At 37.4% G+C, this 96,096-nt stretch carries 93 protein-coding genes and 1 rRNA gene (1 of these 94 cut by a window edge); 16 read left to right on the top strand and 78 right to left on the bottom strand.

Going from position 1 to position 96,096, the window contains the following annotated elements:
* The 11 genes from DW963_RS06065 to DW963_RS06015 all read right to left on the bottom strand — a co-directional run.
* A 16S ribosomal RNA gene (locus tag DW963_RS06065) occupies window positions 1–62 on the bottom strand; the annotation flags it as partial.
* 698 nt (window positions 63–760) lie between these two features.
* Window positions 761–2,140 carry a DNA repair protein RadA gene (radA, locus tag DW963_RS06060; protein WP_117914296.1) on the bottom strand — a complete coding sequence of 460 codons (1,380 nt, stop codon included), beginning with the start codon at window positions 2,138–2,140 and terminating at the stop codon, window positions 761–763.
* Between the two features lie 79 nt (window positions 2,141–2,219).
* Window positions 2,220–2,633 (bottom strand): endosialidase, encoded by a 414-nt coding sequence (locus DW963_RS06055; RefSeq protein WP_117914294.1) that lies wholly within the window; start codon window positions 2,631–2,633, stop codon window positions 2,220–2,222.
* Between the two features lie 97 nt (window positions 2,634–2,730).
* Window positions 2,731–5,193, bottom strand: a complete 2,463-nt coding sequence (locus DW963_RS06050; protein WP_117914292.1) for an ATP-dependent Clp protease ATP-binding subunit — start codon at window positions 5,191–5,193, stop codon at window positions 2,731–2,733.
* A 39-nt stretch (window positions 5,194–5,232) separates the two neighbouring features.
* Window positions 5,233–6,264, bottom strand: coding sequence for a hypothetical protein (locus tag DW963_RS06045; RefSeq protein ID WP_117914290.1), 1,032 nt, complete (start codon window positions 6,262–6,264; stop codon window positions 5,233–5,235).
* Window positions 6,257–6,856 carry a UvrB/UvrC motif-containing protein gene (locus DW963_RS06040; protein ID WP_117914289.1) on the bottom strand — a complete coding sequence of 200 codons (600 nt, stop codon included), beginning with the start codon at window positions 6,854–6,856 and terminating at the stop codon, window positions 6,257–6,259. Before DW963_RS06040 ends, DW963_RS06045 begins: the two co-directional genes overlap by 8 nt.
* An 88-nt stretch (window positions 6,857–6,944) precedes the next feature.
* Window positions 6,945–8,462 carry a putative polysaccharide biosynthesis protein gene (locus DW963_RS06035; RefSeq protein ID WP_243004234.1) on the bottom strand — a complete coding sequence of 506 codons (1,518 nt, stop codon included), beginning with the start codon at window positions 8,460–8,462 and terminating at the stop codon, window positions 6,945–6,947.
* Window positions 8,463–8,593: 131 nt separating this feature from the next.
* Entirely contained in the window at window positions 8,594–8,854 is a 261-nt protein-coding gene (locus tag DW963_RS06030; protein WP_117914287.1) for a hypothetical protein, read from the bottom strand.
* 59 nt (window positions 8,855–8,913) lie between these two features.
* Window positions 8,914–9,678, bottom strand: coding sequence for a hypothetical protein (locus tag DW963_RS06025; protein WP_117914285.1), 765 nt, complete (start codon window positions 9,676–9,678; stop codon window positions 8,914–8,916).
* Between the two features lie 16 nt (window positions 9,679–9,694).
* Complete coding sequence (locus DW963_RS06020; RefSeq protein ID WP_117914282.1) at window positions 9,695–10,855, bottom strand: phosphodiester glycosidase family protein; 1,161 nt, start codon at window positions 10,853–10,855, stop codon at window positions 9,695–9,697.
* A 20-nt stretch (window positions 10,856–10,875) separates the two neighbouring features.
* Complete coding sequence (locus DW963_RS06015) at window positions 10,876–11,949, bottom strand: glycosyltransferase (RefSeq protein WP_243004235.1); 1,074 nt, start codon at window positions 11,947–11,949, stop codon at window positions 10,876–10,878.
* Window positions 11,950–12,120: 171 nt separating this feature from the next.
* Between DW963_RS06015 and DW963_RS06010 the strand changes: the two genes are divergently transcribed.
* From DW963_RS06010 to DW963_RS06000, 3 genes are all read left to right on the top strand, one after another.
* The gene (locus tag DW963_RS06010) at window positions 12,121–12,393 is read left to right on the top strand and encodes a chorion class high-cysteine HCB protein 13 (protein WP_117914279.1); all 273 of its coding nucleotides are present in this window, start codon (window positions 12,121–12,123) and stop codon (window positions 12,391–12,393) included.
* 267 nt (window positions 12,394–12,660) lie between these two features.
* Window positions 12,661–13,104 carry a hypothetical protein gene (locus tag DW963_RS06005; RefSeq protein WP_022097468.1) on the top strand — a complete coding sequence of 148 codons (444 nt, stop codon included), beginning with the start codon at window positions 12,661–12,663 and terminating at the stop codon, window positions 13,102–13,104.
* Window positions 13,105–13,119: 15 nt separating this feature from the next.
* Window positions 13,120–13,359 carry a hypothetical protein gene (locus tag DW963_RS06000; protein WP_012738931.1) on the top strand — a complete coding sequence of 80 codons (240 nt, stop codon included), beginning with the start codon at window positions 13,120–13,122 and terminating at the stop codon, window positions 13,357–13,359.
* 17 nt (window positions 13,360–13,376) lie between these two features.
* On the opposite strand, the gene leuS is transcribed toward DW963_RS06000, so the two are convergent.
* Entirely contained in the window at window positions 13,377–15,794 is a 2,418-nt protein-coding gene (gene leuS, locus DW963_RS05995) for a leucine--tRNA ligase (protein ID WP_117914277.1), read from the bottom strand.
* Between the two features lie 151 nt (window positions 15,795–15,945).
* Between leuS and DW963_RS05990 the strand changes: the two genes are divergently transcribed.
* Window positions 15,946–16,815: a prephenate dehydrogenase gene (locus DW963_RS05990; protein WP_117914275.1), complete on the top strand. Its 870-nt coding sequence runs from the start codon at window positions 15,946–15,948 to the stop codon at window positions 16,813–16,815.
* Window positions 16,816–17,168: 353 nt separating this feature from the next.
* Here the strand turns inward: DW963_RS05990 and DW963_RS05985 are convergent, their stop codons facing one another.
* From DW963_RS05985 to DW963_RS05960, 6 genes are all read right to left on the bottom strand, one after another.
* On the bottom strand, window positions 17,169–18,776 hold the full coding sequence (locus DW963_RS05985) for a nucleoside kinase (protein ID WP_117914273.1): 1,608 nt from the start codon (window positions 18,774–18,776) through the stop codon (window positions 17,169–17,171).
* Window positions 18,777–18,795: 19 nt separating this feature from the next.
* Window positions 18,796–19,503 carry a tRNA (adenine(22)-N(1))-methyltransferase gene (locus DW963_RS05980; RefSeq protein ID WP_117914271.1) on the bottom strand — a complete coding sequence of 236 codons (708 nt, stop codon included), beginning with the start codon at window positions 19,501–19,503 and terminating at the stop codon, window positions 18,796–18,798.
* A 9-nt stretch (window positions 19,504–19,512) separates the two neighbouring features.
* Window positions 19,513–20,787, bottom strand: a complete 1,275-nt coding sequence (gene rpoD, locus DW963_RS05975; protein WP_286169087.1) for an RNA polymerase sigma factor RpoD — start codon at window positions 20,785–20,787, stop codon at window positions 19,513–19,515.
* Window positions 20,788–20,833: 46 nt separating this feature from the next.
* Entirely contained in the window at window positions 20,834–22,597 is a 1,764-nt protein-coding gene (gene dnaG, locus DW963_RS05970) for a DNA primase (RefSeq protein WP_117914269.1), read from the bottom strand.
* A gap of 4 nt (window positions 22,598–22,601) precedes the next feature.
* Window positions 22,602–23,609 carry a deoxyguanosinetriphosphate triphosphohydrolase gene (locus DW963_RS05965; protein ID WP_055216664.1) on the bottom strand — a complete coding sequence of 336 codons (1,008 nt, stop codon included), beginning with the start codon at window positions 23,607–23,609 and terminating at the stop codon, window positions 22,602–22,604.
* Between the two features lie 133 nt (window positions 23,610–23,742).
* Entirely contained in the window at window positions 23,743–24,099 is a 357-nt protein-coding gene (locus DW963_RS05960) for a TIGR04086 family membrane protein (RefSeq protein ID WP_117914267.1), read from the bottom strand.
* A gap of 152 nt (window positions 24,100–24,251) precedes the next feature.
* Between DW963_RS05960 and DW963_RS05955 the strand changes: the two genes are divergently transcribed.
* Window positions 24,252–25,535: an HlyC/CorC family transporter gene (locus tag DW963_RS05955; protein WP_117914266.1), complete on the top strand. Its 1,284-nt coding sequence runs from the start codon at window positions 24,252–24,254 to the stop codon at window positions 25,533–25,535.
* A gap of 79 nt (window positions 25,536–25,614) precedes the next feature.
* On the opposite strand, the gene DW963_RS05950 is transcribed toward DW963_RS05955, so the two are convergent.
* The 3 genes from DW963_RS05950 to DW963_RS05940 form a co-directional block, all read right to left on the bottom strand.
* Window positions 25,615–26,829: an LL-diaminopimelate aminotransferase gene (locus DW963_RS05950; protein ID WP_117914264.1), complete on the bottom strand. Its 1,215-nt coding sequence runs from the start codon at window positions 26,827–26,829 to the stop codon at window positions 25,615–25,617.
* 118 nt (window positions 26,830–26,947) lie between these two features.
* Window positions 26,948–27,289, bottom strand: a complete 342-nt coding sequence (locus DW963_RS05945; RefSeq protein ID WP_117914262.1) for a cupin domain-containing protein — start codon at window positions 27,287–27,289, stop codon at window positions 26,948–26,950.
* 88 nt (window positions 27,290–27,377) lie between these two features.
* A complete protein-coding gene (locus DW963_RS05940; protein WP_117914260.1) occupies window positions 27,378–28,523 on the bottom strand; it encodes a glycoside hydrolase family 88/105 protein in 1,146 nt (381 codons plus the stop codon).
* 233 nt (window positions 28,524–28,756) lie between these two features.
* On the opposite strand from DW963_RS05940, the gene DW963_RS05935 reads away from it, so the two are divergent.
* Window positions 28,757–29,605: a patatin-like phospholipase family protein gene (locus DW963_RS05935; protein WP_117914258.1), complete on the top strand. Its 849-nt coding sequence runs from the start codon at window positions 28,757–28,759 to the stop codon at window positions 29,603–29,605.
* On the opposite strand, the gene DW963_RS05930 is transcribed toward DW963_RS05935, so the two are convergent.
* Window positions 29,602–30,366, bottom strand: coding sequence for a YdcF family protein (locus DW963_RS05930; RefSeq protein WP_117914256.1), 765 nt, complete (start codon window positions 30,364–30,366; stop codon window positions 29,602–29,604). The genes DW963_RS05935 and DW963_RS05930 overlap by 4 nt on opposite strands.
* 135 nt (window positions 30,367–30,501) lie before the next feature.
* Here DW963_RS05930 and DW963_RS05925 point away from each other — a divergent pair, with 135 nt between their 5' ends.
* Window positions 30,502–30,825 carry a cupin domain-containing protein gene (locus tag DW963_RS05925; protein ID WP_012738914.1) on the top strand — a complete coding sequence of 108 codons (324 nt, stop codon included), beginning with the start codon at window positions 30,502–30,504 and terminating at the stop codon, window positions 30,823–30,825.
* A 16-nt stretch (window positions 30,826–30,841) separates the two neighbouring features.
* Entirely contained in the window at window positions 30,842–31,708 is an 867-nt protein-coding gene (locus tag DW963_RS05920; RefSeq protein WP_117914254.1) for an SDR family oxidoreductase, read from the top strand.
* 355 nt (window positions 31,709–32,063) lie between these two features.
* Here the strand turns inward: DW963_RS05920 and metE are convergent, their stop codons facing one another.
* The gene (metE, locus tag DW963_RS05915; protein ID WP_117914252.1) at window positions 32,064–34,334 is read right to left on the bottom strand and encodes a 5-methyltetrahydropteroyltriglutamate--homocysteine S-methyltransferase; all 2,271 of its coding nucleotides are present in this window, start codon (window positions 34,332–34,334) and stop codon (window positions 32,064–32,066) included.
* 129 nt (window positions 34,335–34,463) lie between these two features.
* The gene (locus tag DW963_RS05910) at window positions 34,464–35,363 is read right to left on the bottom strand and encodes a LysR family transcriptional regulator (protein WP_117914250.1); all 900 of its coding nucleotides are present in this window, start codon (window positions 35,361–35,363) and stop codon (window positions 34,464–34,466) included.
* Window positions 35,364–35,683: 320 nt separating this feature from the next.
* Here DW963_RS05910 and mgtE point away from each other — a divergent pair, with 320 nt between their 5' ends.
* Window positions 35,684–37,075 carry a magnesium transporter gene (gene mgtE / locus DW963_RS05905; RefSeq protein WP_353652783.1) on the top strand — a complete coding sequence of 464 codons (1,392 nt, stop codon included), beginning with the start codon at window positions 35,684–35,686 and terminating at the stop codon, window positions 37,073–37,075.
* 324 nt (window positions 37,076–37,399) lie between these two features.
* Here the strand turns inward: mgtE and DW963_RS05900 are convergent, their stop codons facing one another.
* From DW963_RS05900 to DW963_RS05880, 5 genes are all read right to left on the bottom strand, one after another.
* Entirely contained in the window at window positions 37,400–39,016 is a 1,617-nt protein-coding gene (locus DW963_RS05900) for an Ig-like domain-containing protein (RefSeq protein WP_158568630.1), read from the bottom strand.
* 112 nt (window positions 39,017–39,128) lie between these two features.
* Complete coding sequence (locus tag DW963_RS05895; RefSeq protein WP_117914244.1) at window positions 39,129–41,612, bottom strand: hypothetical protein; 2,484 nt, start codon at window positions 41,610–41,612, stop codon at window positions 39,129–39,131.
* A gap of 18 nt (window positions 41,613–41,630) precedes the next feature.
* On the bottom strand, window positions 41,631–43,472 hold the full coding sequence (locus DW963_RS05890) for an O-antigen ligase family protein (protein WP_117914242.1): 1,842 nt from the start codon (window positions 43,470–43,472) through the stop codon (window positions 41,631–41,633).
* Window positions 43,465–44,346: a hypothetical protein gene (locus tag DW963_RS05885; protein ID WP_147347583.1), complete on the bottom strand. Its 882-nt coding sequence runs from the start codon at window positions 44,344–44,346 to the stop codon at window positions 43,465–43,467. Before DW963_RS05885 ends, DW963_RS05890 begins: the two co-directional genes overlap by 8 nt.
* A 55-nt stretch (window positions 44,347–44,401) precedes the next feature.
* The gene (locus DW963_RS05880; RefSeq protein WP_117914239.1) at window positions 44,402–46,774 is read right to left on the bottom strand and encodes a bacterial Ig-like domain-containing protein; all 2,373 of its coding nucleotides are present in this window, start codon (window positions 46,772–46,774) and stop codon (window positions 44,402–44,404) included.
* Between the two features lie 259 nt (window positions 46,775–47,033).
* Between DW963_RS05880 and DW963_RS05875 the strand changes: the two genes are divergently transcribed.
* Window positions 47,034–47,273 carry a helix-turn-helix domain-containing protein gene (locus DW963_RS05875; protein ID WP_117914237.1) on the top strand — a complete coding sequence of 80 codons (240 nt, stop codon included), beginning with the start codon at window positions 47,034–47,036 and terminating at the stop codon, window positions 47,271–47,273.
* A 216-nt stretch (window positions 47,274–47,489) separates the two neighbouring features.
* On the opposite strand, the gene DW963_RS05870 is transcribed toward DW963_RS05875, so the two are convergent.
* The 18 genes from DW963_RS05870 to DW963_RS05785 form a co-directional block, all read right to left on the bottom strand.
* On the bottom strand, window positions 47,490–47,906 hold the full coding sequence (locus DW963_RS05870; protein ID WP_117914235.1) for a M67 family metallopeptidase: 417 nt from the start codon (window positions 47,904–47,906) through the stop codon (window positions 47,490–47,492).
* A gap of 250 nt (window positions 47,907–48,156) precedes the next feature.
* Window positions 48,157–48,963 carry a thiazole biosynthesis adenylyltransferase ThiF gene (thiF, locus tag DW963_RS05865; protein WP_117914233.1) on the bottom strand — a complete coding sequence of 269 codons (807 nt, stop codon included), beginning with the start codon at window positions 48,961–48,963 and terminating at the stop codon, window positions 48,157–48,159.
* Window positions 48,963–49,172 carry a sulfur carrier protein ThiS gene (gene thiS, locus DW963_RS05860; RefSeq protein ID WP_012738891.1) on the bottom strand — a complete coding sequence of 70 codons (210 nt, stop codon included), beginning with the start codon at window positions 49,170–49,172 and terminating at the stop codon, window positions 48,963–48,965. The genes thiF and thiS overlap by 1 nt, the downstream gene beginning before the upstream one ends.
* An 18-nt stretch (window positions 49,173–49,190) precedes the next feature.
* The gene (locus tag DW963_RS05855) at window positions 49,191–49,508 is read right to left on the bottom strand and encodes a thioredoxin family protein (protein WP_117914231.1); all 318 of its coding nucleotides are present in this window, start codon (window positions 49,506–49,508) and stop codon (window positions 49,191–49,193) included.
* A 14-nt stretch (window positions 49,509–49,522) separates the two neighbouring features.
* Window positions 49,523–49,774 carry a sulfurtransferase TusA family protein gene (locus DW963_RS05850; protein WP_117914229.1) on the bottom strand — a complete coding sequence of 84 codons (252 nt, stop codon included), beginning with the start codon at window positions 49,772–49,774 and terminating at the stop codon, window positions 49,523–49,525.
* Window positions 49,767–50,633, bottom strand: a complete 867-nt coding sequence (locus DW963_RS05845; RefSeq protein WP_117914305.1) for a ferredoxin-like domain-containing protein — start codon at window positions 50,631–50,633, stop codon at window positions 49,767–49,769. The genes DW963_RS05850 and DW963_RS05845 overlap by 8 nt, the downstream gene beginning before the upstream one ends.
* Window positions 50,634–50,658: 25 nt before the next feature.
* Entirely contained in the window at window positions 50,659–51,894 is a 1,236-nt protein-coding gene (locus DW963_RS05840; RefSeq protein WP_117914228.1) for an O-acetylhomoserine aminocarboxypropyltransferase/cysteine synthase family protein, read from the bottom strand.
* 158 nt (window positions 51,895–52,052) lie between these two features.
* Window positions 52,053–52,484 (bottom strand): RrF2 family transcriptional regulator, encoded by a 432-nt coding sequence (locus DW963_RS05835; RefSeq protein ID WP_117914227.1) that lies wholly within the window; start codon window positions 52,482–52,484, stop codon window positions 52,053–52,055.
* Window positions 52,485–52,575: 91 nt separating this feature from the next.
* Window positions 52,576–54,264 (bottom strand): S8 family peptidase, encoded by a 1,689-nt coding sequence (locus tag DW963_RS05830; protein ID WP_158568629.1) that lies wholly within the window; start codon window positions 54,262–54,264, stop codon window positions 52,576–52,578.
* 99 nt (window positions 54,265–54,363) lie between these two features.
* Window positions 54,364–54,768 carry a hypothetical protein gene (locus DW963_RS05825; protein ID WP_117914225.1) on the bottom strand — a complete coding sequence of 135 codons (405 nt, stop codon included), beginning with the start codon at window positions 54,766–54,768 and terminating at the stop codon, window positions 54,364–54,366.
* Between the two features lie 107 nt (window positions 54,769–54,875).
* Complete coding sequence (locus DW963_RS05820) at window positions 54,876–57,845, bottom strand: hybrid sensor histidine kinase/response regulator (protein WP_117914224.1); 2,970 nt, start codon at window positions 57,843–57,845, stop codon at window positions 54,876–54,878.
* A 5-nt stretch (window positions 57,846–57,850) separates the two neighbouring features.
* Window positions 57,851–59,701: an extracellular solute-binding protein gene (locus DW963_RS05815; protein ID WP_117914223.1), complete on the bottom strand. Its 1,851-nt coding sequence runs from the start codon at window positions 59,699–59,701 to the stop codon at window positions 57,851–57,853.
* Between the two features lie 131 nt (window positions 59,702–59,832).
* Window positions 59,833–60,369: a phosphodiesterase gene (gene yfcE, locus DW963_RS05810; RefSeq protein WP_117914222.1), complete on the bottom strand. Its 537-nt coding sequence runs from the start codon at window positions 60,367–60,369 to the stop codon at window positions 59,833–59,835.
* A gap of 34 nt (window positions 60,370–60,403) precedes the next feature.
* Entirely contained in the window at window positions 60,404–61,084 is a 681-nt protein-coding gene (locus DW963_RS05805) for a type IV toxin-antitoxin system AbiEi family antitoxin domain-containing protein (RefSeq protein ID WP_117914221.1), read from the bottom strand.
* Window positions 61,085–61,107: 23 nt separating this feature from the next.
* Window positions 61,108–61,809 (bottom strand): hypothetical protein, encoded by a 702-nt coding sequence (locus tag DW963_RS05800; protein ID WP_243269346.1) that lies wholly within the window; start codon window positions 61,807–61,809, stop codon window positions 61,108–61,110.
* Window positions 61,810–61,907: 98 nt separating this feature from the next.
* Window positions 61,908–62,525: an epoxyqueuosine reductase QueH gene (locus DW963_RS05795; RefSeq protein WP_117914219.1), complete on the bottom strand. Its 618-nt coding sequence runs from the start codon at window positions 62,523–62,525 to the stop codon at window positions 61,908–61,910.
* Between the two features lies 1 nt (window position 62,526).
* Complete coding sequence (gene hisC, locus DW963_RS05790) at window positions 62,527–63,591, bottom strand: histidinol-phosphate transaminase (RefSeq protein WP_117914218.1); 1,065 nt, start codon at window positions 63,589–63,591, stop codon at window positions 62,527–62,529.
* Between the two features lie 27 nt (window positions 63,592–63,618).
* A complete protein-coding gene (locus DW963_RS05785) occupies window positions 63,619–64,806 on the bottom strand; it encodes a pyridoxal phosphate-dependent aminotransferase (RefSeq protein WP_117914217.1) in 1,188 nt (395 codons plus the stop codon).
* Window positions 64,807–64,936: 130 nt separating this feature from the next.
* On the opposite strand from DW963_RS05785, the gene DW963_RS05780 reads away from it, so the two are divergent.
* Window positions 64,937–66,658, top strand: a complete 1,722-nt coding sequence (locus tag DW963_RS05780; RefSeq protein ID WP_117914216.1) for a glycosyltransferase family protein — start codon at window positions 64,937–64,939, stop codon at window positions 66,656–66,658.
* A 19-nt stretch (window positions 66,659–66,677) separates the two neighbouring features.
* On the top strand, window positions 66,678–67,649 hold the full coding sequence (locus tag DW963_RS05775; protein WP_117914215.1) for a glycosyltransferase family 2 protein: 972 nt from the start codon (window positions 66,678–66,680) through the stop codon (window positions 67,647–67,649).
* A gap of 203 nt (window positions 67,650–67,852) precedes the next feature.
* Here the strand turns inward: DW963_RS05775 and DW963_RS05770 are convergent, their stop codons facing one another.
* The 24 genes from DW963_RS05770 to DW963_RS05665 all read right to left on the bottom strand — a co-directional run bounded on the left by DW963_RS05770 (window position 67,853) and on the right by DW963_RS05665 (window position 86,519).
* The gene (locus tag DW963_RS05770) at window positions 67,853–68,200 is read right to left on the bottom strand and encodes a hypothetical protein (RefSeq protein ID WP_117914214.1); all 348 of its coding nucleotides are present in this window, start codon (window positions 68,198–68,200) and stop codon (window positions 67,853–67,855) included.
* 24 nt (window positions 68,201–68,224) lie between these two features.
* Window positions 68,225–68,884, bottom strand: coding sequence for an ATP-binding cassette domain-containing protein (locus DW963_RS05765; protein ID WP_117914213.1), 660 nt, complete (start codon window positions 68,882–68,884; stop codon window positions 68,225–68,227).
* A gap of 2 nt (window positions 68,885–68,886) precedes the next feature.
* Window positions 68,887–69,267, bottom strand: a complete 381-nt coding sequence (locus tag DW963_RS05760) for a GntR family transcriptional regulator (RefSeq protein WP_117914212.1) — start codon at window positions 69,265–69,267, stop codon at window positions 68,887–68,889.
* Window positions 69,264–69,917: a hypothetical protein gene (locus DW963_RS05755; RefSeq protein WP_117914211.1), complete on the bottom strand. Its 654-nt coding sequence runs from the start codon at window positions 69,915–69,917 to the stop codon at window positions 69,264–69,266. The genes DW963_RS05760 and DW963_RS05755 overlap by 4 nt, the downstream gene beginning before the upstream one ends.
* Window positions 69,914–70,774, bottom strand: coding sequence for an ABC transporter ATP-binding protein (locus DW963_RS05750; protein ID WP_158568628.1), 861 nt, complete (start codon window positions 70,772–70,774; stop codon window positions 69,914–69,916). The genes DW963_RS05755 and DW963_RS05750 overlap by 4 nt, the downstream gene beginning before the upstream one ends.
* Window positions 70,775–71,237: 463 nt before the next feature.
* Entirely contained in the window at window positions 71,238–72,374 is a 1,137-nt protein-coding gene (locus tag DW963_RS05745; RefSeq protein ID WP_117914209.1) for an ROK family transcriptional regulator, read from the bottom strand.
* A 45-nt stretch (window positions 72,375–72,419) separates the two neighbouring features.
* Entirely contained in the window at window positions 72,420–73,073 is a 654-nt protein-coding gene (fsa, locus tag DW963_RS05740; RefSeq protein ID WP_117914208.1) for a fructose-6-phosphate aldolase, read from the bottom strand.
* A 21-nt stretch (window positions 73,074–73,094) separates the two neighbouring features.
* Entirely contained in the window at window positions 73,095–74,573 is a 1,479-nt protein-coding gene (xylB, locus tag DW963_RS05735; protein ID WP_117914207.1) for a xylulokinase, read from the bottom strand.
* Between the two features lie 43 nt (window positions 74,574–74,616).
* Window positions 74,617–76,101 (bottom strand): L-fucose/L-arabinose isomerase family protein, encoded by a 1,485-nt coding sequence (locus DW963_RS05730; RefSeq protein WP_117914206.1) that lies wholly within the window; start codon window positions 76,099–76,101, stop codon window positions 74,617–74,619.
* Window positions 76,102–76,118: 17 nt separating this feature from the next.
* Entirely contained in the window at window positions 76,119–76,730 is a 612-nt protein-coding gene (locus DW963_RS05725; RefSeq protein ID WP_199669362.1) for a DUF4867 family protein, read from the bottom strand.
* Between the two features lie 167 nt (window positions 76,731–76,897).
* Entirely contained in the window at window positions 76,898–77,755 is an 858-nt protein-coding gene (locus DW963_RS05720; protein WP_117914204.1) for a putative manganese transporter, read from the bottom strand.
* Window positions 77,756–77,803: 48 nt separating this feature from the next.
* Window positions 77,804–78,394 (bottom strand): phosphatase PAP2 family protein, encoded by a 591-nt coding sequence (locus DW963_RS05715; protein ID WP_117914203.1) that lies wholly within the window; start codon window positions 78,392–78,394, stop codon window positions 77,804–77,806.
* 79 nt (window positions 78,395–78,473) lie between these two features.
* Entirely contained in the window at window positions 78,474–78,875 is a 402-nt protein-coding gene (locus tag DW963_RS05710) for a hypothetical protein (protein ID WP_147344570.1), read from the bottom strand.
* A gap of 6 nt (window positions 78,876–78,881) precedes the next feature.
* The gene (locus tag DW963_RS05705) at window positions 78,882–79,256 is read right to left on the bottom strand and encodes a hypothetical protein (RefSeq protein WP_117914201.1); all 375 of its coding nucleotides are present in this window, start codon (window positions 79,254–79,256) and stop codon (window positions 78,882–78,884) included.
* 19 nt (window positions 79,257–79,275) lie between these two features.
* Entirely contained in the window at window positions 79,276–79,413 is a 138-nt protein-coding gene (locus tag DW963_RS13270; RefSeq protein ID WP_158568627.1) for a hypothetical protein, read from the bottom strand.
* Window positions 79,414–79,529: 116 nt separating this feature from the next.
* Window positions 79,530–80,999: a hypothetical protein gene (locus tag DW963_RS05700; RefSeq protein WP_117914200.1), complete on the bottom strand. Its 1,470-nt coding sequence runs from the start codon at window positions 80,997–80,999 to the stop codon at window positions 79,530–79,532.
* Window positions 80,996–82,033, bottom strand: coding sequence for an ATPase, T2SS/T4P/T4SS family (locus DW963_RS05695; protein WP_117914199.1), 1,038 nt, complete (start codon window positions 82,031–82,033; stop codon window positions 80,996–80,998). Before DW963_RS05695 ends, DW963_RS05700 begins: the two co-directional genes overlap by 4 nt.
* A gap of 14 nt (window positions 82,034–82,047) precedes the next feature.
* The gene (locus DW963_RS05690) at window positions 82,048–82,236 is read right to left on the bottom strand and encodes a hypothetical protein (RefSeq protein WP_117914198.1); all 189 of its coding nucleotides are present in this window, start codon (window positions 82,234–82,236) and stop codon (window positions 82,048–82,050) included.
* A 149-nt stretch (window positions 82,237–82,385) separates the two neighbouring features.
* Complete coding sequence (locus DW963_RS05685; protein WP_117914197.1) at window positions 82,386–82,709, bottom strand: DUF5640 domain-containing protein; 324 nt, start codon at window positions 82,707–82,709, stop codon at window positions 82,386–82,388.
* A gap of 10 nt (window positions 82,710–82,719) precedes the next feature.
* A complete protein-coding gene (locus DW963_RS05680; RefSeq protein ID WP_117914196.1) occupies window positions 82,720–84,129 on the bottom strand; it encodes a UDP-N-acetylmuramoyl-tripeptide--D-alanyl-D-alanine ligase in 1,410 nt (469 codons plus the stop codon).
* Window positions 84,126–84,686, bottom strand: coding sequence for a nitroreductase family protein (locus tag DW963_RS05675; RefSeq protein ID WP_117914195.1), 561 nt, complete (start codon window positions 84,684–84,686; stop codon window positions 84,126–84,128). Before DW963_RS05675 ends, DW963_RS05680 begins: the two co-directional genes overlap by 4 nt.
* Window positions 84,687–84,739: 53 nt before the next feature.
* The gene (locus DW963_RS05670) at window positions 84,740–85,597 is read right to left on the bottom strand and encodes a D-alanine--D-alanine ligase family protein (protein WP_353652782.1); all 858 of its coding nucleotides are present in this window, start codon (window positions 85,595–85,597) and stop codon (window positions 84,740–84,742) included.
* On the bottom strand, window positions 85,573–85,770 hold the full coding sequence (locus tag DW963_RS13965; protein WP_353652781.1) for a hypothetical protein: 198 nt from the start codon (window positions 85,768–85,770) through the stop codon (window positions 85,573–85,575). Before DW963_RS13965 ends, DW963_RS05670 begins: the two co-directional genes overlap by 25 nt.
* Window positions 85,771–85,916: 146 nt before the next feature.
* Complete coding sequence (locus DW963_RS05665; RefSeq protein ID WP_022098066.1) at window positions 85,917–86,519, bottom strand: DUF1653 domain-containing protein; 603 nt, start codon at window positions 86,517–86,519, stop codon at window positions 85,917–85,919.
* Between the two features lie 150 nt (window positions 86,520–86,669).
* Here DW963_RS05665 and DW963_RS05660 point away from each other — a divergent pair, with 150 nt between their 5' ends.
* Genes DW963_RS05660 through DW963_RS05650 form a run of 4 tightly spaced genes read left to right on the top strand, consistent with a single transcriptional unit; the run spans window position 86,670 to window position 88,666 of the window.
* Window positions 86,670–87,287, top strand: coding sequence for a PHP domain-containing protein (locus tag DW963_RS05660; RefSeq protein WP_286169075.1), 618 nt, complete (start codon window positions 86,670–86,672; stop codon window positions 87,285–87,287).
* Entirely contained in the window at window positions 87,284–87,559 is a 276-nt protein-coding gene (locus tag DW963_RS13615; protein WP_286169074.1) for a PHP domain-containing protein, read from the top strand. The genes DW963_RS05660 and DW963_RS13615 overlap by 4 nt, the downstream gene beginning before the upstream one ends.
* Window positions 87,552–88,109, top strand: coding sequence for a chromate transporter (locus DW963_RS05655; protein WP_117914194.1), 558 nt, complete (start codon window positions 87,552–87,554; stop codon window positions 88,107–88,109). Before DW963_RS13615 ends, DW963_RS05655 begins: the two co-directional genes overlap by 8 nt.
* Complete coding sequence (locus tag DW963_RS05650) at window positions 88,109–88,666, top strand: chromate transporter (RefSeq protein ID WP_173016939.1); 558 nt, start codon at window positions 88,109–88,111, stop codon at window positions 88,664–88,666. The genes DW963_RS05655 and DW963_RS05650 overlap by 1 nt, the downstream gene beginning before the upstream one ends.
* Before the next feature lie 68 nt (window positions 88,667–88,734).
* On the opposite strand, the gene DW963_RS05645 is transcribed toward DW963_RS05650, so the two are convergent.
* From DW963_RS05645 to argC, 7 genes are all read right to left on the bottom strand, one after another.
* Complete coding sequence (locus DW963_RS05645; RefSeq protein ID WP_117914304.1) at window positions 88,735–89,949, bottom strand: class I SAM-dependent rRNA methyltransferase; 1,215 nt, start codon at window positions 89,947–89,949, stop codon at window positions 88,735–88,737.
* Window positions 89,950–90,003: 54 nt separating this feature from the next.
* Complete coding sequence (locus tag DW963_RS05640) at window positions 90,004–90,453, bottom strand: DMT family transporter (protein ID WP_117914192.1); 450 nt, start codon at window positions 90,451–90,453, stop codon at window positions 90,004–90,006.
* A 67-nt stretch (window positions 90,454–90,520) separates the two neighbouring features.
* Window positions 90,521–91,792: a sugar ABC transporter substrate-binding protein gene (locus DW963_RS05635; RefSeq protein ID WP_117914191.1), complete on the bottom strand. Its 1,272-nt coding sequence runs from the start codon at window positions 91,790–91,792 to the stop codon at window positions 90,521–90,523.
* Between the two features lie 17 nt (window positions 91,793–91,809).
* On the bottom strand, window positions 91,810–92,991 hold the full coding sequence (locus DW963_RS05630) for an aspartate aminotransferase family protein (protein ID WP_117914190.1): 1,182 nt from the start codon (window positions 92,989–92,991) through the stop codon (window positions 91,810–91,812).
* 86 nt (window positions 92,992–93,077) lie between these two features.
* Window positions 93,078–93,983: an acetylglutamate kinase gene (gene argB, locus DW963_RS05625; protein ID WP_117914189.1), complete on the bottom strand. Its 906-nt coding sequence runs from the start codon at window positions 93,981–93,983 to the stop codon at window positions 93,078–93,080.
* Between the two features lie 56 nt (window positions 93,984–94,039).
* Complete coding sequence (gene argJ, locus DW963_RS05620; protein WP_117914188.1) at window positions 94,040–95,266, bottom strand: bifunctional glutamate N-acetyltransferase/amino-acid acetyltransferase ArgJ; 1,227 nt, start codon at window positions 95,264–95,266, stop codon at window positions 94,040–94,042.
* An 82-nt stretch (window positions 95,267–95,348) separates the two neighbouring features.
* Window positions 95,349–96,096: the 3' portion of an N-acetyl-gamma-glutamyl-phosphate reductase gene (gene argC / locus DW963_RS05615; protein ID WP_055288071.1), read on the bottom strand. The gene runs 299 nt beyond the window's last position; 748 of the gene's 1,047 nt are visible here — the last part of the coding sequence; its start codon lies beyond the right edge, outside the window; its stop codon occupies window positions 95,349–95,351.

Below are 96,096 nucleotides of genomic sequence, written 5' to 3'. Positions count from 1 at the left end.
ACTTGCATGTGTTAAGCACGCCGCCAGCGTTCATCCTGAGCCAGGATCAAACTCTCATAAAAAGTTTGCCTCGTCAGTTATAAACTAACTAGCTTAAATAGTTTTACCAAAACTTACTGTTTAGGTTCGTGTATCTTTCGATACTCGCAAGATTCATTAATGAATCATTTTAAAATTCTCAAAGAATTTCAAGGTTGTCTTTCTATTCAGTTATCAAAGATCTATATTACTCAAACCCAGTATTTATCTGGTGTTTTAAGTCTTATTTGTTACCGCTTACCGCGGCGACTTGTATATAATATCATCAGGTACACACATTGTCAACAACTTTTTTCAAAAAGTTTCAAAAAAGTTCAATTTTTTTCAATCATTGACTTTTAAGCGAGACTGACATGCCTGCGAAACCGCTTGTTTGCTGACTTTCTGCACATTTACATTGTAATCAGAAAGTAAAGACCTACCAAAGTACAATACTTAGATACTTTAGTAGGTCTCTGATCCGAAACCATAGCAATATTATAAGAAAAGCACCCACTAATTCTGCTATTTATTATCTTATAGTAGGGCTTCAGCCCCAAAATGCTTATCTCTCCAATATCTCTGCAATGCAAAGTTGATATCTCCACCTAACACAACTTATGAACATGCTGTATCTGATCCGACAACCTCATGTTTGGTGCCCATTTCAAATGATGCCCTGCCATTGTTCTTTTTAAGATTTGCTTTCTTTTCTTCTCATATTATCTCAAACTACCTGCTTCTATATTAGTTTAATTGCCTCGTTAACATTATTCACACCAATAATCTCAATCTCATTGCTGCTCTTTATGTTCTTCATACATACACCAGGTAATATACATGTCTTAAAACCAAGTTTAACAGCCTCATTAACTCTCTGCTGTGCCTGACTTACTGCTCTTACTTCACCAGCAAGGCCCACTTCACCGAATATAACTGTTTTTTCATCAATTACCCTGTTCTTAAAGCTGCTCACAAGTGCCATGACAATTCCCAAATCAAGTGCTGGCTCACTTACTTTAATTCCACCTGCAACATTCACATAAGCATCACTGCCTGACATATGTATGCCCGCTCTCTTTTCAAGAACTGCCATAAGAAGATTAACTCTGTTATAATCAGTTCCCGCTGCTGTTCTTCTTGCCATTCCAAAATTAGAATCACACACAAGAGCCTGAATCTCTACCATTATAGGACGTGTTCCTTCAAGAAGACACACAACAACTGAACCTGATGCATTCTCAGGTCTTCCATTAAGCATATACTCTGACGGATTCTCCACCTCTGCCAGACCACTCTGCTGCATTTCAAATACACCTATTTCATTAGTTGAGCCAAATCTGTTCTTAACTCCTCTTAATATTCTGTATGAAGCATACCTGTCACCTTCAAAATAAAGAACCGTATCAACCATATGCTCAAGCATTCTTGGTCCTGCAACTGTTCCTTCCTTAGTCACATGTCCAACTATGAATATAGTGATATTCAGTCCCTTTGCAAGCTGCATAAGCACAGATGTTGTCTCCCTTACTTGTGAAACGCTTCCCGGTGCTGCTGCTACATCATCTTTATACATTGTCTGTATAGAGTCAATTATTACCACTTCTGGTTTATTTCTTGTAAGAATATCTTCTATGTTATCAAGATTAGTTTCACATAACAGTTTCAGCGTACCATTAAACCTGCCAATTCTGTCTGCTCTCAGCTTTATCTGCTTAAGTGATTCTTCTCCTGAAATATACAGTACATCTCTGCCTGCCTCTGAAAGGTTATAACACATCTGCAGCAGAAGTGTAGACTTGCCTATTCCAGGATCTCCTCCTACAAGCACTAAAGAACCTGCGACAATTCCTCCACCAAGCACTCTGTCAAGCTCTGTTATACCTGTAGATGTTCTGTCATTTTCTTCAAAACTCACACTATTTATCTCTACTGGAACTGGCACTGATGATGCCTCTGCCCTATGACTTATTCCTGCTATTCCTTTTGCCGACTTTGATTTTCCTACTGGTTCTTCTACAAATGTATTCCATTCCTTACATGCTGGACACTGCCCGAACCATTTGGCAGACTCATATCCACATTCTTTACAAAAAAAAGCTGTATTCTTTGCTTTAGCCATATATTCCCCCTAGAAAAAAGCTGCCACAACATATACATGTGTGACAGCCCCGTAAATCCACATTATCTTTAAACTTTGATTAAGCCTTCTTGATGTCTACTTTAACCGGCTTCTCGCCATCAAATTCTACTGAAAGAACAAGCTTTCCACCCATATTAGCAGCCATTGTTCCTGCATCTTTATCATTAATTCTGATATCGTATGAAACACCTTCTTCAAGACCTAACGTAATCTGTGCATCCTCTTTTCCTTCTACGCTGAATGTTACGCTTGTATCTGTAGCATTGAAATTATTAACTGCTGTTCCTGGAACAGATTCATATACAAATGAGCCATTCTTCTCAAGCTTAGTGATCTCATAAAATGTCTTAACCTTATATGTATCCCCACAATGCTCAAAATCTGGCAGCTTTGATTTAACATCTAACTTATAATTACCAAAGCTGATTGTTCCATCCTCCTCTGAACGAATCAATTCATTTACTACTGGCATATTATTATCCTCCTGTTTGTTACGATATGTATATGTTTATTATACAATAAACTGACAAAAAGCGCCAGCAATTTGTCAGTTGTTTATTGTTTATTTATTATTTGTTCACACCTCTTCTAAGAGTAAAATTAAGCTTATTATCTTTTACAGTTATCTTGACTTTATTGCCAGTATGAACCTTTCCCATAAGAATACGTTCTGCAAGAACATCTTCTACCTCATTCTGAATAGTACGACGCAAAGGTCTTGCTCCATATTTGGAATCATATCCCTTATCCACAAGCCACTGTCTCGCAGCTTCATCAAGCTCTATTGATAACTTCATCTGATCCATAATACGCTTGTTTACGTTGGCTATCATTATATCTACAATCTTAGATATCTGTTCTTTCCCAAGAACGTGGAATACAACAATATCATCTATTCTGTTAATGAACTCTGGCTTGAATATTCTCTTAACCTCATCCATAACTTTACTCTTCATCTCTTCATGATTCTGCTGTTCAGTCATTCCTGATGAGAATCCCAGTGATTTAGGAGATACAATATTCTCAGCTCCGGCATTACTTGTCATTATGATTATAGTATTCTTGAAATCTATGACTCTGCCTGTTGAATCTGTTATATGCCCATCATCAAGTACCTGCAGAAGAACATTAAATACATCCGGATGGGCTTTCTCAACTTCATCAAAAAGAATTACAGAGTATGGATTTCTTCTTACCTTCTCACTAAGTTGTCCTCCCTCATCATATCCAACATATCCCGGAGGTGAACCTATAAGCTTTGACACCGTATGCTTCTCCATAAATTCCGACATATCAACTCTTATAAGAGAATTCTCTGTACCAAACATAGCATCTGCCAGTGCCTTTGAAAGTTCTGTCTTACCTACACCCGTAGGTCCTAAAAACAGGAATGAGCCAATTGGTCTGTTAGGATCTTTAAGTCCTACCCTTCCTCTTCGGATTGCTTTAGCAACTGCTGTAACAGCCTCGTCCTGTCCAATAACTCTGTTGTGCAGAGTTTCCTCAAGCTTCATAAGACGTTCTGATTCTGCCTGTGCAATTCTCTGTACAGGAATCTTTGTCCATGTTGATACAACAGAAGCAATCTCATCCTCATCAACAATAAGATTATTCTCATTAATGCTGTCCTGCCATTGCTTTGTCATTTTTTCAAGCTGCTCTTTTTTCTTTATCTGCTTTTTCTTGATTTCTCCAGCTTTCTCATAAGCTTCAGCCTTAATTGCTTCTTCCTTATCAGTTGTAAGCTGCTCTATCTGTGCTTCTAATGCCTTAATCTCCTCAGGCATTATATATGCATCAAGTCTTGTCTTAGAAGATGCTTCATCAATAAGGTCAATTGCCTTATCAGGAAGAAATCTGTCATTAATATATCTCTTAGACAGCTTAACAGCTGCTACTACAGCCTCGTCTGTAATTGTAACACGATGATGTTCTTCGTATCTGCCCTTAAGACCTCTTAATATCTGGATTGCCTCATTTGCTGTAGGTTCTTCAACCTTAACAGGCTGGAATCTTCTTTCAAGTGCAGCATCCTTCTCAATATGCTTTCTGTATTCTTCAAGAGTTGTTGCCCCAATAAGCTGTATTTCGCCTCTTGCAAGAGATGGTTTTAATATATTAGATGCATCAATAGCACCTTCAGCCCCACCAGCTCCTATTATTGTGTGAATCTCATCCAGGAAAAGTAATACATTACCGGCATTCTTAACTTCCGCAATTACTTTCTTAATTCTTTCCTCAAATTCACCTCTGTACTTAGAACCTGCAACCATACCTGACAAATCCAATGTCAGAAGGCGCTTATCCTTTATTGTCTCCGGCACATTGCCTTCAACTATTCTGGCAGCAAGTCCTTCTGCTATAGCAGTCTTACCTACACCCGGTTCACCTATAAGGCAAGGGTTATTCTTAGTTCTTCTGCTAAGTATCTGTATAACTCTCTGAATCTCTTCTTCTCTTCCAATAACAGGGTCTAATCTTCCCTCCCTCGCCATCTGTGTAAGATCCCTGCTGTACTGGTCAAGTGTTGCAGTACTCTTTCTATCATTGCCTCTTGGTCTTCCATTCTGGAAATCCTCTTTGGCTTTTCCAGCATCTTCTCCCATAGCCATAAGAAGATCAACATACATCTTCTTGACAGGAACTCCTATAGTATTAAGAAGCCTTGAAGCTACGCTGTCTGTTTCTTTTATTATTGCTATTAAAATATGTTCTGTACCTATAAGCTCTGACTTAAAACGTGCTGCTTCTCTGGCAGCATTGTCAAGTATGCGTCTTACTCTTGGTGTATATCCTGACGGCTCTTTTACATTAACTACACTATCTGGTGCTATAAGCTGGCACACAAGATTAATTATCTTCTCATCCGTAATATCATTGCTAAGAAGAACTGAAGATGCAAGTCCGCCCTCCGCTTTGATAAGTCCTATAAGAAGATGCTCTGAACCTATATAACCATGACCTAACATAGCCGCTGTATCTGCCGCATAATTAAGTGCCTCCTGCGCTTTGCTGGTAAATCTGCTCTGCATATCTATAACCCTTTCTATGACTGATTTCGTAAATATCTGTTAATGTATTGTTGGAAGATGTTCTCTTATAAAATCAGCTCGTGACACTTCCAGTTCCTCTTCATTCATATCCTTGTTAGAAATCATAAGAAGATTTGCCGGATGAATTCCAATCATAAGCTGATATATATTACTCTCATCAAATCCATCAGCCTTAATAATCCCTGATGCAAGTCCGAATCTTATCTGGGAAAGCAGAAGCTCTCCATCATTAAGTGTAACCTTTCTGGCATATTTTAACACACCATATGACCTGTACACCATATCAAGTGCTGTCATTTTTCTTTTTGTAATATACTGCTTCCTGTAATTTCTTTCCTGTGCAATAATCTGTTCTGCTATATTATCCAGATTGTCAATTATATCTTTTTCACTCTTTCCAAGTGTTACCAGATTAGTAAGCTGGTATATATCACCTAAAGCTCTGTTATTGTCACCCTCCATTGCTTTTAGCACAAGTCCGAATCTTCCAACCTCAGGAATCAGCCCTGATATTTTATCATTTCCTGCAAGTGCTGGCAAATGTAGCATATAACTTGCTCTCATTCCTGTACCTGCATTAGATGGAAGGGTTGTAAGATAGCCAAACTTCTGATCATACGAATAGTCAAGTACATCTCCGATAACATCATCCATCTTATCAGCCAGTGTATACGCTTTCTGCATATTCATTCCGGCAGCAAATGCCTGTATTCTTATATGATCCTCTTCATTAATCATTATTGACACATCTTCATCAGGTGCAACAAATCCTGCTGCATAATCCTGTTTTTCAAGATATGAGCTTATAACATGTCTCTCCCTCATCCCCATCTTCTGATAAGGATCAAGATAATCAAAATTATATGAATTATAGCTGTTTATTGGTGACACTGTCTTTAACTGTTCGGTAACATTTTTAACCAGCATCTTTGCATCTGTATCTGACATCTTATAAGAAAAATTATATCCGTTAATATTACGGGCAAGCCTTACTCTGCTTGATATAACAACATCAGAGTTATTGCCGCCCTCTTCAAACCATCTAAGCATCGTGACCGCCTCCCTGTGTTGAATCATCCGTATTATTCATTTTCTTTAACTGGTGAATCATGTCTCTTAATCTGGCTGCCTCTTCATAATTCTCTATCTCAACAGCCTCTCTTAACTTTATCCCCAGTTCCCTGATACGACTTTCATAATCATCATTTTCATCCTGCATGACTGGCAGAGTATCTGTCTCATTATTTTCATCAGACAGCCCTGAGTATTTCTTATATATCTTTCCCCTATGAACTGAATCTCCATGCAGTCTTTTCATATTATCCTCAATAAGAGGTCCGAATACCCCATAGCACTCAGCACAACCAAATTTACCAACCATAGTAAATTCATCAAATGTCATTCCACAGCCTGGGCATCTGATATGCATCATAGGTCCGTCTTCCACCTGGGCTGAATTACCAGCCAGCAGACCCGTCAGAAGCCTTACAAATGGAAACTCCGCATCTGAACTGTCTGACATTCCTGCAAAATTAAGCCTTCTTGCACAATCCATGCATATATGGTGTTCCTTCTTAACTCCGTTAATTATTTCTGTATAATGAATTGAAGCTTCATTCTGATGACAATTCTCACAAAGCATATTATTCCTTTCCAGTCAGGAATCACATTCCTGCTTTATTCAAATACTCTCATCTTAGTTAAAGCATAGTAAGAACCAAAATATGTTATTAATGCAACCATAAAGCTATTACCAGTGCCAGAACATTAGATGATGTAAGTGTATACATTCCCTTATATGAAAGCCATGTGAACACGCCCATTATAAGTGCCGATATACCTGGTTTTGCAAATACACTTATATACGGCATCGTATAATCAATCTCCTGATATAAGGTTCTTAGATTAAGTATAAATATTAATATTGGAAATGTTGCATTACCTATAACCACTGCATATATTCCTAGTGCCGAGAACTTAAGAAGCACGAATACCAGCACAATATGAACAGCAAGTGATATAGATGAATGAATCATTGGTACATTTACACGGTCAATTCCCTGCAGTGCTGTACTTGTAACTGTAGAGAGTGTATAGAATACTACCGCAATCGCACCTATTTTTAACATCATTCCACCCTGGGCACTGTTATAACGGGAAAATAACAGCTTTATTATAGGCTGACCTATAACAAACAGCCCTACAAATGATGGAACAGCAATAAACATGTTAGTCTTTAATGTCTTAGTAATCTTATCATATATAGAATCATAATCCCTGTCTGTAAATGATGCAACAACGCTAGGCAGCATTGAAGCAGACATTGCAGATGCAACCCCCTGTGGAATTCCTATAAGCAGGCTGTAGCTTGAACTGAAATTACCAAGATCCATAGATATGCTCTTAGTAATATCTCTTCCAACCATTATATTGCTAAACATTACATCGTCTATCAAAGCACTTATCTGATAAAATGTCTGTCCAAGTATAATTGGTATCATTGTATATATGATTATCTTACAAATCTGCCCTGTGCTCTGGTTCTCTGTATGTCTGTCTTTTCTTTTCAGTCTGTTAAATGTCGGTGTATATACCGCATACAAAAATCCCATGAATAAAACAGCCGTAAGTGCTCCCATCGCAGTACCAAGCGTACTTCCTGCCGCTCCATATGCAGCCACATCAGGTGATGAAGCAAATGCTTTCATCATTCCATATCCTGCTGCAATACTAACAATTGCATTAACAATCTGCTCAAGTATCTGCGACACGGCAGTTGGAATCATTGTACTCTGTCCCTGAAAGAAGCCTCTTATAACCCCAAGAATTGCAACAAGGAATATTGTTGGTGCAAGAATTCTTAATGGAATCGCAAGCCCCGGAAGTCCTCCTCCATATATAACATTCTCTATAAATGAAGCACCAAAAAATACAAGAAGTGCTGCGATACCTCCTGTACACACTGCAACCATTAAAGAACATCTTAATACTTTAGCAGCACTTTTATATCTTTTCTTTGTAAATCTTGCTGACACAAGCTTTGATACAGCCATTGGCAGTCCGTACGAAGACAACACAAGCATTATATTATATATGTTGAAAGCAGCTCCATATATACCATTGCCTTCACTTCCTATAATGTTAACTACAGGAATTCTGTAAAGCATGCCTATTATCCTGACAAGAATACCAGCAATTGCAAGAATACTTCCATGAACTATAAAATTACGTTTATTAGACTCCGACATATCCATCTCCAAATCTTATGTAATAATTGTTTTCGAATTAGATTTTACATCTTATATACAATAAAATCCATAAATTTTTTGTTAAAAAAGCCGTTCCAACCACATACGATTAGAACGGCTTATATTTTATATTAATTAATTAAGAAATCAGCCAGCATCCATGTACCATTCTGTTTTACAAATGTATATGTAAGCGATGTTTTATATGTTGTATTACCTGTCTTGTAATCAACATAAAGGTCATAATAAACATCACATGAGAAACATTTGTCTGAATACTTTCTGAAATTAGTAATAGATTCATTGTTGAACTGATAAGTATATGACTTACCCCAGAGGTACGCCCATATAGCAGGAATATCACTGACATACTCAGCTGCAGTACCAACCATATAGCTTGAAAGCTTAGAAAGACTTCCCCTGTTGATAATATAAGCTCCATACTGTTCCGCTATTGTATATATCCTTGATCCATACTTTTATACAATTCATCATCCGATGGATAGTAAATTGTATATCCTGTCTTCTTGTCATAATCAACTGTCAGATCTTTACCATTAAGCTTCGCTGTTATATCAGGCTTTGCTATAAGCTGTCCTACATCATACACATCATTAGTTGGTACCGTAACATAATCTGATACATGCAGACAAGGTGCAAACTTAACTTCTGACTCTGTCTTGTATGTATCAGTAACCTGTACTCCATTAATATAAACATCAGCACCTGTTGGAGCTGTTATTTTAACTTCTGCAAGGTTCTTTGTAAAATCTCCAAAAGAAATAGTTCCAAGAGTCCATTTATTAAATTTGTGTGCATTCTTTCCTGCCGATTCAAGTTCAACCTTTGCTATCGGCGTATCACCTGCATATACTACATACACAGGAGTTTTTTCAGAATATTCACCAGCCTTTTTCTTATATGATACTGTACCGTCATTTAACCTATCTGTAAAATATGCTGCTATCGTATCATTCGTTTCAAACTCATTTACTTTCACGTCATTATCTGATAAAAGCTTTCCAATCCCATCAGGAGTAAACTGATTCACAATCTTATCCATTGTTCCTGATGGCATTCCCTCTTCATAATCTTTTAAAAGACTATGAAGCATAATTAATGTAATCACACCTGCCAGAAGAAGAATTCCGCAGTATATACATAAGAATTTTTTAAAATTTGAAAGCTTCTTTTTTCTTTTATTATTTCGTGGCATACTACTTTTCTCCTCCTTACTTAATTAAAAATGCTGTCGGACAGCTTCTTGGACCTGTTGGTGAATATGGTACATTTATTACTTCACCATCATAATACATCTGTGTTGATGTTCCACCATCCATTGTAGATGCATTTACAGCTCCATACTGTGCCATAATATCCTGTAGGTCTGAAAATGTAGCACCTATACTGTTAGGCTGTCTTCCATCTACTGCAAGAAGAAGAATCTTTCCATCTGCTGTCTGTCCTATGGCAGTTCTTGGATTAGTTCCCCCTGCAATACCAACAATATCCTGAGCCTCTCCATTAACAATAAGAAATGGACCAATATGATTGCTTATGCTTACGCAGTCTCTTATATTAAGTTCCTTTGCCTTTGCAGCATTCATATTACCAAGAACAAGCTTATTATCAAATGTAATTCCGGTAACATGAGATGTTCCGCCATTATCATTAAGAATCTCTCCGTCTTTCATTACAAGACCAATCGGCATTGCTGTATAAGTTGTTTCTCCATCAACAAATTCTCCGCCATTAACTCCTCCGATTGCATCATATCTCTTTGCAATATCTGCAACAACCATTCCATTTCCATTGGTAAATTCAGGAACTGTTCCCACAAATAATCTGCTTGGATCTTTTACAATCATGAGTTTTCCAGAATATGTAGCACCCTTTACGTCCACAATCTCAATATCAGGAGTTTCCGGATCCTGGGCTGCTGTATCAATATTTACAAGTCCCGCATCCGTTATCTCATCTGTATCTTTAATTGCGTTATTGGCCTTAATCTGGTCTATCTCATCCTGAGAGCAGAACCAGTTAGCAAGAAATCCTATTGCACTTGTCTCCTGTACAGAAAGTACAAACTGAATCTTTGCTGTCTTAGACGGCCCATACACAAGCATTGCCATAACAGCATACAGAAATATCACCAGAATAAGAATAGTTGACAAAAGTGTCGCACCGACTCTTCCTGCCCATACAAGAACCGGATTTTTCTTTTTATTTTTTTTATTAGATATATTGCCACCTTGTGGCTTATCGTTACCATACGACTTTTTGTCCTCATAGCTGTCATCTAAAACATCAAAAGGATCAAAATCATCGATATCTTCAAGTTCAAAATCATCATTGATATCTATATCATCAATATTATCTTTTCTTTTTGTCACTGTAACTTCCTCCTAAAATGTTACTTAAAAACCCATCTTTTCTGAATCTGATAACTGACAAAGAACAATGCAAGATCAATTATTATCTTGGCAATTCCTGAAAGCACAATGCTTAATGCCAGCAGCTTTGTAGCAATATACACCAAAGCATAAGAACAAGCAAGCTGGCAGAACCATAAAATGTAATATCTTACCACCGTCTGTTTAAGACCCGACTGTGATTTAAATACTGCATTTCTGTTAAGCGAGAAATTGAAAACTGATGAAAGCACTCTTGCCGCTGCTGTACTTATGAATATTCTTAAGCTGACTGTAAGCCCTATAAGCACAAATTCAAGCACATTAAATATTATATTATCTATAGCCCACGAAGCAATAGAGCTTCCTACATATTTCATGCCTGTGCTTTTAAATAAATATTTAAATATCACTTTGTATATCTTAATTGAATCTTTGACAGGATTAAAATGTGATGATGAATTATCTTCTATATACACAGTCTCTATCGGTTCTTCCTGAAATCCAATGTTATACTTTTTGAAAGCAAGCAGCATATTAGTCTCATACTCAAAGCGTTCACCTTCTACCTTGTCAAATGTCTCAAGATACTTGTAAGGTATTGCTCTTAAGCCTGTCTGTGTGTCCGAAATTTTCAATCTGCAAAGTACCTTAAATACTCCGCTAGTCATATTATTGCCGAATTTACTTCTTGCCGGTACATCATCACCAGTAAAATCCCTTACGCCTAAAACGACATTTCCTGTACCAACCATAGTTTCACTGCATTTTTTAATATCTTTGGCACGGTGCTGATTATCACCATCTACTGTCACAACTCCATCAATATCTTTTCTATTCTCAAGGCAGAATTCAAATGCTGTCTTCAAACCTCTTCCTTTTCCTTTGTTAACTTCATGTGTAAGAATTGTACATTCACTATGTGCTGCTACTTCATTAAAAGGAGCCATATGTTCCTCATCACTTCCATCATTAACAATAATGATGTCCTTAAAGCCTTCTTCAAGTAAAGCATCAACTACAGCTACAAGCTTATTATCAGGATTCAGTGACGGTATAATAACCGATACTTTCATAATATTCATCCCACTCTTTGCTAATATTTATAGTGCTTTTCCATTTAAACGCACTGTATTTAGAATATAATAATTCCCTAAAGATTGCAATAAAAATTTCATATACTGTGTAACAGGGTCATGCTGTAAGCCATAATATTGTATTGTAGATTAATTTTGGAGGACTTTTACATGAGTGATTTAGCAGCAACAAACTGCGGAGGATGCGGCGGATGTGGAGATAACTGCAATTCTATTGTATGGATTATCATTCTCCTTCTCCTCTTTGACGGAAATAACGGATGTGGATGCAACAATGGTTGTGGAAATGGTTGCAATTCCTTCTGGATTATAATTCTCCTCTTCTTATGCTGTGGCTGTGGCAACGGAACTAACTTCCTCAATGGCTTTGGTTGCGGATGCAACAGCGGATGTGGATGCAATAGTGGATGTGGATGCCAGTAATTATTTAATATGGGGCTGCCTTAAACGGCAGCCCTTATATATTAATTATTATTACGTTCCATCATACATTTCCCATCTATTTCATATATGGTATTTTCTTCTTCAACAAGTATATTGCCATTGTCCTGAACATCCATATTAATTACCATATCATAATTCCTTTTTTATATATTATATGGACTTATTTATTAATTGCTAAGACTTACAGGCATAATTAAGACATATAACCTAATATATATAGAATAAAATATTCCGCCGAGAGTTCACATGAAAGAACTTCCCATAACAGAATTTGATATGCAGACACTGCCACAATTCATACAGCTTGCCAAAGCAATTCTTCCTTTTATGGAATTTAATACCCAGCAGACACTTAGTCCTCTGCTCCGCGCATATGAATTTTCATGTACAATGAACTATTACAGCCGCCCTGAAAGCCTTCGTATTGCGGCATGTTCTGCAAAGCCCCACCTTTCATTAAACAGTCCAATACAGGATATACTTTCAGATGAAAATATCATGAATGTTATTCTTACTTACTGTCCAGACAATCTCCGGAATATTCTGAGTAATTTTAAAAACTATAATAAAATGTCCGATTTGTTCAACATTTTAAATCGTGATCAGAATGGCAGTAATAGTTTTCTTAATCCTGCCCAGCAAAAAATGTATGAAGCTTATACAGAACAGTTAAACAATCTTAATCTTTAATATTTGGAGGACTTTATGTCAGAATTAGATTTTAGAAAGCAGCTTCTTCTCAACGAATTCAAGACTTTATCCCAGGGAAAGAAAAATGATGAAATCATCCCACTTCTGTTTGCGATCAATGATAAAGCTAAGAAATCAGGTATAACCTTCACAAAAGAAGATTGTCAGTTAGTCATCAACAGTATGTCTGGGCAATTAAGCGAAAAAGAGCTCAGGCTATTGCCTGAGCTTCTCTCTCTTCTTAATATGAATTAATGTTTTATTATTCTTAATTACTTTGCAACAATATTAACAATTCTTCCCGGTACATATATTTCTTTAATAATGTTACCAAAAAGCCTGTTTCCAAGTGCTTCCTTAGCTGCAGCAATTACACTGTCTTTGTCAGCATCCTTGGCAATATTGATAGTAGCCTTTGTCTTTCCATTAATCTGGACTGCTATCTCAACTGTTGACTCAACAGTCTTAGCTTCATCGTATTCAGGCCATGTCTGCTGATATACTCTTCCACTCTCGCCGATTGCTTCCCACATCTCTTCTGTTATGTGTGGAGCAACCGGATTAAGTAAGATAAGGTATGTCTTGAGTTCTCCCTTAGTAATCTTACCTGCCTTGCTGAAATCATTGAGCATAGTCATGAGCTGTGCAATAGCTGTATTGTATTTCAGATTCTCATAATCAAATGAAACCTTCTTAATTGTCTGATGCATCTTTGTCTCAAATTCCTTAGAGAAACCTTCTTCATCAGTCATTATATCCTGAAGCTTCCATACTCTGTCTAAGAATCTGCGGCAGCCCTTAACGCCATCCTCTGACCATGAAGCTGCTGCGTCAAATGCACCGATAAACATCTCGTATGTTCTTAATGTATCTGCACCATAATCTCTTACGATATCATCAGGATTAACAACATTACCTCTTGACTTACTCATCTTCTCGCCGTTCTCACCAAGAATCATACCATGGGATGTTCTCTTCTGATATGGCTCTGGGCAAGGTACAACCTTCTGGTCGTAAAGGAATCTGTGCCAGAATCTTGAATAGAGTAAGTGTAATGTTGTATGCTCCATTCCTCCGTTATACCAGTCTACTGGAAGCCAGTACTTAAGTGCTTCCTGACTTGCGAGTGTCTCTGTATTATGTGGATCTGTATATCTTAAGAAATACCATGATGATCCAGCCCACTGAGGCATTGTATCAGTCTCTCTCTTAGCAGGTCCGCCACAACATGGGCATGTTGTATTAACCCAGTCTGTCATGGCTGCAAGAGGTGATTCTCCATTATCTGTAGGCATATAGCTTTCTACTTCTGGAAGAAGTAATGGAAGTTCGCTCTCATCAACAGGAACATAGCCACATTTGTCACAATGAACAATCGGAATAGGCTCACCCCAGTATCTCTGACGAGAGAATACCCAGTCACGGAGCTTATAATTAACCTTTGCATTACCAATTCCCTTTTCTGTAAGGAATTCAATCATCTTTTCCTTAGCTTCTTTAACTTCAAGTCCGTTAAGAAAATCAGAATTGATAAGCACGCCCGTTGCTACATCTGTAAATGCTGCCTCATTAACATCAACTTCCTCACCATTCTTTGCTACAACCTGAATGATAGGAAGGTTAAATTTCTTGGCAAACTCCCAGTCCCTTTCATCATGAGCAGGAACAGCCATGATAGCACCTGTACCATAGCTCATAAGTACATAATCTGATACCCAGATTGGAACTTCCTTGCCATTAACCGGATTAACTGCCTTAAGTCCGTCAATCTCTACACCTGTCTTATCCTTTGCAAGCTCTGCTCTCTCGAAATCTGACTTTCTTGAAGCCTGCTCTCTATAGCTTTCTATCTCATCCCAGTTCTTAATCTCGTCCTTATACTTATCAAGATATGGATGCTCTGGTGATACAACCATATAAGTAACACCAAAAAGTGTATCACATCTTGTTGTATATATTCTTAACTTATCTTCCTTACCAGCAATTGCAAAATCAACCTCAGCACCTGTTGAGCGTCCAATCCAGTTCCTCTGCTGTGTCTTAACTCTCTCAATATAATCTACATGGTCAAGTCCTTCTATAAGCTTATCTGCATAATCAGTAATCTTAAGCATCCACTCACTCTTGACCTTACGGACAACAGGTGAGCCACATCTTTCACATACACCATTAACTACTTCTTCATTAGCAAGACCTACCTTACATGAAGTACACCAGTTGATAGGCATCTCCTGCTTATACGCAAGCCCGGCCTTAAAAAGCTTAAGAAAAATCCACTGTGTCCACTTATAATAATCAGGATCTGTAGTATTAATCTCTCTGTCCCAGTCAAATGAATAACCAATTGACTGAAGCTGTTCCTTAAAATGATCTATATTATTCTTAGTAACTATCTTAGGGTGAATCTTATTCTTAATAGCATAGTTCTCAGTTGGAAGACCAAATGCATCCCAACCCATTGGATATAAAACATTATATCCCTGCATTCTTCTCTTTCTTGCCACAATATCAAGCGCTGTATATGGTCTTGGATGACCTACATGAAGTCCCTGTCCTGATGGATATGGAAACTCTACAAGTGCATAATACTTTGGTTTTGAATAATCATTAGTTGCAGCAAAAGCTTTTTCATCCTGCCATACCTGCTGCCACTTCTTTTCAACTGTTTTGTGGTTATATACTGCCGACATAACACATTCCTCCTTAAAAACGCATAAAAACATTCTACACACATCACTTTAATTTGTCAATTAAATAGCCGTCTTTACATTATCGCTTTAAAGTGTTAAAATACCACTATTCGCATGAATATAAATATTTCTTACATGGAGGTTATAACATATGAAGACAAATGTTGGATTCATAGGTTTCGGACTCATTGCAGGATCCTTAGCCCATGCCCTTAAAGAAAGTGGCAGGGATTATCATATAACTGCCACAAGCAGACATTTAGAACCAGTAATCGCTGCGGTTGCTGATGGTATTGTTGATGTCGCTGCTCCTGCGGTAGACGAAACATTTGCACAATGTGACATAATCCTGTTATGCACACCTGTAATTACTATCACAGAATATCTTACAAAATTAAAAGCCATTGCCAGTCCGGACTGCATAATTACCGACGTTGGAAGTGTCAAGACTATCATACATGAAGCAGCAGATTCATTAGGACTTAATGACCGCTTTATTGGTGGACATCCTATGGCTGGCTCTGAAAAAACAGGTTATGAGAATTCAAGTTCATCAATTATAAAAGGTGCAAGGTACATAATCACACCAACCAAAGAAACCAAACCTGAAAAAATCGAATTCATGAAACAGTTTGCATCAGATGTTGGCATGCGTCCTATCGTCATGGATTATCATGTTCACGACAAATCTGTTGCCGCCATAAGCCATGTTCCACATCTTTTATCAACTGCACTAGTTCATGTTGTATCTGACAATGATGACGAAGAAAAGCACATGCAGTTACTTGCCGCAGGCTGCTTTCGTGACATGTCAAGAGTTGCAGCTTCTTCTCCTGAAATGTGGGAACAGATATGTTTAACTAACAGTTCTGCAATCAGCAACATTCTTGAACAGTATATTGAAATGCTTGAAACAATTAAAGATAACATCGATAAAAAGACCCCAGGCTATGTCGCAAGTCTTTTTGAGATGTCAAGAGAATATAGAAACTCCTTAGAAAGCAAGCACCCAGAGCATTGATGCCCTGGGTGTTTGTGTTTATCCAGTATTAAATTGCATCTCTTTTGGACTTCCTCTGTGCCTATCACTACTTTAAAGTCCAATTTATACCAGGCTAAAATATATCATATACACCATTGGAGCTGCCCGTCTGTGGTGCAAAATTGAATTATGGCGAGCTGTGCAGGAGTTAATGTCGCTATATACATAAGTTCAGTGCCCAAAAGCTCGTTCAAACATAGTGCGTTTGCTTTTGGGCACTGTAAAAGACTTTGTAGATAGCGACATTTACTCCTGCTAAGCGCAGTCATACTGAAATTTTGTGCCACATACAGGCAGCTCCAATGGTGTATTTCATATAATAACTGTCCTCATCACACCTTAAAACATCCTCCGCCTACGAATTCTCTTAAAATAGAATCGATTGGTACATTCTCGTAGCCACATGGAAGAAAATAGTTCATGAACTTAAGCAGCCTGTTAGCTTCCTGATATCCAGGGTCAGCTTCTGTTACCTGGAAAAGTATGGGCTCAACAAATGGCTTTAATACGCATGGTTCATATGGCATTGCTGAGTTAAACATAACATCCGCCTGCTCCTGAAATGGGAAGATATTTTTTTCTTCACCTCTTCTTACAGATTCCCACATTGAAAGAGTCATCTTTGCAGATGCTCCTCTTGTCCTGTAATCTCTTACTAGCCTTCTCAAAAGTCTTCCATCTGTAGTCGATACCCTGTTATGTTCGTCAACATTAAGCTGTGTAAGAGCACTGATATATATCTTAAACTTACTGTCTATTGGAAGTGAATATGATAATTCATCATTAAGGCAATGAATGCCTTCTATTACAAGAACATCCTCTTCACCTAACTGTAAGAAATTGCCGTTATATTCCTTTCTTCCGAACTTGAAGTTAAATTCCGGCAGTTCCACTTTTTCTCCGTTAAGAAGCTGGGTCATATGCTTATTGAAAAGTTCAATGTCTACTGCATGAAGGTCTTCATAATTGTAATCACCATTCTCATCAACAGGTGTCTGCTCTCTTTCAACAAAGTAATTATCGACAGCAATTGGGTGTGGCTTATATCCATTAGCCATAAGCTGAATTGATAATCTGTGTGAAAATGTTGTCTTTCCTGAAGAAGATGGTCCGGCTATCATTATGAATTTAGTATGAGGTCTTTTCTTTATCTCACCAACTATCTCAACAATTTTCTGCTCCTGAAGTGCCTCCTGTGTAAGCATAAAAGAAGTCATATCCCCATTAGTTATATGGTCATTAAGTTCTCCAATCGTAGACATGCCAAGCATCTTTGCCCAGCTTGTGCTTTCCTTTAACACATTAAACAGCTTTGTCTGTGGATTAAATTCAGGAACTTCAAGTGGTGCATTCTTAACCGGAAGCTGTAACACTATTCCCTCGTCATACAGAAATATGTCAAATACCCCAAGCATACCTGTAGAAGATGCCATATATCCATAGAAATAATCTTTGTAGCCATTCAGGTCATACACATTAACAAATGAACTTCTTCTGTACTTGAATAGTGATGTCTTATCTGTCATTCCTTTTTCTTTAAAAAGATTCATAGCATCAGATATCTTCATCAGCTCTTTCTTGATTGGAAGATCTTTCTCAACCATACTGTGCATAACTGACTTAACTTCATCTATAAACTCTTTGTCAGGTCTGAAGTCTCCATCAAATGTGCAGTACAGTCCCTTACTTAAAGAATATTCAACAACAACTCTGTCAATATTCCTGTCTATCTTATCTATGGCTGCAAGCATAAGAAGAACCACGCTTCTTCTATATGTCTCATTACCTATTGATGTCGAAGTTGTAACAAATGTAACATCACTGTCAGGGATATATTCTTCTCCAAGTTCTTTAAGCTTACCATTAACATTAGCGAGTATAATCTTATCCTTATATTCGTTCTGCTTCTCTGCTGCAAGCTGTGCCAGTGTCATTCCCATAGCATCCTCCTCTTACGCATCAGTCAAAATATGACAATGCATCCATAATTATATTATTCTTCTGCGAAAGCTGCTGTAATCTTAACTTAACCGTAGGATTACTTTCATCTTTCTTAAGGCTGTTACTTATCCCCTCATTAGTCTCTTTCTCTTTTATAAGATATTCATAAAGAGTCTTATCTTTGCTCTCTAAAAGCTTCCATCCGTACTGATATTGCGTCTCACTGTATTCAGAATAAACATTTTCGTCTGACTTTCTGCATTTGATAATAAAATAATACTTACCGTCTTCCTTAAGCATCTTCTCATCATCAACAACCAATCTCTGTGAAACAAGAAAATGTCTGAAATCTCCTACTTCTGACTGCGGTGATACTATAAGTGTTGTATTCCGGGTAATAACATTCATTCCCTTAGTTACAATGTCAGCTATAAGCCTGCCACCCATACCACATATGGTTATAATATCAGCTTCATTCTCTGAAAGCTTTTCCAATCCGTCTGAAAGTCTTGTCTGTATTCTGTCCTCTAAACAATTATCACATATATGCTTCTTTGCCTTATCGAGTGGACCTTTTCTTAAATCCATCGCAATAGCAGACGGAGCTATTCCCTCCTGCACAAGATATATAGGAAGATAGCCGTGGTCTGTCCCTATGTCAGCCACGACTGCTCCCTTTTCACACATATGTGCAACTGTTCTTAATCTGTCAGATATTCTTACCATAGCTTAATCCTAATCAAGATAATCTCTTAACTTACGGCTGCGGCTTGGGTGTCTTAACTTTCTTAAAGCCTTAGCTTCAATCTGTCTAATACGTTCTCTTGTTACATTGAATTCTTTACCAACTTCCTCAAGAGTTCTTGCTCTTCCATCATCCATACCAAATCTTAATCTTAATACCTTCTGCTCTCTTTCTGTAAGAGTTCCAAGTACTTCAACAAGCTGTTCCTTAAGAAGTGTAGAAGCTGCTGCCTCTGCCGGAACAGGAACATTATCATCCTGAATGAAATCTCCAAGATGGCTGTCTTCCTCTTCACCAATAGGTGTCTCAAGAGATACCGGTTCCTGCGAAATCTTCTGAATCTCTCTTACTCTCTCTACAGGAATATCCATATTCTCTGCAATCTCCTCTGGTGATGGTTCTCTTCCAAGTTCCTGAAGCAGCTGTCTCTGTACTCTTACAAGCTTGTTAATTGTCTCTACCATATGAACAGGAATTCTTATAGTACGGGCCTGGTCAGCTATAGCTCTTGTAATAGCCTGTCTGATCCACCATGTAGCGTATGTACTGAACTTGAATCCTTTTCTGTAATCGTATTTCTCAACAGCCTTTATAAGACCTAAGTTACCTTCCTGAATAAGATCAAGAAACTGCATACCACGTCCAACATAACGTTTTGCAATACTTACAACAAGTCTTAAGTTAGCTTCTGCAAGTCTTTTCTTGGCTTCCTCATCTCCTTCTTCCATTCTCTTGGCATACTCAATCTCTTCATCAGCACTAAGAAGAGGTACTTTACCTATCTCCTTCAGATACATTCTTACCGGATCATCAAGACCGATTCCATCAGGAACAGAAAGATCTATCTTCTCAATATCAATCTCATCTTCATCATCAAGAATAATATCCTCATCTTCATCAGGTACATCATTCATTCTTACATCAACTTTCTTAAGCTCAAGAATTTCAAATACTTTCTCCATCTTATCAGCTTCGAAATCAGTATCCTGAAAAAATGTCATGATTTCCTGATAATCAAGTACATTCTTTTTCTTCTTGGCAATTGCAAGAATACCTTCAATCTTTTCCCAGAATTTAGCTTCCTGTGCTTCTGCATCATCTGCGTCACTGTTTTCTGTCTCTTCTTTTACTTCTTCTTTAATCTCATCTTTCTTAGTTGTCTTCTTTGCTGCTGCTTTTTTTGCAGGAGTCTTCTTTTCTGTTGTCTTTTCCTCCTTAGTCTCCTTAACATTCTCTTCTAATGTTTCTACCATTTTCTTAGCCATTTCTCTTCTCCATTCTTCTTCGCGTAACACGCTCTATATAATAAATCTATAAACTGATATGAATCTGGTTCAGCTTCTGCTGTTCAAGAATTATCTCCTGCATCCGCCGAGGATCAACCGTCTTATTAAGTTCATCATTAAGACTGTTTCCTTTGATTCTTATAACTATATCATTCAATGTCTTCTCTCTTTCAAGATTATTAAGACTATCATCAAGATCTGCTGAAAACATAGCTGCTACTTCAGTATGCTCATCTGATTCTGCATAATCAGCTATAATAACAGCCGGACTTATACTTCCAGTCTGATACTGCTCATATATCTTTTCTGCCACACCAGAAAACAGTGGGTCAATAAAATCTGCTGGTTTTATATACTGTGCAACTTTATCAAAGATATCCCTGTCGCTGATAATCCATGTAAGAAGCATTTTCTCTGCCTGTCTTAAACCATCTTCGCGCTTCTTCCTCGGGTTATGTTCAGCAGCAGGCTGCGAACCGGCGGTATTGCTGTCTCTTGCAATAATCCCCTCGCGGTTTCCAAGTCTTGATACCATCTGCCGCATTCCGTCCTCCGGTATCATAAACTGTCTGCACACTGCTTTCAGGTAATTATCACGTTCCAGCTTTTCTTTAAATGTAACAAGCTTTGTTGCAACTGCTCTCTCAAATGCAGTCTCGCTTTCGGGATCACCTCTGTCGTAATTTCTTAACATGGTTCCTATCTCATACATAAAGCTGTTCTCAGCATTATCAATTCTTTCCTGAAATGCCTCTGCACCCATAGCCTTAATAAACTCATCAGGATCCTTATATGGCCGCATATTAATTACCTTCGTTGATAATCCTGCTTCTTTCAGAAGAGGTATCGCGCGAAGTGCCGCCTTAACTCCTGCCTCATCGCTGTCATAGGTTATAAGCACATTATCTGTATATCTCTTTAACAGCCTTGCATGCCCCGGTGTCAATGCCGTTCCAAGTGATGCAACCGCCTGGTTAAAGCCCGCCTGATGCATTGATATAACATCCATATAGCCTTCACATATTATCATGTTAGGCTTTCTTGACATTCTTGCTATATTAAGTCCATACAGATTGCGGCTCTTGTCAAACAATCTTGTCTCCGGTGAATTAAGATACTTTGGCTTGGCATCACCCATAACTCGTCCACCAAATCCAATAACCTTATTATTAATATCCATTATTGGAAAAATAACTCTGTTCCAGAACTTTTCATGAATACCTCTCTCATAAGTAAAAAGTCCGGATTCTTTCAGAATATCATCATCATAACCTTTGTCCTTCAACAGCTTGTACAGATTACCTGTTGACTGTGTTGCATACCCCAGTCCAAAGCTGTTAATCGTGCTGTCAGACAATTCACGCTTCTTAAGATAATCAAGTCCGGCTTTCCCATTCTCACTTCTAAGCTGCCTGTAATAATATGTGGCAGCAATCTTATTAATCTCTAAAAGCCTGTCTCTTATCCCTCTTTCTTTGCGGTCTTCTTCTGACATAGACGTCTGCGGCAGTGCAACTCCGGCTCTTTCGCCTAGCATCTTAACTGCCTCTAAGAATGTCATATTCTCATATTCCATAACAAATGTTATGACATTACCCCCAGCTCCGCATCCAAAACAATGATATAACTGCCGCTGTCCTGAAACCGAAAATGATGGTGATTTCTCATTATGAAACGGACACAATCCTGTATATGAACTTCCATTCTTCTTCAATTTGACATACCCGGATATAACATCAACTATATCATTCCGGGATATTACTTCATCTATTACTTCTCTTGAATACATTACTTCATCCCTTCCAGGCCTTTGGTACAAAGATTTCCTGAAACTTGCTTATTGAATACTGATCACTCATGCCAGCTATATAATCACACACAACCTGCTCCGGTCTTTCATCAAATTCTGTTATAAATCTCTTATATGTATCCGGCAGTTTATCTGTGTTCGCAACATAGTATCTGTACAATTCTGTTATCAGCTTATCTGCTTTCGCTTCCTCACTTTTGGCTGTCGGATTAAGATACAGACTTTCAAACATGAATTTTCTTAATTCTGTCATTGCTTTACGTACAGGCTCTGACATTACAAGATCATTCTTTCCTATGCTGTTCATTATAATATCGCTAATCATGGTATTAAGTCTTTCCTTGGTTGAATTACCAAGAACATCTGTATATTCTGAAGGAATGTCACTTTCCTTCAATATCCCTGCTCTTATTCCATCATCTATATCATGATTAATATACGCTATCTTATCGGAAAGTCTAACTGCTTTTCCTTCAAGAGTTGATGGATTGCCTGATGTTCTATGGTTCAATATTCCATCACGCACTTCCCATGTAAGGTTAAGTCCCTGACCATCCTTTTCAAGAAATTCAACAACTCTTATACTCTGTTTGTAATGAGCAAATCCCATAGGACATAAAGAATTAAGTGTTCTCTCACCTGCATGTCCAAATGGTGTATGTCCAAGGTCATGCCCCAATGCAATAGCTTCTGTCAGATCTTCATTAAGATTAAGTGCCCTTGCTATACTTCTTGCAATCTGGGCAACCTCTAAGGTATGAGTCAGTCTTGTTCTGTAATGGTCCCCCTCTGGTGCAAGAAATACCTGCGTCTTATGCTTTAAACGCCTGAATGTCTTACAATGAATAATTCTGTCTCTGTCTCTCTGATATATAGTTCTCATAGGGCATGGTTCTTCATCTCTGTCGCGTCCTCTTGACTCATCAGAAAAGCTTGCATATGGGCTGAATATCAGATGTTCCCTCTTTTCCTGTTCCTCTCTAATGTTCATCTGTATGTGCCTCCCGCACTGAAACACTAATTTTAAAGCTCACAATTTAATTATTCAACAAAACATGTATTTTTCCTTTTTTATTTTTTAAAATTTTTCTCAAAATAATTATTTGTTATTATCATTTCCCACATTATGGACTGAAAAATCCACCAAATGCTCCTGCAGCCACACATGCAGCTACTGACATAGCGATATTATCACTGCTGTCTGGTGCCTGTTTCTTCATTATTGCAGCTATTAGCAATAACACTGTAATATACACTGCTCCATATATAATTCCTGTAACCACTCTCCTCTTTTTTATCATCCATGCACTAAGCATTGCACCTGTAAAGCTTCCTGCCATATATATTCCAAATATAATATTATCAACTGCTTTCTCATCAAGTATTAATTTTCTCATAATATATGTAAGAAGTCCGAGCAAAAGCAGAGTTATTACATATCCTGCAATAAGAGATTTTACCATTTTCCTTATATAATCCATTGGTTTCCTTTTTGTCCTCTTTTTATTAATTGTATGTTCAAAAATGTTATCTTATGATTATCTCTTGTTTTCTTTAATAGCACTTGACGGCACAATGCACGTACTGTAAAATGAGAAGAAATATTTTAATTTTATGACTGGAGGGATTTTTCTTGGATACGGATAGTATCATCCAACTTATTGCAATTGTTATTTTATTGATTTTATCAGCATTTTTCTCATCTGCAGAGACTTCATTTATCACTGTGAACAGAATCAAAGTGCTGTCTTTAGTTGAAGAGGGTAATAAGAGGGCTGCTCTTGTAATTAAGATTATTGACCAGCCGGCAAAGATGCTCTCTGCTGTTCTTATTGGCAATAATATAGTCAATATCAGCTGTTCTGCATTAGCTACATCATTTACAATCAGTGTATGGGGGAATAAGGCAACAGGTATTGTTACCGGTGTTCTTACGCTTCTTGTTCTTATATTTGGTGAAATTACACCTAAGAATACAGCCAACATGTATGCCACTAATATGGCAATGGCTTATGCTCCTATAATATGGGTGCTTATGATTGTTCTTACACCTGTTATATTCATAGTAGACCACCTTGCAGGCTTCTTCTTATGGTTATTAAGAATTGACAATAACAAGAAGAAAGATATATTTACTGAAGATGAGATACGAACCATTGTTAATGTAAGCCAGCAGGAAGGTGTAATTGAATCTAACGAAAAGAAAATCATTAATAACCTATTTGATTTTGGTGATTCAACAGCTAAGGATGTTATGATTCCAAGAATTGATATGACTCTTGCTGATGTCAACTCATCGTATGATGATATAATTTCTCTGTTCAGACAGACAATGTATACACGTATTCCAATTTATGAGAATACACCTGATAACGTTATCGGCATTCTTAATATTAAGGATTTAATTGTCAACCCTTCTGATAACGATACATTTAACATAAGAAACATTATCAGAAAGCCATTCTTTACATTTGAACAGAAGAATACTTCTGACCTGTTTAAGGAAATGCAGTTAAGTTCAACAAGCATTGCCATTGTCCTTAGTGAATATGGAACAACATCAGGAATGATTACTACAGAAGACCTGCTTGAAGAAATCGTTGGTGAAATTCGTGATGAATATGATACTGACGAAAAGGAAGCTTTATCTAAGATTAATGATAGTACATACAGAGTTGATGGTTCATTTAAGCTCGACGATTTAAACGATGAGCTTGGTACTAAGCTTGAATCGGAAGATAATGATTCAGTTGGTGGACTTATCGTTGAAAGACTTGACAGACTTCCTAAAGCCGGTGATAAAATCACTATTGGTAATGTCTGGATGTTTGTCGAAAAGGTTGCTTCTAACAGAGCTGAATCTGTTATTGTAAAAATTATACCAGAAAAGAAAGACGAAACTAAAAAGACTAATTAATTATAATAAAAATGCTGTGCATTAACATCATCTTGTTAACGCACAGCATTTTTATTATTAATCTGATTATATTTACTGATTAAAGTGCCTTGATTCTCTCAAGTGCCTTCACTGTATTCTCATATGAACCGAATGCTGTCAGTCTGAAGTATCCTTCACCACTTGGTCCGAATCCTGAGCCTGGTGTACCAACAACATTAGCCTTCTCAAGAAGGTAATCGAAGAATTCCCAGCTTGTCATCTTATCAGGAGTCTTTAACCAGATATATGGTGCATTAACACCACCTGATACTGTGTATCCTGCTGACTTAAGTCCTTCAAGGATTGTCTTTGCATTGTTCATGTAGTAAGCAATCTGCTCTCCTGTCTGCTTCTGTCCAGCTTCTGAATATACTGCCTCACCTGCTCTCTGTACAATGTAAGGAGCTCCGTTAAACTTAGTTCCATGTCTTCTTGCCCAGAGACTGTGAAGTGTTACATCTCCACACTTAAGATCCTTAGGAATAACTGTGAAACCAAGTCTTACACCTGTAAATCCTGCATTCTTAGAGAATGACCTGAGTTCGATTGCACATGTTCTTGCACCTTCACACTCATATATTGTATGAGGAACATCTGGTTCTGAAATGTATGCTTCATATGCTGCATCATAGATAATAACAGCGCCAACCTTATTAGCGTAATCAACCCACTTCTGAAGTTCATCCTTAGTGATTGTTGAACCTGTTGGATTGTTAGGGAAACAGAGATATATGATATCCGGTGTTTCTTTTGGAAGTTCTGGTGCAAAGTTAGTCTCTGCTGTACAAGGCATATAAACAACATTGCTCCATGCCTGCTTCTCTGGAATATAATCTCCTGTTCTTCCTGCCATTGCATTAGTATCAACATATACAGGATATACAGGGTCACATACCGCAATCTTATTATCTACTGAGAAGATATCTCCTATATTACCTGAATCAGACTTTGCTCCATCTGATACGAATATCTCATCTGCTGATATATCACATCCACGCTTCTTGTAATCATGGTCTGCAATTACACTTCTTAAGAATTCATATCCAAGATCTGGTGCATATCCGTGGAAAGTCTCGGCATGTCCCATCTCATCAACTGACTTATGTAATGCATCAATTACTGCTGGTGCTAATGGCTGTGTAACATCTCCAATACCAAGTCTGATGATTTCCTTATCTGGATTAGCCTGCTGATAAGCTGCTACTTTCTTACCGATTGTTGAAAATAAATAGCTTCCTGGAAGCTTTAAATAATTATCGTTAATCTTAAACATATATTCCTCCTTATTTTCTGCCTTGTTTTACAAAACTAACGCTTATTATACATCATTTTTCATCGTGTTCCAAGTTAAAATGTTGATAAAATATCGATATATTTCTTAATATTGTATATTACACCGCACTGTGGAACCAGAAAACCTTGACAGGTCTGCTTTCATCGTTAGTTCTTATTGTGTGTCTGACCTTTGGCAATGCAATAAATGAATCACCTGGCTTTATAGGAAACTCACAATCTCCAAGCTTTGCATATCCTTCTCCTTCAAGAACAAAAAAACCTTCCTGATCATCATGATACCCCGGAGCCGGATTAAACTCTTTCTCTGAGTATATGGTAACTCCTGAACAGCAGCCACTAAGGCAGCCATTCGCCTCTGTAAGAAACTTTACGCCTCTCTTTCCTTCCTGTCTTGCTGCAAGTGCCTCTTCAAGTGTTATGTATGGTTTGTTATTCATATTCTGTCTCCTTATTAGTCTCTTCTATAAACCCATTACATATAAAACGGAGGCTTATGCATTGCGTAAGCCCCCAGATTATTATGTTTTATTTACTTTCGTATCTTAAAAGTTCTGTATATGCAAGAAGAAATGGTCCAACACCCTTTGCATCATCTTCTACTACAGGCTCTGACATGTAATAATCATATGTACCAGGTCTTCTTCCATTACCACCAAGTCCCGCAACGAGACAGATACCGCCAAGTGATAATGAACCATCTTCATTAGTCTTTAAGTATCTTTCACAGATTCCATCAATAGCCTTCTTAGCATACTGTGCATAATCATCTGAAAGGAATCCAAGACGGATACCCTTAAGAATACCATAAGCCATAATTGAGCTTCCGCTTGTCTCAAGATAATTCTTATCCATTCCGCCATAATTAACTATCTGATACCACATGCCACTTTCGTCCTGATACTTAAGCATTGCATCTATAAGTTCCCTGAATGCATCCTCAAGCATCTTACATTCTGCATCATACTTATGATCGCTGTTATCAACCTGATCAAGTGAATCAAGAAGAGCCATTGTGTACCAGCCAATAGCTCTTAACCAGCTGTGCTGTGATAATCCTGTAACTTTATCGCACCAGAATGCTTCCTTGCTTGTATCAATTGCATGGAAGTAAAGTCCATTAAGAGGATTTTTCATGTTCTCAATAACGAACTTGAACTGTCCAAATATATCCGGATAATTCTTTCTGTCATTGTATCTTGTCTCATATTCAAGATAGAAAGGAAGTCCCATGTATAGACCATCAAGCCATACCTGATTAGGATATATATCCTTATGCCAGAAGCTTCTGGCTTCATTCTTACATCTAGGCATAATCTCTATCTGTGAATATACAAGATCTGCTGCTTTCTTGTACTTTTCTTTGCCTGTAAGATCATATAATTCAAACAGAGTCTTACCAGCATTAACATTATCAATATTCTTCTCACCGATGCTGTAACCATCTATTGTACCGTCTTCAAATACTCTGTAATCAATAAAGTCATCAGCAAACTTAAGATACTTCTCATTTTTAGTTAAATCATACATCTGAAGAACAGCCTTAATCATACATCCATCAATGTAATTCCACTTTGACTTTAGTCCCTGCTTAATTTTCTCGATATTCCATACAGGAGCATCCGGTGTACTCTTTTCCAGAAGTCCGTCAATATATTTTACTACAGCATCCATTATTTCTGTCTCCTTAACCTATCCCATCATGGGAAATATACTTTACCAGTTTTACTGATAATTTTATAGAAATTGTACACTAAAAAGTACATTTAAGCAACTTATTTTTAATAAATCTGCCCTTATATTACAGATTTATATTGACTAAGTGCATTTTTAATAAGAAAATATAACTATCAGTTCAAAAGAATTTCTTTTGCATGCATTTTACATTCAATCAGCGAGGTTAAAATATGAAAACTGGAATTGTATTTGAAGGTGGCGCATTCAGAACTATATTTTCTTGTGGTGTCATGGATGCCCTGTTAGAGAACAAGATTATGCCAGATTACATGATTGGCGTATCTGCCGGTGCTGCATATGGAGTTTCCATGGCATCAGGACAGATTGGAAGAAACTTGAAGATTCTTATTAATTACAGGAATGACAAGCGTTATGTCGGGCTCAGCAATATGGTTCACAGGGATAACCGTTCACTTTACGGGCTTAATTTTACATTTGATACAATCCCTAACGAACTCGTGCCTTATGATTATGACGCTTTCCACAGATATAAGGGTACTTTCAAATGTGTTGTAACCAATGTACTCACTGGAAAGCCAGAGTACAAGACATTCACCGGAGATGACCGCACTAACCAGCTTCTTCGTGCGACATGTGCTCTTCCTCTTGCTTTTCCGCTTATATATCTTGATGGAACTCCTTACCTCGACGGAGGCTTGAGTGACTCTATTCCTTTCGAAAAAGCATTTGAAGATGGATGTGACCGAGTCGTTGTAGTTCTTACACGTGAGGCCGGATATCATAAAGAGACAACAAGTTCTGTAAGAACTCTCGCAAGGGCATTTCTTAAATATCCTGAGATACAGCGTGACCTTCTTCTTCGTGCTGAACGTTACAACCGCTGCTTAAAGCGCCTTGAACGCTACGAAAAAGAAGGTCGCTGCCTTGTAATCCGCCCGACTAAGAGCAAAGGATTTGGAAAGGTCGAGAAAGATTTCAACAAGATTCTTTCTATGTACAATGATGGATACAACCAGACTTATTCGTTAATCAATGAAATACAGAGGTTTTACCATTAAAAGTTTCCGAACACAAAGTCTTTTACTATTCCGATTGCTTCTCTTACCATATAGTTTATGAAGAGTACATGGTCGCTTTCTGCCGGTATTCCACAGGTATTATTTAATCCTGCATGTCTGGCTAGAAGGCGGCTTCTTGCTACATGAAAGTTGTTGGTTACTATGCCGGCCAGTGCATCCTTATTGTCCATATATTTCACTGAATACTTCATGTTCTCTGATGTATCTGTTGACTTATCTTCCTGTATTATACGCGAACTATCTATTCCTTTTGACACAAGATAGTTATACATTGCATATGCTTCTGTTGTATTCTCTCCTTTTCCTTTGCCACCTGATACTATTATTGTTGTATCAGGATTGTCAGTGGCATAATCAACTGCAACATTCAGTCTGTTCTTAAGTGACCTTGTAATATGGTCACCTCTTATCTGACAACCAAGCACAATTATGTAATCACAGTTATCCTGCGGCTTTGTCATCATGCCTTTTATTACTATTGCCTCAACAAATACAAAAAGTGATACTCCAAGTGCCATTACAGCTATAAAACATATTTTTAACGCTTTAGCTACATAGATTATTCCTTTAATTTCTAATAATCTCACTGTGAACACTAATCCAAAAAAGACCGCACCCATCAGCCATATGAATATGAACGATGAACCGATTCCTGCATATGATGCACACATTATATAATATCCAAGGCAGATTAATGCCAGTACAAGCCATATTACATTCATAAATATTTTCTTCTCCATAATCTGTTAAATTTCCTGTCTATGCTCAATTTATCTGTAATTAATATAACATAGTCCGATAATTATGCTAGTTTTTTTTGATATAAAAGTTTAATATAGACCTATAATTAATAATATAGAAACGAGGTATTATATATGTTTACATTTAACAAAGATGTTACTGCTACTAACTGCGAACCTGGTGTTACAAGAAAAATATTATGTTACTCCGACGACCTTATGATGTGCGAGATCCATTTTGAAAAAGGTTCTAAAGGCAATTTCCACAGCCACAAGCATTTACAGATCACTTATGTTGCCAAGGGAAGCTTCGAATTTACTATTGGTGATGAAACTAAAATCGTTAATCAGGGGGACAGTGTATACATGCCTTCTGGAGTTACACACGGTGTTACATGCCTTGAGGAAGGAATCCTCTGTGATGTATTCAATCCTATGAGAGAAGATTTCCTTAAATAAAAGGAGGCTATAATCAATGAAAGTACCATTTAATATTAATCTTTCAGGTAAAACTGCTATTGTAACCGGAGGTAGCGGAACTCTATGCTCAGCTATGACATACGGACTTGCCGTATCTGGTGCTAAGGTTGCAATAATTGGACGGAACATAGAAAAGCTTGCATCTGTTTCTGAGAAACTTACTAAAAATGCTCTCGATGAGTATAACAAAGACGTTACTATTAAAGGCTACAGTTGTAATGTAATTAATAAAGATGAACTTACAGCTGCTTATGAAACCATTAAGAATGAACTCGGAAGCTGTGATATTCTTATTAATGGTGCTGGTGGTAACCAGCCTGGTGCAATTACATCTATTGAGATGTTAAAGAAAGATAAAGAAGATTCTGACTATTCTTTCTGGAATCTTGATGAAGACAGAATACGCGATGTTATGGATCTCAATTACATGGGAACTCTTCTTCCTATTCAGGTATTTACTAAGGATATGGTTGAAAAGAGAAGTGGCAGTATTATCAATATTGCTTCTGTAACATCTATTCTTCCTCTTACTAAGGTTATGGCTTATGGCAATGCCAAGAGTGCTATTCTTAATCTTACACAGTGGCTTGCTGTACATTTTGGTGAAAGTGGCATCCGATGCAATGCAATTGCTCCGGGATTCTACGCTGCCGAGCAGAATCATGACCTCTTATTCAACGCAGATGGCACATACACTGACCGTGCCAGAAAGATTATTACCGGAACACCTATGGGACGCTTTGGCAATCCTGAAGAGCTTATTGGTGCTGCACTCTTTCTTGCAAGCGATGAAACAGCCGGCTTTGTCAATGGTATAGTGTTACCTGTTGACGGCGGATATAGTGCTTATAGCGGAGTGTAGGATTCTTTGGTTGGAAACTGTATATAATTCAGGGCGATGTCAGTTTTGACATCGCCATTTTTGTTGCGTTTTTTGTTCATTGGACTTTTTGCGTGTTTGTCTGAGCTTCAACATCCAATCTGACACGTTTTTTCGTTCCTTTTGGACTTCTTCTGTGACTTTCTCCACTTCAACGTCCAATCTGACACGTTTTCTCATTCCGTTTGGACTTTTGCTTGCTTTCCCACTGCTTCAACGTCCAATCCGACATGTTTTCTAGTCCCTTTTGGACTTCCTCTGTGACTTTCTCCACTTCAACGTCCAATCCACCCCGCCGCCTCACAATAAACCATCTCCAGTCTCACAAATGCCTACACTACAACTCAGCCCTGACAATCTCAACCGCCTTTACCATATTCTTAAGGCTTGCCTCTGTCTCTGGCACACCTCTTGTCTTAAGTCCGCAGTCTGGATTCACCCACAGCTTGTCTTTGTCTATCTTTGTTAGCATTATCTTTATTGCACGGGTAATCTCTTCAACCGACGGTATTCTTGGTGAATGAATGTCGTATACTCCCGGTCCTACCTCTGTTTCAAAATTGTTTTCTCTTAATGAATCAAGAATCTGAAGGTCTGAGCGTGACGCTTCAAATGTGATAACATCAGCGTCCATATCGTCTATTGCTGGAATTATATCTGTAAATTCACTGTAACACATATGAGTATGTATCTGTGTTTCAGGTTTTACGCCGCTTGCTGTAAGTCTGAATGCTGGTATTGCAAACTCAAGATATTCTGTATTCCAGTCAGATTTTCTTAATGGAAGCTTTTCTCTTAAGGCTGCCTCATCAATCTGGATGATCTTAATTCCATTTGCTTCAAGGTCAAGCACCTCATCTCTTATTGCAAGTGCAATCTGCGAAATTGATTCCTTGATTGTAATATCTTCTCTTGGGAATGACCAGTTAAGAATTGTTACCGGACCTGTAAGCATTCCTTTCATTATCTTATCTGTAAGTGACTGTGCATACACAGACCACTCAACTGTTATCGGCTTCTTGCGATAAACATCTCCCCATATAACAGGCGGTTTAACACATCTTGTTCCATATGACTGAACCCATGCTTTCTCTGTGAACAAAAAGCCTCCCAATGCTTCACCGAAATATTCAACCATGTCATTTCTTTCGTATTCTCCATGAACAAGTACATCAAGTCCGATTTTTTCCTGCCATCTGACACATTCTTCAATTTTCTTCTTATTAAATTCAACATACTGTTCTTCGCTGATTTCACCCTTACGGAATGCTGAACGGTTGGCCTTAACATCTTTTGTCTGTGGAAATGAACCGATTGTAGTTGTAGGCAGCTTTGGCAATACAAATTCTTTCTTCTGAAGCTGCTGTCTTTCACTTCTTGCAGGAAGTCTTCTGTAATCCGCCTCTGTAACTTCCGCAAGTCTTTTCTTTACAGCTTCATTATCACATTTTCTTGTACCTGCAAAAAGCTGTCTGTTAACTTTGAATCTTTCGTCTCCTTCAAGGTCTGTACACTTGGCAAGCTCACTTAATTCCTTCAATTCAATAAGCTTCTCCTCTGCAAATGCGAAGTAATTCAGATATTCATCCGAAAGTTTATTCTCATGCTTTAATGTATATGGAACATGCTGCAGCGAGCATGATGTTGACAAAACTGTCTGTATTCCCTTATCTTCAAGCTTTTTAAGCACATTTAAAGTCTTTTCATAATGATTCTTCCAAATATTTTTTCCATTGACAAGGCCCGCAAATAATACTTTGTCCTTTGGAAATCCATATTTTTCAATGAGTTCTGCTGTCTTCTTTCCCTCAATAAAATCAAGTCCGATTCCGTCAAACGACAGCTTGACAATATCTTCATACACATCTCTCACGTCTCCGAAATATGTCTGAAGCAATATTTTGCAGGACTTCTTCTTACCTAAAATATCACTATACATTTTGACAAACAGTTCTCTGTCTTCTTCTGTCATGTCCTGTACAAGTGCCGGCTCGTCAAACTGAAGCCACTGAATTCCTACAGCTTCACATTTGCTATAAACATCTTTATATGCTTCAACAAATGCATTGATAAAATCCTCGGCTTTCTTCTTACCTGTAAATCTGCACAGCTTAAATAAAGTATACACACCTGTGATTACCGGTTTTGTCTCAATTCCAAGTTCTTTTGCCTCTGCGTATTCATCCCACAGTTTATTAGCTGAGATTCTGATTTGAGTGCTGTCCTCTGCCTCTGGAACAATATAATGGTAATTAGTATTAAACCATTTCTTCATCGCAAGAGCTTTAACATCACCGTTCTCTCCCTGATAGCCCCTTGCCATTGCAAGATATTTATCAAGCTCTGAAACCTCAAGTTCCCTGTATCTTTCAGGAATTATATTCAGTAAAAATGCTGTATCAAGCACGATATCATAATATGAGAAATCATTGCTTGTAATATAATCAATTCCTGCTTCTTTCTGTGTAAGCCAGTGTATCTTTCGTAACTCCTTTGCTGTCTGTGTCAGTTCATCTGCACTTGTTTCTTTTCTGAAATACTTTTCTAATGCAAACTTTAACTCTCTTAATGTTCCTATCCTTGGATAACCTACTACTGCTGTCTTCATACCTGCTCTCCTCGTCTATAATTTGATGTTGTCATTATAAATTTGAAAAAAGCATTTGTATAATACATAAAAAAGCAGGTTAATCATAGTTTAAAACTATGTCTAACCTGTTTTATATACATTTAACAACTACTTAAGATACTTTTTTATAGCCTCAAGATATGTACTTCCAAGTCTGCTAAGCATCCCTTTTTTGTGAGTTATATAACCAATATGCATATCTGATTCATCAGCAAGTGGCACTGCTATAATGTCTTTTCCGTTGAGCTTCTTGTCAAGAATACCACTGCTTACCGTGTAACCGTTAAGGCCAATCAGCAGATTAAAAAGTGTTGCCCTGTCACGGACTCTTATGTTCTTCTTTCTTGCTGTTTCTGAGAATATTTCCTCTGAGAAATAGAATGAATTATGCTCACCCTGCTCAAATGACAGATACGGATATTCCTCCAGCTGCCCGTTATGTATAACACTGCACTGGGCAAGCGGGTGTTTTCTGCTTATGAATACATGTGGTCTTGCTGTAAAAAGCTCATGGAATTCAAGTTCATATGACTTTAAAATCTTTCTAATAACAGCCTCATTAAAATCATTAATGAACAGTATTCCAATCTCACTTCTTAACCTTGCAACATCCTCGATAATCTCATAAGTCTGCGTTTCTCTTAAGCTGAAATCATACTCATCCTGCCCGAACTGCTTTATAAGGTCAACAAATGCGTTGACTGCAAATGAATAATGCTGTGTCGATACGCAGTACTGCTTCCTGCCGCCATTATCGCCCTTATACTTATCCTCTAAGATTGCCGCCTGGTCAAGAATCTGTCTTGCATACGATAAGAACTCTTCACCTTCTTTAGATACACTTATTCCTTTATTAGTTCTGTTGAATATCGTAATATTCATTTCTTTTTCAAGTTCATGAATTGCATTAGTAAGGCTAGGCTGGGAAATGTATAATTTCCCGGCCGCCTCTGTGATAGTTCCTGTCTGTGCAACTGTAACAATGTATTTTAACTGCTGTAATGTCATACTCTTACCTGCCTGTATAATATTTAAAATATTGTAACACATTTTTGTTGTTTTTTAAAAAATATTATGATACAATCAGCCCGTAAAATATCTGATTATGAACGGAGGTGGATTTTCATGGATAGTTGCGATCGTATAGGACGAAGTAAGAACTGCGGTGTATACTATAAGCGTAGGCTCAGAATGTGGCTGTCTGTGAGAATCTCATAACCACATTCTAATAATTGTGCCTTTTATACATCGCATCAGAGGATCCTTACTATCACAATCATCTGTAGCGATGTATTTTTATGCCCAATTCAGGCAAGAAGGAGGTCACAATGAACAAAGTATTATTCCCTAAGAAAGATTATGTAAAAGAACTTGTCAGGATTTTTAAGTTATCTAAGAATTCACAGAAATTAGTTAAGACACTTTCTAAGTATCATGAAAAAGATATTGCTGAAGCAATCACTCTTCTTACACCTGCTGAAAGACAACATATATATAACGTTCTTGATGAACATATGATTGCTGAGATTTTCTCTTATCTTGATGATACTGAAAAATATCTTGAAGAACTGTCATTAGAGAAAGCTGCACGTGTAGTATCTTACATGGATTCCGATGATGCGGTTGATGTACTTGACGATTTGTCAGAAACTAAGAAGAATGAAATTGTTGAACACTTAGACGCTGATGCAAAGGAAGATGTCCAAAAGCTTCTTTCTTATGAAGATGATGAGATTGGTAGCTGCATGACTAACAATTTTGTGTGCATACCTAACACCCTTACTATAAGAGAAGCCATGAGTGCCCTTGTCAAGCAGGCTGGCGAACATGATAACATATCAACTATATATGTAGTCAATAGCGCTGGCAAATTTGCCGGTGCAATTGACTTAAAGGATTTAATTATAGCAAGACAGAATGATAATCTTGCCGACATAATAAGCAGTTCATACCCTTATGTATATGAGCATGAAAATATCAATGAATGTATTGATAAGATTGCAGATTACGAAGAGGATTCCATTCCTGTACTTACTGATGATGGAAAAATATGCGGTATCCTTACTGCAACAGATATCGTTGAACTCGTTGATGATGCAATGAGTGATGACTATGCAAAGCTCGCCGGTCTTACTTCAGAAGATGATTTAAGCGAGCCAACTCTTGTAAGTATCAAGAAACGTCTGCCTTGGCTTATTATACTGCTGTTTCTTGGAATGGCAGTTTCATCAGTTGTAGGAATATTTGAATCAGTAGTTGCTGTTCTTCCGATTGTAATATGTTTCCAGTCTCTCGTTCTTGACATGGCTGGTAATGTCGGAACACAGTCACTTGCTGTAACTATCCGTGTACTTATGGATGAGACTTTAAGTGCTAAGAAGAAGTTATCTCTTCTTTTCAAAGAGATGAAGATTGGTTTCATTAATGGTGCAAGTCTTGGAATCATGGCACTTGTATTTTTAGGTGTCTATATTCATATATTCAAGAAATATGCGTGGATGTCAGCATTTTTAATATCTGGCTGCGTCGGATTATCTCTTATTGTTGCTATGGTTGTATCAAGCCTTGTAGGAACAATTATTCCAATGTTTTTCCACAAGATTCACATTGACCCGGCTGTTGCGTCAGGCCCGCTTATCACAACTGTAAATGACCTAGTCGCAGTTGTGACTTACTATGGACTCGCAATGATATTTCTTGTTGAAATATTTCATGTATAATACAAACAGGGGAATGCTCCATGACTATTGGCAACATTCCCCTGTACGCTATGTATATCTTTTATGAACTCATATGTATTGTAACAGGTTATATCTGCATTTGGTGCAACTCTTCCATTAGAATTAACTTTAATTACCTCACTTTGTCTTGTCTCATTATCATTCTGTATCTTTTCAAGCGTCCGTTCCAGTATGCTTCTGTCTATAGGCTTCTCTATAAATCCTGCTTATTCTAAGGCTGAGAAGACTCTTAATAACAGATAATTATCTTAGAAGAAATAGGAGTATATTGCCTCATATATGGTAATGTACTCCTGTTTTTGCTTAATTAATCTTCTCTATTCCAAGAATATCTTTCTGAATAACTTCCATATCAAGTACTGTTATAACATCACTTCCAGTAAGTTTAGCTGCTTCATAATAAGCACCTGACAAACCATCTCCAATTCCAAGTATTGATTTCTGGATTGCCTCCATATCGAGAACATCTATTGTTCCTGTTCCATCTATGTCTCCCTTAACAACGATTGAAGAAGTATTTAATATTTTATTATCTTCTTTATATTGAAGTATACATCCTGTTTTAATTATCTGATTATCATACATTATCTTGCCTGATGAGTCTAATATATTAATTTTCACACCTAAATCATCATAATAACTATGTAATTGATAAACATTTTTATATATATTAGCCTTTATGTATGGCAAAACAACAGTAACCCTGCAGGTAGCATTCTTCTCATTAACACTAGTTGCTGTAACTATCGCCTCTCCAGCTTTTTTTGCTAATATCTTACCATCAGAATCAACTTCTGCAACCAAAGTATTATTACTATCCCACGTTATCGACTTTGATAAAGTTGTATTATCTGGAAATATATTAGTTGTTAGTTTAAAAAAATCGCCTTCTTTAATAACAACATGTGTTTGACTAAGTTCAACATCTAATATTGGAATATTCCCATCCTTATCACTTAATGCTATCTTCTCTTCTTTAACACTTCCATCATACATAATCCATTTTATTATTATGTATTCTTGATTTTGTATATCTATACCATCAATCAAAAATTTACCATTATTTAAAACATTAATTTTTATTCCTGATATATACATATCTGCTATATTAGCAGCAACCCCTGTCATATACAACTTACCTTCACTATTAATTGCCTTATCTATACGCACTGGAATATCTGGCAAAAAATTTGTATCAAATAAAACTGTTCCTGAAAATGTATTATTACCTGATATGCAAACTTCTCCATTTCTATACAAAGATACTTGTCCATATGAAACATACTTTCCATATAGAGACTTTGCTGAAATATTTACTACTTTTAATCCTCCAAGTACATAAATGTCTCCTGTAACTATAACATTCAATAATGATACAACTGCCTCTGAGCCTATATATACATCTCCATTTATTACTGTATTACTAACTACTGTACTCTCTGAATACACCGTTATATCCTGCATTGGAGTAATACTTTCATATCTGCTATCTACATATACCTCAATATTTCCTGCCGATAAATCTGCTTTTTCTTCATAAAAATCATATACATTACTATTATGAATTTCTATTTGATTATCATATATATCCTCTGCTTCTATCCAACTTATTTTCCATATTCCACTTTCACTTGTCTCTTTTATTTCTATTTCCCCTTCATAATATCCTGTAATATTATTATATGTTAATACCATAGATTCTGTATTCTTTGTCTGTGGTCTCTGATAAAACATAAACACATGCTTTATCTCTGTTTCATCTGTTATTCTTATACTTACCTTTACACTATCCCCTATTTTGACCTGCTTTTTATCTACTTTTAACGATTGAACATTTATTTCTGGTGCGCCTATATCCGTAGCATATACATATGTTGGAACAATATTAATAACCATTGTTAATTCTATTAAAAGTGTCATAATAATGCTTGCAATTCTCTTAATCAAACAACGCATAAAAAATCCTCCTCAATATTTTAAATAAACCTGTCATATTAAATGTACTCAATCTAATATGACAGGTTAAAAAAATTTAATTAATCTTCTCTATTCCAAGAATATCTTTCTGAATAACTTCCATATCAAGTACTGTTATATCCACACCACCTGATAATGAAGCAGCTTCTTTATATGCTCCCGACAGCTTATCTCCAATTCCAAGTATTGATTTCTGTATTGCTTCCATATCAAGAACATCTATTGTTCCTGTTCCATCTATGTCTCCCTTAACGACAATCTTTGCTGTATCAACAACTTTTCCGTTCTGGATAGACTGAATTGTACAACCTGTTCCTACTTTATCATATACCTTCAATGTGTTACCTTCACTATCTATAACAGCTATTTCAAGTCCTGGTAATTCATTCTTGATATCTTCAACTGATGAGTTTTCCTTAAGACCTGAGAAAGTCTTCTCTTCTGTACCCTCAATTGTCTCTATCTTTATTGTAGAATCTTCCCTTAAAGCTGAATCATTTAATTGTCCATTAGATAATATATATTTGAATCTAACTGCTCTGTTATTAACAAAATATATATCACCCGCAAGACCACTGTAATATGAAATTATTCCCGTATAATTCATTACATGCTCACCAAAATATGTATACATTTTATTTAAATAAGCACCTTTATTAGTATCATAATAACGTACAGTTACATATCCATTGTCATCTGATGAAACTCTTATACTATTATAATTATCATTATTATATAAATCATCTAATCCTATATTAATTTCTTTTTCATTGGCATCATATAATCTATATCTTCTTATTCCATCTTCATAAGGCGCATAAATATATGATCCCGTATCACCTATTTTCTTTAAATACGGACTAGTAAATGAAGTACTCTCATACTCTGTAAGTCCTTCTGATGTCATCTTATATCTTTGTCCGGACTCTGAGTATAAATATATGTCTTTAGTAGATGCATATAAAACTTGCGTACTATCAACTTCTTTTATATTATTTTCAAATCTTTTATACATTTTTGTTATTCTTGTATCACAAGTTACAGTTGAACCGTTTTTTAATGTTATTGTCTTATCAATATTTTCACCAGCATATAAAATACCATATGAATTACTTACTTGACCCGAATGCCATATAATCCTTCTTATTATACCATATTCAAGGTATTCATATTCTTTATAATCACTAGACTTTGTTACAACCACACTATGTACTGAACTATCATCATCCATAGTAAAAGAAAATACAAGTCCAAAATCTTCAGCATAATATGAAACTTTAGAATAACTTGCTTTTCCAGTCATTTCTTTTAATTTAGCAACTGCACCTGCCTGTAACTGTGCTAATTTAACTTTTATGTCACCGCCATCTGAGACAAAATAATCTGCTCCATCCGACAATGTAAATATTCCTCCTTCTTCACTAGAAAACCCTGATGCCTTTTTGATTTGTGAATCTGAATCAAACCATTTGCTTCCATCTTTATTGCATATATTTAACACACTACCATTCGAATCTTTTAATGTGTATAATCCTTTACCTTTACCTGTGTTACTGACAATATATGTAATATATTGATATTCTCCATCAATTACCATTTCTTCTTCCATTTTATTATTGTAGATAGTTGTCTTTCCGTCATTAACACATAAATATTTATACTTTCCAGCAACAGGAAATGATTTCAAATAGCCTTCTCGTTCAATCACCTGATTTGTTGTATAATTATAATATCCATATGAGTTTTCGTGATACAGCAATACAGCTATATTATCTTCTGTATCAGCAAAACCACTCGTTCTGCATTTTTCACCCTCATACCATTTCTTTCCAGAGAAATCCATTAATGCAGATGTTCCATCTTCCATTTCAAATAATAAGAAATATGATGTATATACATAATTTTTATTAGTTGTAAAATCTTTTACATTTGTACAATTATCAACTGAAAATAATGTATTACCATTTGCATTTACAAGCGTAAAATCAAATACATTTTCACTTGTATACTGTTTAAGTCCATATGTATAACCTATTTTATCCGCATTATACACATTTACATCATCAAACCATTCCTGCCCATTAAATGTAACTAATACACCCCGATCATCAATTGCCCCTATCTTTGAATCTTTTTCTACAATACTGTAATCATAGTATGTCTGTGATACTGATCCATATATTGCATCATATATCTGATTGCCATTTTCATCTTGATTTTCTAACACATGGTCAACCCCATCCTTATCAACAAATGCAAGTGTTGAATCTGATGAAAGAGATACTTTATCTTTTATAATTCCCTTATTAGTATATGTTGAATCTGTAACATTTGATAAAAGTATTATTCCTTCATCATATGATACACCTGTGCTATACTCATTATCTCCAATCACATCAACATATTTAGTGTTAATATCTGATTGTGCTACTTCATCAGCATAACTCTTTACCACATTCCCATTGCCTGTTATAAACATTCCGGTTGTCATAACAAGCGCCATGGCTGCTGACACAGCCTTTTTCACTGTTCTTTTCATTCTTTTTCCTCCATATAATTAATTATTTTTCAGCCCATAAACTGACGATACACATATCCCCAGTATTATCCAGAACATCGGATTAACTGTTACCATACTGTCGTTTACAAGACCGTATATCATAAATCCCACACCAGCCACAAAGCCTGCCCCGGCGACTGATGCAAGATTATGCTTCTTGTTATCAGCGTAACCTGACTCTATACATTTATAATTCACTATATAATTCCATATAACCATTGTGAATATTACAAGCATTGCTACTAATGCAACACATCCTTCTTCCATAGCTGTCTGCAGATACATGCTATGTGGCTTGTCAATTACGAATTTCGTACTGCCATGTGTGTTAAGCAGTCCTACATAATCATTCTGTTTGAAATAATATGCAAATGTTCCTGCTCCATGACCAATTAATATTGTTTTGCCAAGCATAGGCAGAGTGTTTGCCCATGCATATCCACGCCCTGTAAACAGCGGATATAACCATCTGCCACAACGATTATCTCTTGAAACATCCGTAACCTTAGAGCCATTCTGGCCAACTCCGTAAAATGTGTTATCTGAAACATAAAATTCAATCGTATCATCGTATCCAAGATCAATTACAAGCTGGTTATATGAATTCATGGTTATCGTCACCATTGAATATCCTTCATTGTCAAAATAAATCACATCATCTGAATTACTGACTTCCAGCAGATTCCCCTGACCATCCGTAAACTGTAATGTCCCATTATCGACTTCTATACATAATTCCTTACACGGTCCAATAATCCTCAATCTGTTATCTTCAAGTCTGATATCATCAAGCTGAAATTTATCTGCACTACTGTTTACTTCATCAATTGTTTCATTAACTGCTATATTCTTTCCTGTCTCAAGAAGTTTTCCACCAGATACAACATTTGCAATAACAATTACTGACACCATGACAAGTACATACACGGAAAATCTCTTCCACATACGTTTCAGATTTCTAATATGAATAATTACTGTAAGAATAATCTCAATTATTAATACATAAAATGAAGCTGTTGCTTTTGACTTAAGTACACAAAACATCATTCCTGCTGACAGCATGCCATATATAATCTGCCATATTCTTCTGTTCTCAGTCAGAAAACAATTCCACATAAAAGGAAATAGCAAAATACAGAATCCGCCATAATAATCAGGATTGTAAAAAGTAAGCGAAACCATATCAGAAAATGCTGATACTTTAAGGTCTGACACAACTCCCTTATACGCTGACGGGGTTATCATATTTCTTATCCAGTCAATCTCAAGCAAAGGCTTGTAAAACGCTTCTACACATGTAAGTACAATTGTCACCATTGCAAGTACCAGTATGATATTCTTTAATAATCTGCTGACATTCTCATAGAAAAAATAATTCATTCCTCCAAGAAATAACAACATATATGATACAATCACATATATGCTTTCATATTCCGATGGACTTCCTGTTCTTACTGTAGCATGATATTTCGAAAAAACTGCTGACAGCACTGTCATGATAACAACTACTCCCGCAGCAATTACCATTATTCTGTTGCTTTTACTTCTTACAGGCGTTTCTTTTATTATGTTATCTGGAAATATGTTCTCACCTATGATGAAACACAAAATCAATATTCCAAGAATGATAACAACAAATGCTTTATAATACAGAAAAAAATCAACAGACAGTCCATCTGAATTCTGAAAATATTCTGATGCCGTTGAATCCAGCTTTACAACCTTCATGTATGTAATCCATGGAATAACTGCCATACATATCATTATCATTAATGCAGCCACTCTTTTATAACGTGGTTCATTGTTTACTGGCTTTACTGCGTGCTTAACTTTATTCATCCTTATGTTTTTTCTTTCTTGTCATTATCAATGCATATGCAATACATATAACTATCACCGTAATACCAATTATTGCAATTAATAATACATTTCCTTGTTTCGCTTTATTATTACTCTCATTAGAATCATTGCTTTGTGAAGAATATGTTGCTGCCTCCAGTCCATTATCTTTATTGACAGACTCATTATTGGCTGACTTGTTGTCTGAAGTGACATTATTATCATTCACATTTTGTTTAGTCTGATTTTCCACTTCTTCTGTTAATAAATTACCAGATTCGTTGTATACTTTTTTACCTATAGAATCATCATTAACTATATTCTTAACAGTGTCATTAACCGAATAAGAAATATCCACATTGTATCTTTCTGATATTGCTTTCTGTCCATTCTGAAGCACCGCATTACTGACGTTTAATGCACTTCTTAACTGTTCAGAATTATTAATACTGTTCTTAACCTTGAAACTAAGTGAGAATATATCCTCGCTGCCCTTTTTCAAAGGATCTGATACATTGATATACTGATATACAACCTTTCCATCGTTAACACTTACATGATCAAAGCCCATACCGCCATTATTATCAGCTATCTTTTTAATAGAAGACATATCAATATCTAATACATCATAGTCATACGATAATTCGATAATCATCGTAGTTACTGTTCCTGAAAACGTCTCATCATAATTAGTTATTCTTATGTCAACATCAACAACATCTCCTGATGTATATTCTGATTTATCTGTTACAACACTAAGATTAATCTTATTCTCATCAGCATAACTAATCATCGGTGTTATATTAATACTGACTATGATAACCAGTAACAAATCAATCGCAGCTCTTCTTAAATATCTTTGCAATCTATTCATATCCTTAACCCAAAGAAGGGCGTAATTAATATACGCCCTTCCATTCTATGCACTATTACTTTCTATTCTTTCTTATATATGGAACTGTGCAGGCTGCTGTTAATACTGCTAATAACGCAATCATTATATATACATACATATTAACTGCATCACCTGTCTTAACTCCGCTAGTGCTTTCTGAATCTGATGAAGGTGTTGTTGTGTTACCTGTTTCATCCTTAGAATCTTCTGTAGCCTTATTTTCTTCTTCAAGAATCTTATTTACTGATTCCTCAAGTTTTGTTAAGCCCTTAATATCGCATTCTTCCTTCTCAGCATCTGACATTGCTTCATAATCTGCTCTCAGTTTCTTAACAGTTTCAATATCCTCTTTAGTGATATTTTTATTAAGTAAATCTGTTACTGATTTATTGAATGCATCAACAGCATCTCTTGTCTTAATTTCTACTGTAAATGTTGCTGTTTTGCCTTTATATGTCACTGTAACAGTCTTAGTTCCTGCCTTAGCTGTATCTACATCTGAAAGCTTTACTGCCCCTGTTATATCTTCTGTTGTTCCATTATTGTATACAGCCTGAACACTAAATCCTGTTAAATCGAACTTCTGTCCTTCAAGATATGTTCCTTTAGATGGAGCATTAACCACTTTAATCTCTGTTAATGTCTTGGCAACTACTGTAAATGCAAATTTCTCAGTAATATCTCCAATCTTAACTGCAGCCTCAGAATTTCCTACCTTGTCTGTATTGTAAGCAACCATATCCTCAGTTACCTTAACAGTTTCTTTAGTACCATTATCATATGTCACTTCTGCATTAATTCCAGTTAAATCAAGCTTCATTCCTTCAACAACTGACTTATTATCTGTTCCTGAAAGCTTCACAGAAACTGCCTTCTTGGCAACTACATTTATTGTAAATTCCTTTGTTAAGCCTTCTACTGAAACCCTGACTGTTGCCTGTCCTGTTTTATTTGTTGAATAAGTAAGCATATCTTCTGTAATATCAACTGTCTTAGATGAACCATCATCATATCTGATTACAGCTGTCATTCCATTAACATCAAGTTTCATTCCTTCAGTTACACTCTTTCCTGTAACTCCATTAAGTTCTAATGACTGTGCTGTCTTATCAACAACGTATACCTTAAATGTTGCTGTCTTTCCCTGATATGTAACTGTTACTGTCTTTTCTCCAAGAGTAGATGTATCTACTGATGAACACATATCTGATGTAACATCAATAACTTCAGTTGTTCCGTTATTATATGATGCTGTAATCTTGGCACCACTGAAATCTACAGTCTTATTAAGGAAAAATCTTGTCTTGTCCGGCTGTGTTGTAACTTCAATTTTCTCAAGAGTCTTAGCAACTACATCAAATGTAAATGTCTTAGTAAGACCTGCCACTTTAACTGTTGCTGTACTCTGTCCTACTTTAGAATTATCGTATGATACCATATCATCTGTAAGTGCAACATTCTCAACACTACCATCATCATATGTGATATCTGCTGACATTCCTGCAACATCAAGCTTTGTTCTTTCAATAATACTCTTTCCATCTACTCCGTTAAGAGTCATTGAAACAGCCTTCTTATCAGCAACTACAACTTCAAATGTTGTTGTCTTTCCCTGATATGTAACTGTTACTGTCTTAGTTCCGGCTGTGCTTAAATCAACTTTACTGCACATGTCACTTGTCATATCAATCTCTTCAGATGTTCCGTTAGAGTACACAAGCTTAACCTTACCACCAGTAACATCAATGTCATTGCTGCCTGTGAAATAATTAATCTTATCAGGATTCTTAGATACTTCAATTGAAGAAAGTTCCTTTGCTATAACATTAACAGTTGTTGGCATAGTTGTATAAGTAAACTTTGCTGGTGTATTAAACTGCTTAAATATAGATGAATCACTTAAATCAAATGAAACACTCTTATTATCGCTAATATCTGACTTTACTCTTAACTTAAACTTATATACTACTGAAGTTGAATTCTCACCATTCTTATCTGTATCAAGATAATAAATGTTAGGTCTGTTTTTCTTATTAATGTTATATGACATAACAGCTTTTGCCATATCTACAGCAGAATCAAAATTAAATCCATCATCAATCAATGTAGTTGAATCTTCGTCAAATCCAACAAACTCAAAAACGCTTGTATCAACTGGAACAAAAACCTGCCACATAGATATAAATGGATTATCTGAGTTGTTAGTTGTTGGCGTAAACTTCTCAATATTAACGGTAACTGTTACCTCATCCCCTGGTCTGACATCTGTCTTATCAGTTGTTACAGATAATGTTATATCCTTATCATTCTCATCCGCATTTGCATTAACAGATGAAAGTCGGATACCACTATACATAGTAACAGCTAACACTAATGCCATAACTGCTGCCAAAATTCTTTTTTTCATGTATTTTCCTCCTGCACATTTGTTTTGCACCTATATAAGTGCAATAAATCATACCACTACATTTTTAAAAAATCAATATACATTTAAGAAACAACATTACAATAAATTAATTCAAATACTCATCATGCTATGCATTTGTTTGACTGTATACGATTAAAAATAAATATTATATATCTATGCTTTTTAGCACCTATTTAAGTGCATTATCTCTTCTATATTTCTTCATAATAAAATATAAATATCAAAAGGAAGGTCTTATATGAATATAGAATATGAAAAGCAAATGGGTAATAACATTAGACGATTACGCATGTACTATGAACTTACTCAGGAACAGTTATCTGCTAAATTACAGATAAAAGGGATAGATATTACACGAAGTGCTTTAGCTAAAATCGAAGTTGGTCAAAGACATATATATCCAGACGAAATTAAAGGTATAAAAGATATTCTTGATATAAGTTATGATCAAATATTTCCAGATAATTTTAACCAATAACAAATCCTTTTAAGAATTCAAGAAGGAGCATGTCACCTGTTATCTTGGGCAACATGCTCCTTCTTATCTATGTTATGTTATTATTTTAAATAATTCATATAAGCTTATTCCTCAATCTGATAATATCTGTAAATGTAACTTTTACTCCTCTTTCACTTAATAATCCCCTAATAAAAAACAAAACCCCTTCACTTAAACTAAGCGAAGAGATTCATATTACACAATCTCAAGCACATGCTCCGTAACATTCTTATCCTTATCAACACCAAATGCCTTAAACACAGGATTATCATTATCCATAAGGGACATAATCATATATACAGCAGTCGAATCATATGCTAGTCTCTTATCCTCCTCAGAAGGTCTTGCAGGAGTCTCCGGGTGAGAATGGAAATTGCCAAGCATAGTTAATCCAAGACTTCTTGCATCCTTGACTGCTGCGAACTGTTCTTTAGGATCCATAGTAAAATGTACATTATTATGGTCAAGATTAGTAAGAAAATACACCTTCTCAATAGACTTAACATTCCCATCAACAAATCCCGCAATAAGCCCACAAGATTCATTAGGAAGCCCATCTAAGCAATAACGTACAATTGAATCATAATCCACCTTTTTAATTCGTATAACCATACCTGTCCTCCAAAACAAAATTATCACTTTCAAACTTATCCAGCGTAAGCCCCGCGCACACGCTGGAAGAGAAAACATATATAAGCAGAATAATGAGATAATCATGTGCAGCGCACTTTGGAGTCACCGGCACTTAGCAAGCCAACGCCTTCGGCGTTGGCGAGCTTAGTACCGCTGTGAACGACAAGTAGCGAAAGCGTGCCTGCACATGATTATCCCATTATTCTGCCATCACATATATTTTCTCTTATTACTTATGCATATCACATTCAGCCTGTTCATAATCAATAAGTTCATGAATTGTAGGATTATCTCCGCATATAGCACAATTATGGTCCTTTGGAAGCTTAATTGTATGGAATTCCATCTTTAAAGCATCATATGTAAGAAGTCTTCCTGTAAGAAGGTCTCCCTTTCCAATGATATACTTGATAGCTTCCATTGCCTGAAGACTTCCGATAACACCACCCATTGCTCCGATAACGCCTGCCTGCTTGCATGTTGGAACTGCATCCTTTGGTGGTGGGTTCTTGAATACACATCTGTAGCATGGTCCTTCTCCTGGTACATAAGTCATAAGCTGACCCTTGAATCTGATAATACCTGCGTGTGAGAAAGGCTTCTTAGCCATAACGCACGCATCGTTAATAAGGAATTTTGCAGGGAAATTATCTGTTCCATCAATGATGAAATCATAATCCTTGATAAGCTCCATAACATTCTCAGATGTAACGAATTCTCTGTAAGTCTTAACTGTTACATCAGGATTGATTGCTTCCATTGTTTCTTTAGCAGATTTAACCTTTGCCTTACCGATATCTGCTGTTGAATGGATAATCTGTCTCTGAAGATTAGATAAATCAACTTCATCAGCATCAACAATACCGATTGTTCCAACTCCGGCTGCTGCCAGATACATAGCTGCAGGAGCACCAAGTCCGCCTGCACCGATTATAAGCACGCTCGCATTAAGAAGCTTCTTCTGGCCTTTAGCTCCAACTTCCTTTAAAATAATGTGGCGTGAATACCTTTCAAGCTGTTCATTAGTAAACGCCATTAGTATGCTCCTCCTCCCATGAAATATAAGAATTCAACTGCATCGCCTTCATTTAACTTTGTTGTCTCAAAATCATCTCTCTCAACAAAATCATCATTAACAGTAACTGTTACATATTCCGGATTCTCAACATTCTCCTTGACGATAAGCTCTGCTACTGTAATTCCGTCTTCATATTCCTTCTTGTTTCCTGCAACTGTGATCTTCATAACATTCCTCCCTGTTAACTAATTTAATCCTTCAAATAATCCAAGCAGTGCATCCTTAGTTGTCTTTCCTGCAATTCTGCCTGTCTCAGCACCTTTGTTGAATGCAACAAATGTAGGTGCTGCCAATACTTCATATTTAGAAGCAAGCGATTCATCAAAGTTTACATTTACCTTGTAAACATTAAGCTTTCCCTCGTAATCATCTTCAATGTCTCCTACAACCCCTGCCATCATCTTGCATGGGATGCATGAATCTGAATAGAAATCCACAAGAACCGGAAGTTCTGACTTAAGAACCAGTTCTTCGAAATTCTCTGCATTAGCTCTGGCTGCCATAAGCCCTCCTTTCCTTAATCCTCGTCTTCTACCTTTCTAACGATAAGATTATATGTACCATCCTCATTAGCTGTAAGCTTTAATATCTGATGTCCCTCTTCCTTAATACTTCTTGGAACATTCTGAACAGGCTCGCCGTCATTCATTCTGACTGCAAGAATCTGTCCGTCATCTAACTCCTCAAGTGCTACCTTTGCCTTAACAAATGTTGTTGGGCAGACCACATCAGTAATATCTACTGTATCATCAATCTCAAAATCAGCCATTGTATGCCTCCTTAATCTTCTTATAGAATTCTTCTCTTCCAACTCTGTCGAGTGTGAACTTAAATCTTTCACTTGGCTTTGCGTTGTCTGCAAAGAACTGGATTGCCGCATCACAGACACGGAATAACTGTTCTTCAGTTCTGATAAGCGGAAGTGGTGATTCACCCTTGCTTATAGAATTACCAAATGTTCCTGCAAATGAAATGATATATGCAGAAGGTGCGTCCCACGCATCTGTTGGACAGGATTTAGCGCATCTGCCGCAGTAATTACATTTGTCATAATTAACTGCAATCTTGCCATCCTGCATAGTGATTGCACCTGTACGACAAGCCTTCTCACATACTCCACAGCCGATACATTTGTCTTCAATCCACTTAACATCAGCAGCACCCTTGATACCAACATCATTCTCCTCTGCCTTAAGACAGTTGTTCTGGCATCCTGTAACACCGAACTTGAACTTGTGTGGAAGCTCTCTTCCGAAGTATCTTTCGTCTAACTTAACTGCTATGTCATATGAATCTATGTTACCACTAGGACATATTGTATTGCCCTGACAGGCTGTGACTGTACGCACTCTAGGACCACATACACCAGGTCTGCAGCCGCCCTCTGCAAGTTCTTCCTTAACAGCATCTATATCTTTAAGTTTAATAAACGGAATCTCAACGCCCTGTCTTGATGTAAGATGGACATGTCCGTCTCCATATTTTTCTGCAACTTCCGCAATCTTAATGAGATTCTCGGCTGTAAGATATCCACCTACAACCGCAAGACGAAGTGAGAAGTTATTCTTCTGCTTCTGTCTCATGAATCCGCCCTTCTTAAGTGTTCCATAATCAACTTTCTCTGCCATAATATCCTCATTTCCGTGCCATGCACTATTCATTATCAGTAGACTCTAAGGCTGCTCTGAAATCTTCCTTAAGATCATCTATATCCTCTATTCCTACGCTGACTCTTATCAGATCGTCATACACTCCCGAAGCTTCCTTATCCTTATCGCTTAGATGAAGTGCTATAGTAGAAGCCGGATGTATAACAAGTGTCTTCGTATCTCCTATGTTAGAAACAATATTAGGAATCTTTAATGCATTTATTATCTTAAATGCTCTCTCCTTGCTTCCAACCCTGAATGTTATTATCGCACCATAGCCTTTAGTAAACTGCTTATCAGCCACTTCATGATACGGACTGCTCTCAAGTCCCGGATAATTAACTGTAATTCCTTCAAATGTGTCTAAGTATCTGGCAAGTTCATACGCGTTAGAACAGTGTCTCTCCATTCTGAGCCCTAATGTCTCAAGTCCCAGATTATTAAGGAATGCATTCTGTGGTGAAAGACATCCTCCTGTGTTTCTGAATAATCCGTTACGAAGTTTAATTATATATGCCATTGGACCGAATTTCAAATATGGTTTAAGTCCCGGATACTTTTCTTTATCAAACTTGAACTTTCCATTAAAGGTAAGTATTCCGCTTATCGCATCACTGCTTCCATTAATGTACTTTGATGATGAATTAACTACCACATCAGCTCCAAGTGTAACAGGCTGTATAAGATATGGCGTTGATACCGTATTATCAACTATAAGCGGAATTCCATGTGCATGTGCAACATCCGCTACTGCCTTGATATCTGTTACATCAAGCTTGGGATTACCGATTGTCTCTGCAAATACAACTCTTGTCTTATCTGTTATAAGTTCTTCAAAACACTCTGGCTTATTATCAGCCACATATTTCACTGTAATGCCAAAGCTTTCCAGGTCTTCAAACAGTTCGACTGTTCCACCATATAATCCACATGAAGCAACAACCTCATCACCCTGTCTTACAATATTAGCTATAGAATTAAATATTGCCGCCATTCCGGAAGAACACGCTACACTTGAAAATCCTTTTTCCAGCTTGGTAATTCTTTTTTCAAATGCTTCTATCGTCGGATTATTGATTCTCGTATATGAGAATCCCATCGCCTTATTATCAAATATTCTCTCCAGTTCTTCTGCACTCTCATGCTTAAATGCACTTGACTGATATATAGGAACAAGTGTTGCTCCGTTAGGATAATCGTCAACGCCATCATGCAGCAGTGATGTGTTAAAACCACTCATATATTTCTCATCCTTTCATCTGTTATGCGATGAACATTCAATATTTATTGAACTGTCCATATATTAAACCCTTTTACCTAGTATGTCAATAGGTTATTTAAGAAAAAATATAACTGCCTGAATAATCTCAGGCAGTCATGAACTATCATTAACATTTACTATATAATATAACTGTCTATTCCCACATTAGAATTAACAAGATCTGCTATTGTAATATTGCCGAAGTAATCATTAACAAGCTTCTCAAAACCTTCCCACATCTGTAAAGTCTTACATTCTGCCGCCTTCGGACATCTGTTAGGCTTCTTCTCAAGACATGCAACCGGTGCAAGTGAACCTTCTGTTACAAGAAGTATACTAAGCACTGAATAATCCTCCGGATTGCGTGCAAGCTTGTATCCGCCACCCTTTCCTCTTAGTGATATGAGGAACTCATTCTTGCTTAATGTTGCAACAATTGCTTCAAGATACTTCTCAGAAATATCCTGTCTTCTGGCAATATCCATAAGTGGAATATATTCTCCTGTATTATGTTCCGCAAGATCAATCATGACCCTGAGCGCATATCTTCCCTTTGTTGAAATCTTCATATATATAACCTCATTTCTTATAACACATTAATACTGTATGTTAAACATACTTTACCACAATGTTTGTATATTTTTCAAGTGTAAAATAAATTTATTTGACGGGAATGCTTGCCGCAACGCATAATTCTCCCCAGCCTCTGGCTGAATCAGGCCATACATTTCCCACACGTGTTGCACCATTTATAAGGTATGCTTTAAGCTTTTCACCATACATATATTGGTCATTGCCCTTCACAATCCCCCATTCCATCAGCATAGCAGCTGCCCCCGTAACCATGGGTGTTGCAAAAGATGTCCCCGTAACAGTTTTCTCCTTATTTCCTGGAATTCTTATATTAACTCCCGGTGCTGTTATGTCAGGTTTTGCATACAGCAGAAGGCCGCTTTTTACATTAACTCCCCTGCCTGAAAATGTGGCCGCACTCCCCGGAGCACGCCCATTGGCGCCAACACATATTGCCCGCCTCGAAGTCCCCGGTATTGTAAATGTGTACTCAGGCGACGGCCTTAAAAATCCTGTTGCACTGCTTAATGTTGAAACCGGAGGAAGCCACATATTAAAGAATCCATCCAACACATTTGCTGCGGTAAATCTTATATCCCATATTCCAGAAGTAATATATCCGCTTGTCGCAACTATGGCTGCATATATCTCTTCACCCATATAGAATGGTCCCGGTCCATACGCCTTTGATACGATACGCATATTCTTAATGTTATGATGCACAACCCCCGCATTTCTTTCACTTATAACCAGTCTTTCCCCTGTTGGCGCAATAAGTTCAATTCTTGCATTGTCCATTGCCCTTTTCCATATCTGTATACTTATCTGAGGCTCATAATCACCAATTGCAAGCTCTTCATCCAGTACATTTCCACTGACAAGCTGACCTGAATAATGTGTTCTTCCTTCTCCTTCATTGCCAACACCTATACATATACTGCATCTGTATGTTGAACAGCAGTCATCTATAAACATTTCAAATATAGAACTGCCCTCATGATTGCCATAAGTTCCACCATAACTTATATTAACCGCAACCGGCTGACTATATTCAATAGCTTTTCTTATGCAATAATCAACGCCTTTCATAATCTGCGTTGTCCTTATGTATGCATTTCCCCCTGAATTTCCCAGCTTTACAATTAAAATGTCAGCATCAGAAGCAACACCGCTTCTTCCACATGCAATAACTGCAACTTCATTGCCATGTCCGGTTACATCTCTTGCCGGCAGTGTCTTTACAGCTCCATTCTTGTAATCCTCCAGTATACTGTTAATTTCCATATCAGAATATGTAATACCTGTTGTCTGATCCCATAACGCCTTAATTCTTGTATTCCCTGAGTCATCAAGAAATTCATTATTACCTATATCTATTCCCGAATCAATTACCGCTACAAGCACACCTTTTCCGGTCACGCCTCCATACTGGGTTTCTTCTGCTTTTGCAACATTAACACAGGCTTCTGACTTAGCTGCATACAATTCAAAGTATAATGCCTTAGGCTTTTCAATAAATATAATCTCTGGTTCTGTGGCAAGTGCTTCAATATTATAAATCGTTGTTCTTACAATCCAGTATCCACACAGAAGCTGCGTAAACTCTGCATTTGTATAAATGCTTCTAATCCTGTCCAGACTTCCAGCCGTCTTGACAATTATCTCCCACGTTCTGTCAGAGTCATCAAACCCTGCATCCATATCAGGTACCTGCTGCCTTATATCTTCACTTGTATCAGCACTAATCTGCAATAGATTCTCAATTCTCGGATTCACACATAATTCTCCGGTTAAGTTCACATAATATCTATGCTGACAACTGCAATAACATGAAAACAGCTGATGCATACGCACCAGCCGTTAATTAATTCAATATCATGTTTTCTTGATAAATTCTATACGACACTTAGGACACTTAATACTTATTCTGCCCTTTCCCTTAGGAACTCTTATCTTCTGTCCACAGCTTGGACATTTGAAAATTCTATGTGTCTTACTGTCCTTAATTCTTGCTCTTACCTTGTTAAACTTACTCATGAATTTATAATGAATCTTCATATACTTCTGGTTTTCAGCACTTCTTCTTGATATATTTCTTGAAAACATTCTGAAATATATGTACACAATACCAAGGAGTGCTACTGTATATATTACATTACTCCTTAAGAAGAAGGTAAGTATAATCAAAGCAAGAACTACATATGATAAACATCTCGAAAGCTGGTCCATGCCATATCTTCCATACATAAATCTTGAAAAACTCTGCTTAAATCGGTTCATAAAAAACATTCCCTTTCTATATATTGAAGTAATTCACATCAACATACATATGGTAACATACAACCCGATAAAAGCAATTAAAAATGTATAAAATAAATATGATTGTTCTATATATTTTGTAATGACACCTGTTCAATATTCTTCTGTAATGTACCAATCAATTCCTCAATAACTATAGGTTTGGATAAGAAACCATTCATACCGCATTCCAGTGCTTTTTTTCTATCTTCATCAAAGGCATTGGCAGTCATGGCAAGAATAGTAATCCCAGCCAGTGCCGGATCATTCAGTGCACGGATCTGTTTGGTAGCCTCATATCCGTTCATTACAGGCATCTGAACATCCATCAGTACGATATCATAATTACCCGGTGTCGAATTCTTAACCTTCTCCACCGCCTCAGCTCCATTTTCTGCAGTATCAACCATGAAGCCATACGCATTAAGAAGTTCCACCGCAATTTCACTGTTCAGTTCATTATCTTCCACAAGCAATATACGTTTGCCTAGGAAATCTGAACCCGCAGCCGGAAGGATTGTATCCTCTGCCTCTGTCTGTGTCTGGCCGATTGCAGTCATCAAGGTATCTCTGATATCTGACATGAACATTGGTTTCGCACAGAAAGCAGTTACCCCGGCTGCTCTGGCTTCCACTTCAATTTCTGACCAGTCATAAGCAGTCAGAATAATAATCGGTGTATCATCACCAAGTCTGCGAATCTGACGGGTGACTTCAATGCCATTCATATCTGGCAGACGCCAGTCGATGATATAAGCGTGGAACGCATCTCCAAGTTCCATAGACTGTCGTGCACGAAGAACAGCTTCCTTGCCGGAAAGTGTCCATTCTGAACGCATTCCAATCCTCACAAGCATTTTGGTCACGCTGTCACAGGTATTGAAATCATCATCTACAACCAGCGCTTTAAGACCTTCCAGTTCTGCAATCTTCTCTGTATGGTGTTTCTCAGACTGAATCCGAAATGGCAGACAGACAATAAACTCAGTACCTTTGCCCTGTTCTGTCTGAACATCAATCGTTCCGCCCATCATATCCACAATATTCTTGGTAATGGCCATTCCAAGCCCTGTCCCCTGAGTCCTGCTGACTGTGGAAGTACGCTCTCTCTCAAAAGGAGAAAAAATCTTCTTTACAAATTCCGGGCTCATGCCGATTCCATTATCCTTTACCCGGATCTCGTACATTTCACTGCCCTTTACTGTCCCTGGGAACTGCTTCAACCGTACAGAAACAGTTCCTCCTGCAGGAGTAAACTTAACTGCATTCGACAAAAGGTTTAAAAGCACCTGATTCAGTCGTGTCTTATCACAATAGACATCCTCATCTGTCACATCCATGACATCCATATAAAGATCCAGCTGCTTTGCATGGATCTGCCCACTGATGATGGTCTTCAAATCATGAAGTACATCCGACAGATTGACCTCCGTTTCTTCCAAATGGATTTTTCCACTCTCGATACGGCTCATATCCAATATATCATTAATCAGTGAGAGGAGATGGTTGCTGGATGAAAGAATCTTGTCCAGATAATCCCGGACTCTTTTCTGATCATCAATATTACTTACCGCCAGTGTTGTAAAACCGATAATCGCATTCATTGGTGTCCTGATATCGTGAGACATATTGGAAAGGAAAGTACTCTTTGCCCGGTTTGCTGTCTCTGCAGCACGTACTGCCTCTGAAAGTGCCTGATTCATTTTCCAGTCAGCAGTACGGTCTGACATAACCAGAATAAATTTCTTTTTCCCGTTTATCTCACAGCACATCGCAATATTATGAAACCAGCGTTTTTTCCCTGTTTTCAGATGAACATATTCGAAATCTCCTTCTTTCTGTTCATGAACCTGAATTCCTTCCAGATAATTTTTCTCTGTATCTCCCTGTTCTGCCATATGCAGTTTTGCCAGAATACTACTATCCTTACGAATCTGTTCTACCGTAATGCCCAGCAGTTTTTCCACATTCGGACTGATGTAATCTGCCTGATATGTTTTTGCATCCAGCATCAGGAAAACATCATCCACATTCATTGAAAGCTTTTGAAACAGCTCATCCCGGTACAGAATCTCCGTATCTTTTTTCCTTAAGTTTGTCCTGCTTTTTTGAACAATCAGGCTTATAAGGAATGCGGCAATACAGAACACAATCGCACTAACTAGAAGTATCGTACTGCGCTGCAGGCTGTTCATACTGGCATTGACAATATCCGCCTGTACAAGTCCTAAGAACATCCAGTCCTGGATATCCGATTTTTCATAGACCAGATAGTAGTTCCTTCCATCCAGATTTAGGAGCATCGCATCGGTACATCCTGTTTTAAACTTCTCCGAAAGCTCATTGATTTCTTTTTCAGACATATCAGAGTGCTCTCGCAGAACGCCAAAGAAATTATACACATTACCCCATGATGCAGACGAATGATTTACCACAACACGTCCATCCGGATGAACAACAAAACTCTGGGCATTTCCATTAAAAACAGAAATATCCAGTACATTTACGATATCAGAGTTTTCATAGGCAATGGCAATCGCATCATATTCAAATCCCTGATAAATTCCATGAGCCTTAGGAGTGGCAAAAACAAGCAGCTGGGATTTTCCGGGAACTGCTGCATTTGCAATAACATCATTTCCCTGCCTGATTTCCTCTTCAATATTTTCCTGTAATCCAAGATACCCGGTGTTGCCTGTTACAACCTTATAGTTTCCTTCAGCTGACAGAAAATAAAATTCTACAAAGCCTGCATATTCCTGCGCTTTCTTTATATAGTCACGGATTTCGTCCTCACTTGAGGTATTCTGCAGATTCTCACCCCACATATGAAGATAAGTCAGATTCTTATCTGTAAGTTCCCGTAGCATGTTATCAGACTGATGAAAAACTTCCGTCAGATGAGAAACGCTTTCCTCATAAACAGTTTTCGATATAAATCCAAAATATTGGAAAACCAGCAATACAACACACGCAAAAACAGCTAGATATGCCGCTATACTAAATCGTTTTCTCATGCCAGTTCTCTTTCTGTCTTTATTATGATTCTTAATTTCCATACTTCTCACCTCAGAGTCATGTAGTCCTCAGGCTCTGCAAGAACGGCATTACCATCTGATACAGCTCCTGTCCAGGCATCTTCCACAGCAGTATCTTCTTCATCAAACACAATATTCTCATCTGCCGGATAAGCTTTCATGTGTTTTGGTATCGCAAGACAGATTACTGTAAAAGTATCATTGTCCTGAACTTTCTTTCCGTCCTTTGTAATTTTACTCAATGTATAACCATCATCTGTTTCTTTGACTTCTACAGAAATGCCACTAAACACAGGCAGTGAGCCACGGTTAAATGGGATGAAACCGCCCTCATAGCCTTCTACAAAGTTTTTAACAGTCTCTTTCAGCTCAGCTCCACTCATCTTGCTGCTGTAGGCTGAAAGACAATTTGGCATGATCATGCTTCCCGCCATTTTGAGTGTATAACCGGCTTTCAGCACATTTCCCGTAAAGCTGTTTCCGGTTGCTATCAGCACATCTGTCCCATAGATGCCACGCAGAGTGTTGGCCATAACCGAATATGCCGCATTTCCACCGTTGCTATGAAAACGATTGGAATAAGACTTCTGTGAATCCAATATTACTTTCTCAGGAATGGATTTCTCCTCAAGAAGCTGAGAATTAAATGACTGATAAGCCTGCTCTGCATCATATTCTCCTGAAATCATTCTCGAAACCACATTCTTGGAAACAGAGAAAAAGTCATTTGACGCAATGCGGATATACATATGGTTTTCTTCTATCACAGGTTTCACATCTTTCAGATATTCCGTAAGCTTAAGATTCACATCCTGACTGTAGCTTAACAGATCCTGTCCATCACTAATAATCCGGTTCTGTGCATCCTCTGAAAGCATTGTGTTCAGCACCTTCATTGCTTTCTTCCGGCGTGTTTCATCCTGAGTCAGGTCACGGTTTAAAGCCACCTGAAAATATGGTGTAGTCATAAGCCACTTTTCACCATTCTTCTGAAAGAATGGAAGAAATGTTGTGTTAATCCCCTGATTCTGAAACATTTTTACTCCAGAAGAGCTTCCAAAGTACATGGCAAGCTTTCCACTTTGATACATCTCAACTATATCATCATAATTTATATCCAGATCATCCGGGCTCAGACCAGTATCCTGGATAAATTGCTCCATGCGTTCAAAAGCCTCAGGCCATATAGTACTGTCCAGACCTTCTCTCTTTTCATTATCAGGATCACTGTAGGCAGTACGCCACTTGCGTCCATCTACAGAAGACAACTCTGATGCTGACAGACCCTGCAGTGTTTCCATACAGGTATAATCATAATAATAGTCTGCAGTAAACCCACGGATTCCCACTTTGTCAAATGCCTGGCAGGCAGAAACAAAGCTTTCATAATCTGTTGGGAGAGGGATATCATACTTTTCAAAAAGATCTTTGTTAACTACAAAACCGTGTGCATCCGCACACACTGGAATCCAGTTTACGCTTCCATCCTCATTCATAAAATTGCTAAGGTAGCTGTCATAGACCGCACCTGCCGCATTGGTTGTAGAAAGATCCATAAGACTATCTTTTAGGGGACTCGCATCATGCAGTGAAAAACGACAACAAGTTATAATATCCGGCAATCCACCGTTTTCCTTAAGAAACTTGTAGAAATCCAGATTATTATTTCCTACTACAAATTCAACATTGATATCCGGAAGCTGTTCCTGAATATATGGTGCATATTTTTCATACAGGCTTGTGCTCCATAAGTACACCGTAATTGTTTCCCCATCTTCTTTTTCTGCACTTTTGCCGCCACAGCCTGACAAAAGTGATATAGCTGTCACCATTACCAGAAGAACCAGCAAAACTCTGTTACATTTTTTCTTTTTCATTACGAATTCTCCTCTGAGTTTCCTTTGCATTTTTCTGCGCCGTAAAAAAACCTATGACTACCGCCATAGGTCTTATTTCTGATTGAATAATAGCTCCTGTCACATACAATTATCCTGCTGCTTTCGGCATATTAATATTCCATGTACAATTCCCCATCAAGGTTCTTCCAGTAGAACTTATCCTCCAGTATCATATAACTGTGTTCGGAGTTCTCTTTAGGAATTGAAACTGAACCAGGATTCATGTATATGTAATTATCTCTCTTCTCACACTTAGGTACATGTGTATGTCCGCAAAGTAGAATATCTCCTTCCTTTAATGCAGGTATATTCTTCTCATCAAGCTTGTGTCCATGTGCAATAACGATTGATCTGTCATTGAAATTAAGATATGCCTGTTCTGCAAGTACATTAAAGTCAAGCACCATCTGGTCAACCTCTGTATCACAATTACCTCTTACGCATATAATCTCATTGCGTAAAGGATTAAGCATTGCAATAACTTCCTTAGGTGCATATTCCTTAGGCAGGTCATTTCTCGGGCCATGGTAGAGTATATCACCTAAAAGAATGAGTCTGTCTGGCTTCTCTGCTTCATATCTTTCAAGCAGCTTTCTGCAATAATATGCAGAACCGTGTATATCTGATGCAATCATTATCTTCTTCATATTCTGTCCTTTCCTTATATAAACCGATTCTTAATTATCTTGCAAGCTTATTAAATGTTGGCACTTTATAATGTGAAGCATTACTTAAAAACTGAGATAAAGTATTAGGAACCTTGTATGTATCAAGTACCTTCTTCATAAAAGCAATTGATCTTTTCTTATACTTCATACTTCGTAATACTGTTACCGCAGCTCCATCATCATACCCCCTTGCAAACTGCTTTGCATATCTTGCAAATTTAGTTTTATCAAGTTCAGGAATGTTAAAATAATTCTGAAATATCTCCATTGCCTCAATAATTCTCGTATTATCAAAATCAAGTTCTACTGCAGGTCTTTTCACCTCTATATTACCAATATGACATACAGACTGCTTACACACGTTAGAATACAGGCTTATATTATCAGACTTGACATTCGTAAGCGAATATTTGTTATACAGGTGTATTCCGGTAAACATTCCGCTTGAATTATCCTCTCCAAAGAAATAATTCAGTAAAAGCTCTGTAATATCTCCCTGTGCATCTGATTTCTTAATATACATACCTCTTCCAACACGGATTATCTCTCCCTCGTCAGAGAGTCTTTCGACAGCCCGGAAGAATGCTTCCTGATTCATCCGCACAAATCCATGCTCATACATATCATTAGCCGACACAACCGTGCCATCTGCCACATTATCAAAGTAATCTAATATCTTATCTCTGTTCTTCATAATTCTTTAGCATGGTGAAGCTATTACACTTCTTCAAGATTGATTGTCTCTGTTTCTTCTGTATCATCAGCAGATTCTTCCTTTTCAGGCTTTTCTTCTTCCTTGCCATCTGCCTTCTCATTAATTACCTTGACTTCAACCTCAACATCTCCGTCTTTCTCATCAAATATAACATCATCATCAAAATCATCATCTGATGCAAGACAGTCATCCTCATCAACAAAATCAGAATCTTCCTCATCTTCTTCATCGACATAGAAATTAACAGGAATAACTTCTACATTACTGCATACAGCCTTACCAATAATATACACTGTGTGAATTCCTTCTTCGTCAACATTATCAACAAGATTCTTAACACCAGCTATCTTTCTTGAAATATCACATGTTGCATTGACACCTTCTGGAAGAATGATAGTTACTGAACTTGCATTACTTGAGAAATTAATATATACATCCTTCTCAAACACTGCAAGACCGAGGTCAAGTACTGTCTTAGAGGCCACTGCTTTAAGCTCGCAGCCAGCAAATACCTCGTCTTCAACCTCTATAACCTTCTTCTCTCCGATAGCATTATACTTACGGATTTCATCATCAAAACTATCATTCTCTTCTTTAGCGAATCTTTCCTTAGTCTGCTTGAACTTATCAAAAGCAACCTTGCCTGCTACAGCAGCAGCGCCTACTCCTAAAACAACCTTAGCCAATCCATGTTTCTTTGCCATAGTATTATCCTCCAATTCACGCATTATAATGCAATCTACTCTTTAAATTCAATCACCACAAAATCTTGTTTTAGTATATCATACTCTCTATACAAAAATCAACGCGAATAGACACATCCGCAATAATTCTGCCTGTATAGATTATACTCATGTGAAAGCTCAATAGAACGCTTATATCCCTCTTTTTTCTTAAAATCAGATAAAAGATATGGCATATCATATTCCTCTGAAAGCTTTAAACCTATTTCATTAAGCTTGACGCTGTTCTTTAGAGGGCTTATTGTAAGCGTTGTCGTAAAATAATCAAATCCACCAGCCTTTGCAGTCTCACAGGTCTTTTTAAGCCGCAGCTCATAACAACGGAAACATCTCTCCCCGCCTTCCCTGCACTGTTCATATCCTTTAGCTATGTCATAGAATTCCTTAGTATCATAATCGCCTTCTATGAAGGAAACCTTATACTTTGCCGGAAATTCACTGATGAATCTCTTCTGTTCTTCAACTCTTTTTCTGTACTCTTCCTCAGCAGATATATTCGGATTATAGTAGAATACAGTTATATGGAAATAATCAGAAAGATATTCAATACAATGACTGCTGCATGGTGCACAGCAGCTGTGAAGAAGCAGAGTCGGTACAATTCCGTCCTTCTGGAAGCCCGCTATCTTCTTATCAAGCTCTTTTTGAAAATTTCTCTGTTCAAAAGGTATTCCCATATTACTTAACCTGTCCTGTTATCTCTTCTAACGCAGCGTAAAGCTTTTCCATCTGCTCATCAGTTCCTATTGTAATTCTTAAATAATTATCAATAAGGGGCTGATTGAAGTATCTGACAAATATGTTCTTTTCTTTAAGTTTTTCAAATATTTCCTTAGCCGGAACACTCTTGTGTGTTGCAAATATAAAGTTAGCCTTAGAGTCAGGGAATGAGAAGCCTAACTGTGATAATCTCGCCTTAGCATTCTCTCTGGTCTTAACTATCTTACCCACGCACTCTTCAAAGTATTCCTTATCATTAACAGACTCAATACCATAGCTTATTGAAGTTCTGTTCATTGTGTATGAATTGAATGAGAATTTGACATCATTAAGTGCCTTTATAAGCTCAGGATTACCAAAGCAGTAACCTATTCTCATACCAGCCATTGAACGTGACTTAGAAAATGTCTGGACAACCAGCACATTTTCATACTTATTGACAAGCTCCATTGCTGACTTTCCGCCAAAATCAATATAAGCCTCATCAACAATAACAACTACATCCTGATTATGTTTAATAATATCCTCAACCTTATCAAGTTCCATATAAAGTGCTGTAGGAGCATTAGGGTTAGGGAATACCACTCCGCCATTCTCCTTGTAATAATCTTCTGGAATTATATTAAAAGCCTTATCAAGCGGCTGCTTCTCATATGGAATTCTGTAAAGGTCAGCCCATACACTGTAGAATGAATATGAGATATCAGGAAACAGTATTGGCTTGTCAGAATTAAAGAATGTCAGGAAGCACATTGACAATACATCATCAGAGCCAACTCCGACGAACACCTGATTATCATTCATTCCGTAATAAGCTGCAATTGCATGTACAAGGTCTGTAACCTCAGGGTCCGGATAAAGCCTTAAATCGCTGATATTCATTCTCTCTGCTGCCTCAAGCACCTTAGGTGTTGGAGGATATGGATTCTCGTTGGTATTAAGCTTTACAACATCTTTAACCTTAGGCTGCTCTCCCGGCACATATGGCTCAACTCTTCTGATATTCTTCTCCCATGTCTTCATATATAAGTCCTCTTCTTTCACGAATAATTATAATCCCATCTCTTTAGCAACTTCTGCAAAATGTGGTAATGAATTAACAATTGTATCGTAAGATACACAGTATGCAATTCTAACATATCCAGGGCATCCAAATGATGATGCAGGAACCATAAGGATATTGTGCTTCTTGGCTGCCTCACAGAAAACAGTTTCATCTTCAACAGGCGACTTTACGAAAAGATAGAAAGCTCCCTCTGGCTTTACACATTCAAAGCCTAACTTTGTGAGTCCTTCGTATATTGCCTTTCTGTTCTTGTCATATGCTTCAAGATTAACCTGTGCATCAACACATTTTGCAACAACTCTCTGCATAAGTGAAGGTGCATTAACGAATCCTAATATTCTCGTTGCTACAGAAGCTGCTGACTTAACATCTTCTGGATCAGTAACCTCATCAGGAATAACAAGATATCCGATTCGCTCACCTGGGAGTGAAAGCGACTTACTGTATGAATAACCAACAATAGTATTATCGTAATATTTAGTAAGATATGGAACATCAACACCATCATAAGCTAACTCTCTGTATGGTTCATCTGCTATTAAGTAAATCTCTGTTCCGTACTCTTTCTGCTTCTTATCCATAATAGCAGCCATCTTCTTTATAGTATCCTCTGAATATACAACTCCTGTCGGGTTATTAGGATTATTAACGATAACAGCTCTTGTCTTAGGTGTAATCTTTGCTTCAAACTCGTCAAGCTTAGGCTGGAAATCCACAGTATTAGGTGAAACAACCACTAATTTCCCACCAAAATTACTTACATAATTCCTGTATTCACCAAAAAATGGTGCAAATGTCATAACCTCTTCGCCCGGATTAAGTAATGTCTTGAATATTGTGTTAAGTCCGCCTGCTGCTCCAACAGTCATTACAATATTAGTATGGTTAAAATGTGTTCCGAATCTTCTATTAAGTGACTCTGCTATAGTCTGTCTTACATCCTCATATCCTGCATTACTCATATAGCCATGTATAAATGTTGATTCTTCATTATCTACTATATACTTAACCGCTTCATTAACCTCTGCAGGTGCTGGAACATTAGGATTGCCAAGTGAGAAATCATATACATTCTCTGCCCCGTATAACCTGGCAAGTCTGTTGCCTTCCTCAAACATTGCACGGATTACCGAACTGTTTTTTACTAAAGAAACCATTGAATCAGCTATCATTGTTTATATCCTCCAAAAAAAATATGACTACATTATAATCAAAATCATTTGATTTTACAACTTTCAATACGTTCAATCATATGCTATTATTTATAATAGTTTCAAATTTATAATCTGGGGGATGAATATCATGTCTAAAGTTCTTTATTCAATATACAGATATATTGTTTTAGGATTGTTTCTCGTTATAAACATATGGCTGTTTCTGCTTAGCATTTTCAGCACCAGCAAAATGACTACTGATGCAAGTGAATATACATATTACACAGGAGATTATGTGTGGGTTCACCTTATAGTACTTGCCTGTATTGCAGTCCTTACCTATATTCTCGTAAAGAAAAAATTATTTACCATTCTTAACAGATACCTGACTGATAACGATAAAGCCTTCAGAAAAGTGCGTAACATTTGTCTGATAATCATTGGAATCACAGGAGCAGTCTGGGTTATTCTTACACAGTCGCATGCTGGTGCCGACCAGTATTATGTACTTGATGCCGCTGCTGGTCTTAGAAGCCATGACTATACAATGTTTATGCGTGATGGATATATAGCTAAATACACTAACCAGATTGGGCTTTTATTCATTGAATACATTATTGGTTTCGTTGTTGGTGACTATAACTACATATTCTGGCAGCTTTTAAATGTCATAATGATAGTATTCACTTACAAAATGCTGGCAGATTTATTCTCAATATGGAAATTGCCACGACTTGCATCTGTCTTATTCCTCGTCCTTGGTATACTATTTTTCCCATGGACACTTTACAGCGTATTTATATACGGCAATATAGCCGGCTTATTTTTTGCTGTCATGGCATTTAAATATACAATGCTTTTTGTTGGCTCATCCAATACAGACAATTCCATACATATCTCATATATTGCGGTCACTGGAGCTGCTATGATGATGAGCGTCATGGTTAAAAGTAATTATCTTATATTTATGATTGCTCTTATTTTATATACAATTGCCGAAACATTAAGACATAAGAACATACAGATTATTCTTGTTACATGTGCCATAGCTGCAGGATTTGCCATACAGGCAGTTTTTCCTAAATTAATCATAGAGAAAATATCTGGATATAATCTGGATAATGGAGCTTCATCATGGACATGGATAGATATGGGACTCCACTCGACAACCGCAACTGTATATGCAGACGGATGGTATAATTCCAGAATTGCATCTCTTTATGAAAGAAATGATTATGATTCAAAAAAGGAAGCTCAGGCAGCCAAAGCAGATATTAAAGGTTACATAAACAGCTATAAAAGCGATCCTAATGCATTTACATCTTTTCTTTCAAAGAAGATTGCATCCCAGTGGAATAACCCTGGTTTTCAGTGTTTCTGGATAACTAATGTCAGAAACAGCAGTATCACGCAAAGTGGTATTATTACAGATATTTTATCATTAAAAGGAGGCATACCTTTTATGAATTATCTTAATATACTGCAAAGTATAATTTTATTTGGAAGTATGCTATATGCTGTTTATGCTCTGTTCTTTAATTCAGTTCCAGCTTCAACCGTACTTCCACTGACATTTATAGGTGGTTTCATATTCCATATATTCTGGGAAGGAAAATGCCAGTACACACTTCCATATTTTGTATTGCTGCTTCCTTTAAGCATTATTGGATTTTTCTATATGGCGAAAGTCTTTATAGATTTTTCAAAAAAACACATATATCATTGTGCAGCTGGCTTAATAGTCCTTATATTAGTCACAATCATATTTAACCACTTTATAATAATTAACCATGACAATAAAAGTTATAAAGAATATAAGGATTATACTATAAAAGTTGAATCTGGTAAAATAACTGAAACTGATAACTGATTATACATCTGGGGGTTATATGAGTAAAAATAAAAAAAATTGTTTATATATTGTAATTCCATGCTACAACGAAGAACAGGTTTTGCCTGTTACCTCAGGCATGTTTCTTGATGAACTTAACCATCTTATCAAAGCCGGCAAAATCAGTTCTGACAGTAGGATAATGTTTGTCAATGATGGAAGTTCTGACAGTACATGGGATATCATTACGAATTTATCAAAGAAAGATAAGCATTTCATCGGAATAAGCCAGAGCCGCAACCGCGGACACCAGAGCAGTGTACTTGCCGGTCTTATGGAGGCAGCCCAGTATGCTGATATGACTATATCTATAGATTGCGACGGACAGGATGACATTCATGCAATGGAAGATATGGTTGACGCTTACCACGATGGCTGTGATATCGTCTATGGTGTAAGAAATGACCGTTCAACAGATACATTTTTTAAAAGAAACACAGCCAAAGGCTTCTATAAAATCATGGCAAAGCTTGGCGCAGAAACTGTATATAACCATGCCGATTACAGGCTTTTATCAAAGCGTGTGATTAATGAACTGGCACAATTCAAAGAAACTAATCTGTACCTTCGTGGGCTTATCCCGCTTGTCGGTTTTAAGAGCACAAGCGTATATTACTCAAGAAGCGAGCGGCTTGCCGGAAAGTCCCACTATCCTTTCAGCAAAATGCTTAACCTTGCATTAAACGGCATAACAAGCCTTAGTGTAAAACCACTCCGTCTTGTTATGTCACTTGGTATTATCGTTTCAATCCTCAGCTTCATCGGTGTTATATGGGCTGTCGTTGACAACCTGCTCGGCAACACAGTAACCGGCTGGGCAAGTACAGTATGTATCGTATGCTTCATGGGCGGAATACAACTTATGTGCCTTGGCGTTATCGGGGAATACATCGGGAAGATATATATGGAGGTCAAGAATAGACCCAGGTTTATTATCAGCGAGAGGACTTATAAAAACGATGAGGAGTGAGAGGGCTGTTTCTCTACCCATTCACTCCTCCTTTTATAACGCTTCTCTAATCTACACTGCAAGGACAGGTACAATCAGATTAAATACCAACACCATCAGTATATCTGATAGATAAATGTTTCTATAGGCTGCCAATGTTATTATTATTCTTATGGCTATTATTATCGCAGTCATTACTGCACATGGTTTTATTTTCTTTTTTGTTATGAATATCCATAGCTGCATCCGTCTATCGGCATGTTTTTCAGCAGTTCTCTTGTTGTTATTCTTTTTCTGTTAGTGCTGTATGCTTCCTGATAAGATTTGTATTTCATGACCATATATGTCACGCCAAGAAGGTAAAACATGTACCCAATCAGAACAACCTTCATGTCATTGTTCAAATCACTGAAATCTATCATTTTATTAGGTGCACATGCTAATATCCCTGATATTATGAAGAAAAATATGGCCAGAAACTTCTCTCCTACATTATCCTGAAACCATGTATTTTCTTCTTTAAAGAACTTTTCTAATTTTTTCTGCTGTTTGATATCTGTTTTGATAGTCATTTTCTCCTCTTTCCTGCGCTGTTCTCACACTGTGCATTCAATACTTTCGCTGAACTCTCCCAGTCTGCCGCCCTCCATAACTGCCACATAATCCGTATTCTTCATAATCTCTGTCATGTCATGTGTTGTCATAATCACACAGCATTCCTGTGCTATAAGTTCTCTTAACATGTCAAATAATTCTATCTTAAACACTGCATCCATGCCTGCTGTTGCTTCATCAAGAAGATACAGCCTGCTGTGATGTGCTATTGCAAACGCAAGCTGGAACTTCATACGCTCACCTCTTGACATACGCCACAATGTCGTTGCAGTGCTGACATTCATCTTTTTCATACATTCATTAAACAGTTCCACATCAAAATCATCATACACAAGTCCCAGTATATCAGCATTCTGCTTTCCGGTACGGTTCTCGAAGAATACATTATCCTCTGACACAAAACCAATGATTTCCATTACTTTTGAATGATTCCTTTCAAGTTCATAGCCAGACATCTTTATGCTTCCTGTGTACCGTTTTCTCTGTGCTAGAATGTAATTAAACAATGTGGTTTTGCCGGCACCATTCTTACCTGTAATTGCATATATGTATCCATTCTCAAATTTCGCACTTATGTCTTTTAATTTAAATCCAAGTCCTTTTCCTGTAACATTTTCTAATGTCAGTGCAATATTCTCCATTTCTATTTCTCCTCATACAAAGTGCGAATCATATCCACTAAATCATCACAGGAAAGTCCTGCATTTTTAGCTTCATATATAATTTCCTGTGTTCTCTTTTCTATCATCATGAACTGCTTTTCTTTAAGATAATCCGTATTATACTCACACACATAGAATCCTTTTCCTGCAACCGAGCGGATAAGCCCCTCTTTTTCAAGTTCTTCATAAGCCCTCTTGGTTGTTATCACACTAACCTGCAGGTCTGCTGCCAATGCCCTTATTGAAGGAAGTGCCTCGCCGGATTTCAGTTCTCCGGTTATTATCGCATTCTTAAGCTGCATTATTATCTGCTCATATATTGCAAGCGTTCCCTGTGGCAGGATATTTATATTAATGCTCATAAAACCACCTCTTCATAAACTGCCGCCGACTTAAGCTTTCTTCTCACATTTCTTATATAACCTATGCATACTGGAAACTCTATAAGCACCATTATTGAATATAAAAAACGTTCTTCAATAACCGGCGTAAATGGACTCATTAATATATCAAACTGCCAGCAGTCAGTAATTGTACATATAATTATAAGTGCCATAACATATGATAACAATCCATCTTTTTTGCCATATGGAAGCAGCGTGCTGATTATAAATGCATTTATAGTAATATATATAAATACAGACGCACTGAATCTCACTGCCATCATCATAAATATATTGCCAATCGTCAGTATCAGCATGTGTACTGCCACTCTTAAGATATAAGAGTTTCTCACCAGCTTTTCACGCTCATTGGTTGTAAGCGGGCATACATAATACATTATTCTTAATTCGGCAGGGTGTGTGAATATTGAAAGACAGCAGATAGCAAGAGATATAATATACCCTGATGCAATTATGAACTCATCCCAGCTGGCTGTTTTAATAATCTGTGCCACGAATATAAGCTGTACCGCTAATAAATTAAATATTGCTGAATTTCCGTGTTCATATGATGCCTTGAAATTCTCCCACCGCCATCCATATATATAATCTCTGATTAAGTATTTCATATTACACTTTCACCCCTTTTACTGTAATGATACATAAATTCTTCCAGTGTCGGAACTGTTACCGTAAGTGCACCATCATACTTTGAATACACATGATTGACTACAAGTGCTTTAGTTCCGTATTTCCTGTCCTCTGCATGTATGATGTCTTCCTGCTTAAGAAGTTTCACTTTATAGCTTTCTCCTGATATTATCCTGTACTTATCCCTGAAGCTTTCTATATCTCCTGAATATACAAGTTCTCCCTTATCAAGATATATAAGATAATCTGCAATCCTGTCTAATTCATCCAGTATATGTGATGCAATAATCACACTTTTCTTACCGCTTTCCATAAACTGCATAATCACATTCAGGAAATCCTGTTTAAATTCAGGATCAAAATTAGCTGTCGGTTCATCCAGTATCAGATACTTCGGGTCTGTTGATAATGCAAATGCAAACTGTGCCTTTATCTTCTGTCCCTTCGATAATTTTCCAAACTTTATCCTTCTATCAAGTCCAAACCGTTCAAGATACTCCATGTAGATGCTTTCGTCATATCTGCTGTAAAACCTGCCATAACATCTTCCATTCTCTAAAAGTGAAAGTTCTGAATTCATAAGTTCATTGACTGGTACTATTCCTGTAATATCACGGATTCTCTTCTCGCTTTCCGCTTCCTGATAATTCAATCCATCAATTACAACCGTTCCCTCGTCCGGTCTGCAAAGCCCCAGTATCATCTTAATAAGAGTAGTCTTTCCTGACGCATTCTGCCCCACAAGTGCACATATGTATCTATCAGGAATCTCTATTGAGATGTCCTTCAGTCTGAAACTTCCTAATCTCTTATTAACTCCACTCAAAGAAATCATTCTTCTGCCTCCCCAAAACACAGTCTTACACATAACAGCTATACACCTGATATACTATTTTTGTGCATACACTGTATATATACATATATACAGTGTATGCACACATTTGTCAAGCAGTTCTTGCTTTATTTATATTTATGTGTTTATTTCCGCTTCCGTCCTATAAGAATCATTATTTGAACTAATTTATAGGAGTTTTTCTATCAATTTCAGCAAAAATTCTTCTTCAAAGCAAAAAAATACCTATAAGAAGTCAATTCAAAGACTCCTTATAGGTATTTTCATCATTATTTTACATCTATCTTAATAGTCAAGTTTGTAATTCACCTATAAATCACACACTTTACATCATTTTACAGGTAAGCGCTGAGGTATTCCAGACTTATGCAACCCTCTGACGCATCATAGCATTCAGCACTCATGCAGCAAGAATCACTACTTCACGCTATCTTATAAGCTTTCATCATTCCACGCCATCAATAAATCTGGCAACAAAGCTTAATGCCGCACCAAGCCCTGATTTTCTGCCGCCGCCATCTGATATTCTTAAATAATCCGCATCAGTATCAAAGGAATAATCTTCAATAAGGCGTTCCCTTATTCTATCCTCATACCTCTTAATATATGGGGCAACCGTTCCACCAAGGACAATATCACAATCCATCATTGTATATATGTTATTAATTCCAAGTGCCAGATTATCAATGTATTCTTCTAACATATCCACATAGTCAGGCTTTCCCTTCTCTGCCTGTGCAAAGAAATCTTCAAGTGATGTATTAAGCTCTGATGATAATACTTTTTCAGAAACATATGCTTCAAGACAGCCCTTCTTACCACACAGACACTGTTTGCCACCTGGGTGAATAACCATATGTCCGAATTCGCCGCCACGGTTATGAACACCATTTCTGATTGCGGAAGCGTTAATATATGCACCTCCGACACCTTCACCAAGCATAATATATATTTTTTCATCTTCAGGCTTTCCATTAAACCAGTGGTCTGCGTATGCCTCTGCCCTCGCATCGTTCATCACTACAACCGGATAATCAATAGCTGATATAAGCTTTGTAAAATCATAGTTCTTAGCTTTTAATGGTGGTGCTGAGATAAGAATCTGCTTTTCATCATCAAGTATTCCCGGAACTGTAATGCCAACTCCCAGAATGTCATCTCCGCCTGCTCCAACATAATCCACTGCATGTCTTAACGCATCAGTAAGCTTCTCAATATATGCGCTGCTTTTGCTAAAATGTGCTTTAACATCCATACTGTATATAATCTGACCTTTAAGTCCGACTACATCTACATTAATATAGTCAGCTTTGATATTCACGCTGATGGCTTTTCTTGCATTATTACTAATAGTAATTGCCTGTGCCCTTCTTCCACCTGTTGAAGTGAAATTGCCAACATATTCTATAAGTCCATCTTCCATGAGCATCTTAAGATTCTGATTTACTGTCGGCAGCGACAGACCTAACCGGTCTGCTATCTCCTGCCTTGATATCTTATCTGAATTATATATCAGTCTGAATATACGGTTTTTATTAAGTTTTTTTACATCCGTGTTCGTTAGTTTCTGTGATGAATCCATCCATTACCTCTCGCTTAATCCCGGTTAACCTGTGTGTCAGTTACATTATTCGCCAAATACAGCAATATAATCTTTCTTAAACTTCTCAATTCCTGCATCTGTAAGAGGATGATGAACCATCTGCTCAATTACCTTATATGGTACTGTTGCAATATCAGCTCCTGCAAGTGCGCAGTCTGTAATATGTATTGGATTCCTTACACTTGCGCAGATAATCTCTGTCTTAAGATCATAGTTAGCAAATATATCTGAAATATCCTGAATAAGATTAATTCCAGGCTGTGATATGTCATCAAGTCTTCCAAGGAAAGGAGACACATATGCTGCACCTGCTCTTGCAGCTAAAAGTGCCTGATTAGCTGAGAATATTAATGTAACATTAACCTTTATTCCCTCAGATGATAACACCTTAGTAGCCTTAAGACCCTCAACTGTCATAGGAATCTTAACAACCATGTTAGGATGGATTGCTGCAATCTCTCTTCCCTCTTTGATCATTCCTTCTGCATCCTCAGTAGTAGCCTTAACCTCGCCACTTATAGGTCCGTCAACAATAGATGTAATCTCCTTTATAACTTCCTTGAAATCTCTTCCTTCTTTGGCAATAAGAGATGGATTAGTAGTTACTCCACAGATAACTCCCATGTCATTAGCCTTACGGATATCCTCAACATTTGCAGTATCAATAAAAAACTTCATAATAAAATTCTCCTCGTATAATCACTCATTAATTGTTCTGAACACATTCTTTATTGCAGGATAGATACATCTGAACTTATTGTACTTATCCTCGTATCTTTCTATTATCTTCTCGTCTGGTCTTATTGTCTTTCGTACTTTAACGAGAGCATTAGACGCATCTTCAACGCAATTATACTCCCCGGCTGCAACCATGGCAAGCATTGCCGCACCCATAGCAGGACCTTCCTCTGACTCTAACAGTTCCACAGGAATTCCAAGTACATTAGCCATAATCTTACACCACAATTCTGACTTAGAGCCACCACCGCACATACGGGTTGACTCCACTCTTATACCAAGACTCTTAGCAACCTCGAAGCAGTCCCTTATTGCAAATGCAACGCCTTCCAGAACCGCCTGTGTCATATCCTTACGCTCTGTATCCATTGTCATTCCTGTAAATGTGCCTCTTGCAAATTCGTCATTATGCGGTGACCTCTCACCCATCAGATATGGAAGGAAATACACATTATTATTACCAAGGTCATCATCTGTTATCTGTGACTGTTCCCCTGCATAATCATTAGTTCCGAGTATCTTGTCCATCCACCAGCCGTTAGCTGAAGCTGCACTTAATATACAGCCCATAAGATGATATTTCCCATCCGCATGTGCGAAAGAATGCAGTGCATTATTGGAATCCACTCCGAATTCCTTGCTTGAAATGAATATTGTACCGCTTGTTCCCAAAGAAACATTACAATGTCCGTCACCGACAGTACCAGTGCCTACTGCAGCAGCTGCATTATCACCTGCACCGGCTGCAACAATTACTTCACTTCCTATTCCAAGCTCATCTGCAATATTCTTCTTTACCGTACCAACACACTCACTGCTTTCAAAGATGCGTGGCATCTGTGCCTCTGTCACGCCACATATATCAAGCATCTGGCGCGACCAACGCCTATTCTTCACATCAAACAGCAGCATGCCCGAAGCATCTGAAACATCTGTACAATGCACACCTGTAAGACGATACGCAATATAATCCTTTGGAAGCATTATCTTGTCTATCTTAGCAAAATTATCCGGTTCATTCTCTTTTACCCACAATATCTTAGGTGCTGTGAAGCCTGCAAATGCAATATTTGCCGTATATTCTGATAACTTATCCCTGCCTATCACTTCATTAAGGTACTCACACTGCTTTGTTGTTCTTCCGTCATTCCACAAAATAGCCGGTCTTATAACCTCATCATTCTTATCAAGAATAACTAGACCATGCATCTGTCCGCCAAAGCTGATACCACCAACTGTTGATTTATCCTGCCCGTCAAGCAGCTCCTTCATGCCTTCCATACATGCATCATACCAGTCATAAGGATTCTGCTCTGACCAGCCGGCCTTAGGGTAATCAATCGGATAACTCTTTGACACATTTGCTATAATATGTCCTTCTGTGTCCATAAGAACAAGCTTGACCGATGAAGTTCCAAGATCAATTCCTATATAATTCATACCAAGCTCCTTTCCACAATAATATATCTATAACCGCATCTGTTTATGCAAATGGATTCTCGCTCTTGTAAAGCATGCCCTTAGGCTGGTTGAATGACACATCCTCAACACCGATATACTTAAACACATCAAAAAGTGTCTTTCCAAAATGTCCGAATGCAACTGCACCATGATGTGGGAAGTTACCTTCGATAAGCACATGTCTGTAGAATCTTCCCATCTCTGGAATAGCAAATATACCTATTGCACCAAATGAACGTGTTCTTACCGGAAGAACTTCACCCTGTGCTATGTAAGCGGAAAGCTTGTTATCTGATGAATTCTGGAGTCTGAAAAATGTGATATCTCCCGGAATGATATCCCCTTCAAGTGTACCATTAGTAACTTCTTCAGGAAGTGAACGTGCCATAATCATCTGGTTTCTCATCTCGCAGAATGACAATTTGCTTGATGCAGTGTTGCCACAATGGAATCCCATAAATGTATCCTTCTGTGTATAAGCATATCTGCCTGCGATATCCTCATTGTAAATATCTGCTGGAACTGTATTATTAATATCAAGAAGTGTAACAATATCGTCACTTACAACTTCTCCGATAAATTCACTCAATGCACCATATATATCAACCTCGCATGATACAGGTATTCCTCTTGAAGTAAGTCTTGAGTTGACATAACAAGGAACACATCCGAACTGTGTCTGGAATGCCGGCCAGCATTTACCTGCTACTGCAACATATTTTCTTGAGCCCTTATGTGATTCAACCCAGTCAGTTAATGTAAGCTCATACTGTGCGAGTCTGCTTAAGATTTCAGGCTTTTTATTTCCTGTACCAAGCTCTTTTTCCATATCCCTTATAACATCAGGAATTCTTTCATCTCCTGCATGCTTATTAAAGCTCTCGAATAAATCAAGCTCTGAATTTTCCTCAATCTCAACACCAAGATTATATAGACCTGCAATTGGTGCATTACATGCAAGGAAATTGTTAGGTCTTGGACCAAAGCTGATAATCTTAAGATTGCTTAATGCGTATATCGCCTTTGCTACAGGTATGAATTCATGAATCATATCTGCACATTCTTCTGCTGTTCCAACAGGATACTCCGGAATATATGCTTTAACTCCACGAAGCTTAAGATTATAGCTTGCGTTAAGCATTCCACAATAAGCATCGCCTCGTCCCTGAACAAGACCTCCATTAGCTGATGTCTCCTCTGCTGCCGCAATGAACATCTTAGGTCCGTTGAAATTTTTTGCAAGCATTGTCTCAGCAATCTCAGGTCCGAAATTACCAAGATATACACAGAGTGCATTACATCCTGCATTCTTAATATCCTCAAGTGCCTGCATCATATGTATCTCACTCTCAACGATACATACCGGACATTCATAGATATCCCCCTTGCCATACTTTGCTTCATATGCCTTTACAAGATTCTGTCTTCTTGTAACTGAAAGTGATTCTGGAAAGCAGTCTCTTGAAACTGCAACAATACCGATTTTCATAACTGGTGTATTATTCATAACTTATCTCCTTTAACCTATACTGTTATATTCTCTCCCCTTAAGCCGTTAAATGCTCCATCTATATGAGCATCTTCATGGGCTATCAGCCATTTATTAGATGCCGCAAGCAGCTTATCTTCTGCTGTTGCATGAGTATTAACTACATCAAGATTAGTTCCCTTTGGAAGTACAACTACGCACTTAAAGCCCTGTCCATCCACACCGCATGGTGCATAATGAAGAGTTGTTGCATACACCTCAATAGCAGTTCCCTCAGGCACAAAGAATCCTTCAACCTTAGATGTCTCATATGTAAAATCGTCTTTCACATCTTCTCTGCTGCCAAGCAGCAGAATCATATCTGTTGCCGCAATATTAACTTCTGAACTTCTGTGATATTCCAGTGCATTAAGTTTCTGGTTATGTCCATTACAATACCCTGTCTGTACAGGACATCCACCATATATACTCTCTTCCATTACCTTATGAATCTGTGTATTTTCAAGCTTTTCATCACCTGCAACATATACAACATCTTCAGGCATATCATACGAATCCATAAGTTTCACTATTTCACTGGTATCAATATCAGCAATAACTCTGCCATATTTCTTAAATCCAGTATCCAATACACACTGCAAAACAATACCTCCTTTTTCAACTCACATTAAACTTTTATAAAGTGTCTTTCTAAAAGTTATTCTATCACTGTTTTATTTCTAATTCAATAAAAAAATCTCCGATTATCAAAAATGTATCTTTATAACAGATACACTCCTGATAACCGGAGATTAAACTATCTTATTATGTTATGTTACATTATAATTCTGGATAATGCATCAATAATAATTCCCCATACTACACCACTCACATAAAGAATAGCGAGAATCCTTAAATTATCCTTCATATCATCATTCTCTCTGAACAGTACAAGAATACCTACTCCAGAACCGGCAAGCAGTCCTGCCATAAGAGAACCAAGTCCAAGCACACCCTCAATATAAAGCTGTGTTAATACTACTGATGATGCACAGTTAGGAATAAGACCTATCACACCCGCTATCACAGGTCCAATAACAGGCTTATTAAGGATAAGATTTCCCAAAGTCTCTTCACCAATAAAATGAATTAAAGTGTTAAGTGCAAATGAGATAACGACAATAAATGCAAATATTGTTATAGTATGTCTTAATGCTGACTTGAATATGCTTGTCTCACAACCACAGTGGTCATGATCACATACATGCCCAATCTTTTCTATCATGTTATAGCTCTTCTTTGATTTTCTCACAATCATATCAATTGCAAGACCCATTATAAGACCAATAATGACCTTCATGAGTATCAGTTGTAAAAGAACTAACACATTAACATGCTCGGATAAGAATACTGGAATCATCTCGTCTGAAGTAGACATAAAGATAGCAATAAGCGTTCCCAGAGTAATTACTTTACCTGCATATAGGTTAGATGCCGCTGTAGAAAAGCCACACTGTGGAACAGCTCCAAGTAAAGCACCTATAACAGGGCCCGCCTTACCAGAATCCTTAACAAACTTCTTCGTCCTGGCACTTGTCTTATGTTCAAGATACTCCATAGCAAGATAAGTCAGAAAAAGAAACGGCAACAGTTTAATACTATCAATGATAGTATCAAATACCACATCCATCATGATATACAATCGTCCTTTCTTAAAAACAGTCACATAGTTACATATTCATTATGCCTTGGCAAAAAGCTTCTTATAAGGTTCTTCTCCTGCAAATACCTTTCTTGCTTTTTCTGATTTCTTCATAATAAGCTTAGTAACAAAATAACCTATTACTCCATACAGTGATCCTAATAACAGACTCGCAAGTACATCTGTCGGATAATGAACTGTAAGATATAATCTTGAAAATGCAATCAGAGCTGCAAGTATAACTGCGGGAATTCCTTTCTTTCTATCCCACAATATAATAGCTAATGCCGCTGCAAAAGAAGCTGATGTATGTCCTGATGGGAAAGACCAGTCTTTAATACCATTAAATATCCCATACAGATTCTCAAATGTCGGATCTGCATTAAATGGTCTTATTCTTGCTGACAGATTCTTCATAATTCCATTACACATAATAAGGGAAAGAATAAGTCCAATTGCCATACTAAGTCCTAATTTTCTGTCTTTCTTAAATACCGGGATAAATAAGAATACTGCACATAATAATATCCAGAATATTCCTGCATTACCCAGACAGGTTACAGCATACATAATTGGATCTGTTACAGGATTATGTAACGACTCAAACCAATGTAAAATCTGAAGTTCCATTATTGTCTCCTTACCATATCATTCTAATATGCTCCTTTTCAGGCACACCAGAATATTCTATGATATAAGAAAACATTTGTCAATTAAAAGAATATGTTTTTTCATAGTAACATTTACCTTTTCCTCCACCAAATGGATAATCATACTCCTCTGTTACCCCTATCTGAAATAATCCTTTGTCCAGATCAGATGCTATAAGTCTTACCTCAATATTACCGTCTGACACTACTCTTTCGCTTAAAACCATGCAGAATTCCTGCATCAGATCTGTTAATATCTGCTGTCTTTTCACTTCATTGTATGTTGTAAAGTCAGTATCAGCATAGATATCTCCCATTCTGTCAAATGCAAAATCCATTGCACTATCAAGACTCTGATTGACTTCATCTTCTCTTATATTATTTCCGGTGATTGTTGCATGTATCATAATGATAAGCGCTATAGCCACTATAACCCCACTACAAGTAATAACTCCTCTCAATAGATCTCAGCTTACAAAGTATCTGGCAAGTCCTTTATATGTACGCTGTGACGAATACCCGAACATAGCTGCTGACAATGAGTATTCAAGCGTATATTCCATATATTCATAATCACCTGCTCTGCTGACTTTGCCATATGTAAGCTTCATTCCTCCTTCCTGCACTGAACGTGATAACATATCAAGCTTTTCATTCCGTAACTGCATGGATAATTCTTTATCTGGAACATCTCCACAATATGCTTCTATGTAATTCTCAACATACTGGCTTATCTCTCCGGCATCTGATACTCTCTGGTTAATTCTTATGAAATCAATTGAGAAGAAACACACCAGTGCAAATATAATAAGATATATTGATGTTTCAATTATTCCTTTCATTAATCTTCCCCTTTACCAGTTATCCAAGACATGAACTAATAACATTCAAAAGTATATTTCTGTATGCAGCCATAGATATCCCAACCAGCATCATGACTATAATAATAGCACATATTCCTATAACTGTTTCGCCATATGTATTAATAATATCTTTCATCCGTTTATCGCTCCTACAAAAACATTAATGAATATTGCAAGCATTGAATATGTAACAATTATCCCCATAATAACGCCTGCATATTCGTCAATCATATGTTCCATAAATACCTCCGGCTATAAGTACATATTAACAACAAGCATCATATCCACTGCCATCTTAAATGCAACAAAAAATGTCGGTACATACTCTGAAAATCTCATCATACTTGTACTGTCCATATATCTTGCATTCTCTGCCTTATCTGATAATTCATAGTTTCTTCTTACAAGAGCATTAATTGTCTGGTTCATACTGTCTTTGTCAAGATCGCCTATTGAATACAACATCCTGACTGCTGACTGGATATCCATAACATTAAATTCACTTAAGAATTCATAATACGGCTTAATATCGGATGGATTAAGCTCTATATCATATATGAACTTCTCTAATGGTTCTTTCATAATAACCGGACAATCATCATATGTATCTTCAACCGCTGAAAGCAGTGGTTTATTTTCAAGATTAACTGCCAGATCTCTTAACCACTCTGTAAATCCACAATACAGATCATTCTTAACTCTTTTAACTGCTGTCTTTTTCTGTGTAAAAGGTGTAGACATAAGAACTATCATCACACCTGCAAGACACAATGCCGGAATCCTTAACTTCATCACCACAAGTAATACAACAACAGCACACATACCTGCCCATATAGGAACCATTCTTAAGGTAACCTGTCTGGCTTTAGACTTAAACACCGAATTATAATCATTAATAATCTGATTATCCTTCCTGCTCTTACCAATCCAGTCAAAGCCATAATGCTTTCTTGTAAATGTGTAAAACACAATGCACAACAGTACAAATAACACAGAAATTCCCTGATAAGCAGCTGTTGATGTAATACTTAAAGGCTCTTTGGCAAACATATTAAGCATATTACACATTACAGTTGTAAGCAATGCAAGCAGCATACTTATAACTATGCCAATAGTAATATCACGCTTTATCTTTCTTATCTCGTTCTGATACTTATAAACATTGTTGACCCATTTGTCGAAATCTTCTAACAAAACTTCCATTGCACCACGGTATCTTCCTCCCTTCTCCTCAACACTTACAATAAACTTATGAAGAGTCCTTATTCTGGCACAATCATATTCTTCTTCAATAATTCTTAAAGCATCTTCATATACGCGCTGTCCCATTCCATACTCAAGTTCTTCAATTGCTCTTGAAAGACACCGCTTAAGTCTGCCCGTACTAATCGCATACGCATCTTTTAATGCCATATTAACCTTGGGATTTCTTATAAATGAATACGTCATCTGATGAAGATATACATCCACATCAGCAAATCTCGCTGCCTCACTGCATTCCCTAAAATAATTTCTTACCAGTCCCGGAATCATGGCAACCGCAACAAGCATCACAACAAAAGCCAGTACATAATTAATTCTGTATAATAGGCAGGCACCATACACTCCGGCACCTGCCGCTATTGTAGTTATAACGAATCTTCTTACTGGCATAACCCCATTCATATCTCTTACATCTTCCATCAGCTGTGTAACAGATAAATATTTTAATACCTTCTTCAATCATGCCTCCATGTATACGGATTATCTATTCCGTACTTAATAAACTTATCCATAATATCCGGTGGGAGATCATTATTCAGAAACTCCCCATCTTCATATATAACTGTACATATATTCTCTCCGTGATATCTGCTTAAAAAACCAACCTGACTGATATGTCTTCTTTCAAATCTGTCACAATCAACAAGTAGAACAAGATCTATGTACTTGTATATACTGTTAATAAATCTGTCTGACGATTCTCCATTGCCAAGCATAGAATACATTCTGTCCGGCATATCCCTGATATCATCAAGATGCATTGTTGTCATACAATACGCCCCTGTTGACAGACTGTTAAGCAGTTCCATTACCTCTGGTCCTCTTGACTCAGACAAAAGAACCCAGTCGATATTATGGCGCAGTCCAGCCCTGATAATATCCTGATATGTAACCTTCGAATCCACAAAAAACTCAACACATTTGTTATGAGGATTAATCTGTCTGTAATGAATCTCCTGATTATCTTCATACACTCCCACCTTCTCCTCGGCAGGTATATATGTAGCAAGATACTTGAGCAGTTCTGTCTTTCCTGCATGTGGCTGTCCACCTATTACTGTAGAAAGATGTGCTGTCACGCAATTCTCTAACAATGTAATAATACTTTCCGGAGCGTAGTCAGACCTGACAAGATCGGCATGTCCAAATCGCAGCTTCTGTGGTATCTTTCTTATTGCCATACTCTTTCTGCCGCATCTTGATTCATGCCATATAGAAATTCTTAAAGATTCTGTATTAGCTTCTAATATCGGATGCATCCTGTTAAAAGATGCACCCATAATATTAGCAAGCCTTATAGACAGATTATCCATATATCTGTCGCTTAGTTCTTTCATGGAAATATAGCAGCCTCTTCCTAACTGTGTTATCCATAGATTATACCCATCCCACTCGATATCAGTTACAGTCTCATCGGATATCTCTTCCTTAATCTCTGAGAATATGTCTTCCTTGTTATTCTCAATAAGTTCCTGAAGCTGTTCTTTCTCCATATTGTTTCCTCATACTATTCCCCATCACCAGGTCTGCTCGCATCAATAGCATCATATATATGCTCCTTATACGAGATATCGCTTACTGCCCCCTTAGTTCTGTCTGTAACAATAGTAACAACCGCTGCTGTAAGCAATACTGCAGCAAGCACCCCCGCAAGTGCTATAACAACCTTTCCATAATGTTCGATAATATCATGCATATACAATTCCTCCTCTGAATTAAATTATTTAAAAAGTACTTTTTATATTGTGGATATTATCATATATCTAAAAGTTTGTAAAGTATAAAAATATAGAAATTTTAAAAAAAGACTTTTGCATCAAAATATAATGCAAAAGTCTCAGAATATTATTTCTTATTAAGTTCCACAGTATTATCACCATCACTTAAAGAAAGCACATCTTTCTTAATTGTGTATGTATACTCATCTGTTTCTTCAGTTCCAAGAAAACTGATTGTTATACTAAGCTTTCCATCCTTTGCTTCATATGAAATGATTGGAATACTTATCTGCCCTATCTGCTGTGTTCCCGTTCCATCAGAATTGAAAGTATATGTATAATCATCACCTTCCCATGTTCCAACAACAGATGTCTCTTTGCCGCATCCTGCAAATGCAGCAACAACCGCAATCATCATAACCAGAACGCTTATTCTTTTAAGTAATTTCATATAACCTCCACTAAATATTAATTATCTTTACTGCTTCGACCACTTTTCCAAACTCCATGCCATGAGAAGCCTTTATAAGTATGTTATCACCTTTCTTAAGAATCTGTCCAATACATTTTAACATATCATCTCTTGTTGCATAATCATGAACCTCACATCCATGTGCGTTATAATTAGCCTCTATATATGCCCTTGTTCCTGCCGCAATCTGTGCAGCAAGGTCGCCCGCTGTTATAAGCACATCAATATCCTTAGTCCCAAGATACATCCCAACATCGTAATGCATCTGTTTCTCGTTCTCCCCAAGCTCAAACATACTTCCAAGTATAGCAACTTTTCTTCCAATAGCAGTATTGAGAACATCAAGCGATGCCTTCATTGAAACCGGATTTGCATTGTAACAGTCATCAATTATTGTAAAACTATTCTCCTTGATTATATTGTTTCGTCCAGCAATTGTCTTTAAATTCTTTACCCCGCGTTCAATTTCAATAGATGAAAGTCCAAGCACAGAACCAACAAGTGCTGCTGCCATCGCATTATATACCATATGATGTCCCGGTACAGGTACAGTCAGGTCAAATGTTGAATAGTTATCTGCTGTTTTGATTCCATGAATTGTAAAGCTTGTTCCATCAAGTCCAAGACTCTTTATGTTATCCGCATATACCCCGTCTTTGTTGCTTATTCCGAACACAAGCGGACGCTTGCCATGCACCTGGCTTATTGTTGATAATTTATCATCATCGCCATTAAGGATAACAATTCCGTCCGGATTCATATGGTTAAATATCTCTGTCTTAGCCTTAAGAATTCCATCTCTTGTTCCAAGATTCTCAAGATGGCAAAGCCCAATATTGGTGATAACACATATGTCAGGCTGTGCAATCTTAGATAATCTTTCCATCTCTCCAAAATCACTAATCCCCATCTCAAGAACAGCAACTTCATCGTCTTCTGTCAGTCTGAAAACAGTAAGCGGAAGCCCAATCTCATTATTGAAATTACCAAGTGTCTTTAACACCCTGTACTTTTCAGATAAAACAGAGCTTATTGTTTCCTTGGTACTTGTTTTGCCAACACTTCCTGTGATTCCTACAACCTTGACATCCAGATTGTTTCTGTAAAGAAGTGCAAGGTCCTTTAATGCCTGAAGACTTGATTTAACCTGTATATACGAATGTCCTTCATCCGGCAGCTCCTTCTCAGAAATAACGCATGCAGCGCCCTTTTCAAAGCACTGTCTTATAAAATCATGGCCATCACTTCTTTCACCTTTAATGGCAATAAAAAGCCCGCCCTCAGCTACCTTTCTGCTGTCAATCGTAATGGCAGTAATCTCTTTGTCATAATCTTCTCCATTGCCATGATATATGCCGTTAACAGCTTCTGTCATGGTTCTTAAGGTCATTCCCTTCATAACACAATATCCTCAATTCTTTTCTTAGGCACATGATGTACCTGATTCTCATCTCTGTAATACTTGATATCTCCATCTGCAGGAATATCCTCAAGCACCACTTCTTCTTTAGGATAGCCAAATGCGATGACATACACAATCTTTAATTCAGACGGTATATTTAGCTGTGCCTTTAACTCATCTCTTTTAACATTGCCAAAAAAGCATCCGCCAAATCCGGCTTCTGTAGCTGTAAGCAGCATTGTCTGTCCGACAATTCCCGCATCAACCTCATCATTCACATTCTGAAGACTGGTTATAACAATATATCCTGTTGGTTTCTCACCTTCAGATGGTCCATCCCAGTCCTTTAAATATCCTGCAAATCCTAATAATCTGAAAACTTTCTCATTCTCTTCGTCATCACACACAATTCTATACTTAAATGGCTGTCTGTTAGCTGCTGACGGAGTAAGTCTGGCAACCTCAACAAGTTCCATAAGCTGCTGCTTTGTCAGCTTCTTATCCTGATAGAATCTTCTGTATGATCTGTTTTTCTTAACAAGTTCCTTAATCATAACTTAACTAACCTCGTTTTATAAAAATGAATTATTATGCATTTGCACTTCTTCTATTCATACTTTGCGAGAGATATCTCGATAATCTTCTCTGTAAGTTCATCATATGATATACCTACTGCTGCCGCTTCCTGAGGAATAAGGCTTGTATCAGTCATTCCTGGAAGTGTGTTGATCTCTAGACAGAATATATTATTATTCTTGTCAAGGAGCTCATCAACTCTTGCGTATGTTGTAACGCCTGCTGCCTGACAGCATTTTTCTGCCCAGAACTGCATCTGGCTTGCAATATCCTCCGGAATATTGGCAGGGCATGTCTCTTTTGTAGAGCCAGCTTTATACTTATTCTTGTAATCATAAAAGCCTTCAAGTGGTTCAATCTCAATTACAGGAAGTGCCTTTCCATCAAGCACTGCAACTGAAAATTCTCTTCCGTCAACAAATTCTTCAACAAGTACAGTATCTTCATAAGAAAATGCTTCATTGAGGGCCTCTTCAAACTCTTTCTCGTTATGTGCTATTGAAACACCAACACTTGAACCACCACAACAAGGCTTAACAACACATGGGAATGGAACATACTCAATCTTATGTCCCTTATGTAATGTCACACCCTTAGGCATAGGAATGCCCTCTGGTACAAGAACCTTTTTCGCAAGTTCCTTGCTCATTGATATAGCACTGCTTAAATAATCTGTACCTGTATATCTGATTCCAAGCAGATCAAATGCAGCCTGAACTTTACCGTCCTCACCATTGCTTCCATGAAGTCCCATAAATACCATATCTGCTTCTTTACACAATTCTAAAACATTACGTCCGAAAAAGCTTTCTCTTGCCTCAGTTCTTCTCTTAACCTCTGCCGGAATGTCCGCTGTTTTGTTCTTTAAATTGTCAGACAGTACTCCCAAATCATTCTTTTCTGTGAAAATGTCTCAGCCTCACTGTCATCAACACCTAGGAAGATATCAAGCATATTTGCTTCATGTCCGTTTCTTCTAAGGCTCTCACATACTCTGTATCCTGTAACTAACGAAATATCTCTTTCTGTACTTGTTCCACCTGCTAATACTACTATTCTCATAATTTCTCCTTTATCTCTGAACTTTTCCACAATATTCACATAGTTATTCACATTTTTCGTCAATTGTAAATTTTTTGTAAAATTGTCAGATAATTGTAATATATTTATATAATCCACATATTCTTATGCAGAATCTGTGCTAATTATTACGGTCTTAAATGGCTTCCTTCATACTTTGTATGTGCCTGTAAAACCTTTCTTAAAGAATCAATTCTTCCAGAAAGTTCACCTTCTGGAACAACTATCTCCAGTGATTCAGCCATAATATCTATCATTGGATTTGTGAATCTGCTTTTGTATCTTATAAGGACATCAAGCTTTTCCTCATATCCTCTCGCATCTAAAAACTTATCCAGGACGCTGTCCCCTGCAGCAACCTGCTGCTCTGGCTGGGCCAGTGAGTTATCCACACTGTCCTCTTTTAATGTGTATGCTTCATCAATCCTATTGTCTGAATTAACTCTTACTGCCTGTGAATTGTCAGACTGTAAATTGTCAGATATCTCCTGCATCGTCAACGGATCTACCTGCTCAAATCTATATTTCTGTGCTACATCCGGATATTTTACATGATCCACTTCACTCATGAACATATCATATGGTCTTACATACATAGCATATTCACCATACATAGCCTGATATACCACCATTTTCTCTTTGGTTTCTGAATGATATGCAACACACTTTACCTGGTAAAGCTTATTCTTAAAATGCTTATAAAATCCGCCTGGTACTAACTGTCTTTCCATCAGTAAACCTCCCTCCAAAAATATACTGCTATTTTATCGCACATGGCTGTTTCTTACAACATTTTTTAAGCACTTTGCTAATTGTTTTACACTTTAATAAGTTGTCTGAGAGTGGTAAAATATATTTACATTTTATAAAAGGAGATTATTATGAGACAGATAGATTTACATGTTCATTCCGCATGCTCTGACGGAACTGATTCTCCTGCTGTTCTGGTTGATAAGGCAGTCGATAAGGGACTTGCTGCATTTGCTCTTACCGACCATGACACTACCAGGGGAGTTAAGGAAGCTCTTTTAGCATGTAAAAAAGCAAATAACAACGGGCACAAGCTTGAAGTTATTCCCGGAGTTGAGATAAGTACTAATTATGATAATACTGAGATACATGTTGTCGGGCTTTTTATAGATTATAACGACAATGAATTCAATTCATTCCTTAATAAGCAGTTAAGTTCAAGAGATGAAAGAAATAAGCGGGTATGTGAACGCTTCCAGAATATAGGAATTAATATTACATATGAAGATATGCTAAAAACCTATGGCGATGCGGTAATTACAAGAGCACATTTTGCAGACAGACTTGTTGCAATTGGAGCTGTTGGTGATAGAAATGAAGCGTTTGACAGATATTTAGGTCAGGGAAAGCCTTGTTTTGTGCCAAGAGCCAAAGTTGACCCTGCAGAAGCTATTGAACGTATTCACCAAGCCGGCGGTATTGCAATCTTAGCTCACCCGGTTCTATATCATCTTGGCAATGCCAGATGAACAAATTGCTTGACCATATGTGCTCTGCCGGACTTGATGGAATTGAAGCCATATATTCAACCTACAAGATGGGTGATGAATTATCAATCAGACGGATTGCTTCTGAAAGAAATCTACTGATATCCGGCGGTTCTGATTATCATGGTAAGAATAAACCACATATCCAGCTTGGAACCGGCATGGGACATTTATTCGTTCCTTATGAACTGCTTGATAAGATGAAAGATTCCATGCCAATCACCAACACACAGAAGGAGACTTTCGATGAATAACAAAATTCAAAAAACTATACAACTCTTTTTTACTTTCATAAAAATAGGTGCATTTACTTTTGGAGGCGGTTATGCTATGTTACCACTGATTCAAAAAGAAATTGTTGAGAAGAAGCATTGGATAACTGATAATGATATTCTTGAAATAGTGGCTATCTCCGAGTCAACTCCCGGACCAATTGCAATTAATGCGGCTACTTTTGTTGGCTTTCGTATCTGTGGTTTTTGGGGTGCACTATTTGCAACACTTGGAGTTGTGATACCATCCTACCTGATTATTCTTATTATATCTTTTGTACTTAAAGAATTCCAAAGCATAAAAATCATACAATATGCCTTTAATGGTATCAGAGCTGGTGTACTTGCTCTAATTATCAAAGCTCTCTGGTCAATGTATATTCAATGTCCTAAGAATGTTATTTCCTATATAATTATGGCATGTTCTTTTGTTTTTACTGCCTTACTTAATGTAAATGTGCTTATTGTAATTATCAGCTGTGCAATATTAGGTTTAGTAACATCTATTACCATATTAAGGAGGAAATGTTAATGATTTATCTTGAGCTTTTTTATATTTTCTTAAAAATCGGTGCATTTACCTTTGGCGGTGGTTATGCTATGTTACCATTGATTCAGGATGAAGTTATTGCCCATAATTGGATAGATTCACAGTCACTTATTGATTTTATAGCAGTTAGCGAAAGTACACCCGGACCATTTGCTGTAAATATAGCAACATATGTAGGAGCAGAGGTTGGCGGTATTTTCGGTTCTTTTTGTGCAACACTCGGAGTGATACTCCCATCCTTTATTATCATTCTTATTGTTGCAAAATGTTTTATTCAATTTCAAAAAAGTATAGTCATAAAGGGATGTATGTCAGGATTAAAACCTGCTGTAGTTGGTTTGATTGGTTCTGCTGTAATTTCGATGAGTTCAACCGTTTTCATACCACATGGGTTTAATACTACTGTTTTTACTGATATTTCTTTTTATACAACATTAATTATATTTCTGATATCCGTAGTTTTAGCATTCAAAAAATTAAATCCAATTTTAATTATATGCTTATCCGCAATACTCGGAATAGTTTGCGGATACATATAATTAATTATAACAAAACATCATAAAAGACTCAGATTAATGGTTCTGGATAGTTTAAATTAATGCCTGTATCATTTTTCATCCACAACCTGGAAGATGTAGAATTTCAGATAATAGCTCTCCTGCGCCTCCCACAATATTGGGTGGTCAGGTGACTGTGTTCTGAACTCGACCTGACGGAGCCTTTTATGTACAGCCTTAGCGGCTTCCTTAATAGTCTTGGTAAGAAGCTCCTGTGTCATGAAGTGTGAGCATGAACAGCTTGCAAGATAGCCGCCGTCTTTGACAAGCTTAAGTCCCTTCATATTGATTTCCCTGTAGCCCTTAATTGCGTTCTTTGTAGCTTCCCTCGATTTGGTAAATGCCGGCGGGTCAAGTATTACAACGTCATATTTCTCACCTGCTTCGTTAAGCTTTGGAAGCTCATCCAATACATTTGCACATTTAAAATGTACTGTATCCTCAAGTCCGTTAAGCTTGGCATTGGCTCTCGCCTGTTCAACAGCATATTCTGATATATCAAGTCCAGTAACTTCCTTAGCACCTGCAATTCCTGCATTTAATGCAAATGTACCCATATGGGTAAAACAGTCTAATACCCTCTTGTCCTTGCACAGCTTCTGCATTGCAAGTCTGTTGTACTTCTGATCAAGAAAGAACCCGGTTTTCTGTCCATTCACAACATCTATCATGTAGTGGACACCATTCTCAACTATCTCAACATTAGTGTCAAATTCATCACCAATAAAGCCCTTTACTCTCTCCATCCCTTCAAGAGTACGGACTTTGGCATCGCTTCTTTCATATACTCCACGGATATCAATGCTCTTTTCACGAAGGATTTCCTTCACTTTTTCGACAATAAGCGACTTAAATCTGTCAATACCTAAAGCAAGCGATTCCACAACAAGCACATCTGAGTACTTATCTATAACAAGCCCCGGCAGAAAATCTGCCTCCCCAAATATAAGACGGCAGGCAGAGGTATCTACTGTGTCAAATCTGTACTCAACCGCAGCCCTTACTCTCTCCTCAATAAATGCTTCGTCAACAACATCTGTGTGTCTTGCAAGCATTCTTACTGTAATCTTGGATTTTCTGTTAATAAATCCGATTCCCATGAAATAATCATCAAAATCAAGCACCTCAACAAGATGTCCATCAATTATTCCGTCAGACATCCATTCAATTTCGTTATCATATACCCAGGCTCCACCTGCCTTTAAGGTTCTCCCTTCTCCTTTTCTTAATCGTATCTTTCCACATACACTGAATAAATCTTCCATTCTGTTCCTTCCTGTCAGATATTTCTGACATTTATCATAATTCTTCATAATATATTAATCCGTTGACGGATTACCAAGAAAATAAAACATACATACTCCTGCAACCGTAATAAGAAGCGACACAAGCTTAATCCATGAAAATGTAGTCTTCTCACTTCCAAACAATCCAAAAAGTCCTAGCAGATATGAAACAATTATCTGTGCAGCTACAATCGTAACCTCAGCTTTCGCAATTCCAAGACCACTTATACTTTTTATAACTGTAAATGTTATAAATGCACCTATCACACCTCCAAGAAGTGTAATCTTGTTATCAACCTTAAACAACTTCATGATATCAGGTCTTCCGTCAATTACCCACATAATCGCACAAGTCGCCAGTGCTGTCAACTGCACAAACATTGCCGTAACCCACACACTGCTCGCTTTCGTAACATTTGTATTAAATGCCCCCTGTAAACTCATAAGTGCTCCTGATATTATTGCAATCAAAAATCCTGCCATTAACTAACCTCCCCATTAATCTGCATAGAATAATTATTAGTTAATAACAGGATATTTATTCATAATGTTATTTAATACTCTGCGTACTGTTTTCATTATTATTTTTAGTTGTTTTTTCTATTGTTGTTGCAAATGTACTGTAAGCTGTATCAACATTTCCACCATCATATACCTGATGAAGCATAATTTCATATCTCATATACACTTCTCCTACTCCGATATATTTAGCTTTTACAACGGAGTCCGAATAAATCTGGTGTAACTTCTGATAGCTTTCTTCTCTCTTAACCTTTAAATCCGCCCTTGCACAGCTTTTCTTAGCCATAGTTCCAAGATAATCTGCATAATCATAAGATATTGCTCTCGCAACAGCCTTAGATGCATCTACGTTCTTAGTATATGGATTAACAACTGCCATTGTTGTAACAGACATTGCTCTTGAATCAAGATTGTCACCCATTGAAGGATACTCACATATTCCATAATCTACATCTGTAACATTAACCTCTGCAAGACTGTCTGCATCAAGCACCGTATAAAGCATATTTCCAGTAGAAAACAGATCCGAACAATCTTTAAGACTTACTGTATTCCTATCAATACCAAAGGCGTCCTTTAATTTTGCATATTCAGTAAGAGCTTTCTTTATCTGCTCATCATTAAGAGATACATCCGTGCTATCCTCAGCATTTTCTCCACCTATATTAATATAAGCGCCTGCTGCTGCATAATTAAGGAACATTGAGTCCGGATTCCACTGGAAAACCATTGAGACATCCTGATTCTCATCTGTAATCTGATAATTATCACTTATATTACGAATCTGTTCTATAGTATCAACTGCTTCTGCATATTTCTTATTATATACAAGAAATGAAGTGTTAAACGAAACCGGATAACCATATAGCTTTCCACCATATGAGCATGCTGTCATTGCAGCCTTTCCATACACATCTTCGTTATAAACCTCCGGGTACATATCATTCTCAGAAGTCAATCCTGAAAGATATGCTTTCTCTATCTCTTCAGATGTCAGAAAATATATATCACATGCATTATTATTCCTTACCGATTCGTCATATATATAATTAATATATGAATCAGCTTCTACATATACTGGCTTAACAGTTACCAATTCATTAGATTTCTTAAACTGTCTGGCAACGAATTCAAGATAAGACTCATATGCGCTGTCATTATACCAGACATTAACTGTAATAGGTCCACTAAGATTAAGCTTCTTCGCAGCCTGTGTCCTGTCATCTTTATTACCACAGCCTGCAAAGACTGTCAGCATGGTAACAATCAGCATCATACTGATAAATCTTCTTAATTTCATAAAGTAAACTCCTGATTCTAGAAGGATTTCTTAAGCTTAGCTATGCATTCATCTACATCTGCCTTAGTAATTACAAGTGGTGGAACAAATCTTATAACATTAGTTCCTGCTGAGAACAGAATAAGTCCGTTATCAAGTGCTCTCGCAATTACATCCTTAGGGTTGACTGATAACTCAAGCCCCTGCATAAGACCCATTCCTCGTCTTTCGACAACAACATCTACTGTCTCAACAAGCTCATCAAGCTTTTCTTCAAAGTAAGCAGATACTTCCTTGACATTATCTAATACATGCTGCTTCTCAAAAAGTTCGAACACCTTGGTTGCTGCTGCGCATGCAAGTGGATTACCACCGTATGTTGTTCCATGGTCTCCCGGAACCAATGCCTTCGCAACTTCCTCTGTCGCTGCAAATGCACCTACCGGAACTCCACAGCCAAGAGCCTTGGCAACTGTAAGGATATCAGGCTTAACGCCATACTGCTGGAATGCGAACATACTTCCTGTTCTTCCCATTCCGCACTGAATCTCATCAAGTATAAGAAGAATTCCCTTCTCATCACATAGCTTTCTTACACCTTCAATAAATTCTTTAGTAGCAGGATAAATTCCTCCTTCACCCTGTACTGTCTCAAATATTATAGCACAAGTTTTGTCATTAACAAGTTCCTTTACACTGTCAAGATCGTTATACTGTGCAAACTTAATTCCCGGTATCATAGGTCCGAATGCTTCCTGATAATGCTTATTACCAGTTACTGCAAGTGCTCCCATACTTCTTCCATGGAATGAATGCTGCATTGCAATAATCTCTGCATCAGCCTTTCCGTTCTTGACATAATAATATTTCTTTGCAAGCTTGACTGCACCTTCAATAGCCTCTGTACCACTGTTAGTAAAGAATACTCTGTCCATTCCTGAAGCCTTTGTAAGTGCTGTTGCAGCCTCTACAGCCGGTTCATTATAGAAATAATTAGATGTGTGTATAAGCTTATCAATCTGTGCCTTTAATGCATCGTTATATTCCTTATTGTTATAACCAAGTGCAAATACTGCTATACCCGCTCCAAAATCAAGATATTCTTTACCATCTGTATCATAAAGTCTGACTCCGTCCCCCTTATCAAGTACTATCTGGTAACGGTTGTATGTATGAATCAGTTTCTCTTCTGCTGTTTCTATAATCTGCTGTGTATTCATGATTACTCTCACTTTCCTATTCTTATGAGCACACATTTTCACATGAGCCAATATAATATTATAACCTCAAAGCTTACGGTTCGCAATTATTTATCTGAGTCGAAGAATTTTTCTGCATCATCTGAAAGAATAGCTGTACCAACACCCTTGTTAGTAAATATTTCAAGAAGAAGGCAGTGTGGAATTCTTCCATCAAGAATATGAACTCTTGATACACCATGCTCAATAGCATCTATGCAGTTATTAAGCTTAGGAAGCATACCGCCGCCAATTGTTCCACTCTCTAAAAGCGTTCTCGCCTCTGAAGTAGAAAGCTCAGATATAAGTGAATCCTTATCGTCAAAATCCTTATATACACCTTCAATATCTGTTAAAAATGCAAGCTTTTCAGCACTGACTGCTCTTGCGATGGCACATGCTGCATCATCAGCATTAATATTGTATGCATGGAAATTATCATCATATCCGATAGGACATATTACCGGTAAGAAATCGTCCTTAAGCAATGAATCAAGAAGTGTTGTATCAACATCTGTTACTTCTCCAACATATCCTATGTCCTCACCCTTAGAATACTTCTTCTCAACCTTTAACATGCCGCCATCCTTACCACTGATACCGCATGCCTTAACTCCAAGCTGCTCAATCATTGACACAAGACTCTTATTAACCTTGTTAAGAACCATCTCGGCAATCTCCATAGTTGGTTCGTCTGTAACTCTTAAACCATTCTTGAATTCAGGTGTCATGCCTGACTTTTCAACCCATTTGCTGATTTCCTTACCACCACCATGAACGATGATTGGCTTAAAACCAACGAGTTTAAGAAGAACTACATCCTGAATAACTTTTCTCTTAAGTTCTTCATCTACCATAGCACTTCCGCCGTACTTAACTACAATTATCTTTCTGTTAAACTTCTGAATATAAGGAAGTGCCTCAACAAGCACCTGTGCCTTCATAAGTTCCTCTGTCATATCTTTTGCGCTCATAATAATCTCCATTTCATATTTATTCAGATATATTTGCTTTAAAATGCTGTGTCAGATTAGCTTCTGTAATCAGCATTTATCTTGACATAATCAAATGTAAGGTCACAGCCCCATGCTGTAGCGCTTGCATCCCCCTGCTTAACATCAGCAACAGCAATTACAGGATTCTGTGAAAGTATTTCTGTTGCTTTCTCCTCACTGTAGTCTGTAGCAGTTCCATCTTTAACAATCTGAAGCTCACCTGCTTCACTCTTAAAGAATATATCAACCTTTTCAGGGTCAAAGTCAGCACCAGAATATCCCATTGCACAGAGGATTCTTCCCCAGTTAGCGTCATGTCCGAATATTGCTGCCTTAGTAAGACTTGATGTAACAATTGACTTAGCAAGTGTCTTGGCTTCTGCCTTAGTTGTTGCACCCTTTACCTGAACCTCGAAAAGACATGTACATCCTTCGCCGTCACCTGCAATCATCTTGGAAAGCTCTGTAAATACATAGCTTAAGCCTTCATAGAAAGCATTATAATCAGCACCCTCTTCTGTAATCTTCTTGTTGCCAGCCATTCCGTTAGCAAGAACAAGGGCTGTATCATTAGTTGATGTATCTCCATCAACTGATATCATGTTAAATGAATCATCAACAATTGCACTTGTCATCTTCTGAAGAAGTGCCTTGTCAATATCGCAGTCTGTTGTTATGTAGCAGAGCATTGTTGCCATGTTAGGATGAATCATTCCTGCACCCTTGCACATACCACCGATTGTTACCTTAGTACCAGCAACCTCTACTTCTACAGCAACCTGCTTACTTCTTGTATCTGTAGTCATAATTGCCTCTGCTGCCTGTGTTCCTGCTTCTAATGAAGCATCAAGCATTGGAGCAAGCTTTTCAATTCCTGCACAGATTCTGTCAACAGGAAGCTGCATTCCGATAACACCTGTTGAACCAATAAGTACTGCATTCTCCGGTACATCCAGCACCTTTGCGACTGCCTTTGCTTCTTCTGCACATGCATTATCTCCTTCAACACCTGTACATGCATTGGCAACACCGCTGTTTACAACTACAGCCTGTGCAAAGTCTTCATTATATACAATGTTTCTGTCCCATTTGACAGGAGCTGCAAATACTTTGTTAGTTGTAAATGTTCCTGCTGTAACACATGGCTTCTCGCTGTATACAAGTGCCATATCTTTCTTTCCGTTCTTATATTTAATCTGTGCTTCACATCCGGCAGCCTTGAATCCTTTAGCTGCTGTAACACCGCCTTTAATTATATTCATAACATCCTCCTATTGTACCATCACATATACTCTGTCATTGTGCATATTTCGTCGTGTAAATTCTTAATTTACGCTACATTTATTATGGAAACATTGGTGCAAGCTGTAATCCCTCATTCTCTGGAAGTCCGAAGAGAAGGTTCATATTCTGTACTGCCTGACCTGCTGCACCCTTAACAAGATTATCTAACGCACCCATCATTATAAGTCTGTTAGTTCTTGGCTCAATCTTAAATCCTATATCAACAAAGTTGCTTCCCTCAACCCAGCGTGTTTCAGGGCATACATCTTTAGGAAGTACTCTTACGAAATATTCTTTATCATAGTACTTGTCATATGCTGCCTTGACATCTTCGTATGTAACATCTTTGGCAAGGTTGGCATATGCTGTTACAAGAATTCCTCTGTTCATTGGAACCAAATGTGGTGTGAAGATAAGCTTTAAATCGTCTCTTCCACACGCATATCCCAGCTGCTCCTCAATCTCAGGTGTATGTCTGTGAGTTCCTACACCATATGCCTTCATGCTTTCATTAACTTCACAGAAAAGGTTGGCAACCTTAGCGCCACGTCCTGCACCTGAAGTTCCACTCTTGGCATCAATTATAATTGTATCCGGATTGATTATTCCTTCCTTAACCATTGGATAAAGTGTAAGAATTGATGTTGTTGTATAGCAGCCCGGATTCGCAATGATTCTTGTATCTTTGCTCACCTTGTCTCTGTTAATCTCACATAAGCCATAGACAGCTTCATCAATATACTGTGGTGCTTTATGCTCAAGCTTATACCACTGCTCATATACATTAACATCTTTAAGTCTGAAATCA

The organism is Eubacterium sp. AM46-8 (assembly GCF_003466705.1).
Lineage (GTDB): Bacteria > Bacillota > Clostridia > Lachnospirales > Lachnospiraceae > Lachnospira.
This window is presented reverse-complemented; position numbering and strand designations above follow the sequence as displayed.

Excerpts from the sequence above, each read along its gene's own strand:
- radA (WP_117914296.1), bottom strand. The coding sequence starts at position 2,140 with ATGGCTAAAGCAAAGAATACAGCTTTTTTTTGTAAAGAATGTGGATAT.
- DW963_RS06055 (WP_117914294.1), bottom strand. The coding sequence starts at position 2,633 with ATGCCAGTAGTAAATGAATTGATTCGTTCAGAGGAGGATGGAACAATC.
- DW963_RS06050 (WP_117914292.1), bottom strand. The coding sequence starts at position 5,193 with ATGCAGAGCAGATTTACCAGCAAAGCGCAGGAGGCACTTAATTATGCG.
- DW963_RS06045 (WP_117914290.1), bottom strand. The coding sequence starts at position 6,264 with ATGCTTAGATGGTTTGAAGAGGGCGGCAATAACTCTGATGTTGTTATA.
- DW963_RS06040 (WP_117914289.1), bottom strand. The coding sequence starts at position 6,856 with ATGCTTTGTGAGAATTGTCATCAGAATGAAGCTTCAATTCATTATACA.
- DW963_RS06035 (WP_243004234.1), bottom strand. The coding sequence starts at position 8,462 with ATGTCGGAGTCTAATAAACGTAATTTTATAGTTCATGGAAGTATTCTT.
- DW963_RS06030 (WP_117914287.1), bottom strand. The coding sequence starts at position 8,854 with ATGGTTGGTACTGCAGCTGAGTATGTCAGTGATATTCCTGCTATATGG.
- DW963_RS06025 (WP_117914285.1), bottom strand. The coding sequence starts at position 9,678 with ATGCCACGAAATAATAAAAGAAAAAAGAAGCTTTCAAATTTTAAAAAA.
- DW963_RS06015 (WP_243004235.1), bottom strand. The coding sequence starts at position 11,949 with ATGAAAGTATCGGTTATTATACCGTCACTGAATCCTGATAATAAGCTT.
- DW963_RS06010 (WP_117914279.1), top strand. The coding sequence starts at position 12,121 with ATGAGTGATTTAGCAGCAACAAACTGCGGAGGATGCGGCGGATGTGGA.
- DW963_RS06005 (WP_022097468.1), top strand. The coding sequence starts at position 12,661 with ATGAAAGAACTTCCCATAACAGAATTTGATATGCAGACACTGCCACAA.
- DW963_RS06000 (WP_012738931.1), top strand. The coding sequence starts at position 13,120 with ATGTCAGAATTAGATTTTAGAAAGCAGCTTCTTCTCAACGAATTCAAG.
- leuS (WP_117914277.1), bottom strand. The coding sequence starts at position 15,794 with ATGTCGGCAGTATATAACCACAAAACAGTTGAAAAGAAGTGGCAGCAG.
- DW963_RS05990 (WP_117914275.1), top strand. The coding sequence starts at position 15,946 with ATGAAGACAAATGTTGGATTCATAGGTTTCGGACTCATTGCAGGATCC.
- DW963_RS05985 (WP_117914273.1), bottom strand. The coding sequence starts at position 18,776 with ATGGGAATGACACTGGCACAGCTTGCAGCAGAGAAGCAGAACGAATAT.
- DW963_RS05980 (WP_117914271.1), bottom strand. The coding sequence starts at position 19,503 with ATGGTAAGAATATCTGACAGATTAAGAACAGTTGCACATATGTGTGAA.
- rpoD (WP_286169087.1), bottom strand. The coding sequence starts at position 20,787 with ATGGCTAAGAAAATGGTAGAAACATTAGAAGAGAATGTTAAGGAGACT.
- dnaG (WP_117914269.1), bottom strand. The coding sequence starts at position 22,597 with ATGTATTCAAGAGAAGTAATAGATGAAGTAATATCCCGGAATGATATA.
- DW963_RS05965 (WP_055216664.1), bottom strand. The coding sequence starts at position 23,609 with ATGAACATTAGAGAGGAACAGGAAAAGAGGGAACATCTGATATTCAGC.
- DW963_RS05960 (WP_117914267.1), bottom strand. The coding sequence starts at position 24,099 with ATGGATTATATAAGGAAAATGGTAAAATCTCTTATTGCAGGATATGTA.
- DW963_RS05950 (WP_117914264.1), bottom strand. The coding sequence starts at position 26,829 with ATGTTTAAGATTAACGATAATTATTTAAAGCTTCCAGGAAGCTATTTA.
- DW963_RS05945 (WP_117914262.1), bottom strand. The coding sequence starts at position 27,289 with ATGAATAACAAACCATACATAACACTTGAAGAGGCACTTGCAGCAAGA.
- DW963_RS05940 (WP_117914260.1), bottom strand. The coding sequence starts at position 28,523 with ATGGATGCTGTAGTAAAATATATTGACGGACTTCTGGAAAAGAGTACA.
- DW963_RS05935 (WP_117914258.1), top strand. The coding sequence starts at position 28,757 with ATGAAAACTGGAATTGTATTTGAAGGTGGCGCATTCAGAACTATATTT.
- DW963_RS05930 (WP_117914256.1), bottom strand. The coding sequence starts at position 30,366 with ATGGAGAAGAAAATATTTATGAATGTAATATGGCTTGTACTGGCATTA.
- DW963_RS05925 (WP_012738914.1), top strand. The coding sequence starts at position 30,502 with ATGTTTACATTTAACAAAGATGTTACTGCTACTAACTGCGAACCTGGT.
- DW963_RS05920 (WP_117914254.1), top strand. The coding sequence starts at position 30,842 with ATGAAAGTACCATTTAATATTAATCTTTCAGGTAAAACTGCTATTGTA.
- metE (WP_117914252.1), bottom strand. The coding sequence starts at position 34,334 with ATGAAGACAGCAGTAGTAGGTTATCCAAGGATAGGAACATTAAGAGAG.
- DW963_RS05910 (WP_117914250.1), bottom strand. The coding sequence starts at position 35,363 with ATGACATTACAGCAGTTAAAATACATTGTTACAGTTGCACAGACAGGA.
- mgtE (WP_353652783.1), top strand. The coding sequence starts at position 35,684 with ATGAACAAAGTATTATTCCCTAAGAAAGATTATGTAAAAGAACTTGTC.
- DW963_RS05900 (WP_158568630.1), bottom strand. The coding sequence starts at position 39,016 with ATGACACTTTTAATAGAATTAACAATGGTTATTAATATTGTTCCAACA.
- DW963_RS05895 (WP_117914244.1), bottom strand. The coding sequence starts at position 41,612 with ATGAAAAGAACAGTGAAAAAGGCTGTGTCAGCAGCCATGGCGCTTGTT.
- DW963_RS05890 (WP_117914242.1), bottom strand. The coding sequence starts at position 43,472 with ATGAATAAAGTTAAGCACGCAGTAAAGCCAGTAAACAATGAACCACGT.
- DW963_RS05885 (WP_147347583.1), bottom strand. The coding sequence starts at position 44,346 with ATGAATAGATTGCAAAGATATTTAAGAAGAGCTGCGATTGATTTGTTA.
- DW963_RS05880 (WP_117914239.1), bottom strand. The coding sequence starts at position 46,774 with ATGAAAAAAAGAATTTTGGCAGCAGTTATGGCATTAGTGTTAGCTGTT.
- DW963_RS05875 (WP_117914237.1), top strand. The coding sequence starts at position 47,034 with ATGAATATAGAATATGAAAAGCAAATGGGTAATAACATTAGACGATTA.
- DW963_RS05870 (WP_117914235.1), bottom strand. The coding sequence starts at position 47,906 with ATGGTTATACGAATTAAAAAGGTGGATTATGATTCAATTGTACGTTAT.
- thiF (WP_117914233.1), bottom strand. The coding sequence starts at position 48,963 with ATGGCGTTTACTAATGAACAGCTTGAAAGGTATTCACGCCACATTATT.
- thiS (WP_012738891.1), bottom strand. The coding sequence starts at position 49,172 with ATGAAGATCACAGTTGCAGGAAACAAGAAGGAATATGAAGACGGAATT.
- DW963_RS05855 (WP_117914231.1), bottom strand. The coding sequence starts at position 49,508 with ATGGCAGCCAGAGCTAATGCAGAGAATTTCGAAGAACTGGTTCTTAAG.
- DW963_RS05850 (WP_117914229.1), bottom strand. The coding sequence starts at position 49,774 with ATGGCTGATTTTGAGATTGATGATACAGTAGATATTACTGATGTGGTC.
- DW963_RS05845 (WP_117914305.1), bottom strand. The coding sequence starts at position 50,633 with ATGGCAGAGAAAGTTGATTATGGAACACTTAAGAAGGGCGGATTCATG.
- DW963_RS05840 (WP_117914228.1), bottom strand. The coding sequence starts at position 51,894 with ATGAGTGGTTTTAACACATCACTGCTGCATGATGGCGTTGACGATTAT.
- DW963_RS05835 (WP_117914227.1), bottom strand. The coding sequence starts at position 52,484 with ATGAAGATTTCAACAAAGGGAAGATATGCGCTCAGGGTCATGATTGAT.
- DW963_RS05825 (WP_117914225.1), bottom strand. The coding sequence starts at position 54,768 with ATGAACCGATTTAAGCAGAGTTTTTCAAGATTTATGTATGGAAGATAT.
- DW963_RS05820 (WP_117914224.1), bottom strand. The coding sequence starts at position 57,845 with ATGGAAATTAAGAATCATAATAAAGACAGAAAGAGAACTGGCATGAGA.
- DW963_RS05815 (WP_117914223.1), bottom strand. The coding sequence starts at position 59,701 with ATGAAAAAGAAAAAATGTAACAGAGTTTTGCTGGTTCTTCTGGTAATG.
- yfcE (WP_117914222.1), bottom strand. The coding sequence starts at position 60,369 with ATGAAGAAGATAATGATTGCATCAGATATACACGGTTCTGCATATTAT.
- DW963_RS05805 (WP_117914221.1), bottom strand. The coding sequence starts at position 61,084 with ATGAAGAACAGAGATAAGATATTAGATTACTTTGATAATGTGGCAGAT.
- DW963_RS05800 (WP_243269346.1), bottom strand. The coding sequence starts at position 61,809 with ATGGCAAAGAAACATGGATTGGCTAAGGTTGTTTTAGGAGTAGGCGCT.
- DW963_RS05795 (WP_117914219.1), bottom strand. The coding sequence starts at position 62,525 with ATGGGAATACCTTTTGAACAGAGAAATTTTCAAAAAGAGCTTGATAAG.
- hisC (WP_117914218.1), bottom strand. The coding sequence starts at position 63,591 with ATGAAGACATGGGAGAAGAATATCAGAAGAGTTGAGCCATATGTGCCG.
- DW963_RS05785 (WP_117914217.1), bottom strand. The coding sequence starts at position 64,806 with ATGATAGCTGATTCAATGGTTTCTTTAGTAAAAAACAGTTCGGTAATC.
- DW963_RS05780 (WP_117914216.1), top strand. The coding sequence starts at position 64,937 with ATGTCTAAAGTTCTTTATTCAATATACAGATATATTGTTTTAGGATTG.
- DW963_RS05775 (WP_117914215.1), top strand. The coding sequence starts at position 66,678 with ATGAGTAAAAATAAAAAAAATTGTTTATATATTGTAATTCCATGCTAC.
- DW963_RS05770 (WP_117914214.1), bottom strand. The coding sequence starts at position 68,200 with ATGACTATCAAAACAGATATCAAACAGCAGAAAAAATTAGAAAAGTTC.
- DW963_RS05765 (WP_117914213.1), bottom strand. The coding sequence starts at position 68,884 with ATGGAGAATATTGCACTGACATTAGAAAATGTTACAGGAAAAGGACTT.
- DW963_RS05760 (WP_117914212.1), bottom strand. The coding sequence starts at position 69,267 with ATGAGCATTAATATAAATATCCTGCCACAGGGAACGCTTGCAATATAT.
- DW963_RS05755 (WP_117914211.1), bottom strand. The coding sequence starts at position 69,917 with ATGAAATACTTAATCAGAGATTATATATATGGATGGCGGTGGGAGAAT.
- DW963_RS05750 (WP_158568628.1), bottom strand. The coding sequence starts at position 70,774 with ATGATTTCTTTGAGTGGAGTTAATAAGAGATTAGGAAGTTTCAGACTG.
- DW963_RS05745 (WP_117914209.1), bottom strand. The coding sequence starts at position 72,374 with ATGGATTCATCACAGAAACTAACGAACACGGATGTAAAAAAACTTAAT.
- fsa (WP_117914208.1), bottom strand. The coding sequence starts at position 73,073 with ATGAAGTTTTTTATTGATACTGCAAATGTTGAGGATATCCGTAAGGCT.
- xylB (WP_117914207.1), bottom strand. The coding sequence starts at position 74,573 with ATGAATTATATAGGAATTGATCTTGGAACTTCATCGGTCAAGCTTGTT.
- DW963_RS05730 (WP_117914206.1), bottom strand. The coding sequence starts at position 76,101 with ATGAATAATACACCAGTTATGAAAATCGGTATTGTTGCAGTTTCAAGA.
- DW963_RS05720 (WP_117914204.1), bottom strand. The coding sequence starts at position 77,755 with ATGATGGATGTGGTATTTGATACTATCATTGATAGTATTAAACTGTTG.
- DW963_RS05715 (WP_117914203.1), bottom strand. The coding sequence starts at position 78,394 with ATGGAACTTCAGATTTTACATTGGTTTGAGTCGTTACATAATCCTGTA.
- DW963_RS05705 (WP_117914201.1), bottom strand. The coding sequence starts at position 79,256 with ATGAAAGGAATAATTGAAACATCAATATATCTTATTATATTTGCACTG.
- DW963_RS13270 (WP_158568627.1), bottom strand. The coding sequence starts at position 79,413 with ATGAAAGATATTATTAATACATATGGCGAAACAGTTATAGGAATATGT.
- DW963_RS05695 (WP_117914199.1), bottom strand. The coding sequence starts at position 82,033 with ATGGAGAAAGAACAGCTTCAGGAACTTATTGAGAATAACAAGGAAGAC.
- DW963_RS05690 (WP_117914198.1), bottom strand. The coding sequence starts at position 82,236 with ATGCATGATATTATCGAACATTATGGAAAGGTTGTTATAGCACTTGCG.
- DW963_RS05685 (WP_117914197.1), bottom strand. The coding sequence starts at position 82,709 with ATGAAATTACTTAAAAGAATAAGCGTTCTGGTTATGATGATTGCGGTT.
- DW963_RS05680 (WP_117914196.1), bottom strand. The coding sequence starts at position 84,129 with ATGAAGGGAATGACCTTAAGAACCATGACAGAAGCTGTTAACGGCATA.
- DW963_RS05675 (WP_117914195.1), bottom strand. The coding sequence starts at position 84,686 with ATGATTAAGGAACTTGTTAAGAAAAACAGATCATACAGAAGATTCTAT.
- DW963_RS13965 (WP_353652781.1), bottom strand. The coding sequence starts at position 85,770 with ATGAGAATAGTAGTATTAGCAGGTGGAACAAGTACAGAAAGAGATATT.
- DW963_RS05665 (WP_022098066.1), bottom strand. The coding sequence starts at position 86,519 with ATGGAAAGACAGTTAGTACCAGGCGGATTTTATAAGCATTTTAAGAAT.
- DW963_RS05660 (WP_286169075.1), top strand. The coding sequence starts at position 86,670 with ATGAGACAGATAGATTTACATGTTCATTCCGCATGCTCTGACGGAACT.
- DW963_RS13615 (WP_286169074.1), top strand. The coding sequence starts at position 87,284 with ATGAACAAATTGCTTGACCATATGTGCTCTGCCGGACTTGATGGAATT.
- DW963_RS05655 (WP_117914194.1), top strand. The coding sequence starts at position 87,552 with ATGAATAACAAAATTCAAAAAACTATACAACTCTTTTTTACTTTCATA.
- DW963_RS05650 (WP_173016939.1), top strand. The coding sequence starts at position 88,109 with ATGATTTATCTTGAGCTTTTTTATATTTTCTTAAAAATCGGTGCATTT.
- DW963_RS05645 (WP_117914304.1), bottom strand. The coding sequence starts at position 89,949 with ATGGAAGATTTATTCAGTGTATGTGGAAAGATACGATTAAGAAAAGGA.
- DW963_RS05640 (WP_117914192.1), bottom strand. The coding sequence starts at position 90,453 with ATGGCAGGATTTTTGATTGCAATAATATCAGGAGCACTTATGAGTTTA.
- DW963_RS05635 (WP_117914191.1), bottom strand. The coding sequence starts at position 91,792 with ATGAAATTAAGAAGATTTATCAGTATGATGCTGATTGTTACCATGCTG.
- DW963_RS05630 (WP_117914190.1), bottom strand. The coding sequence starts at position 92,991 with ATGAATACACAGCAGATTATAGAAACAGCAGAAGAGAAACTGATTCAT.
- argB (WP_117914189.1), bottom strand. The coding sequence starts at position 93,983 with ATGAGCGCAAAAGATATGACAGAGGAACTTATGAAGGCACAGGTGCTT.
- argJ (WP_117914188.1), bottom strand. The coding sequence starts at position 95,266 with ATGAATATAATTAAAGGCGGTGTTACAGCAGCTAAAGGATTCAAGGCT.